112 protein-coding genes and 1 tRNA gene (2 of these 113 cut by a window edge) are annotated in these 115343 nt (G+C 59.4%); 35 read left to right on the top strand and 78 right to left on the bottom strand.

The window, feature by feature from the left end:
• Nucleotides 1–1079, bottom strand: partial view of a sensor histidine kinase gene (locus GOV79_RS01955; RefSeq protein WP_170788400.1) — the 5' portion only. It extends 349 nt beyond the left edge of the window; 1079 of the gene's 1428 nt are visible here — the first part of the coding sequence; the start codon lies at nt 1077–1079; its stop codon lies off the left edge, out of view.
• Between the two features lie 271 nt (nt 1080–1350).
• Between GOV79_RS01955 and GOV79_RS01950 the strand changes: the two genes are divergently transcribed.
• Nucleotides 1351–2709: a cytochrome P450 gene (locus GOV79_RS01950; RefSeq protein ID WP_170788399.1), complete on the top strand. Its 1359-nt coding sequence runs from the start codon at nt 1351–1353 to the stop codon at nt 2707–2709.
• A 10-nt stretch (nt 2710–2719) separates the two neighbouring features.
• Here the strand turns inward: GOV79_RS01950 and GOV79_RS01945 are convergent, their stop codons facing one another.
• Complete coding sequence (locus tag GOV79_RS01945) at nt 2720–3853, bottom strand: response regulator (RefSeq protein ID WP_170788398.1); 1134 nt, start codon at nt 3851–3853, stop codon at nt 2720–2722.
• A 209-nt stretch (nt 3854–4062) separates the two neighbouring features.
• A complete protein-coding gene (locus tag GOV79_RS01940) occupies nt 4063–4812 on the bottom strand; it encodes an acyl-homoserine-lactone synthase (RefSeq protein ID WP_170769308.1) in 750 nt (249 codons plus the stop codon).
• Between the two features lie 559 nt (nt 4813–5371).
• Here GOV79_RS01940 and GOV79_RS01935 point away from each other — a divergent pair.
• Nucleotides 5372–6313, top strand: a complete 942-nt coding sequence (locus GOV79_RS01935; protein ID WP_170769307.1) for a response regulator — start codon at nt 5372–5374, stop codon at nt 6311–6313.
• Between the two features lie 96 nt (nt 6314–6409).
• Here GOV79_RS01935 and GOV79_RS01930 read toward each other — a convergent pair.
• Nucleotides 6410–6499 (bottom strand) — tRNA-Ser (locus GOV79_RS01930).
• A 204-nt stretch (nt 6500–6703) separates the two neighbouring features.
• On the opposite strand from GOV79_RS01930, the gene GOV79_RS01925 reads away from it, so the two are divergent.
• From GOV79_RS01925 to GOV79_RS01890, 8 genes are all read left to right on the top strand, one after another.
• Nucleotides 6704–7876, top strand: a complete 1173-nt coding sequence (locus tag GOV79_RS01925) for an SPOR domain-containing protein (protein WP_170788397.1) — start codon at nt 6704–6706, stop codon at nt 7874–7876.
• Between the two features lie 20 nt (nt 7877–7896).
• Nucleotides 7897–9063: a D-alanyl-D-alanine carboxypeptidase family protein gene (locus GOV79_RS01920; RefSeq protein WP_170788396.1), complete on the top strand. Its 1167-nt coding sequence runs from the start codon at nt 7897–7899 to the stop codon at nt 9061–9063.
• A 12-nt stretch (nt 9064–9075) separates the two neighbouring features.
• Nucleotides 9076–9684 (top strand): dTMP kinase, encoded by a 609-nt coding sequence (gene tmk / locus GOV79_RS01915; protein WP_170788395.1) that lies wholly within the window; start codon nt 9076–9078, stop codon nt 9682–9684.
• A gap of 10 nt (nt 9685–9694) precedes the next feature.
• Complete coding sequence (locus GOV79_RS01910) at nt 9695–10816, top strand: DNA polymerase III subunit delta' (RefSeq protein WP_170788394.1); 1122 nt, start codon at nt 9695–9697, stop codon at nt 10814–10816.
• A complete protein-coding gene (locus GOV79_RS01905; protein ID WP_170784261.1) occupies nt 10813–11619 on the top strand; it encodes a TatD family hydrolase in 807 nt (268 codons plus the stop codon). Before GOV79_RS01910 ends, GOV79_RS01905 begins: the two co-directional genes overlap by 4 nt.
• A complete protein-coding gene (locus GOV79_RS01900) occupies nt 11616–12413 on the top strand; it encodes an MBL fold metallo-hydrolase (protein WP_170769301.1) in 798 nt (265 codons plus the stop codon). The genes GOV79_RS01905 and GOV79_RS01900 overlap by 4 nt, the downstream gene beginning before the upstream one ends.
• A 42-nt stretch (nt 12414–12455) precedes the next feature.
• Entirely contained in the window at nt 12456–13388 is a 933-nt protein-coding gene (locus tag GOV79_RS01895) for an AEC family transporter (protein ID WP_170788393.1), read from the top strand.
• Between the two features lie 71 nt (nt 13389–13459).
• Nucleotides 13460–14158 carry a CbiX/SirB N-terminal domain-containing protein gene (locus GOV79_RS01890; protein WP_170769299.1) on the top strand — a complete coding sequence of 233 codons (699 nt, stop codon included), beginning with the start codon at nt 13460–13462 and terminating at the stop codon, nt 14156–14158.
• A 6-nt stretch (nt 14159–14164) separates the two neighbouring features.
• On the opposite strand, the gene GOV79_RS01885 is transcribed toward GOV79_RS01890, so the two are convergent.
• The 5 genes from GOV79_RS01885 to GOV79_RS01865 form a co-directional block, all read right to left on the bottom strand.
• Nucleotides 14165–15166: a GGDEF domain-containing protein gene (locus tag GOV79_RS01885; protein ID WP_170788392.1), complete on the bottom strand. Its 1002-nt coding sequence runs from the start codon at nt 15164–15166 to the stop codon at nt 14165–14167.
• Entirely contained in the window at nt 15163–15750 is a 588-nt protein-coding gene (locus GOV79_RS01880) for a heme NO-binding domain-containing protein (protein WP_170788391.1), read from the bottom strand. Before GOV79_RS01880 ends, GOV79_RS01885 begins: the two co-directional genes overlap by 4 nt.
• A gap of 122 nt (nt 15751–15872) precedes the next feature.
• On the bottom strand, nt 15873–17432 hold the full coding sequence (locus GOV79_RS01875; RefSeq protein ID WP_170769296.1) for a trimethylamine methyltransferase family protein: 1560 nt from the start codon (nt 17430–17432) through the stop codon (nt 15873–15875).
• Nucleotides 17433–17555: 123 nt separating this feature from the next.
• Entirely contained in the window at nt 17556–18248 is a 693-nt protein-coding gene (locus GOV79_RS01870) for an HAD family hydrolase (RefSeq protein ID WP_170788390.1), read from the bottom strand.
• Between the two features lie 18 nt (nt 18249–18266).
• Nucleotides 18267–18551: a DUF3572 domain-containing protein gene (locus tag GOV79_RS01865; protein ID WP_170784247.1), complete on the bottom strand. Its 285-nt coding sequence runs from the start codon at nt 18549–18551 to the stop codon at nt 18267–18269.
• Nucleotides 18552–18638: 87 nt separating this feature from the next.
• Here GOV79_RS01865 and GOV79_RS01860 point away from each other — a divergent pair, with 87 nt between their 5' ends.
• Nucleotides 18639–20024, top strand: coding sequence for a diguanylate cyclase (locus GOV79_RS01860; RefSeq protein ID WP_170788389.1), 1386 nt, complete (start codon nt 18639–18641; stop codon nt 20022–20024).
• A 4-nt stretch (nt 20025–20028) separates the two neighbouring features.
• Here GOV79_RS01860 and GOV79_RS01855 read toward each other — a convergent pair whose 3' ends face one another.
• The 4 genes from GOV79_RS01855 to GOV79_RS01840 are packed head-to-tail and all read right to left on the bottom strand — an operon-like array spanning nt 20029 to nt 21927.
• Nucleotides 20029–20502: a periplasmic heavy metal sensor gene (locus GOV79_RS01855; RefSeq protein ID WP_170788388.1), complete on the bottom strand. Its 474-nt coding sequence runs from the start codon at nt 20500–20502 to the stop codon at nt 20029–20031.
• Complete coding sequence (locus GOV79_RS01850; RefSeq protein ID WP_170788387.1) at nt 20499–20846, bottom strand: hypothetical protein; 348 nt, start codon at nt 20844–20846, stop codon at nt 20499–20501. Before GOV79_RS01850 ends, GOV79_RS01855 begins: the two co-directional genes overlap by 4 nt.
• Nucleotides 20839–21453: an RNA polymerase sigma factor gene (locus GOV79_RS01845; protein ID WP_170788386.1), complete on the bottom strand. Its 615-nt coding sequence runs from the start codon at nt 21451–21453 to the stop codon at nt 20839–20841. The genes GOV79_RS01850 and GOV79_RS01845 overlap by 8 nt, the downstream gene beginning before the upstream one ends.
• A 6-nt stretch (nt 21454–21459) precedes the next feature.
• Nucleotides 21460–21927, bottom strand: coding sequence for an EF-hand domain-containing protein (locus tag GOV79_RS01840; protein WP_170788385.1), 468 nt, complete (start codon nt 21925–21927; stop codon nt 21460–21462).
• Between the two features lie 190 nt (nt 21928–22117).
• On the opposite strand from GOV79_RS01840, the gene GOV79_RS01835 reads away from it, so the two are divergent.
• A complete protein-coding gene (locus GOV79_RS01835) occupies nt 22118–22513 on the top strand; it encodes a DUF983 domain-containing protein (RefSeq protein WP_170769288.1) in 396 nt (131 codons plus the stop codon).
• A 28-nt stretch (nt 22514–22541) separates the two neighbouring features.
• Entirely contained in the window at nt 22542–23243 is a 702-nt protein-coding gene (locus GOV79_RS01830; RefSeq protein ID WP_170788384.1) for an NUDIX hydrolase, read from the top strand.
• Nucleotides 23244–23251: 8 nt separating this feature from the next.
• On the opposite strand, the gene GOV79_RS01825 is transcribed toward GOV79_RS01830, so the two are convergent.
• The 31 genes from GOV79_RS01825 to GOV79_RS01680 all read right to left on the bottom strand — a co-directional run bounded on the left by GOV79_RS01825 (nt 23252) and on the right by GOV79_RS01680 (nt 51993).
• A complete protein-coding gene (locus GOV79_RS01825; protein ID WP_170788383.1) occupies nt 23252–24919 on the bottom strand; it encodes a ribonuclease J in 1668 nt (555 codons plus the stop codon).
• Nucleotides 24916–25695, bottom strand: coding sequence for a type III pantothenate kinase (locus tag GOV79_RS01820; protein WP_170769285.1), 780 nt, complete (start codon nt 25693–25695; stop codon nt 24916–24918). The genes GOV79_RS01825 and GOV79_RS01820 overlap by 4 nt, the downstream gene beginning before the upstream one ends.
• Nucleotides 25696–25706: 11 nt before the next feature.
• A complete protein-coding gene (locus tag GOV79_RS01815) occupies nt 25707–26456 on the bottom strand; it encodes a biotin--[acetyl-CoA-carboxylase] ligase (protein ID WP_170788382.1) in 750 nt (249 codons plus the stop codon).
• 54 nt (nt 26457–26510) lie between these two features.
• Complete coding sequence (gene nuoN, locus GOV79_RS01810; RefSeq protein ID WP_170769283.1) at nt 26511–27953, bottom strand: NADH-quinone oxidoreductase subunit NuoN; 1443 nt, start codon at nt 27951–27953, stop codon at nt 26511–26513.
• 13 nt (nt 27954–27966) lie between these two features.
• Nucleotides 27967–29511, bottom strand: coding sequence for an NADH-quinone oxidoreductase subunit M (locus tag GOV79_RS01805; RefSeq protein WP_170788381.1), 1545 nt, complete (start codon nt 29509–29511; stop codon nt 27967–27969).
• Complete coding sequence (gene nuoL, locus GOV79_RS01800) at nt 29511–31652, bottom strand: NADH-quinone oxidoreductase subunit L (protein WP_170788380.1); 2142 nt, start codon at nt 31650–31652, stop codon at nt 29511–29513. Before nuoL ends, GOV79_RS01805 begins: the two co-directional genes overlap by 1 nt.
• Before the next feature lie 7 nt (nt 31653–31659).
• Nucleotides 31660–31965: an NADH-quinone oxidoreductase subunit NuoK gene (gene nuoK, locus GOV79_RS01795; RefSeq protein WP_005984024.1), complete on the bottom strand. Its 306-nt coding sequence runs from the start codon at nt 31963–31965 to the stop codon at nt 31660–31662.
• Between the two features lie 79 nt (nt 31966–32044).
• On the bottom strand, nt 32045–32647 hold the full coding sequence (locus tag GOV79_RS01790; protein WP_170788379.1) for an NADH-quinone oxidoreductase subunit J: 603 nt from the start codon (nt 32645–32647) through the stop codon (nt 32045–32047).
• A complete protein-coding gene (locus GOV79_RS01785; RefSeq protein ID WP_170788378.1) occupies nt 32644–33054 on the bottom strand; it encodes a carboxymuconolactone decarboxylase family protein in 411 nt (136 codons plus the stop codon). The genes GOV79_RS01790 and GOV79_RS01785 overlap by 4 nt, the downstream gene beginning before the upstream one ends.
• Complete coding sequence (gene nuoI / locus GOV79_RS01780) at nt 33051–33545, bottom strand: NADH-quinone oxidoreductase subunit NuoI (protein ID WP_170769278.1); 495 nt, start codon at nt 33543–33545, stop codon at nt 33051–33053. Before nuoI ends, GOV79_RS01785 begins: the two co-directional genes overlap by 4 nt.
• Before the next feature lies 1 nt (nt 33546).
• Nucleotides 33547–34584 carry an NADH-quinone oxidoreductase subunit NuoH gene (gene nuoH / locus GOV79_RS01775; protein ID WP_170788377.1) on the bottom strand — a complete coding sequence of 346 codons (1038 nt, stop codon included), beginning with the start codon at nt 34582–34584 and terminating at the stop codon, nt 33547–33549.
• A gap of 204 nt (nt 34585–34788) precedes the next feature.
• Entirely contained in the window at nt 34789–36810 is a 2022-nt protein-coding gene (gene nuoG, locus GOV79_RS01770; RefSeq protein ID WP_170788376.1) for an NADH-quinone oxidoreductase subunit NuoG, read from the bottom strand.
• A 3-nt stretch (nt 36811–36813) separates the two neighbouring features.
• A complete protein-coding gene (locus GOV79_RS01765) occupies nt 36814–37218 on the bottom strand; it encodes a DUF5333 domain-containing protein (protein ID WP_170769274.1) in 405 nt (134 codons plus the stop codon).
• A 98-nt stretch (nt 37219–37316) separates the two neighbouring features.
• Nucleotides 37317–37700, bottom strand: a complete 384-nt coding sequence (locus GOV79_RS01760; RefSeq protein ID WP_170788375.1) for a hypothetical protein — start codon at nt 37698–37700, stop codon at nt 37317–37319.
• Nucleotides 37700–38116 (bottom strand): MAPEG family protein, encoded by a 417-nt coding sequence (locus GOV79_RS01755; protein WP_170788374.1) that lies wholly within the window; start codon nt 38114–38116, stop codon nt 37700–37702. Before GOV79_RS01755 ends, GOV79_RS01760 begins: the two co-directional genes overlap by 1 nt.
• Nucleotides 38117–38118: 2 nt before the next feature.
• Nucleotides 38119–39417: an NADH-quinone oxidoreductase subunit NuoF gene (gene nuoF, locus GOV79_RS01750; protein WP_170788373.1), complete on the bottom strand. Its 1299-nt coding sequence runs from the start codon at nt 39415–39417 to the stop codon at nt 38119–38121.
• 12 nt (nt 39418–39429) lie between these two features.
• Complete coding sequence (locus GOV79_RS01745) at nt 39430–39648, bottom strand: DUF5337 domain-containing protein (RefSeq protein WP_170788372.1); 219 nt, start codon at nt 39646–39648, stop codon at nt 39430–39432.
• Nucleotides 39649–39678: 30 nt separating this feature from the next.
• Complete coding sequence (nuoE, locus tag GOV79_RS01740; RefSeq protein ID WP_170788371.1) at nt 39679–40785, bottom strand: NADH-quinone oxidoreductase subunit NuoE; 1107 nt, start codon at nt 40783–40785, stop codon at nt 39679–39681.
• Nucleotides 40785–42008, bottom strand: coding sequence for an NADH-quinone oxidoreductase subunit D (locus GOV79_RS01735; protein WP_170352614.1), 1224 nt, complete (start codon nt 42006–42008; stop codon nt 40785–40787). The genes nuoE and GOV79_RS01735 overlap by 1 nt, the downstream gene beginning before the upstream one ends.
• Nucleotides 42008–42130: a hypothetical protein gene (locus GOV79_RS22480; protein ID WP_257599041.1), complete on the bottom strand. Its 123-nt coding sequence runs from the start codon at nt 42128–42130 to the stop codon at nt 42008–42010. Before GOV79_RS22480 ends, GOV79_RS01735 begins: the two co-directional genes overlap by 1 nt.
• A 1-nt stretch (nt 42131) precedes the next feature.
• Nucleotides 42132–42308, bottom strand: a complete 177-nt coding sequence (locus GOV79_RS01730; protein WP_170784206.1) for a hypothetical protein — start codon at nt 42306–42308, stop codon at nt 42132–42134.
• A gap of 5 nt (nt 42309–42313) precedes the next feature.
• Nucleotides 42314–42913: an NADH-quinone oxidoreductase subunit C gene (locus GOV79_RS01725; protein WP_170788370.1), complete on the bottom strand. Its 600-nt coding sequence runs from the start codon at nt 42911–42913 to the stop codon at nt 42314–42316.
• Nucleotides 42906–43232 (bottom strand): antibiotic biosynthesis monooxygenase, encoded by a 327-nt coding sequence (locus tag GOV79_RS01720; protein ID WP_170769266.1) that lies wholly within the window; start codon nt 43230–43232, stop codon nt 42906–42908. Before GOV79_RS01720 ends, GOV79_RS01725 begins: the two co-directional genes overlap by 8 nt.
• Nucleotides 43229–43762: a NuoB/complex I 20 kDa subunit family protein gene (locus tag GOV79_RS01715; RefSeq protein WP_037307875.1), complete on the bottom strand. Its 534-nt coding sequence runs from the start codon at nt 43760–43762 to the stop codon at nt 43229–43231. The genes GOV79_RS01720 and GOV79_RS01715 overlap by 4 nt, the downstream gene beginning before the upstream one ends.
• Entirely contained in the window at nt 43753–44118 is a 366-nt protein-coding gene (locus GOV79_RS01710) for an NADH-quinone oxidoreductase subunit A (RefSeq protein WP_050602775.1), read from the bottom strand. Before GOV79_RS01710 ends, GOV79_RS01715 begins: the two co-directional genes overlap by 10 nt.
• 188 nt (nt 44119–44306) lie before the next feature.
• A complete protein-coding gene (locus GOV79_RS01705; protein WP_170788369.1) occupies nt 44307–45095 on the bottom strand; it encodes a crotonase/enoyl-CoA hydratase family protein in 789 nt (262 codons plus the stop codon).
• Nucleotides 45096–45098: 3 nt separating this feature from the next.
• Entirely contained in the window at nt 45099–45953 is an 855-nt protein-coding gene (locus GOV79_RS01700) for a hydroxymethylglutaryl-CoA lyase (protein WP_170788368.1), read from the bottom strand.
• Between the two features lie 59 nt (nt 45954–46012).
• Complete coding sequence (locus GOV79_RS01695; protein WP_170788367.1) at nt 46013–47941, bottom strand: acetyl/propionyl/methylcrotonyl-CoA carboxylase subunit alpha; 1929 nt, start codon at nt 47939–47941, stop codon at nt 46013–46015.
• 3 nt (nt 47942–47944) lie between these two features.
• Nucleotides 47945–48367, bottom strand: a complete 423-nt coding sequence (locus tag GOV79_RS01690) for an ASCH domain-containing protein (RefSeq protein ID WP_170788366.1) — start codon at nt 48365–48367, stop codon at nt 47945–47947.
• A 1-nt stretch (nt 48368) separates the two neighbouring features.
• On the bottom strand, nt 48369–49973 hold the full coding sequence (locus GOV79_RS01685) for a carboxyl transferase domain-containing protein (RefSeq protein WP_170788365.1): 1605 nt from the start codon (nt 49971–49973) through the stop codon (nt 48369–48371).
• Between the two features lie 493 nt (nt 49974–50466).
• A complete protein-coding gene (locus tag GOV79_RS01680; RefSeq protein ID WP_170788364.1) occupies nt 50467–51993 on the bottom strand; it encodes an AMP-binding protein in 1527 nt (508 codons plus the stop codon).
• 136 nt (nt 51994–52129) lie between these two features.
• Here GOV79_RS01680 and GOV79_RS01675 point away from each other — a divergent pair, with 136 nt between their 5' ends.
• Nucleotides 52130–52735, top strand: coding sequence for an OmpW/AlkL family protein (locus tag GOV79_RS01675; RefSeq protein WP_170769258.1), 606 nt, complete (start codon nt 52130–52132; stop codon nt 52733–52735).
• Nucleotides 52736–52779: 44 nt separating this feature from the next.
• Here the strand turns inward: GOV79_RS01675 and GOV79_RS01670 are convergent, their stop codons facing one another.
• On the bottom strand, nt 52780–53943 hold the full coding sequence (locus GOV79_RS01670; RefSeq protein ID WP_170788363.1) for an isovaleryl-CoA dehydrogenase: 1164 nt from the start codon (nt 53941–53943) through the stop codon (nt 52780–52782).
• Nucleotides 53944–54148: 205 nt separating this feature from the next.
• Here GOV79_RS01670 and GOV79_RS01665 point away from each other — a divergent pair, with 205 nt between their 5' ends.
• On the top strand, nt 54149–55216 hold the full coding sequence (locus GOV79_RS01665; protein ID WP_170788362.1) for a Hint domain-containing protein: 1068 nt from the start codon (nt 54149–54151) through the stop codon (nt 55214–55216).
• 6 nt (nt 55217–55222) lie between these two features.
• Here the strand turns inward: GOV79_RS01665 and GOV79_RS01660 are convergent, their stop codons facing one another.
• Nucleotides 55223–56413 (bottom strand): DegT/DnrJ/EryC1/StrS family aminotransferase, encoded by a 1191-nt coding sequence (locus GOV79_RS01660; protein WP_170788361.1) that lies wholly within the window; start codon nt 56411–56413, stop codon nt 55223–55225.
• Nucleotides 56414–56452: 39 nt separating this feature from the next.
• Entirely contained in the window at nt 56453–57124 is a 672-nt protein-coding gene (locus GOV79_RS01655) for an HAD-IA family hydrolase (protein ID WP_170352600.1), read from the bottom strand.
• Nucleotides 57125–57258: 134 nt separating this feature from the next.
• Between GOV79_RS01655 and glmU the strand changes: the two genes are divergently transcribed.
• Genes glmU through GOV79_RS01640 form a run of 3 tightly spaced genes read left to right on the top strand, consistent with a single transcriptional unit; the run spans nt 57259 to nt 61124 of the window.
• A complete protein-coding gene (glmU, locus tag GOV79_RS01650; protein WP_170788360.1) occupies nt 57259–58611 on the top strand; it encodes a bifunctional UDP-N-acetylglucosamine diphosphorylase/glucosamine-1-phosphate N-acetyltransferase GlmU in 1353 nt (450 codons plus the stop codon).
• A 3-nt stretch (nt 58612–58614) separates the two neighbouring features.
• On the top strand, nt 58615–60435 hold the full coding sequence (glmS, locus tag GOV79_RS01645; RefSeq protein ID WP_170788359.1) for a glutamine--fructose-6-phosphate transaminase (isomerizing): 1821 nt from the start codon (nt 58615–58617) through the stop codon (nt 60433–60435).
• Entirely contained in the window at nt 60432–61124 is a 693-nt protein-coding gene (locus GOV79_RS01640; protein WP_170788358.1) for a DNA alkylation repair protein, read from the top strand. The genes glmS and GOV79_RS01640 overlap by 4 nt, the downstream gene beginning before the upstream one ends.
• Here the strand turns inward: GOV79_RS01640 and GOV79_RS01635 are convergent.
• A complete protein-coding gene (locus GOV79_RS01635; RefSeq protein ID WP_170788357.1) occupies nt 61112–61534 on the bottom strand; it encodes a hypothetical protein in 423 nt (140 codons plus the stop codon). The two genes, GOV79_RS01640 and GOV79_RS01635, sit on opposite strands and share 13 nt — an antisense overlap.
• A gap of 90 nt (nt 61535–61624) precedes the next feature.
• On the opposite strand from GOV79_RS01635, the gene moaA reads away from it, so the two are divergent.
• Complete coding sequence (moaA, locus tag GOV79_RS01630) at nt 61625–62632, top strand: GTP 3',8-cyclase MoaA (RefSeq protein WP_170788356.1); 1008 nt, start codon at nt 61625–61627, stop codon at nt 62630–62632.
• A gap of 1 nt (nt 62633) precedes the next feature.
• Nucleotides 62634–63956 carry a 3-deoxy-D-manno-octulosonic acid transferase gene (locus GOV79_RS01625; protein WP_170788355.1) on the top strand — a complete coding sequence of 441 codons (1323 nt, stop codon included), beginning with the start codon at nt 62634–62636 and terminating at the stop codon, nt 63954–63956.
• 46 nt (nt 63957–64002) lie between these two features.
• Here the strand turns inward: GOV79_RS01625 and GOV79_RS01620 are convergent, their stop codons facing one another.
• The 6 genes from GOV79_RS01620 to GOV79_RS01595 form a co-directional block, all read right to left on the bottom strand.
• Nucleotides 64003–65166, bottom strand: coding sequence for a M20 aminoacylase family protein (locus GOV79_RS01620; RefSeq protein ID WP_170788354.1), 1164 nt, complete (start codon nt 65164–65166; stop codon nt 64003–64005).
• Nucleotides 65167–65181: 15 nt separating this feature from the next.
• Nucleotides 65182–66318: an MFS transporter gene (locus GOV79_RS01615; protein WP_331252254.1), complete on the bottom strand. Its 1137-nt coding sequence runs from the start codon at nt 66316–66318 to the stop codon at nt 65182–65184.
• Between the two features lie 68 nt (nt 66319–66386).
• Nucleotides 66387–67664, bottom strand: a complete 1278-nt coding sequence (locus tag GOV79_RS01610; protein WP_170788353.1) for a DUF3422 family protein — start codon at nt 67662–67664, stop codon at nt 66387–66389.
• A 283-nt stretch (nt 67665–67947) separates the two neighbouring features.
• Nucleotides 67948–69399 carry an NAD(P)(+) transhydrogenase (Re/Si-specific) subunit beta gene (locus GOV79_RS01605; protein ID WP_170788352.1) on the bottom strand — a complete coding sequence of 484 codons (1452 nt, stop codon included), beginning with the start codon at nt 69397–69399 and terminating at the stop codon, nt 67948–67950.
• A 13-nt stretch (nt 69400–69412) separates the two neighbouring features.
• A complete protein-coding gene (locus GOV79_RS01600) occupies nt 69413–70984 on the bottom strand; it encodes a Re/Si-specific NAD(P)(+) transhydrogenase subunit alpha (protein ID WP_170788351.1) in 1572 nt (523 codons plus the stop codon).
• Nucleotides 70985–71116: 132 nt separating this feature from the next.
• Nucleotides 71117–71566: a methyltransferase family protein gene (locus GOV79_RS01595; RefSeq protein ID WP_170784172.1), complete on the bottom strand. Its 450-nt coding sequence runs from the start codon at nt 71564–71566 to the stop codon at nt 71117–71119.
• A gap of 204 nt (nt 71567–71770) precedes the next feature.
• Between GOV79_RS01595 and kynU the strand changes: the two genes are divergently transcribed.
• On the top strand, nt 71771–72964 hold the full coding sequence (kynU, locus tag GOV79_RS01590; protein ID WP_170788350.1) for a kynureninase: 1194 nt from the start codon (nt 71771–71773) through the stop codon (nt 72962–72964).
• Here kynU and GOV79_RS01585 read toward each other — a convergent pair.
• Nucleotides 72957–73550 carry a TetR/AcrR family transcriptional regulator gene (locus GOV79_RS01585; protein ID WP_170788349.1) on the bottom strand — a complete coding sequence of 198 codons (594 nt, stop codon included), beginning with the start codon at nt 73548–73550 and terminating at the stop codon, nt 72957–72959. The genes kynU and GOV79_RS01585 overlap by 8 nt on opposite strands.
• An 88-nt stretch (nt 73551–73638) precedes the next feature.
• On the opposite strand from GOV79_RS01585, the gene GOV79_RS01580 reads away from it, so the two are divergent.
• Nucleotides 73639–74103, top strand: coding sequence for a (2Fe-2S)-binding protein (locus GOV79_RS01580; protein ID WP_170788348.1), 465 nt, complete (start codon nt 73639–73641; stop codon nt 74101–74103).
• Nucleotides 74104–74106: 3 nt separating this feature from the next.
• Complete coding sequence (locus GOV79_RS01575; protein ID WP_170788347.1) at nt 74107–76347, top strand: xanthine dehydrogenase family protein molybdopterin-binding subunit; 2241 nt, start codon at nt 74107–74109, stop codon at nt 76345–76347.
• A 46-nt stretch (nt 76348–76393) separates the two neighbouring features.
• Here GOV79_RS01575 and GOV79_RS01570 read toward each other — a convergent pair whose 3' ends face one another.
• From GOV79_RS01570 to GOV79_RS01560, 3 genes are all read right to left on the bottom strand, one after another.
• Nucleotides 76394–77173: a gamma-glutamyl-gamma-aminobutyrate hydrolase family protein gene (locus GOV79_RS01570; protein WP_170788346.1), complete on the bottom strand. Its 780-nt coding sequence runs from the start codon at nt 77171–77173 to the stop codon at nt 76394–76396.
• Nucleotides 77174–77372: 199 nt separating this feature from the next.
• Nucleotides 77373–77798, bottom strand: a complete 426-nt coding sequence (locus GOV79_RS01565) for a GlcG/HbpS family heme-binding protein (protein ID WP_170410912.1) — start codon at nt 77796–77798, stop codon at nt 77373–77375.
• Nucleotides 77799–77880: 82 nt separating this feature from the next.
• Complete coding sequence (locus GOV79_RS01560) at nt 77881–80016, bottom strand: malate synthase G (protein WP_170788345.1); 2136 nt, start codon at nt 80014–80016, stop codon at nt 77881–77883.
• 205 nt (nt 80017–80221) lie between these two features.
• Between GOV79_RS01560 and pepN the strand changes: the two genes are divergently transcribed.
• The 5 genes from pepN (at nt 80222) to GOV79_RS01535 (ending at nt 86742) form a co-directional block, all read left to right on the top strand.
• Nucleotides 80222–82774 (top strand): aminopeptidase N, encoded by a 2553-nt coding sequence (gene pepN / locus GOV79_RS01555; RefSeq protein ID WP_170788344.1) that lies wholly within the window; start codon nt 80222–80224, stop codon nt 82772–82774.
• Nucleotides 82771–83199: a hypothetical protein gene (locus tag GOV79_RS01550; protein ID WP_170788343.1), complete on the top strand. Its 429-nt coding sequence runs from the start codon at nt 82771–82773 to the stop codon at nt 83197–83199. The genes pepN and GOV79_RS01550 overlap by 4 nt, the downstream gene beginning before the upstream one ends.
• A 128-nt stretch (nt 83200–83327) precedes the next feature.
• Complete coding sequence (locus GOV79_RS01545) at nt 83328–84578, top strand: hypothetical protein (RefSeq protein WP_237217914.1); 1251 nt, start codon at nt 83328–83330, stop codon at nt 84576–84578.
• Between the two features lie 71 nt (nt 84579–84649).
• Nucleotides 84650–86161 carry an Asp-tRNA(Asn)/Glu-tRNA(Gln) amidotransferase subunit GatB gene (gene gatB, locus GOV79_RS01540; RefSeq protein ID WP_170788342.1) on the top strand — a complete coding sequence of 504 codons (1512 nt, stop codon included), beginning with the start codon at nt 84650–84652 and terminating at the stop codon, nt 86159–86161.
• Between the two features lie 158 nt (nt 86162–86319).
• A complete protein-coding gene (locus GOV79_RS01535; RefSeq protein ID WP_170788341.1) occupies nt 86320–86742 on the top strand; it encodes a DUF4177 domain-containing protein in 423 nt (140 codons plus the stop codon).
• Here the strand turns inward: GOV79_RS01535 and GOV79_RS22295 are convergent.
• Both GOV79_RS22295 and GOV79_RS01530 read right to left on the bottom strand, forming a co-directional pair.
• Nucleotides 86739–86963 (bottom strand): GDCCVxC domain-containing (seleno)protein, encoded by a 225-nt coding sequence (locus tag GOV79_RS22295; RefSeq protein ID WP_237217928.1) that lies wholly within the window; start codon nt 86961–86963, stop codon nt 86739–86741. The two genes, GOV79_RS01535 and GOV79_RS22295, sit on opposite strands and share 4 nt — an antisense overlap.
• A gap of 31 nt (nt 86964–86994) precedes the next feature.
• On the bottom strand, nt 86995–87249 hold the full coding sequence (locus GOV79_RS01530; protein WP_170753030.1) for a BolA family protein: 255 nt from the start codon (nt 87247–87249) through the stop codon (nt 86995–86997).
• Nucleotides 87250–87357: 108 nt separating this feature from the next.
• Here GOV79_RS01530 and GOV79_RS01525 point away from each other — a divergent pair, with 108 nt between their 5' ends.
• Nucleotides 87358–87984: a J domain-containing protein gene (locus tag GOV79_RS01525; RefSeq protein WP_170769233.1), complete on the top strand. Its 627-nt coding sequence runs from the start codon at nt 87358–87360 to the stop codon at nt 87982–87984.
• 5 nt (nt 87985–87989) lie between these two features.
• Here GOV79_RS01525 and GOV79_RS01520 read toward each other — a convergent pair whose 3' ends face one another.
• Nucleotides 87990–88760 carry a Hint domain-containing protein gene (locus tag GOV79_RS01520; protein WP_170788340.1) on the bottom strand — a complete coding sequence of 257 codons (771 nt, stop codon included), beginning with the start codon at nt 88758–88760 and terminating at the stop codon, nt 87990–87992.
• 478 nt (nt 88761–89238) lie between these two features.
• On the opposite strand from GOV79_RS01520, the gene cobS reads away from it, so the two are divergent.
• The 4 genes from cobS to GOV79_RS01500 all read left to right on the top strand — a co-directional run bounded on the left by cobS (nt 89239) and on the right by GOV79_RS01500 (nt 94473).
• Nucleotides 89239–90222 (top strand): cobaltochelatase subunit CobS, encoded by a 984-nt coding sequence (gene cobS / locus GOV79_RS01515; RefSeq protein ID WP_170769231.1) that lies wholly within the window; start codon nt 89239–89241, stop codon nt 90220–90222.
• Nucleotides 90223–90342: 120 nt separating this feature from the next.
• A complete protein-coding gene (gene cobT, locus GOV79_RS01510; protein ID WP_170788339.1) occupies nt 90343–92220 on the top strand; it encodes a cobaltochelatase subunit CobT in 1878 nt (625 codons plus the stop codon).
• Between the two features lie 64 nt (nt 92221–92284).
• A complete protein-coding gene (locus GOV79_RS01505; protein WP_170788338.1) occupies nt 92285–94066 on the top strand; it encodes an aminopeptidase P family protein in 1782 nt (593 codons plus the stop codon).
• A gap of 65 nt (nt 94067–94131) precedes the next feature.
• Nucleotides 94132–94473, top strand: coding sequence for a DUF427 domain-containing protein (locus GOV79_RS01500; protein ID WP_170784145.1), 342 nt, complete (start codon nt 94132–94134; stop codon nt 94471–94473).
• Nucleotides 94474–94483: 10 nt separating this feature from the next.
• On the opposite strand, the gene GOV79_RS01495 is transcribed toward GOV79_RS01500, so the two are convergent.
• Nucleotides 94484–95809: a hypothetical protein gene (locus tag GOV79_RS01495; protein WP_170788337.1), complete on the bottom strand. Its 1326-nt coding sequence runs from the start codon at nt 95807–95809 to the stop codon at nt 94484–94486.
• Nucleotides 95810–96310: 501 nt separating this feature from the next.
• Between GOV79_RS01495 and GOV79_RS01490 the strand changes: the two genes are divergently transcribed.
• Nucleotides 96311–97678 (top strand): DUF3179 domain-containing protein, encoded by a 1368-nt coding sequence (locus GOV79_RS01490; protein WP_170788336.1) that lies wholly within the window; start codon nt 96311–96313, stop codon nt 97676–97678.
• On the opposite strand, the gene GOV79_RS01485 is transcribed toward GOV79_RS01490, so the two are convergent.
• From GOV79_RS01485 to GOV79_RS01410, 16 genes are all read right to left on the bottom strand, one after another.
• Complete coding sequence (locus tag GOV79_RS01485) at nt 97675–99360, bottom strand: chloride channel protein (protein ID WP_170788335.1); 1686 nt, start codon at nt 99358–99360, stop codon at nt 97675–97677. The two genes, GOV79_RS01490 and GOV79_RS01485, sit on opposite strands and share 4 nt — an antisense overlap.
• An 81-nt stretch (nt 99361–99441) precedes the next feature.
• Entirely contained in the window at nt 99442–101091 is a 1650-nt protein-coding gene (gene recN, locus GOV79_RS01480) for a DNA repair protein RecN (RefSeq protein ID WP_170788334.1), read from the bottom strand.
• A gap of 35 nt (nt 101092–101126) precedes the next feature.
• On the bottom strand, nt 101127–101969 hold the full coding sequence (locus GOV79_RS01475; protein WP_170769223.1) for an outer membrane protein assembly factor BamD: 843 nt from the start codon (nt 101967–101969) through the stop codon (nt 101127–101129).
• A 127-nt stretch (nt 101970–102096) separates the two neighbouring features.
• Entirely contained in the window at nt 102097–103017 is a 921-nt protein-coding gene (gene lpxC / locus GOV79_RS01470) for a UDP-3-O-acyl-N-acetylglucosamine deacetylase (RefSeq protein ID WP_170784136.1), read from the bottom strand.
• A 213-nt stretch (nt 103018–103230) separates the two neighbouring features.
• Nucleotides 103231–104829: a cell division protein FtsZ gene (ftsZ, locus tag GOV79_RS01465; RefSeq protein WP_170788333.1), complete on the bottom strand. Its 1599-nt coding sequence runs from the start codon at nt 104827–104829 to the stop codon at nt 103231–103233.
• Nucleotides 104830–105179: 350 nt separating this feature from the next.
• On the bottom strand, nt 105180–105593 hold the full coding sequence (locus GOV79_RS01460; protein WP_331252248.1) for a hypothetical protein: 414 nt from the start codon (nt 105591–105593) through the stop codon (nt 105180–105182).
• Entirely contained in the window at nt 105580–106914 is a 1335-nt protein-coding gene (gene ftsA / locus GOV79_RS01455; RefSeq protein ID WP_170788617.1) for a cell division protein FtsA, read from the bottom strand. The genes GOV79_RS01460 and ftsA overlap by 14 nt, the downstream gene beginning before the upstream one ends.
• Nucleotides 106915–106922: 8 nt before the next feature.
• Nucleotides 106923–107924, bottom strand: a complete 1002-nt coding sequence (locus GOV79_RS01450) for a cell division protein FtsQ/DivIB (RefSeq protein WP_170788331.1) — start codon at nt 107922–107924, stop codon at nt 106923–106925.
• Complete coding sequence (locus GOV79_RS01445) at nt 107912–108835, bottom strand: D-alanine--D-alanine ligase (protein ID WP_170769218.1); 924 nt, start codon at nt 108833–108835, stop codon at nt 107912–107914. The genes GOV79_RS01450 and GOV79_RS01445 overlap by 13 nt, the downstream gene beginning before the upstream one ends.
• 102 nt (nt 108836–108937) lie before the next feature.
• Complete coding sequence (gene murB, locus GOV79_RS01440) at nt 108938–109864, bottom strand: UDP-N-acetylmuramate dehydrogenase (protein ID WP_170788330.1); 927 nt, start codon at nt 109862–109864, stop codon at nt 108938–108940.
• A gap of 45 nt (nt 109865–109909) precedes the next feature.
• Entirely contained in the window at nt 109910–110164 is a 255-nt protein-coding gene (locus tag GOV79_RS01435; protein WP_170784125.1) for a DUF2484 family protein, read from the bottom strand.
• Nucleotides 110161–110409 (bottom strand): DUF2484 family protein, encoded by a 249-nt coding sequence (locus tag GOV79_RS01430; protein WP_170788329.1) that lies wholly within the window; start codon nt 110407–110409, stop codon nt 110161–110163. The genes GOV79_RS01435 and GOV79_RS01430 overlap by 4 nt, the downstream gene beginning before the upstream one ends.
• A gap of 72 nt (nt 110410–110481) precedes the next feature.
• The gene (gene murC, locus GOV79_RS01425; RefSeq protein WP_170788328.1) at nt 110482–111891 is read right to left on the bottom strand and encodes a UDP-N-acetylmuramate--L-alanine ligase; all 1410 of its coding nucleotides are present in this window, start codon (nt 111889–111891) and stop codon (nt 110482–110484) included.
• Nucleotides 111888–112979, bottom strand: a complete 1092-nt coding sequence (locus GOV79_RS01420) for a UDP-N-acetylglucosamine--N-acetylmuramyl-(pentapeptide) pyrophosphoryl-undecaprenol N-acetylglucosamine transferase (RefSeq protein ID WP_170352555.1) — start codon at nt 112977–112979, stop codon at nt 111888–111890. Before GOV79_RS01420 ends, murC begins: the two co-directional genes overlap by 4 nt.
• On the bottom strand, nt 112979–114142 hold the full coding sequence (gene ftsW, locus GOV79_RS01415; protein ID WP_170788327.1) for a putative lipid II flippase FtsW: 1164 nt from the start codon (nt 114140–114142) through the stop codon (nt 112979–112981). Before ftsW ends, GOV79_RS01420 begins: the two co-directional genes overlap by 1 nt.
• Nucleotides 114143–114297: 155 nt before the next feature.
• Nucleotides 114298–114654: a cupin domain-containing protein gene (locus GOV79_RS01410; protein ID WP_170784119.1), complete on the bottom strand. Its 357-nt coding sequence runs from the start codon at nt 114652–114654 to the stop codon at nt 114298–114300.
• A 137-nt stretch (nt 114655–114791) separates the two neighbouring features.
• On the opposite strand from GOV79_RS01410, the gene GOV79_RS01405 reads away from it, so the two are divergent.
• On the top strand, nt 114792–115343 hold the beginning of the coding sequence (locus GOV79_RS01405; RefSeq protein ID WP_170788326.1) for a BaiN/RdsA family NAD(P)/FAD-dependent oxidoreductase. Its footprint extends 627 nt past the window's final position; 552 of the gene's 1179 nt are visible here — the first part of the coding sequence; the start codon lies at nt 114792–114794; its stop codon lies off the right edge, out of view.

Here is a 115343-nt window from a genome sequence, read left to right as displayed (position 1 = left end):
TTGGCAGCATTCGAAATCATATTGGTCAGCACCTGAATCAGGCGCGATGTATCCCCGCGTATTTGCAGATCGGCTTGGCCGTCGACATTCTCTTCAATCACTACGTTATGGGCACTGGCATAACCCAGATTGGCCGCAATGGATTCTTGCACAAGAGGACGAACATCAATCGCAGTTTGCCGAAAGACCATCTCACCCGCTTCCATCTTCTGAATATCGAGTACGTCATTGATCAGCGACGCCAGCCGCTCACTGTTGCGCGCAGCCAGATCAACAAGTTTTTGCATCTTTTCAGGCACCTCGCCCATCGCGCCTGTGTTGATCAGGTCCAGCGATCCCTTGATAGAGGTCAGCGGCGTGCGCAATTCGTGACTAACCGTAGAAATGAACTGTGTCTTGGCGATATAGGCCGCCTTGGTACGTTCGTGCTCCTCCCGTAGTTTTTCAAGCTGCTCTAGATTTTTTCGATAAAGCTTAAGAAAGACCAGTGAACAGTCGATCAAAAAGTACATCACGAAGACGACCGTGAAGAAATGCAGCCAAAGTTCCGACGACAGGTCGGGTTGTTCAATCCAGATATCGGTAACGACGATCACCATGAACGACACGCCATACATGGCCAGCCGCACGATCATGGCCCAGACGAACTGATGGTTGTTCATCGCCGCAAAAAGCGCGGCCGCAAACAGGAAGAACAAGGGGGTGAAGTGCCCCCCCGACGGCTGTTTGAACGCAACTGACACCGCATAGAGGCAAATGGCAGCGGCGCTTAGGATCGTGTTCAGCAATATCCACGCGACCATCATCGCAATCGCGCGCCGTTCATCGCGCCGCAGGCGCGCCACACGTTTAGCAAGATACAGGTCTTGCGCTTCGCATATCAGGATCGTGCCATAGAACAGGATCGCGTTGAGCGAGTCGAAGAAGAAGCCCGTCAGAATGGTCGTCGCCAGAAAAATCGCTTGCCGCTGCCAAAGCAGCGCAAAGCTCATGGCGGTGTAGTCCTTGATGTTCTGTAGCAGCTGATCGACAGGCTCTTCCGAGAGCTCGATCGGCGGTGTCGTTTCTGTGATCGTCATCACGTCGTCTTCAATTGTGGCACTGTTCTCCTTGAACTACAGGCACAATGAGGACGCAGTTGGTCCGAAATTGGTTCACAGTTTGGCAATAGTCTCAAAACGCGATGTGTATTGTTAATAGTCACTGTTCTCATATCAGCATCAGTGACGGAGTCTAATATGACACAGTCCGGAAACACATGGCGGTAAGTTAACGATTTCATTGATTCTTTGCGCGTTTTGACACTAAATGTTTCTGCCCAGGGGCCAATGAACCTGAAGGATGAGCAGCATGACCGCAATTGGTATGCAGGAAATGAGGCAGGCCGACGTGACACCGGTTTCGGCCCGACTAGCAGAAAAGCCCGTATCGTTGTTGCAATTCGCCCGATCAGCCGGGCGCAACATGCTTGAGGTTATCCCGATTGAGACGATTCAGCAGACCTATGTGCGTGGTCCGTTGAACATCCATTATATATGCGACCCCGAAATGGTGACCGAATTGCTTGTTGGCAAAGGCCGCCGTTTTCCAAAGGCCAAGTTCACCAAAGACATCATCGGCTCCGCCGTTGGCAATGGTCTGATCCTGTCCGAAGGTGAGAAATGGCGCAAACAACGACAGCGCTACTCGCCGCTTTTCGCGGCCCGGAACTTGCCTGTCTTGTCGCGCCACTTTGCCGAAACTGGCTCCGAGATCGCCGCGTCGTTAGCTGAGAACGAAGGTCCTGTGGACATAGCGCAGGTCGCACCGGCTTCGACGCTGACGAATATCTCTCGTGTGATCTTTTCCGGCAATGAAGAGGTCAGCTCCGAACAAATCCGCGTGGGTTTGATCGCCTATTTTAACTATATTTCCGATATTTCTCTGTTCGACCTGATGGGCCTGCCCAAATGGCTGCCCCGCCGCAAATGGCTGCGCAGCACCGCCCCCGTCACTACGATGCGCGATTTGGCACGCACTGTGATCGAGCAGCGCCGCGCCGAAGGCCGAGAGGAGCCGCAAGATTTCCTAGACCTGATGATCAACGCGCTTAAGGAAGACTTCGAAGATCTGGAAACCACGGTCGACAACCTGCTGACCTTTGTTGTCGCGGGGCATGAGACTTCGGCCAATGCGATGGCTTGGGGATACTACCTGCTGGCGCTCTACCCCGAGATGCAGCACAGAATCCGGGATGAGATTCGAACAGCCTGCCCTGAAGACAAAATCGAATTCTCGCATCTCGAGCACATGCCGCTGTTGCGCGCGCATATCAAAGAGACGTTGCGCCTATACCCTTCGGCCGCGTTTTTTGCGCGCGATGCTGAGGAAGCGGTGGAGATCAAAGGGATCAAGATCGAACCAGGTGACGCGTTGTTTTTCCCGGTCTATTCACTTCACCGCAATGAAAAGCTGTGGGAAGAGCCTGATCAGTACAGACCCCAACGCTTTTTGGGTGCTCCGCCTCCGCGTGGGCAATATATCCCCTTCGGTGATGGCCCTCGCATCTGTATTGGCGCGCAATATGCCGAGACCGAGATTATGGTTCTGATGGCGTCGGTTCTGCGAGACGTTCATTTCTCGATGTCATCGGCTCCGATGCCCGAGCCGGTCCTGACGTTCACCATGCGCACCAGCGGTCCCATGATGTTGAACGCGGCCCGCGCCTGAGGCCCAAGCCTTACTTGCGGGCCAGATAGGTCTGGCTGCCGTACATCTCCTGCAAAACGGTCTCGAACAGGCTGGTACGTGGCTTGTCCATCTTCACCACGTTAGATTTGCTGCGCAGTTCTGCCTCGGGCGCTTCGACCTTGCGAAGGGCCACTTCCCGTTCCTGCACCTTTTCGATCGCGTTATTCATTGCTGAGAATGCCCCTGACTTGGAAATAGACCGCATGGCAATAGCGGCTCCTTTGACAGCCCGAACCGACCCCGAGACACCTCGGTCCGCCAGCATCGCGCCAAAAAGCTGGTTCAATTCTTCTTCGGCAGGCAGGTCGGATGCGGCCTCGCGGCCATGCACGACGACGAGAAACACGCCGCTGCCCCGGTACGAGAACACTGCTTGCGATAGCTTGGTCGTCTTTTCGATGGAGCGTCCCAAATCGGAAATCGCCCGGCGGAACGCACTGAAATCGTTAAGATCGAACCGGAAGTCAGCGTCCTGAAGTTTGACGGCAACGACCCATGAATCGTACAGACATCCTCGCGAAAGTTGTTCGATGTAATTGTCGAACTCAACATATCGCAGGCACCGTTCGAGCCCGTCGATTGACAATGGATCATCAAAGCTGAACTGCTGTGTGCTGTCAAGTTCAGCCCGAAGGCTCTGCACCGACGCCGAGCTGCGGCGCGCCTTGATACGTTCTTGCATCAAAAGATGCGCCGCGTTCATCCGGCTGCGCAGCTCGAAGAAATCAAACGGTTTGGTAACATAGTCGAACGCGCCTTCCAGAAACGCTTCTTCCACATGTTTTCTATCGCTCATCGCGGTCAGCATGATCGCCGGCGCATCGGCATGTTCGGGCATTTGTCGAATACGCCGCAGCAATTCGATTCCGTTAATACCGGGCATTTGAATATCCAGCAGGAAACAGTCAAACGGCGTTCCGGTGGCTTCGATCAGCGCCAGGGCTTCAGTGGCCGAGGATGCAGCTGAAATATCACAATTCTCAAACTCGGCCAGCGCGGCCTGCAACAGCTCCAGAATGCTGGGTTCATCATCAACCACCAAGACGCGCAGCTTGGTCTTTTGCAACGCGCGGATTTCCAGTTTCCGCTGGAACTGTTCACTGTCCGGGTTGGAGTGTTTCATGACTGGTAAACCGTTTTCAACTTGTTTAACGGTCCCAACCTATTGAACGACTAGGACAAAACCGCGGCGAAAACGGTAAAAAACGCCGCGAAACGTGTTCATTTCTGGGCCTTATTTTGTCAAAACCGGCCACGGGCCTCGCATCAAGAGACAAGGAACACGCAGGCCAACCCCGTGTTTAACATGCTTTCCAGCACCTTAACCGCGCTCTATGGCGATTGCCGATTGATATTGAACAAGACCGACTGGCTATAGGTCCCTTCGATCGAGAACTTCGCCCCAACCGGCGCGGCCCCTACCCCAAGCCGCCGCGACCAGCGCGCCCAGACTGACGGTACAATTCCAAGAATGCGCGTCGCTCCACCCTCGGCGGCTGTCACAGTCATTTGATAGAACAACTCTTGTTGCACGGCCATACGACGTGAGGACGGCACGCTGTCGGTGATGAAAAACCGCGATGCCTCCCAGACATTGGGGGCAACTGGAGCCTCGAAAAAAAGGACATCCGTTGGCATACCCGGCAAATTCCCCTGCTGCGCATCCCGCAACATATAGGAGTAAATCCCGCAGCGCGCGGTTGTCGGCAAAAGGCGCACGCCGCCCAGAACCTCGCCGAATTCATGCAGAACGACCCAGCGACAGGCGGGTGTGTCGTATTGATCGAACTCCATGCCATCTACCTGCCCGATCTGCCAGTTCAGGCGGTCGATGAAAATCGACTTGCGGGTTTCCAGATACTTGGACAGCAGCGTGCCATATTCATGCATGTTGCGAAAACTCATCGTCGTCGCACGAATCTCACCCAGCTTTTCCTGACGGGACGGCTGGCTTCGCTTGAGCGAAAACAACCGTCGCCGCGGCGCAGGCTTGGGCGCAGCCGCAGCGTCATTGGCAGGCTCAAGGTCCGGAAAAACTTTGGACGCCGGGTAGGCCTGCTCGTACTGGAGTGGTCGATCCATATTTTGCTCTTATTTTTGACACACTTATGCCAAGATGCCGAACACCAAGTCTACAACTTAGTGCTGTTCGCCTTATGATTGAAGCCCATGTGTGGCCAATTCACCTCCACCCTTCATTTTTGGCTGCTAAATTTTAGTTTATTCGCCATTTTGTTTGATTTTTTTGTGGATTTCCTGCGCCAGATGCAGACAGTTTGCCGCTCACAACTCTTTGAACACAAGAGAATTTTCTGGGTTTTCCAACTAACTGGGTGGAACTTGGAGCGGCAAACATGAATTTTTCGCGATCACGACACGTCAACTCCGTTGCAACAGGGTGAGAAAGTTCCTACCCGAGCGGTCGAAATGATTGGCAAATTCCATGTTGATCCTAATGTTCATTAAATCCGCGCTTAATGAAAAAATGATTAATCGGACACATAGGTGCCTCTGACCCGTCAATCTTTTGCCGTTTTTCTCGGACAGCCTGAACGCACCTGAAAATCCACTCGCCTGCCGTCCTTTGCCGGAAGTCTGCAAAGCAAAAGGATGGTTCGGTGGCAAAACCTGGTGATTTGTTATGCGTATACTTGCCGTAGACGACGACCCAAGCATTCTTGAGCTGTTGATCTGTGTATTGGGCGCCTTCGGTTATGAAGACGTGGTAACCGCGCGCAGCGGTCAAGAGGCGATTAAAGTCCTGTCCGAAACGGATCAGGTATTCGACTGTCTGCTGCTTGATGTGCAAATGCCCGAGATGAACGGTATTACTTTGTGCGAAGAAGCGCGCAAACTGCCGGATTATCGCTTTACCCCAATTATCATGGTCACCGCCATGGTGCAGAAACAGTATATCGACGAAGCGTTCGAGGTTGGCGCCACGGACTATGTCACCAAACCGTTCGAGTTTGCCGACCTAAAACAGCGTCTTTCGGATGCGTATCGACTGGCTGCCGAACGGCGTGCCGCGATCGAAGTGCTCGAGGCGGATGTCTACGCGCAAAACGATTCCGAGGTGAATCCGAATTTCCGCCTGAGCGATCCGCTCTATTTCGGCGATCTGCCTGGCTGCATCGGTCTGGCCGAGTTCGAAAATTACGTGGTTCAACTGGCAACCATGCACGCCAGAACGTCCAAAATGCTGGCCATCAAGGTCAACGAAGTCGAAGAGATCTTCGGCCTCAGCACATCAACCGAATTCCGCGAGATCATGGCGGTTGCAGGCGAGGCGCTACTGACATCCTCCAAGGATGGCCGCAACTTCGCGACCTATTGGGGCAATGGTGTGTTCCTTCTGATTCACGACCGCAAAAAGGGCCTGAACGCGCAAGAACTGAGCTTGCGCCTGTCACGCCTGCCTGGCACCGACGCCGGAGAGCTTCTGGCTAATGCGGGTATATCATACCACGTCGGTGAGGACGTCTCGCTGAATGCTTCGTCGAAGATGGAAGCTCTGTTCCTGATCGACAAGGCTGTTGAACTTTCAGAAATTCAGGATGGCCCTTTGGTCAGGTTCGGCTGAACCCTTTCTTCTGAAACTGAAAAATCTCGCAAGGCCGGGCTGACCACAGGTTTGCCCGGCTTTTCGTCGTTCAATTCGTCCAAGATGTATCATGAGTGGCGGGGAGACAGGGATTCGAACCCTGGGGACGCTCTCACGCCCAACGGTTTTCAAGACCGCCGCATTCGACCACTCTGCCACCTCCCCGCGTGGGGCTGGGTCTAAGGCCAAGCGAAACCGGTGGCAAGTGCAAATAGGGAAAACTTGCTCAAGCCTGTCCAGCAGACTTTCCATGCTCCTTTGCTCGGGTTATGATCAACGGTGAAAAGACCGAAACACGCTGGCCTTTGAGAACCGGCAAACGGCAGTGGGGCATTGTGAACCAAGCCCTTTCAGGCAAGGGATGAGATAATGGATCGAGCGATTGTGACACGCGCAAAACCGCGGGCGTTGGTGGTTTTTGCTGTGGCGCTTACAGTTCTTGTAGGTTGCGACGAAACGCTGTCTTCGGATGAGGCTTCTTCGGACGCGGACAGCAGTCCGCGCGGCAGTGACTCGGTAGAGCTGTTTCCCGATGCGACCGGAAACACACGCGAGGATGTCGAAGCCCCCGAGGTTTTCAACGTCACCGAAGCCGGGTTGTGGGATGGACGCCCGTCATTGGGCGGTATCTGGGTCGCGCACCCGGATGTTACCCAGCCCGAACGTGTACGCATAACAAACACCGCAAATAACAAGTCCACCACAGGCGCCCTGTTCCGCCGCGAACGCAACCTTCCTGGTCCCGCGTTGCAGCTTTCTTCCGCTGCCGCCGAGAAGCTGGGTATTTTGGCCGGCGCGCCCACGCGAGTGGACGTTGTCGCTCTGCGTCGCAAACCGGTAGAGCCTGTCGCAGCCGAACCTGAACCCGAAGCTGCGGAAGAACCCGCCGCCGAGCCCGAGCAGGAAGTGGTTGAAAGCGCGGCGGTTGACGTCGAAGCCGATGGCGAGGCGGCGGTTGAAGACAAACCCAAGCGCAAATGGTGGCAAAAGAAGGAAACCGCAGCCGTCGCAGGGGCTGCCGCTGCTGCTGGCGCGGCAACCGCCGATGCCGCAGATACGGCGGTTGATACAGCGACCGAAACGGCCGCCGACACAGCCGAGGTCGCTGCAGCCGCTGCGGCTGCGCCGTCTCTGACTGACCCCGAAGTGATACCTCCCGCCGATGCCGCACCAAAACGGAAGTGGTGGCAGAAGAAAGAGGTCGATGAAATCACCGAAACGCCCTTGGACCCGATTGAGGGCGCCGCAGCGGCGATTGAAGCCTCGGACCCGACTCCTGTGGCGGCCGAAGCCCCAGCTTCCGGCCCGCTGTCAAAACCATATGTGCAGGTGGGTACGTTCGGGGTCGAAGCCAATGCCAAAAGCGCCGCCGACAAGATCCGCAGGAACGGTCTGAGCGCCGAGGTGCGAGAATTGAAGACCGATGACAAGATCGTCTGGCGCGTGGTGGTTGGCCCCGCGTCCACGCGGGCCGAGCGCAATGCCATTCATCGCGATGTCAAGGATCTGGGCTTTTCAGACGCCTTCACCGTCAAAAACTGAACCCGAAAGGAGGTGCCGCTATGCTGTCCTCACTACGCTCAACTGTTCTGACCCTCGGACTGGCAATGTTTGCTCTGCCCGCCCAGGCTTTCGATACGACGGCCAGGGCGGCCTATGTGATGGATCAGACGACCGGCACGGTCCTTCTATCCAAAGACGCCGATCAGCCCCTGCCCCCGGCGTCGATGTCCAAACTCATGACACTGTATGTGGCCTTCGAGGCCCTGCGCGACGGACGTCTGACGTTGGATGAGACCCTACCCGTTTCCGAACACGCCATGAGCTATGGTGGCTCGACCATGTTCCTGAACACATTGGATCGCGTCACAGTCGAGGATTTGCTGCGCGGTATCATCGTGCTGTCGGGCAACGATGCCTGCGTGGTGATCGCCGAGGCGCTCAGCCCCGACGGGACCGAGGCCGGGTTTGCCCGCTACATGACGCAGCGCGCGAAACAGCTGGGCATGGACAATTCTACCTTTGCCAATTCCAACGGCTGGCCCGCTGCCGGTCACATGATGTCAGTCCACGATCTGGCCGTTCTGGCAGATCGCCTGATCAGTGATTTTCCTGAATACTATCCTCTGTTCGCCGAGGAAGAGTTTGAATTCGATGGCCGCGCGCCCTCAAACAAGCGCAACCGCAATCCGCTACTGAAACTGGGGATAGGCGCGGACGGCCTGAAGACTGGCCACACGCAAGAGGCAGGCTATGGCCTTGTCGGCTCGGCCAAACAGGGGGACCGCAGGGTGATCTTCGTGCTCACCGGTCTGGATAGCACCGCCACGCGTGCAGAGGAGGCTGAGTCCGTGGTTAACTGGTCGTTTCGAAATTTTGTCGAGAGGACAATTGCCAACAAAGACGCGCCGATAGCCGAGGCCGAAGTTTGGATGGGGGCGCAAAGGACGGTTGGCCTTGTACCCGAAGACGATCTGAACATCCTACTGCCGGTTCTGGGCGACGAAAACGTGGCTGCCGAGGTCGTCTATGACGGCCCGATCAACGCTCCGATTGCCAAGGGTCAGAAACTGGCCGAACTGGTCATCAAGCCTGAAGGTCTGCCCGAAATTCGGCGTCCTCTGGTCGCGGTACAGGATGTGGCCGCGGGTGGTTTTCTGGTTCGGATGATGACCGTCGGAGGGATCGTTCTGACCGATGTGATCGGCAACCCTCTGGACGCATTTTGACAAGGGCACCGCGTGTTTCTGACATTTGAAGGCATTGATGGGTCGGGCAAGTCCTCGCAGGCGCGTATGCTGGCCGATCACTTGCGCGGATTGGGCCGCGACGTTGTTCTGACCCGCGAACCCGGCGGTTCAGCCGGGGCCGAGGAAATCCGCAGGCTGGTATTGGAAGGTGATCCCGACCGCTGGTCAGCCGAGACAGAGCTGCTGCTGTTCACTGCCGCCCGCCGCGACCATCTGGAACGAACCATTGAACCCGCGCTGGCGGCTGGAAAAGTCGTGATCTGCGACCGGTTCGCCGACAGCACGCGCATGTATCAGGGCATGTCACGTGGCAATCTGCGCCCTGTGGTGGATCAGTTGCACAAGCTGATGATCGGGCGCGAACCCAACCTGACACTGCTGATCGACATGGACCCCGAAATCGGCCTGTCTCGCGCCAAGGGGCGGCAAGGCACCGAGGAACGGTTCGAGGATTTCGGCCTGGAGTTGCAGCAAAAGATGCGCGCAGGGTTTCTGGCGCTGGCCGATGAGTTCCCGGACCGTTTTCGCGTGATCGATGGCAACCGGGACATGGACAGTGTGGCCCGCGATGTGACAGATATCGTCCTGCAATCCTTGTGACGGACGACCCATGAGCGACGACACCCCGACCCCGGATCAGGCCCCCGGTGCCCCGCATCCGCGCGAAACCGCGACCTTGTTCGGGCAGGCCGAGGCCGAACAGGCCTTTCTGAACGCCTACACCTCGGACCGTCTGCACCACGGCTGGCTGCTGACCGGCCCGCGCGGGGTGGGCAAAGCTACGCTTGCGTGGCAGATCGCGCGGTTCCTGCTGGCGACCCCTCCGGCTGAGGATGACGGGCTGTTCGGCGCGCCCCCGCCCCCTGAGACGCTCGCGATCGACCCCGACCACCCCGTCGCCCACCGCATTCAGGCCGGGGCCGAACCCGGCCTGGCCGCCATTACCCGAACGCTGAACGATCAAGGGCGGCTGCGGAGTGAGATCGTGGTGGATGACATCCGCAAGCTGGGCAAGTTCTTCGGCCTGTCCTCGGCCGATGGCGGGCGGCGCGTGGTCATCGTAGACGCGGCTGATGAGATGAATGTCAGCGCCGCCAACGCCCTGTTGAAAATGCTGGAAGAACCGCCCGCGCGTACGACGCTGCTGTTGATCTCGCACCAGCCCTCGCGACTGTTGCCAACAATCCGGTCGCGCTGTCGAACCCTGCGCCTATCCCCGTTAGGGGCTGACGATATGCAGTCCGCACTGGCCCAAACCGGAGCCGAAATGCCTACGCAACCAGATCATCTGGCCGCCCTTGCCGCTGGCTCTGTCGGGGACGCGGTGCGTCTGATTAACCTGGGCGGGTTAGAGATTTACGCCGAGTTCATCGCCATCCTCGGCACCCTGCCCCGCATGGACCGTCAACGCGCCCTGAAACTGGCCGAGGCCGCCGCCCAGCGCGGCGCGGCTGAGAGGTTCGAGCTGCTTTTAACCCTGATCGACGTGGCCCTGTCGCGCCTTGCCCTGACCGGAGCGACCGGCGCAGCCCCCCTGCCCGAAGCCGCCCCGCATGAGGCCGAAATCCTGTCGCGCCTATCCCAATCCCCCCATCAGGCCCGCAAATGGGCTGAGGTGGCTGCGACAATCACAGCCCGCGCACGCCATGGTCAGGCGGTGAACCTTGACCCTGCGGCTCTGGTCCTAGATACGGTGTTCAAGATACAGGAAACCGCCGGTCAGAGCAGATGAGCGACACCCCCCAGATCACCGACAGCCATTGCCATCTGGACTTCCCCGATTTCGAAGGCCAGTTGGACCAGATCGTCGCCAATGCGATTGACGCGGGCGTAACCCGTATGGTCACAATCTGCACCAAGCTGCGCAATGAACCCAGCGTCCGCGCGATAGCTGAAGCCCACGCCCCCGTCTTCTACGCCGCCGGCACCCACCCCATGAGCGCTGCGGATGAGCAGATGGCAACCGTAGACGAACTGGTCGCACTGTCCCAGCACCCGAAATTCGTCGGTATTGGTGAGACCGGGCTGGATTACCATTACACCGCCGACAGCGCCGAAGTGCAAAAACAATCTCTGCGTGTCCATATCGAGGCGGCCCAGCGCACCGGCCTACCCCTGATTATTCACGCCCGCGCGGCGGACGAGGACATGGCCCGCATTCTGGCCGAGGAACATCGCAACGCGCCCTATTCCTGCGTGATGCACTGCTTTTCCTCATCGGCAGAACTGGCCAAAGCCGCGCTGGATCTGGGTTTTTACCTGTCCATGTCCGGCATCGCCGCCTTCCCCAAAAGCCAGGAGCTGCGCGATATCTTTGCCACCGCCCCAGTCGATCGCGTTCTGGTCGAAACCGACGCGCCCTATCTGGCCCCGCCCCCGTTCCGCGGCAAACGCAACGAGCCCGCCTATACCGCCCATACCGCCCGCAAAGGGGCCGAGGTGTTCGGTATGGACTATGCCGAGTTCGCCGCTCAGACCCAGCTGAATTTCGAGCGGCTGTTCACCAAAGCCGCAACCTACAAGGCGGCTGCATGACCCAGCTGCGCTGCACCATTCTGGGCTGCGGTTCCTCCGGTGGCGTACCTCGACTGGGCGGGCATTGGGGCGATTGCGACCCCGAAAACCCCAAGAACATCCGCCGTCGCTGTTCCATGCTGGTAGAGCGCGATGGGCCCGAAGGCACAACCTCGGTCCTGATCGACACCACGCCGGATATGCGCAGCCAGTTGCTGGATACCGGCACCGGGCGTCTGGATGGGGTGGTCTACACCCACAGCCATGCCGACCACGTCCACGGCATAGATGACCTGCGCATGATCGTGTTCAACATGCGCACCCGCGTACCTGTCTGGGCGGACGGTGACACGCAAAACGACCTGCTGGGACGGTTCGGATATGCGTTCATCCAGCCTGACAGCTCGCCCTACCCGCCGATCCTTGATCTGAAAACCATCAGTGGCCCGTTTGAGATCGACGGCCCCGGCGGCCCGATCCCATTGCAGCCGTTCAAGGTTAATCACGGCTCGATCGACGCGTTGGGCTTTCGGATTGGCGGACTGGTCTATTTGCCAGACGTGGCCGAGATCTATGACGACGCGTGGCCTGCGCTGCAAGGGCTGGACTGTTTGGTCATCGACGCGCTGCGCCGCACGCCGCACCCAACTCACGCGCATCTGGAAAAGACGCTCGGCTGGATCGAACAGCTCGAGCCGAAGCGCGCGGTGCTGACCAATATGCATATCGACATGGACTATGCCACGGTCAAGGCCGAAACCGCCGACCACATCACCCCGGCCTATGATGGCATGGTGATCCATCAGGCGCTGTAAAATGTCGGTGGTGCCTGCCGCAATATCTCACCGGATGGCACCATGCTGCAAAGCCTGATCGACGTTATCCTGCCAGTATTTCTGGTGATCGGCGCGGGATATGCCTCGACCCGGTTGGGGTATTTCAAAGAGGTCCATATCGACGGGCTGATGAAGTTCACCCAGGGCTTCGCCATTCCCTGCTTGCTGTTTCTGGCCATCGCCAATCTGGACCTCAGCGCCAGTTTCGACCCGCGTCTGCTGTTCAGTTTCTACACCGCTGCGGGCCTATGTTTCTGCGCCGGCCTGTTCGGCGCGCGCCTGATCTTCCGGCGCGAGTGGGAGGATTGCGTCGCGATCGGCTTCTGCTGCTTGTTCTCGAACTCGGTCCTGCTGGGCCTGCCGATTACCGAGCGCGCTTATGGCCCTGAAAACCTGGCCGGGAACTATGCTATCATCGCCTTCCATGCGCCGTTTTGCTATGGCATCGGCATCACAGTGATGGAGGTCATTCGCAGTCGCGGCAACGGTGGCACGCATATGTTCCGTTCGGTCTTGTCAGCGATGTTCCGAAATGCGCTGATCCTGGGGATCGCATCGGGATTCATAATCAACCTGTCCGGGGTTGGCGTGCCCGGAGTGGTCGATGACGCCCTTGGCCTGATCACCCGCGCCGCCTTGCCCGGAGCCTTGTTTGCCTTGGGCGGCGTTCTTGTCAAATATCGGCCCGAGGGCGATCTGCGCACCATCGCCTATGTTTGCGGTGTGTCGCTGCTGCTGCATCCAAGTCTGGTCTGGCTATTCGGATCAAGCGTCGGGCTGCCGCAGGATCTGTTCCGCTCGGGCGTGCTGAACGCGGCCATGGCACCGGGGTTCAACGCCTATATCTTTGCCAATATGTATGGGCGCGCGCGACGGGTCGCGGCCTCATCGGTGCTGATCGGTACTGCCTCGTCGATCCTGACGGTATGGCTGTGGCTTGCTCTGCTGGGATAGAGCATTTGGTTTCCGGTTGACTTTGGGTTGTACAAACACACCTATCCGGTCACGCAACAAGGATCGTACTTATGCCGCATGCCGTCATCGTCGCCCATGGCCAACCCTCTGACCCGGAACCGGCCGAGGCCGCATTGGCAGACTATGCCCGTAGCGTCGATGCGCTGTGCCCGGATATCACGGTGGTTTCCGCCACGCTGGCCGCACCGGGACAGTTCGAATCCTGCCTGCAAAAGCTACCGGACGATACCGTTCTCTTTCCGCTCTTCATGGCCAAGGGGTGGTTCGTGACCAGCGCGTTGCCCAAGCGGTTGGACGAACGCCCCCTTCGTATTCTGGACCCGCTGGGAGTAGACCCCGAAATGCCCAACCTTGTGGCACAGGCTCTGACCGAGGCTCTTGCGCAGCGTCAGTGGCAGGCCACAGAGACCGATTTTGTTCTCGCCGCCCACGGGTCCGGCCGCAGCCGCAACCCCTCTGCCGTGGCTTTGCACTTCGCCGAGGCTTTGGGTCAAACTTTACCGTTCAAATCTCTTCGCGTCGGTTTTGTCGAAGAGCCCCCTTCCATATCTGACGCCGCATCAAAAGCGGGTGCGCAAGCAATTTGTTTGCCGTTTTTTGCCTGCACTGGCGGACACGTTCTAGAGGACATCCCGCAAGAATTGGAAAAGGCTGCCTTTCAGGGCGACACCCTACCCGTCGTCGGAGAGCTTCCCGGCATTCAACGCCATATCGCCGCGACCCTCAGCAAGGCGTTTCTTTCTACCTGACGCCTGCTATTGCGGAGGCATCGCCTTGTGCGCCAGTGATGAGAACAAGCAGTGACGAGACCTGCCTTTTCGCTTGGCCTCGTACAAGGCCTGATCGGCGGCGTTCAAAATCTCGGCAGGTTTGGGGGAGTGAAATTGCGTGGAAAGCGCGGTTCCGATACTGGCCGATATGCAGCAGGTTGACCCTTCAAAACTTATGGGATGTTGCAACCGCTCGATCAGTCGGATCGCGATCGCGGACAGTACAGCCTCATCGACCAAGCCTTTGAACATGATTACGAATTCATCCCCCCCGACGCGCGCGACGGTGTCATCTGCACGCGTCTCTTCCATCATGATGCGCGCGGCCTGTTTCAGAACATAATCCCCAGCGGCATGGCCAAACCGGTCATTGACTGATTTGAAATAGTCCAGATCCAGATGCATTAGCGCAAATGGTCCATTGCCCGAGACCAGATGCCCCAACACCACATCCATCGCACGGCGGTTCTTGAGGCCGGTCAACATATCGGTATAGGCCTGCTCCTCGGCCGCAAGCATCGCGCCCTGCAGGCGCAGGTTTAGTGAACGGGACGCCTCCATCGCGGCGGATTTGGCTTCGACCAGATAGAGCAGTTCAATCGCAAGATCTGTGCCGGAAAAATCGGCACTGGTCAGCGCATAGTCCCGTACCGCATCCAGGATCGAAATTCCGAAGGACAGGTTCACGACCGCCCCCATATCGTTCGGCAAGGGCGCGACCAAGCCTTTAAGGGCCGTACGCGGCCTGTCATGCAGCTTGAGGTGCAGTTTTGCCCCGGCCAGAGAAAGCAAGGCCGACAAGGTTGTCACCTTTCGTGGTCGAACCAGTTCGAAAACGTCCAGGAAAGCCTGCCCACGCATCGGTGTATCCGGCCGAAGTTTTTGAACGGTCGGCCCCACACGCTGAATGCGTCCGTCTCGATCGACGAGAACGAACATCGGGCAAAGCGTGTCCAGCAACCCGGCCAATTCGACATTGCTCATCATGCTTTTCGCGCCCCCAACTCAAACTGTCGGCCTTGAGCAAAGGCGCTTTCAACCAGGATGATCGAAATGACTTCGGCGTCCCCCCTTTGCCCCTCATGGGTAAGAATGGCCAATGCGCCATAGTCATCCGCAACCGCGCGGAGCACGCCCACCATCACGCTGGAATATCCGGGCAAACCCGGATGACACAGAAGCTGGAACTCGGTTGGCGACATCTCGCTTAGTTCTAGTTCGGGCAAACGCAGGTCCGAGACCGCAAGGCGAACCCGATCAGAAAGGTCATCAAGTGAATGCAGAAATTCGACATACGTCACTCCGCCAAACCGCAGCAGGCGTCGTAGATCTTCCATGTTGGGGTGAGAGACTAGGTAGGTCCCCAAATCCTCTAGCAGTTCGGCGCGCGGGCGATCGAGTTTAGCGCACAATATCTCCAGCATGCGCGCGCTGACGTCATCGTCATAGACCAACATCGCCTCAAACTCGGAAAAGCCAAGTTCTGCGACTTCGGTCACGTGCAGCCAGCAGGATTGCCCGTATGTCGCGCAAACGAAGGATTGGACCGCTCGATTGATCAGACCATGCATGACAAAGCCCCAGCTTGGTTTCACACGTAGTCTGACCGACGAATCCTTAACAAATCGCCAAAACGCAGCTTCGGATATGGACAATCCAATCGAGTATCAAACTGGAATCTCTTTCTAAACTGCTAGAAATCGGTCGGTGCTCCGCCCTCGGCCTTTCGGCGTTCAACGAATTCCGCCAGTTCCTGTCGGATACCTTCGTCCATCGGTGGGGGTTCAAAGCTGGTGATGATCTCTTTGAACATGTGATGGGCGCGTTCTGCAGTCCAGATACCACCCGCTACGTTCCACCCTTCGAAATTCTTCCAGTCGCTGAGGAAAGGTTGGTAGAATGCCGTAGTGTAACGGTCCTGCGTGTGCTGGATGCCAAAGAAATGCCCGTCATTGCCGACCGCACGGATCGCATCCAACGCAATCTCATCCGGCCCGGTCGCCGTGATCTCGGGCTGCATATACCTTTGGATTTGCTGCAAAACTTCGCAATCCATAATGAACTTTTCCGGGCTGGCGATCAGCCCTCCCTCAAGCCAACCTGCGGCGTGGTAGACTATATTGGTCCCTGACTGCACCGCCGCCCACAGTGAGTTCGACGTTTCCCAAACCGATTGCCCATCTGGCACGTTTGCCGCACACACGCCCGAGGACCGCAAGGGTAGGCCGTAAAACCGTGCCATCTGGCCGGTCATCTGGGTCGAGCGCATATATTCCGGTGTTCCGAACGCCGGCGCGCCAGATTTCATATCCACGTTCGAGGTAAAGGTTCCGATCACGCAGGGAATGCCGGGACGGACATATTGGAACAGCGCAATCGCGCAGAGCGCCTCGGCCAGAGATTGCGCGACCGCGCCCGCCATTGTAACCGGGGCCATCGCGCCAGCCAGCGTAAAGGGCGTCACCACAATCGCCTGCCCCCGCCGTGCCAGACGTAGGCAGCCGTCAATCATCGGGTGGTCATGTTTCAACGGCGAGGTCGAGTTGATGTTGGTATACATCCGGGGCGTCGCCTCGAATTCCTCATGGCTTAGACCGCCTGCGATCCTCACCATCTCCATCACGTCCTCGACCCGTTCCTTGCCCAGTGAATAGGCGTGCATCGCCTTGTCGGTCAGGGTCAGCTTGTCATAGAGCACATCCAGATGGCGCACGCTGGCGTGGATGTCGACTGGTTCCACCGGATAACCGCCCGCAAAGTGAATGCAGTTGAAATATTGCGTCAGTTTCAAAAGGTTCCGACACATTTCGCGATTGCCGGGCACTTTCGTGCCGATCTCCATATCCCAATAGTTGGGCGGGGACGAGACATTGCCGAACAGCAGATTGCGCCCACCGATTTCAATCTGGCGTGCCGGATTACGCGGCGTGATGGTAAAGGATGACGGAGCCTTGCCCACCATCTCCATCACAAAATCGCGCCCCATGCGGACATTGTCGCCGTCAATGGTGCAGCCTGCCTGACGCAGTATGCCGATGGCTTCCTCGTTGTAGAATTCAATACCGATCTCTTCGAGAATGCGCATCGCCCCCTCGTGGATCGCTTCAATCCCCTCAGGACCAAGCGGCTCGGTCGGTGCATCCGTATTGACCGGAGGGTTCCACGGCATCTGGTCGATTACGGCCGAGCCTCGGCGTTCAGCAGCCCCCGCGCGCCCTCCACTGCGGCGTCTGCGCTTTGTCGTATCTGCCATCGGACCGTCCCCTTGTGTTCGCGTTGCCTCAAGCAAGCCCCGAACAGGGAAGACTGGCCGCTCTGTCTGCGACAGGCTATGTCGGATTTAGAACCTGATCCGCCGAAATCGAGCCGGATTCGGTCAGCGATCCGCCAGCCAGCCGGGGATGTGCCCGATATCCGGCAAGACCACATCCGCCATAGGCGTAAGCGCTTCGGCCTCGGCCATACCGGTCAGAACACCGATCGTTGTCATCCCTGCCGCGCGTCCGGCCTGAAGGTCATGCAGGCTGTCCCCCACCATCGCAACGCGATCCGGGGTGACGCCCACATGTTTAGCAAAGGCCAAAAGCTGACCCGGACCCGGTTTGAACCCGTGCCCACTGTCATAGCCAGCCACAAAGTCAAAGTGATCCCGTATCCCGGCCGAGCTCAGATGCTCGAGCGCGGGCATCTCGCTATCATTCGTCGCCACGCCCAGCCTCAGACCAGACCGCCGCAGCCCATCTAGGAACGGCACAAGTGGCACTGCGGGGGCTTGTGGTGCATTTGCGGATTCGGTGTTCAGAACGTCGATCAGCCCTGCCTTAGGCAGATCAGGAAAATGCGGCGCCAGAACCTCGGCCACTTCTTCCACCGTTCCCGCAATTACGATGCTGTCCGGCGAATAAGTCAGCGTCTGAAGATCGAAACCAATCACCTTGCCCAGCGTGGCAGCGCGGGCGTGATCCCCCTCTGTCAGATGCAACAGCATATTGCGTCCGAAGGCACCCCAGGTATCGGCAAAATCGAACAGAGTGCCGTCCTTGTCGAACAGAATAGCGTCGATTGGCATGGTGTTCTCCTGTGAGGGTCAGGTCCAGTGAATGTCAGCGCCGCCGGAAAGCGCGGCCTTGGCTTGCGCTGGCAGATCGTAAGGCACGGAATTGGCGTCGCAAAATGCCACAACCCACGAATCGTCCAACATCAGAAATTCCAGCACCGAGCCCAGAAACTCGGGTTCGGACGCCCGTTCGCGCAGATCACCTTCGGATGCGCCTGTGGAGCCCAGAAACACCGGCAAGAGCTCGTCATTTCCGACCAGCCAGCCAAGCACATTCAACGCCAGCGTTTCAGCGGATTGCGCGGTTATCGACATAAAGAGTCCCTGAATCTGCTCTTGGAAAGGGTTTGTTAACCAGACTCATAAACACTTTGGTCATACATGCAATCAACGGTGGCAGATATGTCCGTTCACGGTACCATCCTTGTCCTTGACGGGACCTCGACCAATCGGATCATGCTGAAAGTTCAGCTTACGGCAGCGTGGTATCACGTTGTGCAGGGCGAAAAGGTTCAAGGGCTGGCCGGGCTGTTGCGGCGGGCTCGGCCCGACCTTGTGCTGACCGCACAAACCTTGCCAGATGGCACCGCAGCCGATGTGAAAAAGCTGGTGATGGCCGACCCCGAACTGGCGGATGTGCCGGTTGTCGCAATCGCACCGCAAAACGACAAGGCCGCGCGTCTTCAGGCTTTGTCGGACGGGCTGGATGATGTTCTGGCGCATCCTTTCAAAGACACGCTGCTTTTGGCGCGGGTCCGCAGCCTGATGCGCGTCCGAGCCGAATCGCAGGACCTGCGTCTGGGTGGCTCGCAGCCCATCGGATTTGCCGAACCCGCACCCGCGCTGATCACTCCGCCGAAATCCGGCCATGTTGCCCTGCTGACCCAAACATCAAGCATTGGTGCGAAGTGGCGAAACGCTTTGGCTAACCGGTTGAAGCACAGGTTGACGGCCCATACGTCCTCCAACTTGCAGTGTCTGTTATCCGGCCCCACCCCCGACGCCATCCTGATCGAGATCGGAACCGACCGGTCTGGTCTGTCCGTCTTGAACGATCTTAAATCGCGCGGCGCCACCCGCCACACGGCGGCTATAGGCATTCTGACGCAAAATGACCCCGGTATTGCAGCAGAAATTCTGGACCGGGGGGGAGATGCAGTCTGCATGAACGGGTTCTGTGCCGACGAAACCGTGCTGCGTTTGGAGAACCTGATCGCGCGCAAGACCCGCTTGGACAAGATGCGTGCATCGCTGCGCCGCGGGATTGCGGAATCCTGGGTTGATCCGCTGACTGGGCTGCACAACAGGCGTTATGCAATGCACGCAATCGACCGCATCGTCGCTCAGTCCAACCAAACCCAGCGCGGCTTTGCGGTAATGTTAGCGGATCTGGATCATTTCAAATCCATCAATGACCGCTTTGGCCATGTGTGTGGTGACCGTGTCTTGACCGAAACCGCAACCCGGATGCAGCGCGCCATCGGCGCAGCTGGGTTCGTGGCCCGGATCGGAGGAGAGGAATTCATGATTGGCGTACCCGATACCACTCAGGACAATGCGCTGAAACTGGCGCGCACGTTGTGCGATTGTATCTGCAAAACACCCTTCAAGCTGCCGGGCACCTTCGCGCCAGTACCGGTAACGATCAGCATCGGCGTGATTTCGGCGCAACCGGCCCGCTCAAGTGGTGCTCCGGTCGAGACGTTGATTCAATCAGCCGACACCGCGCTCTATGCCGCGAAGCGCGCGGGCCGCAATCAGGTCAGTTTTCGGCAATGCGCTGCCTGACAGATCAGTCCTTTTTGCCCCGTTTATGAGGGCCGCGGCGTACGACCTCATCCAAACGCGCGGCATAGTCCATACGTTCCTCTTCGCTCATTGCAGAGACGCGCGTCAGCCATTCATTCTGCAAGGACATCTGCAACGACACCAGCGACGCGCTCTGATTAGCCAGTATCGCCCGAACGGATTCGGGGTCGAACGGATCGGCGCGCAGGGCTGCGCTGAGCATGGCGAAATCCTCGGCCCGCAGCTTTGAGCCTTTGCGGTGCTGTTTCGATAAATCCCCGCGTAGCGCCTTGCGGTCCTCTTTCGGCAACGCGCGATAAAGAGCCGAGCCAAAACCGGGTGGCGCCTTTGCATGGTCACTGCCTTTGACCCGTAGAACCGTTCCGACTGCTACGCCTACAATAAGCAAGTTCACGGCAAGGGAAACCGCCAACAAGATTGGCATCCAACGGCGTTTGGGCTTGGGATTGTCGCTCATTCGGCGTCCTCCAGGAATGATGTGTCCAGATCGGCAAGTGCAAATGTGGCCTCCGATCCGTAGAGGTAAGTGGCCGCGTCAGGCAGGAAATCCGGCGCAGCAAACCCGATCCACAGGCCGGCGACACTGGCGGCGGCCAGACCGCTCAGGCCCTGCCAGCCACCGATCCCTTCGACCATGCGGCGAAAAACGGATCGGGGTGCAGACCGCTTGGGTTTGGCAAGGTCCAGCCGCACCGCTTCGGCATCGGTCAGGATGCGAACGGCCAAATCGTCAGGCAGCGCCGGCCGATCCTGACGAGCCTGTGCAAAAAGCTGATCCAATCTCGTGTCATCTTCAGTCATCGTCATACCCCAATTCGTCCCGTCGCCCCGCCAATATCGCTGTCAGAGCCCGCTTGCCCCGCGCCGTCAGACTTTCCACCGCTTCGACCGAAAGCTCCATGATCCCGGCAATCTCGGGGTTGGGCAATTCCTCGATATGGCGCAGTATCACGGCCTGTCGCTGCCGGTCCGGAAGTTTCGACAAGGCCGCCTGCAACGCGTCCCGGCGGGCATCGTCCTGCATCTTCTGCGCTGCGCTGGCACATTCGTCCTCAGGCTCTGGCACATCCGACAAACGGTCGGGCGTCTGTTTGCGCAGCCGGTCCAGACACAGGTTCATCGTCACACGGTACAGCCAGGTTGAGACCTTGGCATGCCCCGCCACCCAGTCCGGCGCGACCTTCCACAGCCGCATCATCGCCTCCTGGGTCATATCCTCGGCCTCGGCCCGGTTGCCCAGCATCCGCAGCGCCACCGAATAGCTTCGCGGGCCCAGCCTGTCGGTCAGCACACGCGCAGCCGCCGCATCACCTGCGGCGAACATGGCCAGCAGGACGTCATCCGCTGGCGCATCCGCGGCACTGTCAGCGCCGCGGACGATCTGACCTGAGGGCCTCAAGTCCCGCATTCCAAATCAGCTATCGTCGGTATCCGATTTGGCGCGTTTCTTGTGACGCTTGCCCATCCTGTCCTTTGCATCGGCAAATTCCTGTTCCGAGATTGAACCGTTGCTATCAGCGTCGATACGATCAAACATCTTGTCAGCCCGGCGCGGTTTGGGCAACTCATCCTCGCTCAGAAATCCGTCCTGATTGGCATCGTGCTTTTCGAACATTTTGGCGACACGGTCGTTCACCTTCTGCTGCCCCGCCGCCTGCATCTCTTCGACGGTCAATTGCCCGTCGCCATTGGCATCTGCATCCGTAAAGCGCTTGGCGCGGTGGGCCTGCATTTCATCCTTCGTCACCTGCCCGTCGCCATTGGCATCCAGTTCCTGAAACGTCGCAGGTTCGTGATTGCGTAGCCCTGCGGCCAGAGCGGAGGTCGCCGTGATCGCAACGGCCCCAAGGATAATCGCAGGTATGATTTTTGCGCTTTTCATGTCGGTTTCCCTTTGTTTGCACAGCGCTTTTGTCGCTGCCTACATAGGTTCAAACGCAGATTCACTGGGGTTCCGTCGCAAAAATTGAAATTTTTTTCCGTCACCTTTCAGGGCGCAAAGCGACGCACCCCCCTTTTAAGTTGCACAAAAGATGCGCAATATCCGCCCATTGAAACCCGTGAGTCTCGCAATGACAGATCAAACAATAGACACCCAGCCCGATGCGGATCGCGCCACCAAGCCAGCACTGCTGAAAGGCTTTCGCGGCCGCTGCCCGAAATGTGGTGAGGGCAAGCTGCTGAGCGGCTATCTCAAGGTCAATGATAGCTGCTCGAATTGCGGGCAAGAGCTGTTTCATCACCGCGCCGACGATGGCCCTGCCTATCTGACGATCCTGCTGGTCGGCCACCTACTGGCCCCTGCGCTGCACGTGACTTACGTCGAGTTCCGGCCTGAACCACTGACCATGTTCCTGATTTTTGCGATCGGTTGTACGGCGTTGTCGCTGTTCTTGCTGCCGCGCCTAAAAGGGGCTGTTGTGGCCTATCAATGGGCACGTCGCATGCACGGGTTCGAGAACGCGTAATGCGATTTCCGACCGGATTCATCCGCACATGACACAGGACAAGACCGCCATCCGCAACGCGGCAACGGTCATTGTTCTACGTGACCGTTTGTCAGACCCGTCGATCCTGATGGGGCAACGGGGCGCGAAAGCCGCGTTCATGCCCAACAAGTTTGTCTTTCCGGGCGGCGCGGTTGACGCCGAAGACGCCAATGTCGAATTGGCCACGGCCCTGTCTGAGTTGTGCCATGACCGCCTGTCCGAGCGGGCGGAGGCGGGTCTGCAAAATGCGCTTGCCGCCGCCGCAATCCGCGAGTTGTGGGAAGAGACCGGCCTGGTTCTGGGGCAACCCGGCGCATGGCCCGGACAACCGCCGGAGGATTGGGCCGAGTTTGCCCAGCTAGGTTTTCGCCCCACGGCCCAAGCGCTGCAATTCGTATTTCGCGCGGTGACACCTCCGGGAAGACCCCGGCGGTTCGATGCGCGGTTTTTCCTTGTTGATGCTTCGGCGGTTCAGGGCGACCTGGACGACTTCTCGCGCGCCTCGGATGAGCTGTCTCACCTGCAATGGGTGCCTCTGGATCGCGCGCGCGAGTTTGACCTGCCCTTTATCACCGAGGTCGTGCTGGCCGAGATTGCAGCGCGGGTATCAGACCCCACACCACCGACATCGGTCCCCTTCCTGCTGAATCAGGAAGAGGAGAGCTTATTTCTGAAACTCAAAGGCTACCCGATGCCTCTGACGGACTGAGGTCGCGCCTATTTCATTCGGCTGATCACCGTCGTGACCTCGGGCTTTTTACCGATCTCGGCCTTGGCGGTCTGGCGAACGATCCGGCGCATGGCTTCTTCCAATTTGTCGTCGTCGCGCAACGTTTTGGCGTCGGCGCGCATCAGGAATTGGTTCAGATCCTCTTCCAAAACCTCGACCAATGCCGCGCGCGAGGACCCAATCTCGGGCAGGCCCATCGTATCGCACCACGGCTCACCCAGTGGTTCATCCTCTTCGTCCAGAATGACCGTGACGGTCACATGACCGTTCAGAGCCATGCGGATACGATCCCGCACAACGCCGTCCAGCGCGCCGACCTTGACAGTGCCGTCCAGATAAGTCTGGCCCGTCTCGACATAGTCCACCACTTTCGGTGCGTTGCCAGTCAGATCCAGCATCGTGCCATTCACGGCCAGAATTCCTGCGCGTCCCCCAGCCTCGGCCAGCTTGGCGTGCTCGCGCAGATGGCGATGTTCACCATGCATCGGGATCACGATCTGAGGGTCGATCAGAGCATGTACCCTCTCAAGATCAGGGCGGTTGGCATGGCCCGACACGTGATACAGCCCCGAGCTGTCGTCGACAACATCCACCCCTTTTTCACTAAGCTGGTTAATGATGAAGATCACGCCCCGCTCATTGCCCGGAATGGTTTTCGACGAAAACAGGAACAGATCGCCCTCTTTCAACTCCAGACCGCGATACTTGCCTCGGGCTAGTTGCGCACTGGCGGCGCGGCGCTCACCTTGGCTGCCGGTCACGATCAGCATCAGGTTTTGACGCGGTACATCCACCGCCTCTTCCGCGCTGATAACCTTGGGGAAATCCGACAGGATGCCGGTTTCGGTCGCGGCTTCGATCATGCGGCGCATCGCGCGGCCCAGCAACACGACCGAGCGTCCGGCCCGCTGCCCCGCCTCGGCCAGGGTTTTCACCCGTGCCACGTTGGACGCGAAAGTGGTCGCGACAACCATCCCTTCGGCGCTTTCGACCAGTTTGGTGATCTCGGGGCCGACCTCGGATTCCGATCGCCCGTCATGGGGCGAGAATACATTGGTGCTGTCACAAACCAGAGCCTTGACGCCCGGTTTGGCAATCTCGGCCCACAAATCGGCGTCAAAAGGCTCACCTACCACAGGGTTGGTGTCCAGCTTGAAGTCACCCGAATGCACGACCCGGCCCGCAGGCGAGTCGATGACCAAGGCTGCACTTTCCGGGATCGAATGCGAGACCGGCAGGAAACCGACCGAGAACGGCCCCACCTGAACCTGCTCGGGCCATGGCGACACGGTTTGAACGGCGTCCTCGGGATGGCCATGTTCATCCATCTTGCGGCGCGCGATATTGGCGGTGAAGGCACGGGCATAGACCGGCGCGCCCAATGCCTCAAAGCAATGCGCTACGGCCCCCACGTGGTCTTCGTGGGCGTGTGTGACGAAGATGGCGTCAAGACGATCAGCGCGTTCCTGCAGCCACGAGATATCCGCGTGGATCAGATCGACGCCCGGCGTGGTGTCCATATCCGGGAACGTCACCCCAAGATCGACGAGGATCAGACGTTCCTGCCCCGGCTTGCCATAGCCATAGACATAGGCGTTCATGCCGATTTCGCCTGCACCGCCCAGCGGCAGATAGATCAGTCGTTCACTGCTCATGTTGAGCCATTTTCCTTGTTATAGCGATGGATCACGGTCAGACCGTGCATCGTCAGATCATCCTCGATCACGTCAAAGCCCACATCCGCCTGATCGAACAGAGGTGCAAGCCCCCCGGTTCCAACGACTTTCATCGGCATTCCATATTCCGCCTTGATCCGGGCAATCAGCCCCTCGATCAAACCGGAATAGCCCCAATACACGCCCGATTGGATACAGCCAACCGTATTTGTCCCAATCACTTTTTCGGGGCGCGTGATGTCGATATGAGGCAACGCCGCCGCGCCTTGGTGCAGCGCTTCAAGGCTGAGGTTCACACCCGGTGCAATAATGCCGCCCACGTAAGCCCCGTCCGATGCAACAACATCGAAATTCGTGGCGGTTCCGAAATCAACCACAACCACATCGCCACCATGACGATCAAACGCTCCAACCGCATTGGCCAGCCTGTCCGGTCCGGGAATGGTGCCTTCGTCGATGCGTGGGGCGACTGGCAACAGGCATTCCGGCTTGCCCACAACCAGCGGACGGCAGCCAAAGAAACGGTCTGCAAAGATGCGTAGATTGAACACCACGCGTGGCACGGTCGACGCGATCACGACATCAGTGATATCCGCCTCGATCCCGTAATGTTTCACCAGAGTAGAATACCATGTGAAATAGGCATCCGCCGTACGGGAGTGATGGGTCGAGGTGCGCAAGGTGCACAAAAATTGCGCGCCGTCCCAGATCGAGAACACGGTATTTGTGTTGCCGCAGTCGATTGCAAGAAGCATCTCAGCCCCCTTTAGAAATAAACATCCGCGGCAGGTATGGCCGCGCGGCCTTTGGCGGTGTTTAAGACAAGGTTGCCATTCCCGTCCACCGTTTCAAACGTGCCCACCGTTTCCGACGTTGTGGTCCGCGCCGTGATCACTTCCCCCAGTCGCGCGGCCCGGTCCAACCATGCCGTGCGGATCGGTTCGAACCCGTAGGTCACGAACTGGCTTTCGTAGCGCGCATAGTTGGCGGCCAGCTCGGTCAGAAAATCCTCGGGCATGACGTCGGCCCCAGTCTCGGACAAAAGCGAAACCGGGCGTACCGCTCCTTCCTCGAGCGCGTCAGGCTGCGGAGCTTGCGACAGGTTGACCCCTATGCCAATCGCCAAATGGCCCAGCTCGCGCCCCATACCCGTGCTTTCAAGAAGGATGCCAGCCAGCTTGCCACCGTTCAGCAGCACGTCATTGGGCCATTTCAGCGACAATCCGTCAGACCGCCCCGTCACAGCGACACAAGCATCGTACAGTGCAAGCGCTGCGACGAAGCTGCGCAATGCGGCCTGTTCCGGCTCACCCTGCGGACGCATCAACAAAGTAGCTGCGAGGTTTCCGACAGGATTGGCCCATGCCCTGCCCCGCCGCCCGCGCGCCGAGGTTTGATTATAGGCCATGATCCAGACCGGCCCTGCCGCCGTTGGGGCGATACGCGCAGCTTCGTTCAACGTGCTGTCGACCGTTTGCAGCACGTGCAACCCATATCCTTGCGGCCACTGCGTCATCGCAAAAAGGCCCGGTCCAGCGACCGAGCCCTCCTGGATTGAGTGAGCTGGAGATCAGTTAACAAGCGTCGCTGCCGCAGCTGCCGCTGCGCCCTCAACACCGAACTGATAGAATATACCTACCAACATCAGAGCTGCCGACCCCATCAACGCAACCCACAGAACGGGCGTGGAATGCGTCTCGATCGGGTCCTCGTTCTCCTCGCCAAAATACATGTAGAACACGATCCGCAGGTAGTAGAACGCACCAATGACCGAGGCGATGGCCGACACGATCACCAGACCGGTCAGGCCCGCGCTGACACCGGCCTGCCAAACGCCGAACTTGGCGAAGAAGCCCAGCATCGGCGGGACGCCCGCAAGGCTGAACATCAGGATCAGAACCGCCAGCGCCTTACCCGGATCACGTTTAGAATATTGCCGCAGCGCATCAATATCGGTGACGGGTTTGCCGTCGCGCTCCATCATCAGGATGAAGGCAAAGGTGCCGATATTCATGGTCACGTAGATCGCCAGATACATCAGCATCGCCTTGACGCCCATTTCAGTACCCGCCGCCAGACCGATCAGCGCATAGCCCATATGGGCAATCGACGAAAACGCCATCAGTCGCTTGATGTCGCGCTGACCAATCGCAGCCACAGCCCCCAACAGCATCGACAGGACTGAGAGCAGAACGATCACCTGCTGCCAATCCTTGATAACTCCGCCGAACGCGTCATGCAGCAATCGCGCAAACAATGCCATCGCGGCCACTTTGGGCGCAGTGGCAAAGAAAGCGGTGATCGGCGTGGGTGAGCCTTCGTACACGTCCGGCGTCCACATATGGAACGGCACCGCCGAGACCTTGAACGCCAGTCCCGAGATCAGGAAGATCAAACCGAACAGCAGGCCAACCGAGATGTCGCCGTGGTGCACCGTCTGGATGATGCCCGAGAACAGCGTGGTGCCCGTGAAGCCGTAAACCAATGATGCACCATACAGCAGCAAGCCCGAGCTGAGCGCGCCCAGAACGAAATACTTCAGACCAGCCTCGGTGGATTTCGCACTGTCACGGCGCAGGGCGGCCACGACGTAGAGCGCCAGCGATTGCAGTTCCAACCCCATATAGAGAGACATCAGATCGCCCGCGCTGACCATCATCATCATACCCACGGCGGCAAGTGCCACCAGCAAGGGGTATTCGAACCGCAACAGCCCGCGACGCGACATGTAATCCTGGCTCATCAACAGAACGGCTGCCGCAGATAGCAGGATCGCAACCTTGGCAAAGCGCGAGAAACCGTCATCGACGAACATGCCATTGAAGGCCACGTTGGTGCCGTCGCCATTGGTGGCGATCCAAATCGCCAGCAGCGCCATCAGGCCCGAGGTCGCCCAGACCAGAACCGGGGCCAGCCCGTCTTTTGTGGTGTAGACAGCCCCGATCAGCGCCGCCATCGCATATACGGCCAGAACGATCTCTGGCAGGATGATTGTCAGATCAGCTTGGATCATCTCCGAAGCTCCCTTAATGCGAAGCGGCTGTCTGGATCACGGCCTCAGCCGCGGCCAGAGCCGTGTCATAGTTCGAAATCAGCGCGGCGGTCGAGTCGCCGATCACATCGGTCACCAGCGATGGGTAGACGCCCAGCAGGATCGTCATGATGATCAGCGGTGCAAAGATCAGCCGCTCGCGCGAGCTCATGTCAGTCATGGCCTTGAGGCTTTCCTTGATCAGATCGCCAAAGACCACGCGACGGTACAGCCACAGCGCATACCCGGCAGAGAAGATCACGCCGGTTGCAGCCACCGCCGCTACCCATGTGTTAACCTGGAAGGCCCCCATCAGGGTCAGGAATTCGCCGATAAACCCGGACGTGCCCGGCAGGCCGACATTCGCCATGGTGAACAGCATGAAGACCAGCGCGTAAGCCGGCATCCGGATGACCAGACCGCCATAAGCGTCGATATCCCGGGTGTGCATCCGGTCATAAATCACGCCCACACACAGAAACAGTGCCGCCGAGATAAACCCGTGGCTCAGCATCTGGAAAATCGCGCCATCTATCCCTTGCTGGTTCGCCGCAAAGATGCCCATTGTCACAAAGCCCATATGCGCGACCGAAGAGTAAGCGATTAGCTTTTTCATATCCTCCTGCACCAGCGCCACCAGCGAGGTGTAGACAACGGCGATGGCCGACATCCACAGCACCAGATCGGTCATCACCGCCGAGCCCACAGGGAACATTGGCAGGCTGAACCGCAGGAAACCATAGCCCCCCATCTTCAACAGGATCGCCGCCAGCACGACCGAACCCGCCGTCGGCGCCTGAACGTGCGCGTCCGGCAGCCAAGTATGAACCGGCCACATCGGCATTTTCACGGCAAATGAGGCAAAGAACGCCAGGAACATCAGCGTCTGCATCCCGCCGACCACATAAATGCCCATCACGCTGAAGCTCTCGGATGAGAAGTGATGGCTCATCAGCGCCTCAATATCCGTCGTGCCCGCATCCGCATACATCGCCACCATCGCCACCAGCATCAGCACCGAGCCGAGAAATGTGTAGAGGAAGAACTTGAAGCTGGCATAGATGCGGTTCGCGCCGCCCCAAATGCCGATGATCAGGAACATCGGGATCAGACCGGCCTCGAAGAAAAGGTAGAACAGCACCAGATCCAGCGCCATGAACACGCCCAGCATCAGCGTTTCCAGCAGCAGGAAGGCGATCATGTATTCCTTGACCCGCTCGGTCACGTTCCAGCTGGCCAGTATGGTCAGCGGCATGATGAAGGTGGTCAGCAGCACGAACAGCACGCTGATGCCGTCCACGCCCATCTTGTATTTCAGGCCCAGCAGCCACTCACCCTCTTCCACCATCTGAAAGCCGGTGTTGGATGGATCAAAGCCCGTATAGATGCCAATCGAGACAAGGAACGTCACCGTGGTCGCCACCAGCGCGACCCATTTCGCGTTGCGCTGCGCGGCGTCGTCATCTCCGTGCAGGAACAGGGCCAGAATGGCCGCTGCCACTGCGGGGATGAAAGTAACGATCGAGAGGATATTATCCATTAGTGTGCGCCTCCGCCGATCGACATCCAGGTGACAAGGGCTGCTATCCCCAAGACCATCCAGAAGGCATAAGTAAAGATGTAGCCCGTCTGCGCCTTGCCTGCGAGGCGGGTGAAGAAGGGAACAACGCCCATGGCAATCCCGTTCAAGAAGCCGTCAATGGTGTTGCCATCACCGCGTTTCCACAGGAACCGGCCAAGCGCCACGGTGGGTTTGACGAAGATCACGTTGTAGATCTCGTCAAAGTACCATTTGTTCAGCAGGAACAAGTACAGCGGACGCTGGTTCTGTGCCAGATGTCCCGGCAGCGATGGGTTCACGATGTAGAACCAATAGGCCATCGCAAAGCCCAGCAGCATCGCAACAAAGGGTGAAACCTTGACCCACTTAGGCGCCGCATGCGCATCGTCCAGCACATGGTTGTCCGGCGCCATGTACAGCGCGCCCTCGCCCGGCTCACCTGCGAAAACATAGTGATGATCGCCATGAGCATCCTTTTCACCATGACCGTCATCTGCGTGGTCATCACCATGGCTTTCATCTGCGTGGCTATCATCGCCATGCGCGTCCGCTTTGCTGTGATCACCGGCCTCGGCATGTTCCGACGCCTCAGCCACCGGGATGCCATAGAACTTGCCCACCTTGTCCGCGTGACCGAAGAAATTGCTGTACCAAATCATGCCCGCAAAGACCGCGCCCAGCGAGAGAACGCCTAGCGGCACCAGCATGACCATCGGGCTTTCATGCGCGTGGTCATGCGTATGTTTGTCGCCACGCGGCGCGCCATAGAAGGTCAGGAAGATCAGACGCCAACTGTAGAAGGACGTGAACGCCGCCGCCACGACCAGCAGCCAGAAGCCATAAGACGACCCACCGGCATAGGCGCTCTCGATGATGGCGTCTTTCGACAGGAAGCCTGCGAAACCGAAGGTCGTCAGCGGAATGCCAACGCCCGTGATGGCCAGCGTGCCGATCATCATCGCCCAGAACGTATAGGGGATCTTATTGCGCAGCCCGCCATATTCAGTCATCTCTTGTTCGTGGTGCATGGCGTGGATCACGGACCCCGCGCCGAGGAACAACAGCGCTTTGAAGAACGCGTGCGTGAACAGGTGGAACATCGCCGCCGAATACATGCCGACACCTGCCGCCACGAACATGTAACCCAGCTGCGAACAGGTCGAATAGGCGATGACGCGCTTGATGTCGGTCTGAACCAGACCCACGGTCGCGGCAAAGAATGCAGTCGTTGCGCCCAGCACGGTGATGAATCCGGTCGCACCCGGCGCGAACTCCATAAGCGGCGACATACGGCATACAAGGAACACACCCGCCGTCACCATGGTCGCGGCGTGGATCAGGGCCGACACAGGCGTCGGGCCTTCCATCGCGTCGGGCAACCATGTGTGCAGGATCAACTGCGCCGATTTCCCCATCGCGCCGATGAAGAGCAGCACGCAGATGACCTCAACAGCGGTCCATTCGCCCCACAGGAAGTGCAGCTTTTCTTCAGCCAAGGCGGGTGCCGAGGCGAAAATGTCCGAGAAGTTGATGCTGTCGGTCAGCAGGAACAGCGCGAAAATCCCCAGCGCAAAGCCAAAGTCGCCGACACGGTTCACGATGAACGCTTTCATCGCCGCCGCATTGGCACTCGGCTTACGGTAATAGAACCCGATCAGCAGGTACGAGGCGACGCCCACGCCTTCCCAGCCAAAGAACATCTGCACCAGGTTGTCCGCCGTCACCAGCATCAACATCGCGAAGGTAAAGAAGGACAGATAGGCGAAGAAACGCGGCTTATAGCTTTCGCCCTCGCGCCATTGCGGGTCGTGATCCATGTAGCCGAAGGAATAGAGGTGCACGAGCGCTGAGACGGTTGTCACCACGATCAGCATGATCGCCGTCAGACGGTCCAGACGAATGGCCCAGCTTGTCGACAGTGATCCGCTTTCGATCCAGCGCATGATCTCGATCTGTTGGGTCACCCCGTCGAAGGCAAAAAACACTATCCACGACAGCAAACAGGCCAGAAACAGCAGGCCGGTTGCGGTCCACATGGCGGCTTTCTCGCCAATGAACCGCCAGCCGAAACCGCAGATCAACGCGCCCACCAGAGGGGCAAAGAGGATGGTGGTTTCCATAGTTCTCTTAGCCCTTCATCATATTGACGTCTTCAACCGCGATGGTGCCGCGGTTGCGGAAGAAGCAGACCAGAATGGCCAGACCAATCGCCGCCTCTGCCGCCGCGACGGTCAGCACGAACAACGTAAACACCTGCCCGACCAGATCGCCCAGGAAACTGGAAAACGCCACAAGGTTGATATTCACCGCCAGCAGCATCAATTCGATGCTCATCAGCAGGATGATGACGTTCTTGCGGTTCAGGAAGAGACCGAAGATGCCGATGACGAACAGCGTCGCCGCGACCGTAAGATAGTGTTCAAGTCCGATCATAGCTCTCTTGCCCGCTTTGCATGGGAAGAATTTTCTGCGAAAATTCTCAATACGATTTTTCGACGAAAAATCTTGGTCATCACAAGCCCTGCCCCGGTTTCACGTCCTTAAGCTCCATCGCTTTTGATGGGTCGCGCATCATCTGGCCGATGATGTCCTGACGCTTGATGTCCTGACGGTGGCGCAAGGTCAGCACGATGGCACCGATCATGGCCACCAGCAGGATCAGGCCCGCCAGTTGGAACAGAAGGAAGTATTGATCGTAAAGGATGACGCCCAGTGCCTCGGTGTTGTGGCGGTCGGTCGGAACCGGCTGGGCCAGATTGGCCTCAACACCCTGCGCGCTGTCCCAGGCCCCAAAGGCCATGACGAACTGCATCAGGATGACCAGACCGATCAGCAGGGCCAGCGGCATATAGCGCGCCATTTCGGCCTTGAGCTCGGCAAAGTCCACGTCCAGCATCATCACCACGAACAGGAACAGCACCGCGACCGCGCCCACGTAGACGATGATCAGCAGCATCGCCACGAACTCTGCCCCCAGCAGCACGAACAGCCCCGCCGCCGACAGGAAAGACAGGATCAGCCACAGCACCGAGTGCACCGGCTGGCGGCTGATCACCGTGAACAGCCCGCCGGTGATGGCGCTGATGGCAAACAGATAGAAGGCAAAGACGGTCATTGATCCTCATCCTTGTTGTCGCCCATGACCTCTTGCGCCAGATCCAGCGCGCGGGTCATGGCCGGAATGCCGGCAAAGACCGACATCTGACCGATCGTTTCCACGACCTCTTGTTTCTTTGCGCCGGCCTCCAACGCATGACGCACGGTCTGGCGCACCGCTGCATCCGCCTGAGCACCCTGACAGGTCAGCCCGGCCAGCGTCAGCAGCAGGCGGGTCTTGGCATCCAGTCCGCCCTTGTTGACGGTGTTGCCGAACATCATCTCCATGACCTCTTTCGGCATGGTCGGCCACAGCGCCTCGAACCCTTTGGGCGAAAAGTTCTCCATCGCCGGATTCATCGCCTTCGCCATGTCCTGCGCCTGTTTCATCATCAGTTCAAACGGGTTCGAGCTTTTGTCGTTCATCGGTACGGCGCGTCCATTTCCAGATTACGGGCGATTTCAGCCTCCCAGCGCTCGCCATTCGACAGGAGTTTTTCCTTGTCATAGAAAAGCTCTTCGCGGGTTTCCGTGGCGAATTCGAAATTCGGACCTTCGACGATGGCATCGACCGGGCAGGCCTCTTGGCAGAAGCCGCAATAGATGCACTTGGTCATGTCGATATCGTAGCGTGTGGTGCGGCGGCTGCCGTCCTCGCGCGGTTCGGCGTCGATGGTTATGGCTTGGGCCGGGCAGATCGCCTCGCACAGTTTACAGGCAATGCAGCGCTCCTCGCCATTGGGATAGCGGCGCAGGGCGTGTTCACCGCGAAAGCGCGGGGAAAGAGGGCCCTTTTCATGCGGGTAGTTCACGGTGGCCTTGGGGGCGAAGAAGTACTTCAGCCCCAACTTCATGCCGACCCAGAAGTCTTGCAGAAGGAAGTATTTGGCAGCGCGGGTATAGTCGATTTGGGTCATATCAGCCTCCTACGCTCCAACGGGCGAACGCGCCCCAGAACCAGTCGAATTTCGCCGCGAAGGCCACGAAGACCACCCATGCCAGCGAGAATGGCAGGAACACTTTCCAGCCCAACCGCATCAGTTGGTCATAGCGGTAGCGGGGTGTAATTGCCTTGACCATCGCGAAAAGGAAGAAGAAGAACGCCATTTTGGCGACCATCCATAGTACGCCATCGGGCAAGCCCGGAATCGGCGACAGCCAGCCGCCAAAGAACAGCAGCGAGATCAGCGCGCACATCAGGAAGATGGCGATGTATTCGCCCGCCATGAACAGCAGGAACGGCGTGGCCGAGTATTCGACCTGATAGCCTGCGACCAGTTCCGATTCCGCCTCGGGCAAGTCAAACGGCGGGCGGTTGGTTTCGGCCAGTGCCGAGATAAAGAACAGGAAAACCATCGGGAAATGCGGCAGCCAGTACCAGCTGAAGAAGCCGAACCGACCGTCCTGCGCCTCTACGATGTGTCCAAAATTCATCGACCCGGTCGAGATGATCACGCCTATAATGATCAGGCCCAGCGAGACCTCGTACGAGATCATCTGCGCCGCAGACCGCAGTGATCCAAGGAACGGGTACTTTGAGTTCGACGCCCAACCGCCCATAATCACGCCATAAACTTCCAGCGAAGATACGGCAAAGACATAAAGGATCGCCACGTTCAGGTCAGACAACACCCAGCCATCGTTGAAGGGGATCACCGCCCAGGCGATCATCGCCAGCACGAAGGAGGTCAGCGGAGCCAGCATGAATACCGTGCGGTCGGCACCTGCCGGAATGACAACCTCTTTCACCACGTATTTCAGCGCATCCGCCACCGATTGCAGCAGGCCATAGACGCCCACCACATTGGGGCCCCGACGCATCTGGACCGCGGCCCAGATCTTACGGTCGCCATAAACGAGGAACAAGAGCGAGATCATCACAAAGGCAACGACTGCAAGCACTTGCGCCAGAATGATGATGGCAATTCCGCCTGGGGTGTTAAAGAATTCAGCCATTGGTCCTCACACCGTGGGTATTCCGTTTTCCGCGTGCGATACGAAGGCCAGATGCCTGCGCATTTTGCGGCTGGGTCGGCGCGTTGGTGTAAACAGCATCTGCCGGCATTGCGCCACCCTTATTGTTGAATTTCACACGCAATTCGGGCGCGGCGATCTGCCACCCGGCACTCGCCCCTGCCTGCGATATGAAAACTGTCTGGTTCATTCCGCCGCAATCTTTTCGGATTTGCGGGCCTGTGCCTGCGCCGAAAGCTCGGCCATTAGCTGCGAGGCACGTGCGATCGGGTTGGTCAGATAGAAATCCGTGATCGCATATCGGAAGCTGGCATCACCCAGTTTTCCCGTTTTCAGCGCTTGAACTTCGTTCTCGATGACCTCGTCGATCTGCGCCAGATGCGGGACCGCCTCGATCAATGCAGTGCGCAGTTGCGCCAGCGAGTCGTAGGGCAGTGTCGCGCCCAACTCGGCCGACAAGGCCCGCAGGATTGCCCAGTTTTCCTTGGCGTCACCCGGTGCAAACCCGGCGCGCATAGCCAGTTGCGGACGGCCTTCGGTGTTCACGAACAGGCCATTTTCCTCGGTATAGGCCGCGCCCGGCAAGATCACGTCGGCACGGTGCGCGCCCCGGTCGCCATGGCTACCCTGATAGATCACAAAGGCACCCTCGCCAATCTCGACCTCATCCGCGCCGAGGTTGTAGATCACGTCAGCGGCACTGACCGCTTCCATGCCGCCTTCGTTGGTAGCATCCACATCCATCGCACCTACACGAGACGCAGCAGTGTGCAGAACAATCAGGCCGCTTTCGGTATTTGCAGCGATGGTTTGCGCTGCGGCCAGAACAGCGGCCCCGTCAGCCTCTTGCAAAGCACCTTGACCGACGATGACCAGCGACGGCTTGGCCTTGATCTCATCATCCCCGCCCATATCCAGCGCAGCTTGCAGCGCCGCGCGGTCGTCGCCCATATGGTGATATTCATAAGTCAGATCAACGGCGGGCCCGACCAGAGCAACCTCAGCGCCATGCGCCCACGCCTTGCGGATGCGGGCGTTCAGAACCGGAGCTTCGTCGCGCGGGTTGGTGCCGATCAACAGGATACGTTCAGCGCTGTCGATATCCTCGATCGCAGCGGAGCCAGCATAGGCCGCACGGTTGCCCGCCGGCAGCTTAGCCCCGTCCGTGCGGCATTCGACAACACCGCCCTGCCCCTCGATCATCTGTTTCAATACAAAGGCGCCCTCAACCGGAACAAGATCACCCACGATCCCGGCCAGCTTCTCGGCGCCTTTAAGCGCCTCGGCGGCCTTGGTCAGCGCCTCGGGCCACGAGGCCGGGCGCAGTTTGCCGTTTTCGCGCACGTAAGGCTTGTCAAGACGCTGGCGACGCAGCCCATCCCAGACAAACCGCGTCTTGTCGCTGATCCATTCCTCATTCACGCCATCATGGTTGCGCGGAAGGAACCGCATCACTTCGCGTCCCTTGGTGTCTACGCGAATGTTCGAGCCCAGAGCATCCATGACATCGACGCTTTCGGTCTTGGTCAGCTCCCACGGACGCGCGGTAAAGGCATAAGGCTTCGAGGTCAGCGCCCCAACCGGACATAGGTCGATAACGTTGCCCTGCAGGTTCGAATCCAACGTCTGGTTCAAGTACGAGGTGATCTCGGCATCCTCGCCACGCCCCGTCTGGCCCATCTGAGTAATCCCGGCGACCTCGGTCGTGAAGCGCACGCAACGCGTACAGCTGATGCAACGGGTCATCGCCGTTCCAACCAGCGGCCCCAGATCCAGATCATCAACCGCGCGCTTAGCTTCCTTGAAGCGCGTGCCGGACAACCCATAGGCCATCGCTTGATCCTGCAGATCACACTCGCCGCCCTGATCACAGATCGGGCAGTCCAGAGGGTGGTTGATCAGCAGGAACTCCATCACGCCTTCGCGAGCCTTCTTGACCATGGGAGAGTTCGTCTTGACCACCGGCGGCTGGCCTTCCGGCCCCGGCCGCAAGTCGCGCACCTGCATCGCGCAGGACGCGGCGGGTTTCGGCGGGCCGCCCACAACCTCAACCAGACACATCCGGCAGTTCCCGGCAATCGACAGACGTTCGTGGTAGCAGAAACGCGGCACCTCGACCCCGGCCTCTTCACACGCCTGAATCAGGGTCATCGCACCATCGACTTCGATTTCCTGCCCGTCGATATTGATCTTGCGGAGGTCAGACATGGTCTAGTTCGCCCTCAAATAAACGCCAATGGCGCTGTTTCTTTCGATTTCCTTCTGCCCCAACGAGCAGAATGTTTCAGGAGAGTCATACGTCACCCCCTGCTGCGCCAGATACGCCTCGCCCTTGGCGCGCATCCGATCTTTTTCAGCATCGGATTCGATATACGCCCGGATTTCCTTGTCCGAGTACCCCAGTTTGTTCGCTTTCGACCGAAGATCCCACAACACGCCAATCGCCTTGAGCCGTCGCCCACTGACGGTGGGGCAAATCTCGGAAATCTCATTTGCGATCGCGATATAGTAAAGCTGATCGTCGATCTCTTTGACCTCGCGCAAAGGCGGTTTGGCATCCGCTGAGACCGGCAGGGTCAGCACGGCGGCCAAGGTCAGCATCTTCATTCCAGACATCACAGATCCTTTCGTCTTGGGAAACCCAAGACGACCGGTGTGCGCTGCGCTATGCAATAACACGTCGCGCAACCCTGCGTGATATGCGGAAAATCGCGTCATGGACGACGGCACCGCCCGATAAAGGTGATCTTGTCATCGCTGATGCGCAGTTTTTCCGTCTCTGTAAACGGCCCCACGGCCCAGTCGATACGGGACGAGCCAAAATTGGCAATGCAGAACTTGATAGCCTCATGCTGTGCTGCCGCGCGCGCGCCATCCAGCGAGGTCGAGACGTCGTTTACCAGGACGGTAAAATCCGTAGGCGAGGCCTTTTTGTCCACCTGCTTGACCTTGGTTTTGAAGAAGTGACCGTCAAAGGCCACACGCTGTGAGGACGGTGTTATGACGCCGCAGGCCGACACCAGCATCAAAGCGATGATCGCAAAACCCAAGGGGGGGCGCGCGCGTTTTCTTACAGATGAAAAATCTACCTGCTGCATCAGAACGCCGCCACCAGTGCCATCAGGCCTATCACGAACATGCAGACCCACCCCAACACATAAAGAACCGAACGCAACCCACTGTTTGGCTTTCCGATTCCACGAATATGCACTACCAGCATCACAAGTCGCGCAACCAGTGCGATCGACGCCAGTAGGTTCACCCAGAACGGGCTGACCCCCATCAGAACCGCCGCCACAACCACTGCTGCAAAAGCAGGCAGGGTTTCCGTCCCGTTCAAATAGGCTCGGTTCAGTCGATAGGCCTTATCTGCATAGTCTTGCGACGGTGTAGCCCCCGGTGCCAGCCCCTTGGCCGTCTTTGCCAGTGCCGTGAACGGAGCCATGAAAAGCACCACCAGGGTGAAAACCATTACCGAGGCAATTGCGTGGCCGTATTCTGCGAAGACGCCCATAGTTATTCCGCCGCCATCGCGCCGCTGCGACCGGATTTTTGCGCTTTGATGCGATCCTCGATCTCTTCGCGGAAATTGCGGATCAGACCCTGGATCGGCCAAGCAGCCGCGTCGCCCAAGGCGCAGATTGTGTGACCTTCGACCTGTTTGGTCACATCGAACAGCATGTCGATCTCTTCCAGCTCAGCCTCACCGCGCACCAGACGATCCATCACGCGCATCATCCAGCCGGTGCCTTCGCGGCACGGCGTACACTGGCCACAGCTTTCGTGCTTGTAGAACTTCGACAGCCGCCAGATAGCCTTGATGATATCGGTGGATTTGTCCATCACGATCACCGCCGCCGTTCCCAGGCCCGAGCCCAGGTCGTTGCGCAGGTAATCGAAATCCATGATCGCGTCGCGCATGTTTTCACCGCGCACGCAAGGAACAGACGAGCCGCCCGGAATCACAGCCAGCAAATTGTCCCAGCCGCCGCGAATACCGCCGCAATGGGTCTCAATCAGTTCCTCAAACGAGATCGACATCGCTTCTTCGACCACGCAGGGATTGTTCACATGGCCCGAGATCGCAAAAAGCTTGGTGCCCGCGTTGTTCTGACGGCCAAAGCCCGCAAACCAATCCGCGCCTCGGCGCAGGATCGTCGGCACAACGGCAATCGATTCCACATTGTTCACCGTGGTTGGGCAGCCATAGAGGCCAGCGCCCGCCGGGAACGGAGGTTTCATCCGCGGCATGCCCTTCTTGCCCTCAAGGCTTTCGATCAGGGCGGTTTCCTCACCACAGATATAGGCCCCGGCCCCGTGATGCAGGAACAGGTCGAAATCCCAGCCCGAACCGGCGGCGTTCTTGCCCAGCAGACCAGCGTCGTAGGCTTCATCAATCGCCGCCTGCAGCGCCTCACGCTCGCGAATGTATTCGCCGCGCAGATAGATGTAGCAAGTATGTGCATTCATCGCGAAAGAGGCGATCAGACAACCCTCGATCAGCGTGTGCGGATCATGGCGCATGATCTCTCGGTCTTTGCAGGTGCCGGGCTCGGATTCATCCGCATTCACAACCAGATAGGCCGGACGACCGTCGCTTTCCTTGGGCATGAACGACCATTTCAGACCTGTCGGAAAGCCCGCCCCGCCACGCCCCCGCAGGCCCGAGTCCTTCATCGTCTGGATGATCCAGTCGCGGCCTTTATCGATCAGGCCCGCCGTGCCGTCCCAATGCCCGCGCGCCTGTGCGCCCCGCAATGTGCGCTCATGCATCCCATAGATGTTGGTAAAGATCCGGTCCTGATCCTTCAGCATCGCGTGTTACCTTCAGCTGTCCTGGCGCATGCGCCAGAGTTGAAAAATGTTGACGCCCGCATAGATGAATCCTGCCAAAGCGGCAAAATCAAACAGCAGCGCATAACGGCCCGGCAGCCCCAACTGCGGACCGACAAAAGACATGGCAAGCCACAGCACCATCGTCGCAGCGATGACAATGCCGATGTGACGGCCCTTTCGGGCTATGGCCTGTTCCTTGTCTTTGTCCATCTCATCCCGATGCCCCGTATGGGCACCCGCTTAATCCTCGTAAGTGCCGTCTTCCTTGGCACGTTTGGCAAAATCGGTCTCTTCCCCCGCAGCCAGACTGGTTGCCTGCGCAACCCAGCCATCGCGTTCAATCCGCCCCCTGAACTTCAACCGAGCGTCCACCCAAGCGATATTCCCAGCAGTCCAATTCGCGATCTGGTCATAGTGGTAGACGCCCAGATCGTTCAGCTTTTCTTCCAGCTTCGGCCCGACACCTTTCAGCATCTTCAGATCATCGGCCTTGCCACCGCGCGCTGCGGTTAGCGTTTCGGGCTGGTCCTCATCCGCCGCTTTGGCCTTCGCCTCTTCAGCCTGCTTCACAGCAGGTTTCGGCGTCGCGCCCTCCTTCGGAGGTTTCGGGGCCGATTTGCTTGCCGCCGTCTTGCCATCCTTGCCCAACCACGGGGTCAGGATCGGAACCTCAGTCCCGTCGATGCGCTTGACGGTGTCGCCCAAATCGGTCGCCAGCTCAACACTGGCATTGTGTTCAGGCTTGCCCGGCTCGTATTCCGCCAGGCTGCTAAGGCCGCTGAGCGGTTCAGCCGCATAACGCCCGTTCTGCGGGCCCGGTGTCGGCACCTTGCCCGCCACCAGATCATCGATGATCTTGCCAAAGCTCTCGGCGGTCAGGTCTTCGTAGTAATCCTTGCCGATCTGCGCCATCGGCGCGTTGGTGCAAGAGCCGAGGCATTCAACCTCTTCCCAACTCAGCTTGCCATCGGCGGACAGCGCGTGCGGCTTGGCCGCGATCTTTTCCTTGCAAACCGTGATCAAGTCCTCGGCCCCGCAGATCATGCAGGACGTCGTGCCGCACACCTGAATATGCGCCAGCGATCCAACCGGTTGCAGTTGGAACATGAAATAGAACGAGGCGACCTCAAGCACGCGGATATAAGCCATGCCCAGCATGTCGGCGACGGATTCAATCGCCGGACGGGACAGCCACCCCTCCTGCTCTTGCGCGCGCCACAGCAGCGGGATCACCGCGCTGGCCTGGCGACCCTCGGGGTATTTGGTGATCTGTGCTTCGGCCCATTGCTGGTTGGCAGCAGTGAAGGCGAAAGCATCGGGTTGTTCGGGGTGAAGACGGCGGAGCATTAGCGGTCAATCTCTCCAAATACGACATCCATGGTGCCGATGATGGCGGCGACGTCGGCCAGTTGGTGCCCTCCGGCGACGTGGTCCATGGCTTGCAGGTGCAGGAAGCCCGGCGCGCGCAGTTTGGCGCGGTAGGGTTTGTTGGTGCCGTCGGCCACCAGATAGACGCCGAACTCACCTTTAGGGGCTTCGACGGCGGCATAGACCTCGCCTGCAGGGACATGGAAGCCCTCGGTATAAAGCTTGAAGTGATGGATCAGGCTCTCCATCGAGGTCTTCATGTCCGAGCGTTTCGGCGGGGTGATCTTTCCGCGTGCCAGCACGTCACCGGGGCATTCGCGGATTTTGGCGATGGCCTGACGGATGATCAACAGCGACTGACGCATTTCCTCCATGCGCACCAGATAGCGGTCGTAGCAGTCGCCATTCTTACCGACCGGGATCTGGAATTCGAACTCATCATAGCATTCATAGGGCTGCGCGCGGCGCAAATCCCATGCCAGACCCGAGCCACGGACCATCACGCCCGAGAAACCGTATTTCTGAATGTCGTCCTCGGTCACGACGCCAATATCGGCGTTGCGCTGCTTGAAGATGCGGTTTTCGGTCAACAGGCCGTCGATGTCGTCCAAAACGGCGGGGAATTCGTGGCTCCACGCCTCGATATCATCCAGCAATTCCGGCGGCAGGTCCTGGTGGACACCACCAGGGCGAAAATAAGCGGCGTGCAAGCGGGCGCCACAGGCACGCTCATAGAACACCATCAGCTTTTCGCGTTCTTCGAACCCCCAGAGCGGCGGCGTCAGCGCGCCCACGTCCATAGCCTGCGTCGTCACGTTCAGCAGGTGGTTCAGGATGCGCCCGATCTCGGAATACAGAACCCGGATCAGCGAGCCACGGCGCGGCACCTCAACCCCGGTTAGTTTTTCAATGGCCAGACACCAGGCATGTTCCTGATTCATCGGCGCCACGTAGTCCAGACGGTCGAAATACGGCAGGTTTTGCAGATACGTCCGGCTTTCCATCAGCTTTTCGGTGCCACGGTGCAGCAGACCGATATGCGGGTCGCAGCGTTCGACAATCTCGCCGTCCAGCTCAAGCACAAGGCGCAAAACTCCGTGCGCCGCAGGGTGTTGCGGGCCAAAGTTAATGTTGAAGTTGCGGATCTTCTGTTCTCCGCTCAGCGCGTCCGTGCTGCCGTCATCGTATCTTGAGCCGTCCATCAACGCCCTCGTTTCTTCTTTGCCTCGGCCCGAACGCGGACCTTTTCGGCCTCAGCCGCCTTGGCTGCAGCCCCTGCAAGCAAGACGCCCAAAGCGCCCAAAATGATCAGTTCGCCCATCATGTCAGCGTCGCTCCATCTCTTGCAGTTTCATGGCCATCATCCACAACAGGACAATCACAGCCGGAGAGATAACGCAGGCAAACGCCCAGTTCTTGTTGATCCCGAAATGCGGCAGCAGCTTGATCATCGGTACGATCGTTACGACCACCAGAACTATCCAGATCAGGAACTCAAACATGATGGCTACTCCTGTTTTTCATCCCCTGGTAGGATGTAATTCGCACCTTCCCAAGGGGACATGAAATCGAATTGCCGGTATTCCTGCACTAGGCTAACCGGTTCGTATACGACACGCTTTTCAGCCTCGTCATAGCGAACCTCGGTATAGCCCGTCGTCGGGAAATCCTTGCGCAGCGGATAGCCGCGGAAACCATAGTCAGTCAGGATCCGCCGCAGGTCGGGGTGACCCGAGAACAGGATGCCGAACATGTCGAACACCTCACGTTCGAACCAGTTGGCCGAGGGGTGAATATCCACGATTGAAGGCACCATATCCTCTTCGCGCACCGAAACCCGCAGGCGAATGCGCTGGTTCTGATACATCGACAAGAAGTGATAAACCACATCGAACCGCTTGGCCCGCTCGGGGTAATCGACGCCGGTGATATCAACCAGAGACGAGAATTTGCAGTTCTGGTCCGTCCGCAGGAACTCCACGAATTCCACAAGGTTCGACGGGGCCACATCCACGTTCAGTTCGCCATGGGTCACATCCCAGGACAGAACACAATCGGCCCGCTTCAGCTCAAGCTGCGCGCCGAGTTCTTTGAGCGCGTCACTCATCGCGTCCCTCCTGAAGAACTTCGTCATAAAACGTTGCTTCGGCATCGTATGACTTGAAAAACTTCGCCATAAAATCAGGCATGACCGTCTTTTCGGCGTTTTGGCCAGCGTAAGCCACAATAGCCGCCATATCGCGCCATTTTGTCAGCACGACGATGTGGCAAGGGTCCTGCTCGCGTCTGACCAAGAAGGAAACTGACAGGAACCCGTTCAGGGTGCGCATTCCGGGCAAAGCACGGGTACGAAATGTCTCAACCCAGCCCGGAACATCCTCCCGAGCGACAACGGCTTCCCAGCGCCTGACGACAGCAGCACTCATCGGACAATCGTCCCCGTGCGGCGAATTTTGCGTTGCAGCTGCATCAGGCCGTACAGCAGCGCCTCGGCGGTCGGGGGGCAACCGGGCACGTAGATATCCACGGGCACGATCCGGTCACAGCCGCGCACGACAGAATAGGAATAGTGGTAGTACCCGCCCCCATTGGCGCAGGACCCCATCGAGATGACATAACGCGGCTCGGGCATCTGGTCATAGACCTTGCGCAGCGCAGGGGCCATCTTGTTGGTCAGCGTCCCGGCCACGATCATCACGTCGGACTGACGCGGTGAGGCGCGCGGCGCGATACCAAAACGTTCCGCATCGTAGCGCGGCATCGAGGTATGCATCATCTCAACCGCACAGCAAGCCAAACCGAATGTCATCCAGTGCAAAGACCCGGTACGCGCCCAGTTGATGATGTCCTCGGTCGAGGTCAGCAGAAAACCCTTGTCCTGCAATTCCGCATTCAGGGCCTGGGTGGCGACTTCTTTATCGACGCCGGCGGTGTTTGCGCCCGTCATCACTCCCATTCCAAGGCCCCTTTCTTCCATTCATAGGCAAAGCCAATGGTCAGAACGCCCAAAAACACCATCATGGACCAGAAGCCCACATCGCTGATGTCTTTGAAGCCGACGGCCCAAGGGAACAGGAAGGCGATTTCCAGATCGAAGATGATGAACAGAATCGAGACCAGATAGAACCGGACATCGAACTTCATCCGCGCATCGTCAAAGGCGTTGAAGCCACATTCATATGCGCTGACCTTTTCAGGGTCGGGATTGCGGACAGCCAAAACCACAGCGGCCAGAATCAGGACGATCCCAAGGCCTACGGCAACGGCCAGAAACACCAGAATCGGGAGGTACTCCCGCAGCAGGTCTTCCACGAATAGCTCCTTTCCTGCGCATACCCCCAAAGGGTGCGCCGTCAATTGGCGAGTTGACTGGACATTCTCTATCCCTGCGGGGTCAGAGGGTCAACCGAACACAAACGCGCAGGGCGCGAAATATCCGCTTGCCAATACGGGTTGGTTCACCACGGCGATTCCCCGCCCCGCTGGATTGGGACTATCAGCTAAACCTTTTCAATCCATGCAGCTTTTCGTTTCTCGAAAAAGGCGGCGATTCCCTCCTGCGCTTCATCGGTTTCCCACCGGTCCACCAAGGCGCGGATGGTCTGGTCGATCACGGTGTCGTCAATCCGCGGTCCCAGATCACGCACCAGCGCCTTGGCCGAGGCGACCGCGCCAGGCGCACAGGACAGATAGGGGGCAACTTCGGCCTCAACCGCATCGGCCAGATCATCTACCGAGGCGGTCTTGGCCAACAGCCCAAGCTGAACGGCTTCGGCGGCATCGAACAGGCGCGCCGACATGAAGACGCGTCGTGCGCGCGCCGCGCCCATACGGGAGATTACATAAGGGCCAATGGTGGCCGGGATCAGACCCAACCGGGTTTCGGTCAGCCCCATCTTCAGCGTATCAACTCCAATGGCGACATCGCAGACCGAGGCCAGTCCGACCCCGCCTCCGAATGCGTTTCCCTGCACCAAGCCGATCAACGGTTTGGGCATCGTGTTCAAGGCCTGCAACATCTCGGCCAGTTTGCGTGCTTCAACGAAACGGGTTGCGGGGTCAGCCGCCATCTGCGCCTGCATCCAGCCCAGATCACCTCCGGCGCAGAAGCTTTTGCCCGCGCCGGTCAGAACGACCACCCGAACTGCGTCGTCGGCCCCCAACTGCGCAGCCGCCTGCGTCAGTTCGGAAATCATTTGCGCCGACATGGCATTGTGTTTTTCTGGGCGGCTCAGCGTCAGAGTGGCAACACAACGCGCATCCGACGTAACCGAGATCGTTTCGAACATCCCTTACTCCGCCCGCATGGCGCGCGCCATCTGCGCGGCTTCTTCTACTGTGGCCATGTCAATGCCCGTCTCATACCCCAATCGTTCCAGATGAGCGACAACCGCTTCGGTCGCTACATTGCCAGCCGTCCCCGGCGCATAAGGGCACCCTCCCAGACCGCCGACCGCCGAATCGAATGTCCGCACACCAAGCGCCAGAGCTGCGTCGATATTGTCGATGGCACGTCCCGTGGTGTCATGAAAATGCCCCGACAAACGCGTCACAGGCACCCGTTCGCGCACGGCCAGAAGCATATGAGCGATTGTGTCAGGCGTCCCCTGCCCGATCGTGTCGCCCAGCGAGATCTCATAGCAGCCCAGCGCGAACAATGTGTCGGCCACCTCGGCCACCTTTTCGGGCGAGATCGGACCGTCATAGGGGCAGTCGGTCACGCAGGACACATAGCCCCGCACCGGCAGGTCGATATGGCGCGCGGCCTCAAGGATCGGGGTGAAGCGTTCGATGGATTCCGCAATCGTCGCGTTGATATTGGCCTTCGAGAACCCCTCGGACGCCGAGGCAAACACTGCAATCTCATCCGCTTTAGCGGCCAACGCGTCCTCATATCCACGCATATTCGGTGTCAGCGCAGCATAGCGGATACCATCGGCCCGGCTGATCCCGGCCAGCACCTCGGCACTACCTGCCATCTGCGGCACCCATTTGGGCGAGACAAAGCTGGCCACCTCGATCCGGTTGAACCCGGCGCGGCTGAGGCAATCCACCAGAGCGATCTTTTCCGCTACCGGGATTTCCCGCTGTTCATTCTGCAGCCCGTCGCGCGGCCCCACTTCGAATATCTCGACCCGATCGCCCATCTTACTCCTCCGCTAAGCTGTTGATCCAACTGTGCCACGGCTAAGGCGGCAGGAACAGGTCATTCCTCCTCCAGCCGGACCAGTGCGGCCCCGGCCTCGACCTGAGCGCCCGCCTCGACCAGCACTTCGGCCACGACGCCATCGCGGGCTGCCAGCAACGAATGCTCCATCTTCATAGCCTCAAGGATGGCCAACCGGTCGCCCTCGGCCACAGCCTGCCCAGACTGCGCAAAGACCGCCTTGACCAGACCGGGCATCGGAGCCTCGATCACATTTGTATTGCCAATGGCGCTGGTATCGCGGTCCAGCGGGTCGATCATCTCGAACACCTGGCCATAACCCTCGAATACCGTGATCTTGGAACCAGCGACTGAAACGCGCGGCATAGCTGCACCACCGATAGTCCAGTTCCCCGCGGTGCGTTCGGCCAGAATCGTCTCGTCGCCGATGTGCCAGACCTGCCGGTTCGGTCCTTCGACCTGCGCATCCAGATCAATCACATCATCCGCCATAAGCTGAACGGCACGATGCAGAGGCGCCCACAGGGAGAATCCTGTATCCTCGGATGTGCCCACCAAACCCGCAGCGGTCATGGCCGCCGCAACTGCGGCACGCGTTGAGGTTGCCGAGGTCTGAACCAACCCATCCAGATCACGCCCGATCAGGCCGGTGTCCACATCGCCGGATGCGAACCCCTGATGCCGAGTCAGCGCGCCCAGAAAGGCGAGGTTTGTCACGGTGCCCGCAACCTCTGTCTGCTGCAAAGCACGGTGCAACTGTTCCAGCGCGACCGGGCGCGTAGGGCCGTGGACGATGACCTTGGCGATCATTGGGTCATACCACGGACTGATCGTATCCCCTGCCCGCACACCGCTGTCCGCCCGGCAGAGCGTCGGGAAATGCAGATGCGTCAACGTTCCTGTCGCAGGCAGAAAGCCTTTGGGCACGTCCTCGGCATACAGCCGCGCCTCGAATGCGTGACCCGAGATAGAAAGGTCACTCTGCTGTTTCGGCAGCGTCTCGCCCGCGGCCACGCGCAATTGCCATTCGACAAGATCAACCCCTGTAATCGCCTCGGTCACGGGATGCTCCACTTGCAGGCGGGTATTCATCTCCATGAACCAGAACCGATCCGGCCGCAGCCCGTCCGAGGCATCAACGATGAATTCAACCGTACCCGCGCCCTTATAGCCAATCGCCTCGGCGGCGCGTACACCGGCCTGCCCCATCGCTTCGCGCATTTCAGCCGTCATACCGTGTGCCGGAGCCTCTTCGATCACCTTCTGGTGGCGCCGCTGCAACGAGCAATCGCGTTCGAACAGATGAACCGCATGGGTGCCGTCGCCGAAAACCTGCACCTCGATATGGCGCGGTTTGGAGACGAATTTCTCGACCAGAACGGCGTCGTTGCCAAAGGCCGTGCTCGCCTCGCCTCGCGCACTGTGCAGCGCGTCTGCGAAATCTTCGGCACGTTCAACCAGCCGCATACCCTTTCCGCCGCCACCTGCAACAGCTTTGATGAGAACAGGGTAGCCGATTGTGTCCGCGGCACCGGCCAAATGCTCCGGGTCCTGATTGTCGCCATGATAGCCCGGCACCACAGGCACGCCCGCCTGTTCCATCAAGACTTTGGCAGCATCCTTGAGGCCCATCTTGCGGATCGCCTCGGCTGAGGGACCGATAAAGGTCAGCCCAGCCGCCTCGACCGCATCCACAAAATCCGGGTTCTCAGACAGAAACCCGTAGCCCGGATGGATCGCCTGCGCTCCGGTGTCGAGCGCCGCCTGAATGATCGTGTCGCCCTTCAGATAACTCTCCGCCGGGGCCGCACCACCGATATGCACTGCCTCGTCCGCCATCTGCACATGCTTGGCCGAGGCGTCCACATCAGAATAGACCGCAACGCAGGCCACACCCATCTTCTGGGCGGTCTCGATCACCCGACAAGCAATCTCACCCCGGTTGGCAATCAGGATTTTGGTGAACATGACTTACCCCTCAACCGTCAGATCTTCGACCAACCGGAACCGCTCGCAGAGCAGCTCCATCTCGGGCTCGAACCCGCCATTTCGTTCAAAGTACCGGCGGTGATCTTCGCGCCACCCCTCAAGCGTCTCATTCTCGCCTTCGGCCAACGCAAACTCCTCGGTCACATCGCAATAGCGGCAGATCGAAACTTCGACCGTTTCGATCACCAGCGCCGGTCGGTCGTCCCATTCCAAAGCGATGTCCCTGCGCCCTACAACCGGCGTGTCCGCACTGCCCTCGGGGTAATCCCGCAACGCGCCGCAGGTCGCGGTTTTCTTTCCTGCGCGCACCAACGCCAACAACTCGGCGCTTAGCGTTGCATTGTCTCCGAACTTGAAGGTCTGCGCGCCGGGGTAGCGTGATTTCAGTTTTTCCAGATCGACCATTTTACATCCTGAACACGCCAAAGCGTGTCTCCTCGATCGGAGCATTCAACGCCGCACTCAGCGACAAGGCCAACACATCGCGCGATTTGCGCGGGTCGATGATGCCGTCATCCCAGAGCCGCGCCGAGGCATACAGCGGGTGCGATTGCTCTTCGAACATGTCTAAGGTCGGGCGTTTGAATTCAGCCTCTTCCTCGGCCGACCAGGTACCGCCCTGCCGCTCGATCCCGTCGCGTTTCACGGTGGCCAGAACGCCTGCGGCCTGCTCGCCGCCCATCACCGAAATCCGGGAATTCGGCCAGGTCCACAGAAAACGCGGCTGATACGCCCGCCCTGCCATGCCGTAGTTCCCCGCGCCGAACGAGCCTCCCACCAACATTGTGACCTTCGGCACCGAGGTCGTCGCCACCGCCGTCACCATCTTGGCCCCGTGCCGCGCGATGCCCTCGTTCTCGTATTTGCGGCCGACCATAAACCCGGTAATGTTCTGCAGGAACACCAGCGGGATGCGACGCTGAGAACACAGCTCGACAAAATGCGCGCCCTTCTGCGCCGCCTCGGAAAACAGCACGCCGTTATTGGCGATGATCCCAACCGGGCAGCCTTTAACATGAGCAAAGCCGGTTACCAGCGTTTCCCCGAAGCGCGGCTTGAACTCATCGAAGCGCGAGCCATCGACCAGCCGCGCAATCACCTCGCGGATATCATAGGGCGTGCGCAGATCGGCAGGCACAACCCCGAGAATTTCCTCTGGGTCATAGGCCGGGTCCTCAGGGTTGGCCCAATCCACCGTCTGCGGTTTGCGCAGGTTCAGCGACCCTACGGCTCGGCGCGCCAAAGCCAGTGCATGCGCATCATCCTCGGCCAGATAATCCGCCACTCCGGACAGGCGGGTATGTACGTCACCACCGCCCAGATCCTCGGCGCTGACCACCTCGCCCGTCGCGGCCTTGACCAGAGGCGGCCCGGCCAGAAAGATCGTGCCCTGTTCCTTGACGATGATCGTCACATCCGACATCGCGGGCACATAAGCCCCACCCGCCGTACACGACCCCATCACCACGGCGATCTGAGCAATCCCCTTGGCGCTCATCCGAGCCTGATTGTAGAAGATGCGGCCAAAGTGATCGCGGTCGGGGAACACCTCATCCTGATTGGGCAGGTTCGCGCCGCCGCTATCGACCAGATAGATGCAGGGCAGATGGTTTTCCTCGGCAATCTCCTGTGCCCGCAGGTGTTTCTTGACGCTCATTGGATAGTAGGTGCCGCCCTTCACGGTGGCATCGTTGCACACCACCATAACCTCGCGCCCCTGGACCCGGCCAATCCCCGCGATCACCCCGGCACAAGGCGCGGCATCGCCATACATCCCATGCGCCGCCGTTGCGCCGACTTCCAGAAACGGAGACCCCGCGTCCAACAGGTTCGCCACCCGGCGCCTGGGGAGCATCTTGCCGCGGGCTTCATGCCGCGCGCGGGATTTCTCACCGCCGCCCATACGGGCCGCTTCGGCAGCAGCTGAGATGTGCGCCAGAGCGTCGAGATGGGCGGTGCGGTTTGCCTTGTAGCCCTCAGAGGTAGGCATGGCTTTGGATACTAGCTTCATTGGTCTTTACCTTCCGGTTTAGATAGCTCAGCCCACCTAGCCAACCTGCGAGCCTCCACCCATCGAAGCCCCGACGCTTTCACGTGACACCTAGTCAGGATGGCACCGTTTTCCCCGCCTGAGGTGCAATCGCTTGCCCCAACCTTTGCGCGTGATCGGGATAGAACGTTTAGGTAGTTCTGGGCTTCCGCCTCATTCACAGCAGGAATCTCATTCGGGAGCTCTGCAAGTATTTCATGCGATCGAATTTCTAGGTGCCTGACAAACGCATTCTTGCAAGAAATTCCCGTCTTTAAAGAGGGTGGATAGTAGCAATGCCCAACTCCCCACTCAAAGCACTTGGTATCCATATGCATCTGAGTGATTGGGGCGCCCCTCGACAAAGCCGAACATCCGTCAAGCCATGCAAGAGCATCAATGTATTGGGATTCCGTACTCTGCGCACTCGCTTTTGATGCAAAGCACAAGGTAACTAAAAATAGGCTGACTAGTTTCATACAGCTGTCTCCCCAGCAGCCCGCGCCTTCAATTCCTTCCGGATAACCTTTCCCGTCACCGTCATCGGTAATTCCTCCAGAAACGCCACCTCGCGCGGGTAGGAATACTGCGCCAGACGAGCCTTGACCCACTCCTGCAGCTCAGTGCCCGACGCTTCGGCCCCTGGCTTCAACACCACATAGGCCTTGACGATCTCGGTCCGCAGCTTGTCGGGCTTGCCGACCACGCCCACGGTCGCCACTGCCGGGTGGGTCAGCAGGCAATCCTCGATTTCGGCGGGGCCGATCCGGTATCCGGCCGACGTAATCACGTCATCATCGCGCCCCACGAAGCGCAGATAGTCACCCACCCACACGCCACGGTCGCCGGTGATCAGCCAGTCGCCCCGAAACTTCTCAGCTGTTGCCTCAGGCCGGTTCCAATACTCCAACAGCATCGAGGCCGAGCCGCGCCGGATGGCCACGTCGCCCTCGTCGCTGGTCGGATTGCCAGCCTCGTCGATCACCGCCACCTCATGCCCCGGCACCGGTTTGCCAATACAACCGGGGCGCACGGGGAAATCCTCGGCGCAGGAGGACACGACCATATTGCATTCGGTCTGCCCGTAGAATTCGTTGATCGTCAGACCAAACGCCCGCTGCCCCCAGGCCAGCATCTCGGCCCCCAGCGGCTCGCCGCCCGAGGCGACCGAACGCAGACCGGGAATGGCCTGATCCGCCGCTTTCAACATCCGCAGCGCGGTGGGCGGAAAGAAAACGTTGCGCACCCCGCCGCGCGCGACCACATCGGCGCAGGCCTCGGGCGTGAACTTCTCAAGCCGCGCAGCGACCACCGGAATGCCCAGCGCCAGACCTGGCATCAGCACGTCAAACAGCCCACCGATCCACGCCCAGTCGGCGGGGGTCCACAGGCAATCGCCGTCGCGCAGATGGTTATGGCTGATCGACACGCCGGGCAGATGGCCGGTCAGCACCCGATGCCCGTGCAGCGCGCCCTTGGGGCTGCCAGTGGTGCCCGAGGTATAGATCAGCACCGCCGGATCCTCGGGGCCGGTATCGGCAAAGGGTAGCGTCTGATCCGACGGCGCGATTTGGTCGACACGCAGCGGATCCGCCAACCCACTCAGCAGCGTCTGCCCCTCGGCATCCGTCAGCACAACCTGCACCCCGGCGTCGCCCGCGCGTGACGCCAGCGCATCGCGTTGGAACAGCTTGAACAAAGGCACCGAGATCGCGCCCAGTTTCCAGATCGCCAGATGCGCCGCCGCACACCAAGGCGACTGACTAAGCAATACACCGACCCGATCACCGGGCCTGATCCGTTGTTGCAAAACCTGCCCAATGCCATCCGTCATCCGCGCAAGATCCCGGAACGTTATGTCCTTTCGCGCATCGCGTGTCAGATCAACGACTGCAACCTGATCATGCGGCTGCGCCAGACATTGGGCCGCCATATTGAGTCGGTCTGGCACATCCCAGCCACCCACACCCAGCATACCTGGTATGTTTCTAGCGGGACACATGGCTTGAACCTCCTGATTCAAAGAGATTTTTCCTTTTCGCGCGCACCCCAACTGTCACAGAAACTTGACACAGATCAGAGTTGGCAGGGGTCGGTTGATGCAAAACCGAAGCATCAAAACATTCAGAGGCCATGAAATGACCAAAAAACTCGCCGCTTTGACACTTTCCACTGCGCTTGTGGCGCTTGCTTCTCCTGTTCTTGCTCAGAACCAGGGTGACTGGACCGTTGGTATCGGTGCGGGGTATCTGGAGCCCAAATCCGATAACGGTACGCTGGCCGGGCTGGACGCCGAAGTCGATTCCGACGTCAGCGCAATCTTCACCGTTGAATACTTTGTCCGCGACAATCTGGGCATCGAGCTGCTGGCTGCAACCCCGTTCAGCCATGAAGTCACGCTGGGGGGCAGCGTCGACGCAGGCAGCCTCAAGCATCTGCCGCCCACCCTGTCGTTGAACTACCACTTCGACACAGGCACCGCCTGGAAACCCTATGTCGGTGCCGGCATCAACTACACGATCTTCTTTGATGAAAGCTCTGCCTTGGGCGATCTTGAGCTGGACAACTCGGTCGGACTCGCGTTGCAAGCCGGTCTGGACTACGCCATCACCGAACAAGGTGCCGTACGTCTGAACGTGCGCTGGTTCGACATCGACTCGGACGTGTCGCTTGATGGTGCCGATATCGGCGAAGCCGAGATCGACCCCTGGCTGATTGGCGTTTCCTACGTCCATCGTTTCTGATCCAACACTTCTGCGCCCCGCATCCTGTTGCGGGGCGTTTTTCGTCACGACATCTCACTCATCAACTCACGGCCAATCAGCATCCTGCGGATTTCGCTGGTGCCTGCACCGATCTCCATCAGCTTCGCATCGCGGAAAATCCGGCTGACGGCAGAATCCGACAGGAACCCGGCCCCGCCCATCGCCTGCACCGCCTGATGCGCCTGCGTCATCGCCGCCTCGGACGCATAGAGGCAACATGCCGCCGCATCCTGCCGTGTCACATCCCCCCGATCACAGGCTTTGGCGACCTCATAGACATAGGCCCGCGCCGAGTTCATCGCTGTATACATATCGGCGATCTTGCCCTGCATCAGCTGGAACGACCCGATAGGTTTGCCGAATTGCTTGCGCTCGGCCAGATAGGGCATGATCTCATCAAGACAGGCAGCCATGATACCGGTGCCGATCCCGGCCAGCACCACGCGTTCATAATCCAGACCGGACATCAAAACCGCGACGCCCTTGCCCTCCTCGCCCAACACGTTTTCGAACGGAACCTCGACATCTTCAAAGATCAGCTCGGCCGTGTTTGACCCACGCATCCCTAGCTTGTCGAAATGCGGGGATGTCGAAAACCCGGTCATCTTTTTCTCGATCAAAAAAGCGGTGATTCCGCGCGATCCCGCCTCCGGGTCGGTTTTGGCATAGACGACCAGAGTATCCGCGTCCGGCCCATTGGTGATCCAGTATTTGCTGCCATTCAGCCGGTAATGGTCGTTGCGTTTTTCGGCGCGCAGCTTCATTGACACAACATCCGATCCGGCTCCGGCCTCGGACATGGCCAGCGCGCCAACATGTTCACCCGAGACAAGTCGCGGCAGGTATTTTGCTTTCTGTTCGTCCGTCCCATTCAGCTTGATCTGGTTGACGCATAGATTTGAATGCGCCCCATATGACAACGAAACCGAGGCCGAAGCCCGCGCCACCTCTTCAACTGCGACGGTATGGGCCAGATAGGACATCCCCGCTCCGCCATATTCCTCGGGTACGGTAATACCCAACATCCCCAGATCACCCATCTCGCGCCATAAGTCATTGGGAAAGGCGTTGGATTTGTCGACCTCGGCAGCCTTCGGTTTGACCCGCTCCTGCGCCCAGCGATGAACCATCTCCCGCAGGGCATTCACATCTTCACCCAGATCGAACTGCATTGTGGCCGTGAACATCCCCGACTTCCTCCAACTGGATTAATGAACACTTGTTCAAATAATTTGACACGGACAAGCGCGGACGTCAAGAACCTGGGCAATCACTCAAAAAACCTCGGATTCAGAGTATCTTCACGATTTCAACACATTGTCGTCCCGACGCTGAGCCAATAGGGTCTCGCCGACATGCGTTGAGTCGAAAATCATTTAGAAAGCAGATCCCATGGCCCCGACGAATGTGATTATTAACGGAGATTTCAGCAGCGGCCGCTCGAACTGGTCGGGCACCGACGTGGAAATCAACCCCGAGTTTGCCTTCCTTGGAAATGGTTCAAGGAACCTGGTTTCAGAATTGGATGGCCGCTCGGGTTTCACCACCGTTTTGGAACAGACGTTTACGCTGGACGATGCGCATTCGGGTATTTTGGAATTCGATACAGCATTGCGCACAGCCTCGTTGGGTAACGCGGGCACCGATGGGTTCACGGTCGAAATCGTGGACAGCGACGGCATCGTGATTTCAACCATGACCGTTCTGCCAACTGAGGCCAGCTTCACAACAATCACCATAGACGTCGATTTCCCCGAGGCGGGTGAATACACGCTGCGATTCACCGAAATCGGCGTAGATGACAGCCTTGGCGCGATTGTCGACAACATCTCGCTTCTGATCTGTTTCTGTCAGGGAACGCTGATCGACACAGAACATGGTGAAATCCCCGTCGAACAGTTGAAGGCCGGCGATCTGGTGATGACGCAATCGGGGGCCAAAGCTTTGAAATGGGTCGGGCGGCGACATGTTTCCAAGGCCGAGATGACGGCTGAACCCAAGCTGCTTCCGATCCGCATTGCCAAAGGTGCGCTTGGACAAGGGATGCCGCATACGGATTTGTTGGTGTCACGACAGCACCGGATGCAGGCCTCGTCGCCCGTGGCAGAACGTATGTTTGGCGCGCGCGAGGTTCTGATCTCAGCCATTCGGCTGACCGCCCTGCCAGAGGTAGAAGTCGAGGCGCAGGCGTGTGCGACGACTTATTTCCATCTGCTTTTCGATGACCATGAAATTGTATTTGCGAACGGCGCCCCCAGTGAAAGCATGTTGCTGTCGCCGATGTCTCTGTCAGCCCTATCTGCCGAGGCGTTGGAGGAGCTCCACCTGCTGTTCCCGGGCCTGACAGCCGTCACCCCGTCAACCTCGCAGCAGACCATCCCGCAGATCAAACAGCAAAAACGGTTTGTCGAGCGTCTGGGTAAAAACAACAAACACCCGCTGGACCAGCGCGCGCATTAGCGCTGGTCAGGATTGATAGACCGCGCCAACCTCGGCCCGGATGATCCGCGCAATAAGGCGGCAATCTTCCAGCGAGAATGTCAGCGGCACCCGCATATCCATGATCCCCGCCAGCACCCGGTCACTGGCAGGCAAAGGCGCACTATCCGCATAGCGCCAACTGTCGTATCGCGAGGTAAAACCAGTGGGCTCGGCCCCACCGAACCACTTCAACTCGACCCCACGCGCAGCGCAGCGGTGGATCACCTCGGCGATACGCTCGGGCGACCAATCCAGCAACAGGAATTGAATGGATGAGCCCACATAGGTCTCACCTTCGGGCCGTTCGACAATAGTTAGGCCGGGCGTGTCGCGCAGACCATCTTCGATCTCAGCATAGCGTTCGTTCCAGCGCGAAACCTGCTGGTCCAGATCCCGCAGTTGAGGCCGCAGGATCGCCGCCCGCAGGTTATCCATCCTGCCCGAGACATTGGGGGTGTTATATTTGATCCGCTCAAACACCTCTGGCCCCGGTGCGGCCAGATGACGTTCGTACAGCATATACGAGCCCGACAACATCGTCGCCTTCGCTGCAAGTTCCTCATCATCGGTGACCAGCAAGCCGCCCTCACCCGAGTTCACATGCTTGTAGGTCTGGCAGGAATAACACCCAATGGCCCCCTGCCGCCCCGACAATTGCCCGCGCCACGCTGCCCCCATCGTATGGGCGCAGTCCTCGATCACGATCACTCCTGCGGCGTCGCACATCTGCATCAGCCGGTCCATGTCGCACAGATGCCCGCGCATATGGCTGAGCATCAGCACTCGCGCCTGATCCAGCTTGGCTTCAAGATCGTCCAGATCAACCACCAACCCTTCGGTCACGCCCACGAACACAGGCCTCGCCCCGACCGAGGCGATTGACCCCGGCACCGGCGCCAGCGTGAAAGCATTGGTCAGCACCGGATCACCCGGCTGCACCCCAACTGCGCGCAGGGCCGTGGCCAGCGCATATCCGCCCGAGGATACCGCCAGACAGTATTTCGCCCCCATCTGCGCCGCGAATTCCTGCTCCAGCAGCGCGGTTTCGCCCAGTTCTCCGGGCACCACGTTATAACGGTGCAACCGCCCATGGCGCAGTACAGCGAGCGCGGCCTCGACCGCCTCTTCGGGGATGGGTTCCTGCTGGGTGAAGCTGCCAGTGAATATCTCGGTCATGGCTCTGTTCTGGTCCTCACGCCCGCTTGGGTCAAGAGACTAAGCCGCCGCACCAATCAACCCCTCGACCACGCGGGGCAGATCATCGAAATGATGCAGCAACGCCTCGGGCTCCAGCGCGGCCATATCGTCACCAGAAGGGCCGAATGTAACCAGAACCGAAGGCACGCCCGCCGCCTTTGCCGTGTTCCGGTCGGTATCGGAGTCGCCGATCAGAACACACAGGTCGGGATGACCACCTGCCCGCCGCGCAGCCTCGCGCAGCGGTTCGGGGTCGGGTTTGCGCACGGGCAACGTATCCGCCCCGACCAGAGCGGCGAACTGATCCCGCACTCCCATCTGTGACAGCAACTGATGCGCCAGCGCCTCGGGCTTGTTGGTGCAGATGCCCACGCCGTAACCGGCCGCTTTCAGCGCCTCAACCGCGTCCAACGCGCCGGGATAGAAGGTGGTATGGGTGTCGATGGCCTGCGCGTAGGCCTCCAGCAACATCGGGTAATAGTCCGAAATGGTCTGCTCTTCGAATGCTCCAACACGCTTTAACCCGTGGGTCAGCATCATCCGACCACCCCGAAGTGCCACGCCCGCGTCCTGCCCGTGGATCAGCACATCACCATGGCCCATATGACGAAAACAATGGTTCGCGGCCTCTAGCAGATCGCCGGATGTATCCGCCAAAGTTCCATCCAGATCGAAGATTACGGTACGCATAAAGCCTCCTGCCTCGGCGGGTTTTCGCCACGTCGTGTTGCAAACGGCAATCTAGTTTGATGCCCGAACCGCTTGCGCCTTTGCCCCCAGCGGATAAAACGGTCGCCAACAAAACACAAAGAGAAAACGAATTCATGAGCACCGCCCTTGTCATCCTCGCCGCCGGAAAAGGCACCCGGATGAATTCGGATATCCCCAAAGTTCTGCATCCCATCGCGCAAGCTCCGATGCTGGTCCACGCCATGCGCGCCGGGGCCGTGCTGTCGCCCGAACGCACGGTGATTATCACCGGCCACGGCTCCGAGGCCGTTGCCAAGGTCGCCACAGCCGAGGATGAGACCGCGCAGATTGCCGTACAAGAGGAACAGTTGGGCACCGCCCATGCCGTCGCCCAGGCCCGCGCCGCGCTGGAGGGGTTCGAAGGCGACGTGGTGGTCCTTTACGGTGACACGCCGTTTTTGCAGCCTGACACGCTGGAACGGATGATCGAGGCACGCGCACAGAATGATTTGGTCATTCTGGGGTTCGAGGCCGCCGATCCCGCCCGCTATGGCCGTCTGGTCATGCAGGGAGACACGCTGGAACGGATCGTAGAATACAAGGACGCCTCGGATGAGGAACGCGCGATAAGCTTCTGTAACTCTGGGATTTTGGCCTGTGACGTACTAACCTTGCTCTCGTTGATCGACGCGGTAGGCAATGACAACGCGTCCGAGGAATACTACCTGACTGACGTGGTCGAGATCGCCCGCAGCCGGGATCTGAAAGTCACCGCTGTTGCCTGTGACGAGGCGCAGACGCTAGGCGTCAACTCGCGCGCAGATCTGGCCGCTGCTGATGCGGTATTCCAGGCTCGCGCCCGCGCAGACCTGCTGGATCTGGGCGTAACCTTGATGGCTCCGGAAACCGTCTACCTGGCCGCTGATACGATCATCGGACGGGACACGGTGATCGAGCCCAACGTGGTCTTTGGCCCCGGTGTCACCGTCGAAAGTGGCGCGACGATCCGGGCGTTTTCGCATCTGGAAGGCTGCCATGTCAGCCGCGGAGCTATCGTCGGCCCCTATGCCCGCCTGCGCCCCGGCACTGAACTGGCCGAGAACACGCGCATCGGGAATTTCGTCGAAATCAAGAATGCCGAGGTCGCCGAAGGGGCTAAGGTCAACCACCTCAGCTATATCGGGGATGCCTCTGTTGGTGCGGCAACAAATATCGGAGCGGGTACGATCACCTGCAACTATGACGGGGTGATGAAGCACAAGACCACGATTGGTGAGAATGTGTTCATCGGATCAAACACCATGCTGGTTGCCCCCGTGACCGTGGGTGACGGCGCGATGACGGCGACCGGCACGGTGGTCACGCGCGACGTCGAGCCCGACGCTCTGGCCGTAGCACGGGCCAAGCAGGACAACAAACCCGGCTATGCGCGCAAACTTTTTGAAATGCTCAAGGCGAAGAAGGCTCGCCGCGACAAAGGAGCCTGACCCATGTGTGGTATCGTAGGCGTATTGGGTGAACACGAGGTCGCCCCAATTCTGGTCGAGGCGCTGAAGCGCCTTGAATATCGCGGCTATGACAGCGCCGGGATTGCGACCGTGAACAACGGAGCGTTAGGACGCAGACGGGCCGTAGGCAAGCTGGTGAACCTCAGCGATTTGCTGGTACATGACCCCCTGCCCGGTAAATCGGGTATCGGCCATACCCGCTGGGCCACACACGGCGTGCCCTCGGTGACCAATGCGCACCCGCATCAGGCGGGCCCCGTGGCCGTGGTGCATAACGGGATAGTCGAGAACTACCGCGAGCTACGGGCTGAGCTGGCCGAGCATGGAGTGGGTTTCGTAACCGAAACCGACACCGAAACCGTGGCTCTGATGGCTGAGCATTACCTAAAGTCTGGCCTCTCACCGGTTGAGGCCGCGTTCAAAACCATCGACCGGCTTGAGGGTGCTTTTGCGCTGGCGTTCCTTTTCGACGGTCAGGACGATTTGATCGTGGCGGCGCGCAAGGGCTCTCCGCTGGCCGTCGGTCACGGGGATGGCGAGATGTACGTAGGTTCGGACGCCATCGCACTGGCCCCGCTAACCGACCGCATCACCTATCTAGAAGAGGGTGACCGCGCGGTGCTGACCCGCACCTCGCTGGAGATCCGTAACGAAGCCGGTGAGTTGGTCAATCGTGAGCTCCGCCAGATCAAGATCGACCAATCCCGCGCCGACAAGGGCGGACACAAGCACTTCATGGCCAAAGAAATCGCCGAACAACCCGTTGTGGTGGCCGAGGCGATCCGATCCTATCTGCGCACGGGCGGGGATGAGATCACCCTGCCCGGCAATTTGGATTTCACCAAGCTGGACCGCCTAACTATGGTCGCCTGCGGCACCGCTTTTTATGCCTGTCTGACCGCGAAATACTGGTTCGAGCAACTGGCCAAGATCCCTGTCGAGGTCGATATCGCCAGCGAGTTCCGCTACCGCGAACCGCCCATTCCCGGTCGTACGGCGGCCTTGTTCGTCAGCCAGTCGGGCGAGACAGCCGACACGCTGGCCGCGCTGCGCTATTGCGAGGGCAAGGCCGACAGGATCGTATCGGTCGTCAACGTCCCCGAAAGCTCGATCGCGCGGGAAAGCGACATCGCGCTGCCCATCCACGCTGGGGTCGAGATCGGCGTTGCCTCGACCAAAGCCTTCACCTGTCAGCTCAGCGTGCTACTGATGCTGGCGCTGAAGGCCGCTGCCGACCGAGGCACTCTGACACCCGAGCAAATGGCTGATCACGCCGCCGCCTTGCGTGGCCTGCCATCTGTGCTGAACACAGCGCTGGAGCAAAACGATGCCATCCGCGCCGCTGCCCAACGCCTGTCCGAGGCGCGCGACGTTTTGTTTCTGGGTCGCGGCCTCATGTTTCCACTGGCGATGGAAGGCGCGCTGAAACTGAAAGAAATCAGTTATATACACGCCGAAGGTTATGCATCGGGTGAGCTGAAACATGGGCCCATCGCCCTGATCGACAAGCATATGCCCGTCGTGGTGATGGCTCCGCGCGATGCGATTTTCGACAAGACGGTGTCGAACATGCAAGAGGTAATGGCACGTAAAGGCAAGGTGATCCTCGTTTCCGACGATGACGGCATCGCCGAGGCCAGGGACGGGGTTCAAAGCACTATTCGCATGCCCCATATCCATCCCAGCCTTGCACCGATCCTCTATTCGGTTCCGGCGCAGTTGCTGGCCTATCACACGGCGGTCGCAAAGGGCACCGATGTGGATCAGCCGCGCAATCTGGCGAAATCCGTCACTGTCGAATGATACAAGCCGCCGTCTATCTGGACCAGATCAAGGCGCACGCGGATGCCGAGCGCGCGCAGCAGGCCGCCGCCTATCACAAGGTGGACCGCGCTTATCTGGGAGTGCCCAATCCGGTTCTGAATGATCTGACCAAAAGCTGGCGGCGAGAGCTGGATGTGTCGGACCGCGTCGCTCTGTCAGATGCGCTTTGGCAGACGAATATTCACGAGGCGCGCATCGCCTCCGCCAAGCTGCTGACGCAGGCACGGATCCGGCCAGATGAAGCAGCTTGGGATCTGCTGCAAAGCTGGCTGCCCGATTTCGACGCCTGGGCCGTTGCCGACCACGCCTGTATGGCAATGCAGAAACGCCTGTCCGCCGATCCTGCGCGGTTGGATCAGGTCGAACGCTGGACGACATCCGACCACATGTGGACCCGTCGCGCGGCTTTGGTCGCTACCCTGCCTTGGACCAAACAGAACCATCCCAAACCAGACGACCTGAAACACCGGGATCGGATTCTGGGCTGGGCTGCGGGCTATGTGCCTGACCGCGATTGGTTCATCCAGAAATCTATCGCGTGGTGGCTGCGCGAATTGTCCAAGCACGACGCACCGCGCGTCATCGCCTTTTTGCAAACGCATGGCCTGGCGATGAAACCCTTTGCCCGCCGCGAAGCAGGCAAGTACCTGAAAGATCAGTTGGAGTAGACTTCTAGCTCGACCAGTTCATCAAAGGGCAACAACAGCTCTCGCATCGCGTCCAGCGACAGGCGGCTCCCCCCGCCTTCGGGCCCCGGTGCGGGAACCAGCGTGATATAAGCCTGCGCGCCAGTACGGGGTACAAGCACCCGCCCGGTAAATTCCGTCTCGACCAGAGGTGTCTGCATCCAGCGCCCCGGCGTCGTCGGATCGCCCAAGCTGGCAATCGTGGTCTTGGCCCCGATCCAACCGGCAGCGGTTGCTGGGGCCGGTTCGGGTTCGGCAACCTCTTCAACCACAGCCTCTTCGGGCTCGGGTGCGGCAGCCGGTTCACCCCGGTTGAACACTCGATCCGTGGTCGATCGGACTGCATCGCACCCCGCGACCAGAATACAGCATAGCAAAAGCGCATATCTCATGCCCAAACCCTACTGCCGTGCGCGCATCTGTACCAGCGCAAAGCACAGTTCGCCCTTGTCGCAGGGCGGGTGGCGCTTTACCTATGTCGCATGACTGCTCCACTTATCGACCCGTTCGCTCGCGCCATCACCTATCTCCGCGTCTCCGTCACGGACCGCTGCGATTTCCGCTGTGTCTACTGCATGTCCGAGGACATGAAGTTCCTGCCCAAAAAGGACCTGCTGACGCTGGAAGAGCTGGACCGCATGTGTTCGACCTTTGTGAACATGGGCGTAGAAAAGTTACGGATCACCGGGGGTGAGCCGCTGGTACGCCGCAATATCATGACGTTTTTTAACGCGATGACCCGGCATCTGGACAGCGGCGCGTTGAAAGAGCTGACGCTGACCACCAACGGATCACAACTGCATCGCTTTGCCGATGACCTCTACGCCGCTGGCGTACGGCGGGTGAATATCTCGCTGGATACGCTGGACGAGGACAAATTCGCTCAGATCACTCGCTGGGGACGTCTCAAGCAAGTTCTGAACGGAATTGATGCGGCGCAAAAGGCCGGGTTGCGGATCAAAATCAATGCGGTTGCGTTGAAAGGCTTCAACGAAGAAGAGCTCCCCACGATCACAAAATGGTGTGCCGAACGCGACATGGACCTGACCTGGATCGAGGTGATGCCCATGGGGGATATCGGCAACGAAGACCGGTTGGACCAATACTGGTCACTGAAAGATGTGCGCAAGGAATACGAAAACCACTACACAGTGTCCGACCTGGCCGAACGCACCGGTGGACCCGCGCGCTATGTCCGTCTGGAAGAGACAGGCCAAAAGATCGGCTTCATCACGCCACTGTCGCACAATTTCTGCGAAAGCTGCAATCGCGTGCGCCTGACCTGCACCGGAGAGCTGTATATGTGCCTCGGGCAAGAGGATATGGCAGACCTGCGCGGTGCGCTGCGCGACCATCCAGACACCGAGCAACCGCTGGAAGAGGCGATCCGAGCCGCAATCGACCTCAAGCCCAGGGGGCATGATTTCGACTATTCCCGCCAGTCGGTGGATGGCAAAATGAGCCGCCACATGAGCCACACAGGCGGCTGACATGGCCGCCCCTTCTGGCCGTCCGACGCTGCTTTACCATTTGTATTGCGGCCTGACTGCTGTGGCGGCCCCTTTCGTATGGCGCGCGGTGCGCAAGAAACTTCTGGCGGCAGAAGTCCCAACCCTGCGCCAACATGAGCGACTGGGTCACGCCAGCCAACCGCGCCCCAAAGGCCAACTCATCTGGTTTCACGCCGCCAGTGTGGGCGAGACTCTGTCGGTCATCACTCTGATCAAACGTCTGGGCGAAAGGCTGCCAGATGCCAGCTTCCTGATCACCTCAGGAACACCCACATCGGCGGCGCTCATCGAAAAGCGTATGCCGCCCCGGACGCGCCATCAATACCCGCCCTTGGACGCAGCTGGCCCGGTCCGGCGCTTTCTGAACCACTGGCGACCCGATGCTGCCATCTTTGTCGAAAGCGAAATCTGGCCGCGGCTTATCACCGAAACCCACAATCGCGACACACCTCTGGCGCTGCTGAATGCACGACTTTCAGATCGATCGGTTGAGGGGTGGAAAAAACGGCCCCAAACAGCGCGTTTCCTTCTGGACCAATTCACCCTTTTCCTGACCCAAAACGACAAAACCGCCCGCAACCTGATTGCTATGGGTGCCCCAGAAACCCGCGTGAAACCGGGCACGAACCTCAAAGCGATGTCCGACCCGCTACCGGTGGACCGCACCACACTTGAGGAAATTCGAACCCAAATCAGTGAACGCCCCATCTGGATCGCCAGTTCGACCCACGCCGGAGAAGAGGAAACCGTACTGTCGGCCCATGCCGAACTGCTGAACCGCTGGCCCGACCTGCTGCTCCTCTTGATCCCTCGCCACCCCGAGCGTCGAGGCGACGTCGCCGCGCTGATCCAACAGTCTCACCTAACGGCAGCCTTCCGCTCTGCGTCGCAACCCATTGCGCAGGATGCACAAATCTATGTCGCCGACACGCTGGGCGAAACCGGCACCTGGTATGCGCTCTGCCCTATTGTGTTCCTCGGCGGGTCCCTCAGGGAAATCGGTGGCCATAATCCGTTCGAACCTGCCCAAGCTGGCGCAGCCGTGATCACCGGTCCCGGCTATTTTAACTTCGCCGAGACCTTCGCCCCTCTGATCGAAACAGGTGGCGTAACCGAGGTACGAACAGCACCAGAGTTAACGAAGACTGTGACCCAATGGCTGTCTGATCCAACCAAACTGAACGCAGCCCGCGAAGCTGCGAAAACCTGCGTAAACTCTCAAAAAAACGCACTGGACGACATCGTCGAAACACTTTGCGCCCAGCTTAACCTGAAACGTCAGGATCCCACTTCATCTGGCTAAAAATATCTCGGGGGCGTGGGGGCAGAGCCCCCACCGGCCCGCACGTTCAAGCCGCCGGCATCCTCTGTTCAACAATCTCAGCCCACCAGCTACACCCGGCCGGTATCGCTTCATCGTTGAAATTATACTCTGGGTGATGCACCGCTGCCGTGTCGCCGTTGCCCACCAAAATATACGCGCCCGGCCGCTCCTCCAGCATAAACGCAAAATCTTCACCCCCCATGACCAAAGGTGCCTCTTCGCATGCACCGGACACCGACCGCGCCACATCAGCTGCAAACTCGGTTTGCGCCTCGCTGTTCACCATCACAGGATAGCCCCGGTAATAGGTGACATCGACGCGCCCGCCAAAGGTCGCAGCAACACCGTTGCAGATTTCGCCAATCCGCTTCTCGGCCAAGTCGCGCATGGCGGTGCTCATAGTCCGCACAGTGCCGCGCATCTTGACCGTCTGAGGGATCACGTTGAACGCAGTGGAAGAGGTCTCGAACGAAGTGACTGACACCACCACCTGATCCACCGGGTCGGCATTCCGCGCGGCGATGGTCTGCAAGGCCAACACAGCCTGTGCGGCCATCACTGTCGTATCCACCGTTTCATGTGGCTTGGCCGCGTGACCGCCCTTGCCTTCAAACACGATATCAAACTGATCGGTGGCCGCGAAAAACGCACCGGGCCGGATGGCGAAACTGCCAACGGGATGACCCGGCCAGTTGTGCATTCCATAGACCTCTTGAATACCCCATCGGTCCATCATCCCGTCTTCACACATCTCGCGGCCGCCGCCACCGCCTTCTTCGGCCGGTTGAAAGATCACCACAACAGTGCCATCGAAGTTCCGCGTCTCGGACAGGTATTTGGCCGCCCCCAGCAACATTGCCGTATGCCCGTCATGGCCGCACGCATGCATCGCCCCTTCAGTTTTCGAGGCATAGTCCAGCCCTGTCGCCTCAAGGATCGGCAGCGCATCCATATCCGCCCGCAACCCTATGACCTTGCCGCTGGTGTCAGCCTTGCCTTTGATCATCCCAACAACTCCGGTTCGGCCAATGCCCGTCACCACCTCATCACACCCAAATGCCTTCAACTTTTCCGCGACCAGAGCGCTGGTCCGGTGCGTTTCAAACAGAATTTCGGGATGTTCGTGAATGTCACGCCGCCATTCCGTAATTTCCGTCTGCAACTCCGCAAAGCGGTTTTTGATCGGCATATCTCTCTCCCAAATCTATCTGTCTGTCTTCAATGCACCAGATAGCAGCACAATGAACACAGCCAGCGGCAACAGCGCCATGAACGCCAAACGCAATGTAAGCATTTCGGCCAAAAACCCAATAAGCGGAGGTCCGATCAACAACCCGCCATAGCCCAACGTCGCCACGCTGGCGATGGCCTGCCCCGGTGGGATCGTCGCATCATTGGCAGCCCGGCTGAACGCAAGCGGCATAATCACCGCATAGCCGACACCCATCAACGCAAACCCAGCCAGCGCTGGTCCCGGCGCGTTGGCCGCAACAACCCCGATCACGCCCAAAGCCGCACAAACCCCACCGAACCGTGCCGTAGGCACCGCGCCAAACCGAGCGATGACAAACCCGCCTGCCAGCCGGAACGCCACCATCGTAACGGAGAACACCGCATATCCCAACGCAGCGACGCTTTCTGCTGCTCCGGTGACATCACGCAGGAAAATCGCGCTCCAATCTGCGACCGCGCCCTCGCCCAAAGCGCCGCACAGTGCGATGAACCCCACCAGTACCAAGGCCCCCGATGGCAACGCGAAAACCGCCCCACCTGACGTCTCAACCCGCCGCGACGACCATCGCACCCAGGAAAAAGCCAACGCCAGCGCGACCACAACACCGCCCGCCAGCAAGAAGTGCTGTAAGACAGACAAACCCAACTGCACAGCGCCATACCCGCTGAGCGCGCCCAGCCCTGCCCCAAGGCTCCACATCGCGTGAAACGAGGACATGACTGGTTTATCATAGGCCTGCTCGACCTCGGCCGCCCAGGCGTTCATCGCCACATCCATCGAGCCATGAAAGGCCCCGAATACAAACAGAAACGCCGCCAGCGCCCAGAACCCGCCCGCAAAGGCCAGCAGGATCAGGGAAAACGTATAGAGGACGGCAATGACCCGCGTAATCGCAACAGCACCAAACCTGTCGGTCAAACGCCCCGTGACTGGAAAAGAACACACCGCACCTGCCGCCATAAACAGCAGACCATATCCCAAGGCCTCATGCGTCAGATCCAGCCGATCGCGGACCGCCGGAATGCGCGAGGCCCAGATACCGAAAAGCGCACCATTCAAGATGAACATGGCCGCCACGGCCCGCCATGCGGCCAATATTCCGATCACGCTCTAATCCTTCGCACGTCCCTGCCTGTTTCCGTTCTATAGACGCTCCCGGGATTAGCAAATGCGGATTATTCCAACCGCTTGCGTATCTGACGAATCCCGTACCAGACCAAAAACACGACCGGCAGCGTAACAATAGCGGTCAGCATACCTTTGCTGATCCCAGCCTTGGTCAAGGGGTACAGCAAATAACTGGCTAGCGAGACTGCATAATAACTGATCGCAACCACCGACAGCCCTTCGACCGTATGCTGCAACCGCAGCGCCAGATCGGACCGGCGATCCATACTCTCCAGCAACGCCTGGTTTTGTGCGCTGCGCTCCACATCCACCCGCGTTCGCAGCAACTCTCCGGCGCGGATCGCCCGGTCGGACAAGGCTTGCAACCGACGTTCGGTGGATTTCACAGTCCGAATGGCCGGATCATAGCGGCGCATCATGAAGTCCGCGAAACTCTGCCGCCCCGCGAACCGTTCTTCGCGCAACACTTCGATCCGCTGATTGACAATCGCTTCATATGCCCCCGTGGCCCCGAAGCGGAACGAACAGCGGGCAGACAGTGTCTCCAGTTCGATCGAAGTCGACAACAAATCTGGCAATAGCTCATCGGGGTGCGCCGAATTGTCAGTCATCTGCCCCATCAACCGGGTCAGCTGTGCGTCCAACTCACTGATCCGTGGCGTCAGCTGCTTCACCCTTGCAAAGCCTAACATGGACATGGCCTTGTAGGTTTCGATCTCGCACAGGCGTTGAATAATCCGCCCGGTCCTGCGCCGCCCTGTCTGTTCGTCGACAAACAGCGCAAAGCGCATGTGTCCAGCCGGGTCGATGCGAAAGTCACTGGCACAAATGGCCGAGTCGTCCAGCACCCGCGCCACAGCCAAGCTTTCAGGTTCAAACCAATCCCCAAGCGCGGCCTGCACCGCGTCCTCCTCCGCCCGCGGGACCACACGGATCATGGCCGAGGTCACACGCTGACCGGGGCTGGACATCAACCAATCGGGGGGGAACACCTCGAAATCGGCTGGATTGAAGGCACGATCACTGACATTTTGCGTAATCGCTGTGTAAGTGACAAATTCCGTATGTTGCTCCCATTTCAACCAATGGCGCCCGATCTGTCCGGCATAATGCGTGGCGTCAGGCTGCGGATGCTGTGCGCCATGGCGGTCCAGCAGATTGATCAGATGCGCGATATCTTCATCCCGATCCCGCGCCACCGCTGCTTCGGATTTTTTGATCGCCAGAAACACTACCGTGCAAGGAGAGGACGCCACCGGAAAAGGGCGCGCATGCAATTCATTGGCCAGAGCATAGCGCAAAGGATGATCATCTATGGGGGTCATAACGGGCTCCGAAGTCACCGTCGCACTATACGATGTTCAGGCCTCTCATCAATTCTCTTTTTATTTCTTATAGTTACAAGAATACCTTCGCATACATTCCTGCTATCTTGTTGAAATAACTGCCAACCTGAAACCTAGCAGCCCCAAACACCAAAAAAAGCAAACCCCGCCTGCTTCATCTGGCCGAAAAATATCCTGGGGGGCCTTGGGGGCAAAGCCCCCCAACATCAAAAAAGAAAAGGGCGCCAACAGGCGCCCTTTACAATTTCCCTGAACCGGATGCTCAGTCGATCATCGGCAGCAGCTTGTCCAGCGACTGCTTGGCGTCGCCATAGAACATGCGGGTGTTTTCTTTGAAGAACAGCGGGTTTTCGATGCCCGAATAGCCGGTACCCTGACCGCGCTTGGACACAAAGACCTGCTTGGCCTTCCAGCATTCCAGAACCGGCATCCCGGCGATGGGGCTGTTGGGATCTTCCTGCGCCGCAGGGTTCACGATGTCGTTCGACCCGATCACGATGGCAACATCCGTTTCCGGGAAGTCCTCGTTGATCTCGTCCATCTCCAGCACGATGTCATACGGCACTTTGGCTTCAGCCAGCAGCACGTTCATATGACCCGGCAGACGGCCGGCAACGGGGTGGATCGCGAAGCGCACCTCTTTGCCCTTGGCGCGCAGCTTGCGGACCAGTTCGGAAACAGACTGCTGTGCCTGCGCAACCGCCATACCGTAGCCAGGAATGATGATCACGCTGTCAGCGTCGTTCAGAGCTGCGGCAACGCCATCGGCGTCGATGGCCACCTGCTCGCCCTCAACTTCCATCTGCGGGCCCGAGGTGCCGCCAAAGCCGCCCAGGATCACGCTGACAAAGTGACGGTTCATCGCCTTACACATGATGTAGGAGAGGATCGCACCGGACGAGCCAACCAGCGCACCAACCACGATCAGCAGGTCGTTGCCGAGGCTGAAGCCAATGGCCGCTGCGGCCCAACCCGAATACGAGTTCAGCATCGATACAACCACCGGCATGTCCGCGCCACCGATACCCATGATCAGGTGATAGCCGATGAACAGCGCCGCCAGTGTCATCAGGATCAGCGGGAACAGACCACCCGAGGCGGTGTACCAGATCAGGCAGATCAGCGAGAGACCTGCCGCAGCCGCGTTCAGCGCATGACCGCCGGGCAGCTTGGTAGCGGCCGAAGTCACTTTGCCCGCCAACTTGCCATATGCCACGACAGAACCGGTAAAGGTGATCGCACCGATGAAGATGCCCAGGAACAGTTCCACATGCAGGATGGTCAGTTCCGCAGCTGTCTTCTTGGCGATCAGCTTGGCAAAGGCGCCCAGATCCGACAGGTCCGCTTGGTTCGCCGCATCCGCAATCGCCATGACCTGCGCGACGTTGCCGATCTCAAAATGCGCGTTGAAGCCCACAAACACAGCCGCCAGACCCACGAGGCTGTGCATCGCGGCCACAAGCTGCGGCATCTCGGTCATCTGCACGCGCTTAGCGACGTAAGAGCCAATCAGACCGCCGCCTGCAATCAGCAGCAGCGACAGCAGCCACAGGCCCGAACCGGGACCCACAAGCGTGGCGAACACCGCCAGCGCCATACCAACAATGCCATACCAGACGGCGCGCTTGGCGCTTTCCTGGTTCGACAACCCGCCCAGAGACAGGATGAACAGAACAGCCGCAACAACATAAGCGGCAGTAGTGAAGCCAATCATCTACCCGACCTCCTTAAGATTTCTGGAACATGGCGAGCATGCGCCGGGTGACAAGAAAGCCGCCGAAGATGTTGATCCCGGCCATAAAGACCGACAGCGCCGCCAGCAGGATCACCAGGAACGAGCCCGATCCGATCTGCATAAGCGCCCCAACAATGATGATCGACGAGATCGCGTTGGTGATCGCCATCAGCGGGGTGTGCAAGCTGTGCGCCACGCCCCAGATCACCTGGAAGCCCACAAACACGGCCAGCACGAACACGATGAAGTGCTGCATGAAGCTGGCCGGAGCGACCAGACCCACCAACAGCATCAGCGCGCCGCCCACACCCAGCAGGGTAAACTGCTGCTTGGTCTGCGCCTTGAACGCAGCAATCTCCTGCGCCTTTTTCTCTTCCGGGGTCAGTTCCTTGACCTCGGGCTTTTTCTGCGCCGCGATGGCCTGCACCTTGGGCGGTGGCGGCGGGAAGGTGATCTCACCCTCAAAGGTCACGGTCGAGCCGCGGATCACGTCATCTTCCATGTCGTGGTTGATCTGACCGTCCTTTTCAGGCGTCAGGTCAGTCATCATGTGACGGATGTTGGTCGCGTACAGAGACGACGATTGCGCCGCCATCCGGCTGGGGAAGTCGGTATAGCCGATGATGGTCACGCCATTGTCGGTCACGATCTTCTCATCCGCGACGGTCAGCTTACAGTTGCCGCCCTTTTCCGCCGCGAGATCGACGATGACCGAGCCCGGTTTCATGCTTTCGACCATATCCTTGGTCCAAAGCTCAGGAGCCTCGCGGTTCGGGATCAGCGCGGTGGTGATCACGATGTCCATCTCGGGGGCAAGTTCACGGAACTTGGCCAGCTGCGCGTTGCGGAATTCCTCGGACTGGACAGAGGCATACCCGCCGGTGGCCGCGCCATCCTGCTGCTGCTCTTCAAAGTCCAGATAAACGAACTCAGCCCCCATGCTCTCGACCTGCTCGGCCACTTCGGGGCGCACGTCGAACGCATAGGTGATTGCGCCCAGCGACGTGGACGTACCGATCGCGGCCAGACCGGCCACACCAGCGCCCACGATCAGAACTTTCGCAGGAGGTACTTTACCCGCAGCCGTCACCTGACCGGTGAAGAAACGACCGAAGTTGTTACCCGCCTCAATCACGGCACGGTAGCCCGCGATGTTCGCCATCGAGGACAGCGCGTCCATCTTTTGCGCGCGGGAAATACGCGGCACCATCTCCATTGCGATCACGTTCGCGCCTTTGGATTTGGCCAGCTCCATCCCGTCTTCGTTGCCCGCAGGATTGAAGAACGAAATCAGCGTTTTGCCTTTGGTCAGGCGCTTCAGCTCGGTTTCAGTGGGCTGGCGGACCTTAGCGACGATATCGACCCCTTTCCACAACGCAGCTGCGGTCTTGACGATCTCAACGCCTGCGGCCTCATAGACCGCGTCCGAGAACCCGGCAGCGGCACCCGCCCCGGTCTCAATCGCGCAGTCATAGCCCAGTTTCTGCAACTGCACGGCAGAATCCGGAGTCATGGCGACCCGGTTTTCACCGTCCAGTATTTCCTTTGGTGTACCTATCTTCACCGGCTGTATCCCCCTAATTTTCACTCAGACCCGAGCGGGTGGTCGGTATGGTTCATCAAACATTGATCTATCCTGCGCAATATTATTTCGCAAGCGCAGCATAATTTACGCTGTGTCACAACGCGTCGATCCTCAGACCCAGCGGCGGGTCTGCTGTTCGTAACGGGCGAATTCCGCACGAAATTTTCGGCGTAACCGGTCTTCTTCCGGTACGATAAAGCGGCGCTCCAACAGCCACGTGAAAATCGGGATCAGCACCAGGGACAGCACCGCATCGAACCGCAGGACCAATCCTGTCAGGATCAAAACATCCCCCAGATAGATTGGGTTCCGACTGCGCTTGAAAATGCCAGTCTGCACCATTTGGGTCGGCACCTGATGCGGAAGAACCGTTGTTTTATGCCGTCGAAACTCGACAACAGCCAGCACTGCCAGAATAACACCCCCGCCAATCAGAAGGCCACTGAGAAGATCGGTAAACCAACCACTGAAGGACAATCCCATGGGCAAGAACTGCGCTTGCAGCCACGCTAGACCGGCAGCTGCTAGCAACCAGATCGGAGGGATATCAATTTTCTGCATTCGCGGCGTCTTCCCAGCTGTCACTCAGGTCCAGAGTGTCGTTTTCGACCGACGGTCTATCGCTTTCTGACCTGAATATCAAAATACCAGATAGTCGCAGCAGTGTAATACGCCGCCTGACTCACAACCTCTTCCGATGGACAGCACTGTGCGCATCCGCTAGCCATCTTCAGGAAACGGAATTTTCATCAGCCCGGAGCATCCATGACCGATTTCAAAGCGACCAAAGCCATGTTCGATCTGCCTAAGGGCGTTGTCTATCTGGACGGCAACTCTCTGGGACCGCTGCCGCGCGCCGCTGGTGACCGGGTGAACGACATGCTGGTCAAGGAATGGGGTCAGATGCTGATCACAGGCTGGAACAAGGCTGGATGGATGGGGCTGCCCGTGGCGCTTGGGGATCGTATCGGACGGTTGATCGGCGCGGAACCCGGCGCGGTGGTAACAGGCGACACGCTGTCCATCAAAGTGTACCAAGCCGTGGCTTCAGCGTTGGAACTGCGCCCGGACCGCAAGGTGGTTCTGTCCGATAGCGGCAATTTCCCATCGGATCTGTATATGGTGGATGGTCTTCTACGCTCGTTAGGACCGGACTATGAATTGCGCGTCGTGGCACCCGAGGACGTGGCCGACAACATCACCGAAGACGTCGCCGTCTTGATGCTGACCGAGGTCGACTACCGCTCGGGGCGGATGCATGACATGAAGGCGCTGAGCGAACTGGCTCATGCCAACGGCGCGATCACGGTTTGGGATCTGGCCCATTCCGCCGGGGCAATTCCCGTAGACCTGTCGGGCTGCAATGCCGATTTCGCGGTAGGCTGCACCTATAAATATCTCAATGGCGGCCCCGGAGCGCCCGCCTTTATCTATGTCGCCCCGCGGCTGGCCGACCGAGTGCGCCCAGCCCTGTCGGGCTGGCTCGGTCATGAAGCACCCTTTGCCTTTGATCTGGATTACCGCCCCGGCGGTGGGATCGAGCGGATGCGTGTCGGCACCCCTCCGATCATCCAGATGACGGCGTTGTCGGCAGCGATGGACATCTGGGACATGGCGGACATGGCCGATGTACGCGCAAAATCGGTGGAGCTGACGGAATTGTTCATTGCGCGGGTCGAGGCCACCTGCCCCGAACTGGTGCTGGCCAGCCCACGTGACCCGAACCAACGCGGTAGCCAGGTCTCGTTCCGGTTCACCGAAGGCTATGCGGCTATGCAGGCACTGATTGCCCGTGGCGTGATCGGTGATTTCCGCGCGCCTGACATCATGCGATTTGGCTTCACGCCGCTTTACATCGACAAACAGGATGTCGCGCGTGCCGTGGAAATTCTGGCCGACATCATGACCAACCGTCTGTGGGATACCCCGGAATACAAGCAACGCCAGCGCGTTACGTGATCGCAAGCGCGGCGCCAAGAAGGGTTGCCAGATTGGCGTTGGAACGGGTGAATTCCTGCGAATCTGCGGCCGAGACCTTGATCCCACGCAAGGCCGACGTGATCATTTTGGCCGTTTCCGACGGCTCATCGAACAAATGCACACGCCCGTTTGCCGCCTCTAGCCCGAGCCAATTCGCGTAAAGCGCGACAAGCTGCGCCTCGCCCTCGGTCACCAGATCGGCAGCGGTCGAGACGCTGACATCCAGCAACTCCAGTCCGTGCGGTGTCGCCAATATTTCGGCCATCCCATCGGTCTGCGCCTCGATCGCGCCGCTGATGATCTGTTGCACTGCCCCCCCGGCTGTCAAAGCCTCGGCGACGGCGGCAATCTTGCGGTCATAATACCGCTGGGTCAGCTTGCGCAGAATCGTCTCTTTGTTCGGGAAATACTGGTACACGGCAGGGCGTGACATTCCCGCACCCTTGGCAATGTCATCCATCGAGGTTTTTCGGAACCCATAGGCCGAAAACGCCTGAAGGGCCGATTCCAGAATGGACTGGCTCTTTTCTCCGGCAACAATATCTTTCAATTCAGCTTCTGACATTTTTAACTCATTTTGTCAGTTGACGATCTGACAGTTTCACCTATTTATGTCAGAATAACCACGCAGCGACAAGCCGAGAGGAAGCGCAATGGCGACCAATCTGACGATCAACGGAACTTCCCATCAGGTGGACCTGCCCGATGATGTGCCCCTTTTGTGGGTTTTGCGCGACGAATTGGGCATGACCGGCACCAAATACGGATGTGGCGTGGCAGCCTGTGGCGCATGCACCGTCCATATCGACGGCGAGGCGGTTCGCTCCTGCCAGGTTGCCCTGTCCGATGTCTGGGGCGACGTCGCAACAATCGAAGGCCTGGGAACGCCCGAAGCGATGGCCACCATACAGCAATCCTGGGTGGATCATCAGGTCGCTCAATGCGGTTTTTGCCAGTCGGGCCAGATCATGCAAGCCGCGGCGCTGCTGGCCGAGAACCCCTCGCCCACCGATGCGGATATCGACGACGCGATGCAGGGCAATTTGTGCCGCTGCGGCACCTATCCCCGCATTCGGGCCGCGATCCACGACGCTGCATCCAAACTGAAGGAGGCGTAAGCCATGGCATCTGTTGGTAAAATCCTGCGCCGCACCTTCCTGATCGGATCAGCCGCTATTGTTGGCGGCGTGGCCTTTGGTGCCTATTACGTGAGTCGCCCCGCCGCCAACCCGCTGAAACCCGGCGATGGTGAAACGGCGCTCAGCCCATTTGTCCTGATCGACCAGCAAGGTGTGACACTGTTCGCGCCGCGCGCCGAGATGGGACAGGGCGTGATGACCACTTGGGCCGCCTTGATCGCAGAAGAGCTGGATGTGGAGCTGGACGATATCCGCGTTCTGCACGGCCCGGCTGCAGCAGCCTATTACAACAACGCTCTGCTGGGCGAAGGGCTGCCGAACAAGGGCTATGACATCTCCGATTTCCAGCACAATCTGGGCGAGGCCTTGGGCGTGATTGGCCGCAGCCTCAGTCTGCAGGTCACGGGCGGATCGACCTCGATGAAGGACGGATTCGAGCGGATGCGCGAAGCCGGGGCCACCGCGCGCGAAACGCTGAAACAGGCGGCGGCGGATCGGTTGGGCGTTGATCGCACTCAGCTGAAGACCGAAGGTGGTGCGGTGATCGCGCCTGACGGCACGCGCCTGCCGTATACGGAACTGGCCGAAGCTGCCGGGCAGATTGAGCCACCCCATGTCGGTCTGCGCGACCCGTCGGATTGGCGTCTGCTAGGACGAAACCTGCCGCGCGTTGATGTGCTGGGCAAGTCCACCGGCACCGCCGAGTTCGGCATCGACGTGCGCCCTGAGGGTTTGAAATTCGCCTCGGTCCGGATGAACCCGAAACTGGGCGGCGTGATGAACGGCTTTGATGACCGCGCCGCCAAAACCATGCCCGGTGTAGAACAGGTGGTCGATCTGGGCAATGGTGTCGCCGTCATCGCCAACAACACCTGGTTGGCCATTCAAGCGGTCGAGGCCATTGATGTGGATTGGGGCGACGCGCCCTATCCGCCTGAAACTGACGGTTTGTTCGCCAAGATCGCCGAGGCGTTCGACGACGCTCCGAACTCGACAATGCGCGATGATGGCGATGTGGATGTCCTGCCCGAAGGTGCGACGGAAATCAGCGCCGAATACACGGTGCCCTACCTGGCGCATTCCACGATGGAACCGATGAACGCCACTGCGCTGTTCACCGGCACCAAGCTGGATCTGTGGTGTGGCAATCAAGCTCCCACCCTACTGCTGGCGCGTGCAGCAAACACCGCCAACCTGGACAAGGACGCGGTCGAGATCCACACCTCCTATTTGGGCGGCGGCTTTGGCCGGCGCGGAGAGCTGGACTTTGCTGAAATCGCGACCAAGGTTGCGATGGCCATGCCCGGCGTCCCGGTCCAGACCACTTGGAGCCGCGAAGAAGACATGCGCCATGACTACTACCGTCCCGGCGCGATTGCCCGAATGCGCGGCGCGGTCAAGGACGGTCAGGCCGTTCTGATCGACGGCAAGGTCGCCGCGCAGTCCTGCACCCAGCAGGCGGTTGAGCGTTATACCGGCCTGCCCGGTGCCGGACCCGACAAGGTGCTGGTCGAAGGCCTGTTCAACCAGCCCTACGCCGTCCCCAATTACCGCATCAGTGGCCATATTGCGGATCTCAGCGTGCCAGTAGGGTTCTGGCGCTCGGTCGGCAACAGCCATAACGGGTTTTTCCACGAGACATTCATGGACGAAATGGCCCACGCCGCCGGTCGCGACCCACTGGATTTCAGGCTGGAACTGGCGAATGACGAGCACGCCCCCTCGGCCGGTGTACTACAAGCGGTCAAAGAGATGTCGGGTTGGACCGGCAAAACTCCCGACGGTGTCGGGCGTGGTGTCGCGATGACTTACAGCTTTGGCACGCCAGTCGCGCAGGTGATCGAAGTGGTTGACGAAGACGGCACCATCCGCATCGCCAAAGCCTGGATCGCCTGTGACGTCGGCCTTGCGCTGGACCCCGGCACGGTCGAGGCCCAGATGTTCGGCGGCATGATCTATGGTCTGTCGGCCGCCGTGATGGGTGAGATCACCTTTGCCGAGGGCGAGGTCGAGCAATACAACTTCCCCGACTACGACGCCCTGCGGATGCACAACGCGCCCGCGACCGAGGTGCGCATTCTGGAAACCAACCGTCACCTTGGCGGCGTGGGTGAGCCCGGAACGCCCCCTTCAATGCCTGCGCTCGGCAACGCCCTATTCGACCTGACGGGCGAGCGTGCGCGCGCACTACCGCTGATCAATCAGTTCAATCTGCTGGTTTGATCACGATGCGCCGGTCTGGTCCTTCTCTCCCGGACCGGCGTACATTTTATGCGCTTTGTTGAACCAACCGCGCACCTGATCCTTCCGACCATGCATGCACGGCTGCCCCGAACGCCTCGAACAGCGGGCGCGAGACCGGGTCGTTTTCCGCGTCCCACTCCGGATGCCACTGCACCGACAGCGTGAACCCCGGCGCGTCCTGCACATAGATCGCTTCGGGCGTACCATCGGGCGCATACCCATCAACAACGATGCGATGGCCTACGGTTTTGATCCCCTGCCCGTGAAGCGAGTTCGTCATCACTTCATGTGCACCCATCAGGCGGTGAAATACGCCACCGTCAGACAGGGTCACGATGTGGCGCAGGGCAAACTTCTCTTCCAACGTGCCATCGGGCGGCATCCGGTGATTCATACGCCCCGGAAGATCGCGGATTTCTGGATAGAGCGTCCCGCCCATCGCCACATTGACCTCCTGAAAGCCGCGGCAAATGCCAAAGAACGGTTGGCCCCGCTCTACGCAGGCCCGCACCAATGGCAGCGCAATTGCATCCCGTGCCCGGTCAAATTCTCCGTGCGCATCCGTCGCGGCTTCGCCGTATTCCTCGGGGTGAACATTGGGACGCGCGCCGGTCAACAGAAACCCGTCACACACCTCCAGCAATTCCTCGACCGACACATAGCGCGGGTCCGCCGGGATTAGCATCGGCAGACAGTCCGAGACATTGGCCACTGCGTCCGAATTCATCGTCCCACCCGTATGGGTCGGGTATTGGTCGTTCATCAAATATGAGTTGCCGATGATACCGACGATGGGTCGAGACATTCTGCTTTCCTGATTTGTTCCGTGTTCAGGGAAAGCTAGCCGCCACGCCCGCCGCGCGCAATGGCACAACCCCTGTGTATCAGCGCAGGCACTTGTTCAGCTATGCACATGGGTGTTGTGATGGGGGCAAATGCCCATTTGTCAGGCGCTTCACACACGCCAAAGGGTCAGAGACCCCGCAGACTCTCTGACCAATGCATCAGATCTCGCCGGTCAGACCAGCAGCCTCGATCCCGGCCATCGCCGCGATCGCATCATTGTCCGAGGTGTCACCGGTCACGCCAACAGCACCGATCACGGCGCCTTTCTTGTCGCGCAGCAACACGCCGCCCGGAACCGGCACAACCTGACCCCCATAGACACCGTTAACAGCAGCCATGAAATAAGCCTGCGCCTCGGCCCGCGCCATCTGCGCGGTGCCGGCCATGCCCAGCATGACCGAGCCATAGGCCTTGCCCTGTGCAATCGCAAAACGACCCGGCGCGGCACCATCTTCGCGTTCAAACGCGATCACATGACCACCGGCGTCCAGAACAACAACCGACAGAGGTTTCAGTTCCAATTCGCGGCCCTTTTCCAAAGCCTTGCGCACAATCGTACGCGCCTTGCGCAATGTAACAGCCATGCCTGATCCCTTTCATCTGGCTAACAATATCCTCGGGGGAGCGGGAGGGGGCAGACAGCCCCCTCGTTCCGACCCTATCCGTTCAACCCAAGCTCGCTTTCAACTCCAAACGGCGGGCGTGCAGAACCGGCTCGGTGTAACCCGAAGGCTGAACCCGACCTTTGAAAACCAGATCGCAAGCTGCTTGGAACGCCACACCATCGAAGCCGGGTGCCATCGGGCGGTAGCTGGGGTCGCCTTCATTTTGACGATCCACCACGGCCGCCATTTTCTGCATCGCAGCCATCACCTGTTCTTCACTGACGACATCATGATGCAGCCAGTTGGCCAGCGCCTGAGATGAAATCCGGCAAGTTGCCCGATCCTCCATCAACCCGATATCGTTGATATCCGGCACTTTCGAACAGCCTACGCCCTGATCGACCCAACGCACGACATAGCCCAGAATACCCTGCGCGTTGTTCTCGATCTCGACGGAGATCTCGTCCTCGCTCAGGTTGCGGCCGCCCAGCAGCGGCACGGTCAGCAGATCACCCAGTGTACCGCGTGCACCGCCTGCGGCCAGTTCGTCCTGACGGGCCAGAACATCGACCTTGTGGTAATGCGTTGCATGAAGCGTCGCCGCGGTTGGGGACGGCACCCAGGCGCAGGTCGCGCCCGATTTCGGGTGTCCGATCTTCTGATCCAGCATATCCCCCATCCGGTCAGGCATCGCCCACATGCCCTTACCGATCTGCGCCTTGCCTTTCAGACCGCAGGCCAGACCGATATCGACATTGCGGTCCTCATAAGACGCAATCCACGGTGTCACCTTCATGTCACCCTTGGGCAGCATCGGTCCCGCCTCGATCGAGGTATGTATCTCATCGCCCGTACGGTCCAGGAAACCAGTGTTGATAAAGGCCACACGCGATTTCGCAGCACGGATGCATTCCTTGAGGTTGGCCGAGGTACGGCGTTCCTCATCCATGATACCCAGCTTGACGGTGTTGCGCGGCAGGCCGAGGATGTCTTCGACCATGTCGAAAATCTCAACCGCGAACGCGACTTCGGCTGGCCCGTGCATCTTGGGCTTGACCACATAGACCGAGCCCTTGACCGAATTCCCGCCCTCTCGCCGCAGGTCATGCATCGCAATCAGCGTGGTACAGAGCGCATCCAGCAGGCCCTCACCGATCTCATTGCCATCACCATCCAGAACGGCCGGGTTAGTCATCAAATGGCCCACATTGCGGATCAGCATCAGCGAACGGCCTTTCAGCACGTCCTGTTCGCCGCCTGCGGTGGTATAGGTCAGATCATCGGCCAGTTTCCGGGTAAAGGTGGTGCCTCCTTTGGTCACCTCCTCAGCCAGATCGCCTTTCATCAGGCCCAGCCAGTTGCTATAGGCCACGACCTTGTCTTCTCCATCCACACAGGCGACCGAGTCCTCGCAGTCCATAATCGTGGACAGCGCCGATTCCATATGTACATCCGCAATCCCCGCCGGGTCGGTCGCGCCAATATTACTAGAGGCATCGACGACGATTTTCACATGCAGCCCGTTGTTCTTCAGCAGAACGAAATCGGGCTTCCCGGCCTCACCGCCAAATCCAACAAATGCCGAAGCGTCGGCCAGCGCGGGTACCAGCGCACCGTCTTCGACGTGCAGATTGGACACATCGGCCCACGAGCCTGCAGCCAGCGGCACCGCGTCATCCAAAAAGCTTTTGGCCCATGCAATCACACGCGCACCGCGTGCTTCGTCATACCCTCCCGCGGCGGGCAGATCGCCCATTGCGTCCGTGCCGTACAGAGCATCATACAGACTACCCCAACGCGCGTTGGCGGCGTTCAGCGCAAACCGGGCATTAGTTATCGGCACGACCAGTTGCGGGCCGGGGATCGAGGCAATCTCAGGATCGACATTGGCGGTTTCGATTTGAAAGTCATCACCTTCTTCGACCAAATAGCCGATCTCGCGCAGAAACCCCTGATAGGCTTCGGCGTCATGGTCCTGACCTTTACGGTCAACATGCCATGCGTCCAGCTGGCCCTGAATCTCTTCGCGCTTGGCAAGAAACGCGCGGTTCTTGGGCCCAAGTTCGGACACCATCCGCGACAGACCATCCCAGAATGTCTGAGCGGTGACACCGGTTCCCGGCAGAGCCCTACCTTCGATGAAGTCGGCCAGAACTGGGTCGACTTGAAGCCCGCTGCGTGTCTGTCTGCTGGTCATTTTGTTCCTCCTGCCAATGTACGCCACTGCATACCGCCAGCATTTAGAGCGTAAGTTTCCGATAGGCAACGTCTGCCGTTGCGTTCTGGTAAAAAAATCTTACCAAAATCGCGTTACCTGGGATAAGCCTCTGCCGCGACACGGCTTGCAGCCCATTGCCACAGACCATAACGTCGCCTCAAACTACAACCGATGCGAGGCCCCGATGCGCGACGCTGCCCCTACGACGATCTATCTCAAAGACTACACGCCCTTTGGCTATCTTGTGGACAGCGTGCATCTAACCTTCGATCTGGCAGCGCACGCCACCCGCGTAACATCGCGCATTGCTTTCCGCCCCAACCCCGATGCCACGGACCGCACCTTCTTTCTGCACGGCGAAGAACTGACCCTGATCCGCGCCTGCATTGACGGGGTGCAGATCGCGCCCGAGGTGACCGATAAGGGCCTGACCGCGCCCGCCCCTGACGCGCCCTTCATCTGGGAGGCCGAGGTTGAGATTGACCCCGGCAACAACACCGCGCTTGAGGGGCTCTATATGTCAAACGGGATGTATTGCACCCAGTGCGAGGCGGAAGGGTTCCGCAAGATCACCTATTATCCCGACCGCCCCGATGTGATGTCCACCTTCACCGTGCGCATCAACGGCGATTTGCCCGTGCTGCTGTCCAACGGCAACCCAAGCGGCAAAGGCGAAGGCTGGGCCGAATGGACCGACCCTTGGCCCAAGCCTGCCTATCTGTTCGCTCTGGTCGCGGGCGAGTTGATCTCGCATCCGGGCCAGTTCACCACCATGTCCGGGCGCGATGTCGAGCTGAACCTCTGGGTCCGCCCCGGTGACGAGGGCAAATGCGCCTTTGGCATGGAGGCGCTGAAAAAGTCTATGAAATGGGACGAGGACGTTTATGGCCGCGAATACGATTTGGACGTGTTCAACATTGTGGCCGTGGATGATTTCAACATGGGCGCGATGGAGAATAAGGGGCTGAACATCTTCAACTCCTCGGCCGTGCTGGCCAGCCCCGAGACCTCGACCGATATGAATTTTGAGCGGATAGAAGCGATCATCGCGCATGAGTATTTCCACAACTGGACCGGCAATCGCATCACCTGCCGCGACTGGTTCCAGCTTTGTCTGAAAGAAGGTCTTACGGTCTTCCGCGATGCGCAATTCACATCCGACATGCGCTCGGCCCCGGTGAAACGCATCCACGACGCCATCGACCTGCGCGCGCGGCAATTCCCCGAAGATAACGGTCCGCTCTCGCACCCCGTACGGCCCGAGAGTTTTCAGGAGATCAACAATTTCTACACCGCCACCGTTTATGAAAAAGGTGCCGAAATCATCGGTATGCTGAAGCGGCTGTTGGGTGATGAAGCCTATGCCAAGGCGCTGGACTTGTATTTCGATCGGCATGACGGGCAAGCCTGCACGATCGAAGACTGGATCAAGGTATTCGAGGATACGACCAGCCGCGATCTGAGCCAGTTCAAACGCTGGTACAGCCAATCCGGCACTCCGCGCGTGACGGTGGCCGAAGAATGGGCGAACGGCACCTACACCCTGACCCTGTCGCAGCGCACCGAGCCCACGCCGGGTCAGGACGAAAAGCTGCCGCAGGTGATCCCGGTAGCCGTTGGCCTTCTGGGCCCGAATGGCGATGAGGTCCGTGCGACTGAGGTGCTGGAACTGACCGAGACCAGCCAGAGCTTTACCTTCACCGGGCTGGCAGCCAAACCGACAGCCTCAGTGCTGAGGGATTTCTCGGCCCCGGTTATTCTGGAACAGGATCAAAGCAACGCCGAACGCGCCTTTCTGCTGGCCCATGACACCGACGCGTTCAACCGCTGGCAAGCCGGGCGCTCGCTGGCCGAAGACACGCTGTTGAACATGATCCGATCCGACGCGGCCCCTGATGCGGACTATCTGGATGGCCTTCTGGCTGTGCTGCGCGATGGTGACTTGGACCCGGCCTATCGCGCACTGATGCTGGGCCTGCCGACGCAATCGGAATTGGCGGCTGCCTTGCACGAGAATGGCGATACGCCTGATCCGATGGCGATCTGGACCGCCGTCGAGACGCTGCGGCAGGTCACTGCACAGCACGTACAGGACCTGCTGCCGCGTTTGCACAGCGAGACCGTGATTGATGCTCCGTACAGCCCGGATGCCGATCAATCGGGCAAACGCGCCTTGGGCGGGGCCGCTTTGGCGTTGACCTCACGACTGGACGGAGGTGCCAAGGCCGCCGAGGAATACAAAGCCGCCGACAATATGACCCTGCAACTGACGGCCCTGTCCTGCCTTCTGCGCGCAGGCAAGGGACAGGCTGAGCTGGCCGCATTCTATGACCAGTGGCAACATGACCGGCTGGTGATGGACAAGTGGTTTGGACTGCAAGTCTCGATGGCGGCACCAGAGGCGACGGCGGATGTGGCGCGCAACCTGACAGAGCATCCGGATTTCAACTGGAAAAACCCCAACCGCTTCCGCGCCGTCATGGGAGCGTTGGCGATGAACCATGCCGGATTCCACCGAGCAGATGGGGCGGGTTATGCCTTGCTGGCGGACTGGTTGATCAAACTGGACCCGGTGAACCCGCAGACGACGGCACGGATGTGCTCGGCCTTCCAAACGTGGAAACGCTATGACACCGACCGTCAGGCTCTGATCCGCGCGCAGTTAACCCGCATCGCAGAAACACCCGATCTGTCGCGGGACACGACCGAGATGGTCTCGCGCATTCTGGGCGCATGACGCCTTACACGTTCACACGTCAGAACAGGACGCCAAGCGTTTTGGCGATCCTGCTCTGCGTGTATGGGGCACTGATTGCCCTGGTGATCCTGTTTGATGCGGCGTGGTGGCTGATGGCGCTGTTGGCGCTGACCACCATGCCCGCGCTGTGGGATATTGCGCGCGGCACCAGCGCCGGTCTGACCTTGGGTCCGGACCGGATCAGCTGGTTCACCGGCGCGCGTCAGGCCGAGGTCAATCTGGCCGATATCGACCACGTGCGCATGGACACCCGCTGGGACTTCAGCGTGCGCGTTTCACTTGTGCTTAGGTCCGAGAAAAAGATTCGCCTGCCCGATGAATCGACCCCTCCGCACCGGGAATTCGAGCGGCTTTTGCAGCAAGCGGGGCTTCGGGTAAAGCGTCATCACTTTACGGTTTTCTAGGCATAATCCCCATCTCAAGACCTAATTGTTCCCAAATTATGGGCAAAACAGGCCCAAAATCTTGAATTTGAATCAATTCGCGGCGACAGTTCAGCGGTTGCCAGTTTTTACAGTTACCGAGTTTCACCATGTTGCGGTTTTTCCGATCCACTGCGCCAAGCGCCCTTGTCCCCGAAATGCCAGCAGATTTGCATCTGTCAGCAGATGTCGCATCCGTGTTCCCGAATCGGGGGCAAGTGAACATCCCGCTGGCCGATGCCCGCGAGGACGACATCGCTGGTCGCGATGCGATCGAGCGGGGCCGCCATCTGGCGCGTCAGGGCCTGTGGACGGTTTTGTCGCAGGAAATGAAAGCAGCGGATGAGGCGCGCACGTCTGCCCCGGACGGGATGCCGATCGCCGATCTGCTGGCCTTCGGGGCCCGGGCAGATGTGGTTCTGGCCGTCGAACATGCCCTGTCCGACCTGAAAGAAGTGCGGGACTATGACCTGCTGGGCGGTATCTCAGAGTTGGAAGACGAAATGCGCGAAAACGCCGGTGATCCGATGATCGCGCTGGTGGTTGCGCTGGCGCATATCGACATCGCATGGGCGTGGCGTGGCACGGCCACCGAGGCCAAACTGCCGCCGCTGCATCAATCGCGCTGTGCTGCGCATTTCGACCGGGCTGCGGCCATCCTGCCTGCTTGTCGCGAAGCGGCGCCGGACAGCCCCCTTGTCGCAGCTGCCGATTGCGCTCTGCTGGCGGGGCAGCGCAAGACGCGCGTCCGCGTGGCCGAAAAATACGAACGCCTGATCACGCTGGACCCGCATAACCAGCGCCACATGCGCGCTATGGGCACGCATCTGCTGCCGCGCTGGTTCGGCAGCTACGAAGAGCTTGAGGTGCAAGCCCTGCGCAATGCCGCCCGCACCCATGATATCTGGGGCGCAGGCGGGTATACCTGGGCCCAATTCGACGCCATCGTCTTGGATGACGAAGCCTGTGCACGGTTGGATGTCGAATATTTCCTGCAAGGTCTTCGCGACATTCTGCGCCACCGCCCCGATCAGGAAATGGTCAACATGCTGGCCGCCTATTGCGCCATCACGATCAAAAAAGGTCAGGGCCAGAACGCCCAAGCCGACGCCGTACGCGCGCAAATCCACGAGGCTGCGAACTGGCTGATCCTTGACCACCTGACCGAGCTGCACCCGCTGGTCTGGGCCCATGCCGCAAACGGGTTCAACAACGCTGTGCGCATCAACTCGACCGAGCGGTTTGCCGCACGCGGCCACCGTGACGCGCTGCGTGCGATTGGCAACCTTTTCAGCGAAGAACTGCGCAAGGGCATGGATGTGACCTTCACCCCCTCGGGCCCGCGCCTGTCCAGCCACTGATTCCCCCTTGCCCCTTTGGCGTGGCACGCCTAATACGCAGGCTTAGACTTCTGCGGAAATAGAGGCGCGCCATGCTCGACCTGACATATGAAATGCCCAAAATCAAAACTATTGCCGGGGCCAAGCACGATTGGGAGCTGGTCATCGGGATGGAGGTGCACGCTCAGGTCTCATCCAACGCCAAGCTTTTCTCGGGCGCATCGACACAATTCGGAGCCGAACCCAATTCAAACGTGGCCTTCGTGGACGCGGCGATGCCTGGAATGCTGCCGGTCATCAACGAATATTGCGTTGAACAAGCGGTGCGCACCGGGCTGGGTCTGAAGGCGGATATCAATCTGAAATCAGCCTTTGACCGCAAGAACTATTTCTACCCCGACCTGCCGCAGGGCTACCAGATTTCCCAGCTGTACCACCCCATCGTGGGAGAAGGCGAAGTGCTGGTCGAAATGGGCGACGGCACCGCGCGAAAGGTCCGCATCGAACGCATCCATATGGAGCAGGACGCGGGCAAATCCATCCATGACATGGACCCGCATATGTCCTTTGTCGATCTGAACCGGACGGGCGTCTGCCTGATGGAGATCGTGTCGCGCCCCGACATCCGTGGCCCCGAAGAGGCCGCCGCCTATATCGCCAAGCTGCGCCAGATAATGCGTTATCTGGGCACCTGCGACGGCAACATGCAGAACGGCAACCTGCGGGCGGACGTGAACGTCTCGATCTGTTTGCCGGGCGCGTATGAGAAGTATCAGGAAACGCAGGACTTCTCGCATCTGGGCACGCGGTGCGAGATCAAGAACATGAACTCGATGCGTTTTATCCAGCAAGCGATTGAGGTCGAAGCCCGTCGTCAGATCGCCATCGTTGAAGCTGGTGGGGAAGTAGAGCAGGAAACCCGCCTCTATGACCCGGACAAGGGTGAGACACGCTCGATGCGGTCCAAGGAAGAGGCGCATGATTACCGCTATTTCCCCGATCCCGACCTGCTGCCACTGGAAATTGAACAAGGCTGGGTCGACGACATTGCCGCCAAATTGCCCGAACTGCCCGACGCCAAAAAGGCGCGGTTCATTGAGGCATTCGGCCTGACCGACTACGACGCCTCTGTCCTGACCGCCGAAGTGGAAAGCGCCGCCTATTTCGAAGAGGTCGCAAAAGGCCGCAACGGCAAGCTGGCCGCGAACTGGGTTATCAACGAACTGTTTGGCCGCCTGAAAAAAGAAGATCACGACATCACCGACAGCCCGGTGTCTCCGGCGCAGTTGGGTGGGATCATTGATCTGATTTCATCGGATGCCATCTCGGGCAAGATCGCCAAGGATCTTTTCGAGATCGTTTATACCGAAGGCGGCGACCCCGCGCAGATCGTGGAAGAACGCGGTATGAAGCAAGTCACCGATACCGGTGCGATCGAGGCTGCTTTGGACGAGATCATCGCCGCCAACCCCGCGCAGGTTGAAAAGGCCAAGGTGAACCCGAAACTGGCGGGCTGGTTCGTTGGTCAGGTGATGAAAGCCACCGGCGGCAAAGCCAACCCCAAAGCCGTGAACGAGCTGGTTGCCAAGAAGCTGGGCGGTTAAATCTACAGAAATTGATGAAAGGGCGGCAGAGGGCATACCCACTGCCGCCTTTCTTTTGCGCTGTGTCCGGGCAACACAAGCCGGGCACCACGCGAAGGAGACTTTCCCAATGGCCTCAAAATGCTAGATTGCCGGGAACGAACAGGTAGGAAGATCCGATGCCGCGCTACGAATACAAAGTCGTCCCCGCCCCGCAGAAAAGCGGCAAGGCCAAAGGGGCCAAAACCGCCGAGGACCGGTTTGCGGCCTCGGTCGAACAGGTGCTCAACCAGATGGGGCAGGACGGCTGGGAATATCAGCGTGCGGAATTACTGCCCAGCGAGGAACGAACGGGTCTGACTGGCTCAACCGTGAACTGGCGCAATGTTCTGGTGTTCCGGCGCGAAATCGAACCAAGTTTCGTCTCTACCCGCGGCCCGACGGAAACACCCGAAGGCGTCCCCTTGGCCCAGCCTGTTCCGGGCCCCGAAATGGTCGTGGTCCCGGCCCCGATTGCGGAAGAGGTGAAAGAGCCGCCGCTGTCGTTGAAAGGCTCAGAAGCCGTTCCCGAGCCGCAGGAAAACTCTGAACCGAAGGCCTAAGCGCAGCAGGAATTGCCCTCTTGGATCGGTGGGCAAGGCACTGTCGCGTACGAACAAAAGACGCAACAGTCGCCGTTCAGAGGTTTCAGCACTGTCTGACAGGACTTGCATTCATAGAACCACTGGCACGCATCTGTGGGCATGGTTTCCGTCTCGACATGCCCGCAGGACGGGCAGGTCAGAGCGGATTCGAGTGTCACTTTTGTTTGCGATCCGTCCATGTTCACCTCGGTTTCCGCCATCTTGGCGCTTTCACACCCCGATATCCAGCGCCAACGCATGGATACGCGGCACGATGTCCCCCAGCGCCTTGTGAACGGCGCGGTGGCGGGCGACGCGGGATTGGCCTTCGAACGCGGCGGCGCGGATGCGGACGTTGAAATGGCTCTCGCCGCCTTCCTGAAAGCCCGCATGGCCCCGGTGGCTTTCACTGTCATCCACCACCTCCAGCTCATGCGGGTCAAAGGCGGATTGCAAGGCGGTGCGGATTTCGTCGGTCACGGTCATTTTTATGCTCAGCGGCAAAAATTTTACCGCCTCCCCTCTTCTACTTTCGGCTGCTTAGACTAAACTGCTGCCTCCGAGTCGAGAAGATGCGTTCTTAAGGATCACAGCATGACGAAATCAGACCCTTTCGGATTCGATATGTCCGTCTCCAGCGCCAAGAAAAAGAACCCGCGCGGGCGTCGGGGGATGTCGGGCGCGTCTGAGACCTCAGTCCGAATCTGCGATCATGAAGGTTGTGAAGAGGCGGGCAAGTTTCGCGCGCCCAAAGCGCCGGATGTGCTGGACGATTTCTTCTGGTTCTGCCAGCAGCACGTGCGCGAATATAACCAGAAATGGAATTTCTTCGACGGCACGACTGAAGCCGAGATGAACGCGCAACGCTCGAAGGACAAGGTTTGGGAGCGTGAAACCAAACCCATGGGCGACCCCGAGGCGCGTGCCTGGGCCCGTCTGGGCATCGAAGACCCGCATCAGGTTCTGGGCGCAAATGGCACGCAGAACAAGGGCCGCACGGCGGGCACAGGTGGCCGCCGCCTACCCCCGACCGAGCGCCGCGCGATTGAAATCCTTGAAGCCAATGACAGCTGGTCCAAGGCCGAAGTGCGTAAAGCCTACAAGAAACTGATCAAGGTGCTGCACCCCGACATGAACGGTGGTGACCGCAGCCAGGAAGAACAGTTGCAAGAGGTCGTCTGGGCCTGGGATCAGATCAAGGACAGCCGGAATTTCAAGTAACGCCTCTATGCACTTAGAGACGCCTTTAACGCTTGTGCTTCCTGACGTTTCAAGCAGCGTATGCGCGTTTGCTTCCATCCGAAAGCATCACTACGGAGTTCTGGGAACAGCGACACCAGTTCCTGCACGTCTTCACGATCGAATGACATTAAAGCGATTTCGCCCAGAAACAGGCTTTCTGTTGGCAAACCGTTCGATGTCAGGATCGTGTGGCGACTACATGCGACGTGAAAGTACGTAACAGGCTCATCCAAGTGCACCTGACGTATGGTCTTGTCGTTGACCAGATGAATGGCCGCTGCGAATACCTGAGGTTCTCCGTAAAGCAGTTCAGCACGCCATCCCTCCAAAACAATGCGATGCTGTGGTGAGACGTACAAGTCGCGGTTCGGTAAGCCGTCTCCGAATGATCCTTCTTGAATGCAAACCGGGCGCATATGGGGGGTTCGTTTCAATACTTCCGCGCCAAGGGTTTTTTGGCCAATCCATACTATGGGCAATAGTTCACCGCTTGATGTTCGGACTTTGTCCCCAACAACAAGGTCTTCGACGAGACAAGGACCATGTTCGGTCTCAATCAAAGTGCCTTTTACGAAACAGGGAACTGTACCTGCCGGCAGCGCAACTGTGACAATGAGCGAGTCGTTGTTTCCATTTCCGGGTCCTGTCGAAGCGAATATTTCAAGAGTGAGTGACGTGTTCGGTGGGATAACGGCCCCTTCGGTTAGCTCGACAGTCAAAACTCCGCTTGATGAAATCGAAACGGTGTAATCCATCGGGTCTAATCCACCGGTCCCAGAAACGACCACACTCCAGGATGCTCCAGATTTCGTCGCAAAATATTGCTGCATCACAGTGGACGATCCACTGGGAATCGAAAGCGAAGAAGGGCCGATTATCGAAAGCGCCATCTAGATCTTTACCGCTAAACACAACAACGGACACAAGTTTTGCCCAAACATAAGGTTAGTATGCCAATCATATCACAACATAGCAATGTGATCCTGCATCGAATTGAGGCAAACAAAAACTGGAGAGTAAGGCCCCGATCTTCGGCATTCCAACAGCCGTTCAGCCTATTGCATGGGCTTGAATCGAAATCTGTGCATTTGGGTATCACGACGTTTTTTGGGGAAAATCCAGCAGGACACACGAACCGAGCGGCTTTTCCTTGCCCTTCCACGGAATATGTTGCACCACACACAGGTTCGAAAGCCCGCGCGAGGCTGAGGTATCAAGATAAGGACGACAGGCATGGATTGGCCGATTGACGCAAATGCACATCCTTCAGAAGAGATTTCGGTCCGCGAAGTGTTCGGCATCGACACCGATATGCAGGTCAAACGCTTTTACGAAACAACCGAACGGGTTCCCGAGATTGACTCGACTTACAAGTTTGATCCCGACACGACCCTCGCGATTTTGGCAGGTTTTACCCATAACCGCCGGGTGATGATCCAAGGCTATCACGGTACAGGTAAGTCGACCCATATTGAACAGGTCGCTGCACGCCTGAACTGGCCTGCAGTGCGGGTCAACCTCGACAGTCACATCAGCCGGATCGACCTGATCGGCAAGGACGCAATCAAACTTCGCGACGGCGTTCAGATCACCGAATTCAGCGAGGGCATCCTGCCCTGGGCTTTGCGCAACCCGGTTGCGATCGTCTTCGACGAATACGATGCCGGGCGAGCCGACGTCATGTTCGTACTTCAGCGTGTGCTTGAGGCAAACGGAAGCCTCACCTTGTTGGACCAGAACGAGATTCTGACACCGCACCGCTATTTCCGCATGTTCGCCACCGCCAACACCGTTGGCCTGGGCGACACCACCGGTCTTTACCACGGCACCCAACAGATCAACCAAGCGCAGATGGACCGCTGGTCTTTGGTCGCAACGCTGAACTACTTGAGCCACGACGCCGAGACGATGATCGTCTTGTCCAAGGCTCCGCATTACAACACCGCCGAAGGCCGCAAGATCGTCAGCCAGATGGTGACCGTGGCTGACCTGACCCGGACCGCTTTCATGAATGGCGATCTGTCCACGGTCATGAGCCCGCGGACAGTGATTAACTGGGCCCAAAACGCCGAGATTTTCCGCAATGTTGGCTACGCGTTCCGCCTTTCGTTCCTGAACAAGTGTGACGAATTGGAACGTCAGACCGTTGCTGAGTTCTACCAGCGTTGTTTTGACGAGGAATTGCCTGAAAGCGCAGCGTCTGCCAGTGTCGGATAAGCTGAGAATTGCGCCCATATCCGGCGCAATGCCTCCGGCGGGGATATTTTTGGCCATATGAAGGTGGATCCCGTTGCGCTTTTTGCCTCTGGGTTTGCATAGAATAGAGGGCGTCCGAACATGGTGCAGAAGAACGACAATCCTGCTGATCCGTTCAAGAAGGCCTTGGCCGAGGCCACCAAGGTCATGGCCGACGATCCGGAGTTGAGCGTTTCCTACACTGTTGACCCCTCGGGCTTGTCGGGCGAAGCGATGCGCCTGCCGCAGGTCAGCCGCCGCATGACCCGTGAAGAAGTCTTGCTGGCACGCGGCACGGCGGATGCCTTGGCCTTGCAGCGTCGGTATCATGACGACGCGACACACGCACGCTATGCGCCTCCGGGGGATATGGCGCGGGACCTGTACGAAGCAATGGAGACCGCCCGGTGCGAGGCAATGGGCGCGCGCGATATGCCCGGCACCGCCAGCAATATCGACGTCAAGATCGCGCATGAGGCGATCCGGCGCGGCTATGACCAATGCAAGCAACCTGCCGATGCGCCCTTGTCGGTTGCGGCAGGGTATCTGATCCGGCATCTGGCCACGGGGCGCGATCTGCCTCCGGCGGCGGAAAACATCATGAACCTGTGGCGCGGGTTCATCGAGGAACAGGCTGGTGGCGTTCTCGAGAACATTGGTGAGGTTCTTTCGGATCAAGCCGAGTTTGCCAAATTCGCGCGTCAAGTGATCAAAGACCTGGGCTATGGTGACCAGCTGGGCGATGACCCGGATGAGTTGGATGACGAGCAGGAAGATCAGGCCGAAGAGGACGCTGAAGAGCAGCCTGACCCCGACAGCACCGGTCAGGATGAACAAGACGAGCAGGACGCTGACGCCACGCCGGAACAGAGCCAGGAAGAGCAGCAGGATCAGTCGCAGGCCCAGGTCTCGATGGAAGAGATGGCTGATGAAGAGATGGGCGACGAGGCTGAGATGCCCGAAGGGGAGGCTCCGCTGGAGCCCCCGGCGCCACCGCCAGCTTCGGATGCGGACCCGGATTATAAGGTTTATCTGAACACCCATGACGAGGAGATCGCGGCCGAAGATCTGGCCGAACCGGCCGAGTTGGAACGGTTGCGCGCTTATCTGGATCAACAGCTAGAGCCGCTAAAGGGCGCAGTGAGCCGGCTGGCCAACAAGTTGCAGCGCCGCCTTCAGGCGCAACAGAACCGCAGTTGGGAATTCGATCTGGAAGAAGGCATTCTGGACGCCAGTCGTTTGGCTCGGGTGGTGGCGAATCCGACCACGCCGCTGAGCTTCAAGATGGAAAAGGACACCGAGTTCCGCGACACCGTGGTGACGTTGCTGCTGGATAACTCCGGCTCGATGCGCGGGCGTCCGATCTCAATCGCTGCGATCTGTGCCGATGTTCTGGCGCGGACGCTGGAACGCTGCAACGTCAAGGTCGAGATTCTGGGCTTTACCACCCGTGCATGGAAGGGTGGGCAGGCACGTGAGGCGTGGTTGAACGACGGTCGCCCGCAGCAGCCGGGGCGTTTGAACGATCTGCGCCACATCATCTACAAGGGGGCTGATGCGCCCTGGCGGCGAGCGCGCCCAAATCTGGGCCTGATGATGAAAGAAGGCCTGCTGAAGGAAAACATCGACGGCGAAGCGCTGGAATGGGCCCATCGCCGGATGATGATGCGGCGCGAACAGCGCAAGATCCTGATGGTGATCTCGGACGGGGCGCCGGTTGATGATTCAACGCTCAGCGTGAACCCGGCGAACTATCTGGAAAAGCATCTGCGCGACGTAATCGCCATGGTGGAAAAGCGCAATATGGTCGAACTGCTGGCCATCGGGATCGGCCATGACGTGACACGGTATTATGACCGTGCCGTCACGATTACCGATGTCGAACAGCTTGCCGGTGCAATGACCGAACAGCTTGCCGCCCTCTTCGACAATGACCCAAGGGCGCGCGCCCGTGTGATGGGTATGCGCAAGGTCGGTTGAACGCGGCTTTGGCCTGTCGTTGTCATAAATCGAAGGGCACGGCCCTGAAGTGATGAGGTAATAAATGTTCCAATCCTTTGCCGTAACCGCGCGCCCCGAACAAGGGCCACCCCGGTTGGCCGCTTTGCGCACAGAGATGGCTCAGGCTGGATTGGACGGGTTTTTGGTCCCTCGCTCGGATGCGCATCAGGGCGAATATGTGGCCCCTCGGGACGAGCGTTTGGCGTGGTTGACAGGCTTCACAGGATCGGCCGGGTTTTGTGTTGCGTTGACCGATGTCGCCGGGGTGTTCGTCGATGGGCGCTATCGCACGCAGGTCAAGGCACAGGTCGCGCCGGAATATACTCCGGTCAACTGGCCCGAAACCACCCTGAGCGCGTGGTTGAAGGATCAGTTGCCCCAAGGTGGCAAGGTGGGGTTCGATCCCTGGCTGCACGCGGCGGCTCAGATCGCCGGCGCGCAAAAGGATCTGGCAGGTACCGGGATTGAGCTGGTGCGTTCTGCCAATCTGGTTGACAGCATTTGGGACGATCAGCCTGCCCCGCCGATGAACCCAGTCAAGGAGCACCCGCTTGAATTTGCGGGCGAGACCTCGGACAGCAAGATCGCTCGGTTGGCCGCCGCACTGCGTGACGCGGGATGTGGGGCAGCCGTGATCACTTTACCGGATTCGATCATGTGGCTGCTGAACGTGCGTGGCTCGGATATCGGATATAACCCCGTGGCCCATGGGTTTGCCATTTTGCATGCAGATGGAGGTGTCGATCTGTTCATGGCGGCAGAGAAACTGTCTGCGCCCTTGGAGCCTCAGGTTCGGCTACGCGCGCCCGAGGCGTTTCTTGACGCTGTTGCCGCGCTGGAGGGGCCGGTACAGGTCGATTTGGGAACGCTGCCGCAGATCGTGGCAGATACATTGCAGGACAAAGCCATAGATGCTGGCGATCCCTGTGCCTTGCCCAAAGCCTGCAAGAACCCAGCCGAGATCGCGGGCAGCGCCGAGGCGCATTTGCGCGATGCCGTTGCCGTGGTCGAGACATTGTGCTGGCTGGACACGCAGCACCCCGGCAGTGTGACCGAAACGCAGGTGGTGACGCGGCTGGAGGACAACCGCCGCAAGGACAACGCGCTTCAGGATATCTCGTTCGACACCATCGCGGGCACCGGTCCCAATGGAGCGATCATGCATTACCGCGTGACCGAAGAAACCGATACCCTGCTGGAAAACGGCCATATTCTGGTTCTGGACAGCGGCGGTCAGTATCTTGATGGCACCACCGATATCACCCGGACCATCGCCATTGGCGAGGTTGGGAACGAAGAGAAAGCCTGCTTTACCCGCGTTCTAAAAGGCATGATCGACATGTCGATGCTGCGCTGGCCCGTGGGCTTGGCCGGACGAGATATCGAATGCGTGGCGCGAACGCCCTTGTGGGCGGCGGGGCAGGATTTCAACCATGGCGTCGGCCACGGCGTGGGCGCGTATCTAAGCGTGCACGAGGGCCCTCAGCGCCTGTCGCGCGTCAGCCATGTGCCCTTGAAGCCGGGCATGATCCTGTCAAACGAGCCGGGCTATTACCGCGAAGGGGCTTTTGGCATCCGCATCGAAAACCTCTTGGTGGTGCAAGAGGCCCCTGCCCTACCCGGTGGCGACGACGAGCGGGCGATGTTGAACTGGCGAACGCTGACATTTGTGCCCATCGACCGTCGGTTGATTGTGGTCGAAATGCTCAGCGCGGCTGAGCGCGACTGGCTGAACGCCTATCACCGCGACGTTACGGAAAAAATCCGACCCAGGCTGGGCCCAGCCGCGCAACTGTGGTTGGATGCCGCAACCGCGCCGATCTGACACAAGACTGTCACACTCACAGGGCAGAGGAGAGGCCCGAAACAACTTAAGGGGAAGGAATATCTATGACCGAGATCACCATCAGCAAAGCGTCTGGCAAGTGGAGCGTACGTTCGGGCGGTGCCATTTTGGGCGAAACCACCAATGCGCTTGAACTGCTGGAAGGTGATTTGGAACCGGTCATCTACTTCCCCCGCAGCGATATCGCCATGGCCTTTCTGGACCGCACGGACAAAAGCACCCATTGCCCGCATAAGGGCGACGCCACGCATTTCTCGATCGTCAATAAGTCCTCAACTACAGAAAACGCGGCTTGGAGCTATGAGGACCCAATCCAAGCCGTGGCCGAGATCAAGGATCACATCGCGTTCTATCGCCTCGAGTCGGTCAAGGTCGAACAAATTTAGGACGACCGGGCTAAATCGCCCTCCGCATTGCTTGGTTTGCCTGAAGGTCGTGCCGTACCCGTGCAAAAGCTTGTGCCATCGACGTCAATGTATGCGGAGGGCATCCGATCCTTTGCAAACATGAGGCGTCGACAACCCGAACTAAACCGCTAAATGCCGATCGCACCACATCATCGACTGGGTCTTCTTTCGGGCCGAAAGTCAGGTCGTGGTAGTGGAACCCTTGACCCGGTGCAGTTGTCCCAAGCGTGTGGCGCACCCTATGCGCTGACAGCCAATCCAACAGGCGCTGCAGCTGCGTGTCACCGTCAGGGTCAGGTAGTCGAACAGCTTCGACCGTTGTATGGTGCAGATCATAGCGCAATTGAACCTGTGTTCTGGGGGTCCATATCCGAACGGGTTGGACGAAGTCGATCAGGCGACCGATGCGCTTGCCCCTCAGATGCGGCCCCAGTCCGAAAGTGGCCGTCAACAAACTGATCGGCGCCTGTGACACCGCGTAGACTGAGGCGAACATATCACAGCGCCCATCCACCTTGTGTTTCAACGTCAGCGCATTGAAATTCCCCCGATCCGCGTAGCTGCGGGCCGAGCCCAAAGCGCGATCCAGTCGAAAGCAGTTGATCGTATAGGGCGCGTGGTCGCGAAACATTAGTCGGTCGAGTTGCGATACGCTGCGCATCAGCAAGCTGGCTGTGCCCCACACACCTGCCGCCAGAAAGACACAGCGTGCCTGAAGCACATTGCCTCCGTCCAGTTCTATTGAGACCAGCCCCTCGCGGGCCTCAATCCGATGCACCCGCCCATCAATAGGTTCGGCTTGCTCAAGCTCATTCAGACGCGCCTTGAATGCCAGGGCCATGGCATCAAGCCCGGACCCCGGTGCCTGCGCGGTTCCGGTCAACAACCGTGGAGCGCTTTTTTCAAATCCGTTGTCCAAACGCTCTCGCCGGACACCGCCAGTTATTTCGAGGTCGGCCTGCACCGTATCGCAGGCGGCACTGTAATCCTTCCAGCTTTCAAGAAAAGGGCCGTCGCCCCAGGGATCACCGCTGTCATAGAGCTGCAACTGCTTGCCCCAATAATTGGCCAATCCCCCAATCTCGGCTGAAGAAAACAGTGGTGGTGCTCCCTCGGACACAACGGTGCGTTCCGTCAGGTGCGCAGGTTGTTGGCGCTCATAGGCGACCGAAACAATTTTGGGCGGACCTTCGACATTGGTGCGTTTGGTTGCTCCGGTTATGACCGCTATAGATAAAGCCTGCCCGCGCATTGCGGTCAGCGCGGCGTAGGCGGCGGGTCCCGCCCCTATGACGGCAACATCAAACACGCGCATCTGCTTGCCCCCAGCGGTGCAAACCACAATCACAGCCCGGAACAGAAACCGGGCAACCGCCCAAGATCACAAGCAAATTTCTGCCGATGGGGCTGATCACTGTGGACTTACTCATCGCGCACCAGCAAAGGGACCGGACAACAAGCAGGGGTTGCACACACTATCGCGGAACCAACGCACGTGTGCGTTAGGGGCCACGGGGGCCCGCAAAGAGAGGTTCTTCAAATTCATTCGCGTATTGCCTCCAACTATATGAGTTTAGGCACAAAATCAGATCAGTTGTATCAGGTGGCGCAAACTTCTGCGTCGTCAATTCACCAAAAACCCGGAAATAATCAGGTTGTATTTCTCAAATCGAAACCGGGTCGCTTTCCGTAATCTTACCGACAAAACCGGTTTTCGATCAAGGAAGCGGCCGCTCACGCCCGGTTCACGCGCCTGTTGAATGCATTTTAGGTCGCGGCAAGGCAGAATACGCGCGATCATCAGCCGGAGGATGCAATGTCAATAACGCGCCGCAATTTTGTAGGATTACTTGGGGCCGCAACAGCCATGCCCGGTGCCCTGTCTGCGCAAACGGACCCTGTGCTGGACGCGGTTCGGTCCACGCTTTACAGCAGTCGCACGGATTTCGAGAAAAGCATGAAATTTCTGGTCGAGCGCGGCAGCCCTGACGTCGTGCCCGCCCTCCTGACCGCCATGCGCTATGGCCGTCGCCGCAGCGATGACATCACCCAGGTCATGCGCACCCTCACCGGCGAAGATATTGGTACCGACTGGTTCGACTGGATGATCTGGCAGGAAAAGAACCCGCAAGTCGTGCCTCACCCCTCGCTTATCCCGTTCAAGCGCGAAGTGTTGCTGGGCATCGACCAGAATTTCGACGATTTCCTGCGGCCCGAATATCTGCAACGCGACAAGATGAAGATCCGGTTGGAAGAAATCACATGGGGCGGTGTTCAAAAGGACGGCATCCCTTCGTTGGACAATCCCAAGCTGATCTCTGCCTCGGATGCGGATTATCTGAAGGACGGCGATCTGGTCTTTGGTGTTTCGATCAACGGGGATGAGCGCGCCTATCCGCTGCGCATCATGGGCTGGCACGAAATGTTCAACGAAGTGATCGGAGGCGTCCCGGTCGCACTGGCCTATTGTACGCTCTGCGGGTCGGGCATCTTGTTTGAAACCCAGGTTGAAGGACGGCGGAAGCCCTTTGTCTTTGGTTCATCGGGCTTCCTGTACCGTTCGAACAAGCTGATGTTTGACCGCGAGACCCATTCGTTGTGGAACCAATACACCGGCAAACCGGTCGTCGGCCCTCTGGTCGACAGCGGGATCGAGTTGAAACAGCGCCCTGTGGTCATCACCACATGGCAAAGCTGGAAGGCGTCGCATCCCAAGACCCAGGTTCTGTCGCTCAGCACCGGCCACCGGCGCAACTATGGGTCGGGTGTGGTATATCGCGACTATTTCGCCTCGTCCGAGTTGATGTTTCCGGCGCTGGTCGATCAGTCGCTGCACCGGCAGAAGGACTATGTCTTCGCCATCCGCCAGTTCGGTGCGGCGCGCGCATGGCCGCTGGATGCGTTCAGCAACACGCGGGTGATCAATGACGCGATTGCCAACCGGCCCTTGGTGCTGATCGGCAACCCCGACAAACGCGCCGTTCGCGCCTATGAGCGCAAGTCCAACCGCTTTACCGCGTCAGATGGTGGGCTGGTCGACCAGAAGGGCGGAAAGTGGCGCCTGACCGAAGAGGCGCTGGTCGGGCCAGACGGCACAGAATTGCCGCGCGTGGCCGGACATATCTCGTACTGGTTTGCGTGGGACAATTATCTGGGTGACACAGCGACGGTCTATCGCGGCTAGGAATGTTCCTCGGCCGCCGTGGCAGCCAGCGCGCGGTTATAGGCTTTCAGCGCATCAATGTGGAACAGCGCGCCGACCGGGTTTTCGCAGCCGTCTTCGTCAATGATCACGACCGGGATACAGGGAATGTCGTCCCGGTCGAAATAGGGCATCGCCGCCTCAAGCGTAGCGCTGGCCTTGACACAAAGGCCTTGTTGGATCAGCGCCTGCGCCTCTTCCCTGGTGATCGAGCGCGGATCGCCAATCGGGCGCATCACCGCCCCCGCCCGCAGCATCGCCAGCAGATAGGCCTGTGGCCCCGCGGCCAGATGCACGTCACGGCGTTCCAACTGTGTCAGGAAGAATGACCGGTCCACAAGGCGCGAGGCCAGTGCGGTGGACATCGAGACCGAGACCATCACCGCCAGTCCGATCTGCCATTCACCGGTCAATTCAAACACAATCAACGTGGTCGAGATCGGCGCGCCCAACACAGCAGCGGCCACCGCGCCCATCCCGGCAAAAGCATAAAGCGACGGTGTCCCCGACACATCCGGCAACACCCCCGTAGCAATCCAGCCAAAGGCCAACCCGGTTAATGCTCCTACCATCAAAGAGGGCGAAAAGACCCCTCCACCCATACGTCCGCCCATTGTGATCGCCAAGGCGACAGTTTTGATAACGGCAAACAGGATCGCGGCAGACAAAGTCAGATCCCCGGCCAAAGCGCGGATCGTGGTCTCATATCCAACGCCAATGATATGGGGAAACCAGATCGCAATCAGACCCAGCATCGCCCCGGACACCGCAGGGCGCAGCCATCCCGGAAGGGATAGGCGGTTTTGGATATGGTTGCCGATATCCTCAGCGAAAAAGATCGATCGCATCAGCAGCAACGCCACCAGCCCGCACACAAGGCCCAGGATCAAAAAGGCGGGCAGTTCCACATAGAATTGCAGCGTTCCGGGCGTGTCCAAAGTAAACTCGGTCACGTCGCCATATTCCAGCCGGTTGATCACCGTCCCCGCAACCGAAGCAATCACGATGGGCGCAAACGCATGCACAGCAAAGTGCCGCAGCACGACCTCGAGCGCAAACAATGCGCCGGCGATGGGTGAGTTGAAGCTGGCTGAAACCGCCGCCGCCACCGCGCAGCCCAGCAGGTCACGACCGGTGATCCCGTCGGCATGGATACGATTACTGACCCAGGTCGAGATCACCCCGGCCATGTGCACAACTGGCCCTTCTCGCCCTGACGAGCCACCAGTGCTAAGCGTGATCAGCGAGGCAAACAGAGACGCGACTCCGGCCTTCCGCTCGACCCGACCATCGGTCAGCGCCGCTCCTTCGATCACGTCCGCGACCGAGCGCACCCTCCCGTCATCGGTGAACCTGTGCAGGATGATCCCCACGATTAGACCCCCGACAATGGGGGTGATCAGGATCATGAACCAAGGCAACATCTCGGCGTGGCTGTGGAGTAGTAGGATGTTTTCCGTATCATAGACCCAAGCTTGCAACGCGCGGATCGCCTTGCGAAATCCAAGCGCCATGAACCCGGCTGCGATCCCGATCACAAGCGCGATAAGCCAGAACTGAAACTGGCTGGGTCCGCGCCGCCGCATCACCCGCCATGCATCCTTTATGGCGGCCAAAGCCTGATGCAGCTGGTTGCGCAAAACGGTGCGGGTTGATTGGCTCATGTGCCCTCGGGGGATCAGTACCTACCCCTTACTAAGCTACGGGCGGCACGGATAAAAGCGGGATCGCGCAGGTGAGAAGGTCTATGCGTCCAACAGGGCACGCGCGGCGGCGCGCGCCTCGTCCGTGATGGTGTCGCCTGCAACCATGCGGGCGATCTCATCCACCCGGTCCGGGTCGGCCAACGGGATGACGGTCGACAGAGTTTGCCCCTCGGTGACTTGTTTTTGAACCCGCCAGTGATGTGCCGCACGCGCAGCTACTTGAGGCGAGTGCGTCACGACCAGAACCTGCCCGCCCTGCGCAAGCGAGGCCAGACGGCGGCCCACCGCATCGGCAGTTGCCCCGCCGACACCGCGGTCGATTTCATCGAAGATCATCGTGCGGGCGCTATCTTCGCCGGTCAGACAGACCTTGAGCGCCAGCAGGAAGCGGCTGAGCTCTCCACCCGAGGCGATCTTGTTCAGCGGACCCGAAGGTGCGCCGGGGTTGGTGGCAACGGTAAAGGCCACTGCGTCGGCGCCCTCGGGGCCGAGATCAGTGGGAGATATTTCGGTCTGAAACACCGCTCGTTCCATCTTGAGCGGCGCAAGCTCGGCCATCACAGCCGCATCCAACTGCCCCGCTGCCTGCCGGCGCGCATTACTAAGCGCTGTCGCAGCCCTGTCATAGGCAGCCTGCGCAGCCTCAACCGCAGCACGCTGATCAGCCAGATCGGCATCACCAGCGTCCAGTTTGTGCAGACGCTCACGTAGCGTATCGGCAAACGCGCCCAGATCATCGGGGGCCACGTCATGTTTGCGGCCAAGTGCGCGGATGGCGAACAGACGCTCCTCGGCCTGCTCCAATTCTGCGGGGTTGAAGTCCAAAGCTTGTAGGCAGACATTGACGCCATCCTGCGCCTCGCCCAGTTCGATCAGGGCGCGGCCAAGCGCGGCGATGGGTTCCTCTAACTGACCGCCCGCGTTGTCGGATACGCCTTCCAGCCAACGGACTGCGTCGGACATGGCGCCTTCAGCCCCGTCTCCGCCCAGCAGGTCAAAGGCCCGCGCCACGTCGTCTCGTATGCGCTCGGCTCCCTGCATCATGCGGCGGCGGGCGTCCAGTTCGGCGTCTTCGCCCGGTTGTGGGTCCAGCTTGTCTAACTCTGCCACGGCGTGACGCAAGAATTCCTCTTCCGCGCGCATAGCGGCCAAGGCAGCCTCGGTCTCGGCCAACGCTTTCCGCGCGCGCGACATCCCGTTCCAGGCCGCACGAACCGAGGCCAGATCATCCGCGACCCCGGCATAGTCATCCAGCATCGCCCGATGCCCGCGCGGGTTCAACAGGCCTCGGTCATCATGCTGACCGTGCAACTCAACCAATGTCTCAGACAACGCCCGTAACACCTCGCCCGAGCAGCGGCGGTCATTGACCCACGCGGTCTTGCGCCCCTCGGCGGTGTTCACGCGGCGCAGGATCAATTCCTCGCCGCTGGGCAATCCGGCCTCGGCCAGAATGGCGTGGGCGGGATGATCGTCCGATAGCTCGAACTCGGCCACAACCTCGCCCTGCGCAGCACCCTGACGGACCAATTCGGCGCGACCGCGCCAGCCCAGCACAAAGCCCAGCGAATCCAGAAGAATTGACTTGCCCGCACCGGTTTCACCGGTCAACGCGTTCAGGCCCGGTTGGAAGGTCAGTTCCAACCGGTCGATGATTAGCATGTCGCGGATATCAAGGGCGCGCAGCATCGGGTCTTAGCGTCCCACGCCGTTCGTCATGACGATTACAACCACTCACCTTTGACGGTCTGGCGGTAGATCTGGCTCAGCCAGTTGTTGCCCAGGCTTCTGGGTTTCAGCCCACGCGATGTCAGCAGCTTGTAGCCCGCATCATACCATTCCGACGAGCGGTAGTTGAACCCAAGGATCGCACCGGCCGACTGCGCCTCATCCACCAGCCCCAAGGACAGGTAGGACTCGATCAGACGATAAAGCGCCTCGGCGGTATGAGAGGTGGTCTGGAAATCCTCGACCACAACGCGGAACCTGTTGATTGCCGCCGTATAGTGATCCTGACGTAGATAATAACGCCCGATCTCCATCTCCTTGCCCGCCAGGTGATCAAAGGCCAGATCGAATTTCAGAACGGCAGAGGTCGCGTATTCGCTGTCCGGATAGACTTCGATCACCGTGCGCAGAGATTGCAATGCCTGAAAGGTCAGACCCTGATCGCGCCCGACCTCGTCAATCTGATCATAGTAGCTAAGCGCCAGAAGGTACTGCGCATAGGCCGCATCTTCATCCGCCGGATAGAAGTCGATGAAGCGCTGCGCAGCAGCGCGGCTTTCTTCGTAGTTCTTGTCCGAGTGATACGAGAACGCCTGCATGATCAGCGCGCGCTTCGCCCAATCCGAATAGGGATAAAGACGCTCGACTTCCGAGAAATACCACGCCGCATCGTCCGAGCGATTCTGCGACAGCTCAAACTCACCGCGTGTAAAAATTTGCTCGGGGGTAAACCCCTCAAGGTTCTGGCTGCGGTCGGCCCCTTGGCCGCCACATGCTGACAAAACTGCTGTCAGAAGAATCGCGCCCGCGAATCTGACCGCCGCCCTGGTGCCACCCATTCCGCCTATCCTTGTTGTATTACTTGTCGGAGCGAACCCCGGATTTAGGCTTGGTTTAGCACATATAATTCCGGGGCAAAACGCCTTAGTAAAGCCAGCACCGGAATTGTACGCAGAGTTGATCCAATCAGGCGACAGCCGGGATTTCGTCCCAGATCAGGCCCTGACCGGGCAAACGCGCGGCTTGTTCGGCCGTGCACAGGATCGGTCGCACTGCACCAGGTGTCTCGAAGAGGGTGCGCAGCAATGTGTTGGTCAACGAGTGGCCGGACTTGTCGCCGGTGAAACGACCCAGAATCGGACCGCCCGCGAGGTAGAGATCCCCCAACGCGTCCAGCATCTTGTGGCGCACAGCCTCATCTGCGCGACGGAACCCGCCCGGCGTCAGAACCTCGTTCCCCTGAACCACCACGGCGTTTTCTAGCGTGCCACCCAGGGCCAGACCGTTTTCGCGCATCGCTTCAACATCTATGCGACGGCAGAAGGTGCGGCAATCGCTGAGTTCCCGCGCAAACGATCCGTTGCGCATGTCCAGCGTTTTGGTCTGACGGCCAATGGCGCCATCTTCAAAATCGATGTGGAAGTCAATGATCAGACCGTCCGCAGGCGCAATCGACGCACTGGCCCCCTCACGCGAGGCAGAAACGGGCTTGAGCACCTCATAGGCCAACACCGGGCTGGCCTGACGGCGCACACCTTTGGTCATGATCCCGCGTACAAATTCGATCGAAGACCCATCCATGATCGGCACTTCGGGACCGTCAATCTCGATCAGTGCGTTGTGAACACCACAACCCGCCAGCGCTGCCATGATATGTTCGACCGTCGATACCGACACACCCGCCTCGTTCACCAGACGCGTACACAGCGGGGTCCGCTCCACCACGTCGTAAATCGCAGGGATCAGCGCATTGCCCAGATCAATATCCGTCCGTTTGAACCAAATGCCATGACCGGCGGCTGCCGGTTTGAGAACCATGTTTGCAGGCTTGCCGCTGTGCAGCCCGACACCGGTAAACGTGATCGGAGATTTGAGCGTATGTTGCAATGTGGGCCTCGGTGAGTGGTGTCCGGCCTGCTTTAGCCGTGTTGGGCATTCAGTTAAGGAACGCAGGCGAAAGGCTCAACTCACTCTTTGTAACCGAATGAAACATGAATGTAACAGATCGGCAAAACCCTGCTTACATCGGGGCATGCTGTTGTTTTGAAACGAAAAAGGGCCGCCACTAGGCAACCCTTTTTACGCATTTTGTTACCGCGGTCAGTTGGCTTGACGGCGCAAGAAGGCCGGAATTTCGATCCGTTCCTGCTCGGGATCGGCCTGATCATGGGCCGGCGCCGTGGCATCAGACTGGCGCATCACGGGCGGCTGACGCTGCGGTTGGGCCGGTGTATCCGCCGCATGACCGGTCATCCGGTCGATCAGACGGTTGAAGCCAAACCGCGGGCGATCCGCCTCGGATTGCGGCGCCGGAGCGGGCTGCGGACGCGATGCCATATGGCTGCGATCCCCCGTAGGGACGTTCTGTACAGCGGCTTGCAGACGCTGCAATGCTTCGGGCGACGGAGTGCCTGCTGCAGGCTGAGGCTGCGGCGCATAGCTTTCCGGAGCAGGCTCAACCGGCTCGGGCGTCGGCTCGAATTCGGCGACACGTGGCTGATAAGCCGGAGGCGGCAGGCCATCATCGTCCTGTTCAGCCTGAGGTTGGAAACGGGGCTCAGATGGCTCCTCTGTCGCCTCGAACAGCGACGGTTCACGCACGGGCTCGGCCTCGACCGGTTCGGCAACCGCTGCCGGGGCTTCTTCTTCAGCCGCTTCTTCTTCTGCTGAAACCGTGCGGGTCAGTGGAGCCGACATCGAACGGCGTGCAACCGGCACGTCCTCGGATTTCTCAGTGGCGTCGATGCCAGTGGCCACGACCGACACGCGCATGCCACCTTCCATCGCGGTATCCAGGGTCGAGCCGACGATGATGTTGGCCTCGGGGTCCACTTCCTCGCGGATGCGGTTGGCGGCTTCGTCCAGTTCGAAAAGGGTCAGGTCGTGCGAGCCGGTGATGTTGATCAGCACGCCTTTGGCACCCCTGAGGCTGATCTCGTCCAGCAGCGGGTTGGCAATCGCCTTCTCGGCGGCCTGAACCGCGCGATCTTCGCCGGTGGCCTCGCCGGTGCCCATCATCGCCTTGCCCATCTCGTCCATCACGGCGCGTACATCGGCAAAATCGAGGTTGATCAAACCGGGACGCACCATCAGGTCGGTTACGCCTTTAACGCCCTGATACAGAACGTCATCGGCCATCGAGAATGCCTCGGTGAATGTTGTCTTTTCATTCGCTAGACGGAACAGGTTCTGGTTCGGGATAATGATCAGCGTGTCGACAACCTTTTGCAGCGCCTCAACACCGTCTTCGGCCTGACGCATCCGCTTGGCCCCTTCGAACTGGAAGGGTTTGGTCACAACACCCACCGTCAGAACGCCCAGCTCACGCGCGGCCTGCGCGATGATCGGAGCCGCACCTGTACCGGTTCCGCCGCCCATACCGGCAGTGATGAAGCACATATGCGCGCCTGCCAGATGATCGACGATCTGCTCGATGCTCTCTTCGGCGGCAGCTGCGCCAACGGTCGGGCGCGCCCCTGCTCCCAGACCTTCGGTGACTTTCACGCCAAGCTGCACGCGTGCCGAGGATTGGCTTTGCTGCAAAGCTTGCGCATCAGTGTTGGCGACGACGAAATCCACGCCATCCAACTCTTTTTCAATCATATTATTGACGGCGTTACCACCTGCGCCGCCTACGCCAAATACCGTAATCCGAGGCTTCAGTTCATCGTGCCCGGGCATCGAAAGATTCAATGTCATGCTTCTGTCCGCCTGTTTATATGCTCCGCCAACGCGGTGTTTTTCTTACCTATCCTTAAACAATCCTACCGACCGAAACCGCAAAGGTCACGCCAAAAATCGTCAGACTCCACAAAATATGGAGGAATTAAGGCATAATCCGCCGGTATTTCGTATTGTTTGCCAGATGTTGCGGAATGAACTCAATCCAGCACAAAACATACCCCTGCACGAGGGCCGCAGGCGGTTGCGCGGACTGCGATTGAATCGTTTTTTTAGGGTGCGGAAACCTGCTCGGGTCCTCGCATAGGGCCTCTGACGGGCCTTGTGGATATCTTGCTGGATTCGACGCCTCTCCGCAAGGGAATTCTTCAACCAATAGGAGTACTTGGACAATTCAGACTGTCGTCCGAGATGCTACGCACCTCTTGAATTTCACCGTTCGTAATTTCCGCCAAACGCACCATCAGACGATCATTGTAGACAAACGGCCACCAACACACGGGGAGACCATCAGGATCGTCGTCATATAGGAAACAAACCTTACCATCAGGGGTGGTAATATGACCGTAGACACAACCTCTACCCTCCATCCGCCAGACTGAGAGACTCGGACTCAGGAACTCTTCGGTGCCGACCAGGCCACCGCCGGGCAGAAGATGGAATCGGACCGTCTTGCCTTGCACTGCATCCAGAAACGCCTCGGGCGTTATCAGGGTCTGCGCGCGGACAGACGCCGGAATCGCGGCAACCAGCGCCGCGATCAGGAGTTTACCAATTGTCACGGAACCAGCGCACGGCGCGTTTGAACGGGCGTGCGGCATAGGTATCGACGGGAATCTCGAAATCCCACCATTCATCCTGCGGATGCGCCGCAAACAGGCTGAGCCCCACCACGGATGAGAATCCTGGCCCCGTCGCCGATTGCGGCAAACCATGTACGCGCAATGGGCGGCCCAAACGCACGCGCTGGCCCAGGATCCGAGTTGCCAGCCCATCCAGCCCCATGATCTGACTACCGCCACCGGTCAGAACGATCTGTTGGCTAGGCAGATGGTCGAACCCAGCGGCGTCCAGACGAATGCGGACTTCCTCGAGGATTTCTTCGACTCGGGGACGCATGATGCCGATCAACTCGGCCCGGCTGACGGTGCGGCGGTCATGTTCCCAATCGCCGGTATCGCCACCGATGTCGATCAGGTCGCGGTCATCCGCCCCGGTCGCGTGAACGCCGCCGTTGAAGGTCTTGATCCGTTCGGCCACATTCGCAGGTACGCCAAGACCCATCGAGATATCGCTGGTCACGTGATCCCCACCCATGCGCACGCAATCGGCGAAAATCATGTGCTTTTTCATGAAGATAGACATGCTGGTGGTGCCGCCACCCATGTCAATACAGGCCGCGCCCAGCTCTTGCTCATCCTCGACCAGTGCAGAAATCCCCGACACATAGGCCGAGTTCGCGATCCCTGCCAGTTCCAAGTCACACCGCTTTATGCAGCGCACGATGTTCTGGATCGCAACCGCATCCACGGTCAGCATATGCATATCGACGGCCAGCGACTGCCCCATCTGGCCACGCGGATCAATCAAACCCGAGCGGTTGTCCAAGGCAAAATTCACAGGCTGCGCGTGCAACACTTCGCGGCCGGCACCATAGTCAGGGACATCGCAGGCGTTCAGCACCCGACCGACCTCGGCCTCGCTGACCACCTGCCCTTCCAGATCGACCTGCGCATCCAGACCGTAGGACCGAGGGTTCGCGCCAGAGAAACAGGCGATCACATGATCGACACGAATTTCGGCCATTTTCTGCGCCGCTTGCAGGGCGGTTCGAATGGCCCGTTCGGTTTCCTGCATCGCGGTGACTTCACCGAATTGCACCCCGCGTGACCGAGTCGTCGCCGCGCCGATCACCCGGAACCCGGTCTGGCCGGCCAGTGACCCGATCCCGCTATCTTCATGCAGACGACCAGCACCGTCGAACCGCAGCACAAGGCAGGAAATCTTCGAGCTGCCAACATCCAGAATGGCCACGACACCGCGCTGCATTGCCTGCCTGCGCATCTGCCGCATGGCCCGTTGGGACTGATAAAGATCGGTCATCATGGTCGTTACTGCCTGCTACTCACATCGGTTTTAGTACCCCACCAGTCGTCGCTGGCGGCTTTGGTCATTCGTATCGTCGGACGCTGGCCGAGGCGCATGTCCACAACGGCCACGTCACGTTCCAACAGGTCCTGCACTTCGTTCACCGCCAACACATGCTCCAGCGCGCGCACGGGACGTTCGGTGGGCAACATGATGCGCTGGCCGCGATCCAGAACCAAATCCCAGCGGCGCTCGCCTATGCGTACCAACCCGCGCACACGCGCACCAAGGCTGCGGGCGGTTGTCAGAAGTTGCAGTGCCTCGTCGACATGCCCATCCGCGCCTTTACCTGCAATTAGTGGCAGATGCGCATGATCCTTGCGCGAGGCGATTCGTTCCACATGTGCGCCGGTTTCGTCCAGCAACTCGGTACCGCTGCGCGTGCGCCAAACCACGACGGGCTGACGCTCGACCACATCCACCTGCAAGATACCGCCGGGGCGGATCCGAACGGTGGCGGATTTAACCGGATCAAGCCCGGTAATCGTGTCGCGGATCTGTTCGGCATCCAGGTCCCAGGAACTGATCGGAAAATCCAGCGGCACGACCTCACGGATATCTTCGGACAGGTTGGTGCCTGCCCCGTCGATCGCCATAAGATTGACCATGAATTCTGGTCGCTGCTGGATCGAGGTCTTGATGTCGTTGACATAGGCCACAACGGCCTCACGCCGATCTTCAGCACTGAAATAGAGCGTAGTGGCCGCGCAGACTGCAAACACAGGCAGGCCGTACTTCAACCCGCGCCGAATACTCGGTGTCAGCATCCAACGTTGTATACGGTAGCTCAGCCGCGATGGCGCCGGATCGAACCTCTGCGATTTACGGCCAAACAGCTTAACCCCGCCCAGCCGCAGCTTGGGCTGCGTATCGTGCCGTTCGCCCGATGCAAAATCAGCATCAGGGCCGGACGGCTGCGTGGTCCGACGAATGACGGGGGCACGGGTGGCTCTTAGCGGTCGCATGAGGCGTCCTCCACCATCCAGGCGCAAAGCTGTCCAAAACTCATGCCGCAATGCTCGGCCTGTTCGGGCACCAGCGAGGTCGGTGTCATGCCCGGCTGGGTGTTGGTTTCCAACAGGAACAGACCGTCCGCACCCATACTGTCATCCCAGCGGTAGTCGGTGCGGCTGACACCCCGACACCCCAAGGCACTATGGGCCTTCAGTGCATAGTCCATGCAGCGGTCAAAGATATCCTGCGGGATGTCGGCAGGCAGCACATGCCACGAGCCGCCGGGCTTGTACTTGGCGTCATAGTCATACCAGCCGCCATCGGTCATGATCTCGGTCACGGTCAAGGCGCGGTCGCCCATCACGGTAACAGTCAACTCGCGCCCTGCGATGTATTTCTCGACCATCACATGATCTGGCATGTCGTCGGACAGACGAGGCGGGCAATTCGCACCTTCCGAGACAATATAGATCCCAACGCTGGAACCTTCGTTGTTCGGTTTGGCCACATAGGGCGGCTCCATCGCGTGGGATGCCGCGACCTGTTGCTTGGGTAGGATCACGCTGGGAACGATCGGCAAACCTTCGGTCTGGTAGATCTCTTTGCTGCGTTGTTTGTCCATCGCCAAGGCCGAGGCCAGCACCCCGGAATGCGTGTACGGAAGGCGCATCCATTCCAACAAGCCCTGCACACAGCCGTCTTCGCCCCAGCGCCCATGCAGCGCGTTGAAAACCACATCTGGCTTGATTTCCGACAGGCGCGCAGAAAGGTCGGGACCCGCGTCCAGTTCGACCACTTCAAAGCCTTCTCCCCTTAGGGCGGCTGCGCATTCGCGCCCGCTGCTGAGAGACACCTCGCGTTCCGCCGAGGGGCCGCCCATCAATACCGCCACTTTGGGGTGTGTCCTGCTCGACTTACCCACTTAGCGCCTCAATGTCCCCGGACCTTATGTGGTGGTCCGTACTGCGTTTATGCCTTTGATCCGTCGCCTGAATTTGCCTGTTTTGGTCTGACGGTTGGGGCTTTATTCTTTCAACGGATCTCCGACCCGCATGATTTCCCACTCTAGCGTGATGCCGCTTGTTTCGTAAACCTTTTTTCGCACCTCTTCGCCCAGACCTTCAAGGTCAGCGGCAGTGGCACCGCCAGCGTTGATCAGGAAATTGGAGTGCTTCTCGCTCATCTGTGCGCCACCTTTGGTGGCCCCGCGCATTCCGGCATCGTCGATCACTTTCCACGCCTTCAGATCATGCACGTCATCCGCCCGTCCGGTCGAGGAAAACCCAGCTGGGTTGCGAAAGGTCGAACCTGCGCTGCGGTCTTTTGTGGGTTGGGTCTCATCGCGTTTTTGCAATTGCGCCGCCATCCGGTCATGCAGCGCTTGTGGATCACCCGCGGGTCCCTCGAACGTGGCCGAAATCAGCACCGCCCCATCGGGCAAATCCGACTGGCGATAGCGGAAGTTCAGGTCCTGCGGCGTCAGGTCCACGACCTCGCCCTGGCGCGTGACAATGGTGGCTCTGCGCAGCACATCCGCCGTGTAGCTGCCATAGCAGCCCGCGTTCATCCGCACCGCCCCACCGACCGAGCCCGGAATGGTCCGCAAAAACGTGAGGTCCACCCCCGCATCTGCCGCTTTGCGCGCCACATGCGCATCCAGCGCCGCGGCACCTGCTGTAACGGTGTTACCTGCGATCTCGATCCCGTTGAACCCGCGCCCTAGCCGGATCACCACGGCGCGCAAGCCGCCATCCCGGACGATCAAGTTTGACCCAACACCCATGGGGAACACGTCGAAATCTGCGGGCAGGTCGCGCAGAAACCCTTTCAGATCGTCGATATCCGCAGGTTGGAACAAGTAATCTGCTGGACCGCCGACACGAAGCCATGTCAGGTCGTTCAACGCTCGGTTCTGGGTCAGCTTGCCACGGGGTTCTGGAAGAGATGTCATTCGGGTTCCTACGCGGATTTACTTCCTCCGCGCAAGCCGTATCTGTCACTGAGCCGAACCGAGCATCCGACGTATCCAGCGCCCCAGATAAATCACCGGCCAACGCAGCACGGACATACCCATCGCCAGCACCAACAGTCCGATCCACGGGCCGTTCTGCAAGGTGACATAGCCCAATATCGGAATCCCCACCGCAATCAGGACATAGGCGCGGGTCCAGTGGTTGTCTTTGCTGGGGATCATCGCCAGCACATTCGCGGCGATTCCCCACAACGCAGCCAGCGCGATTGACCAATTCATTCCTGAACCTCCCGCCCGGTCCAACGGTGCCAGTAGTGGCGGATCGGTCTACGGAACATGGATGCAAACCCCGCGAAGGCCAGCACTGAAACGAACCAGCCGAAATCATGGCCCAACCAGACGATCAGCGCAGGGGCACTGACGAACAGCACAACGCCGGGCGGAAACTGCAGGCGCAACGGCAACATCGCCACGATGGTCGAGGCAATCACCCAAAGTCCCGCAAACACCACTGAATTTACCATGCGCCCCTCCGAGGACGTTGTTTCGCGGCTGCAAACGCTCAAATCAGTCGAGCGTCAAGTTGGTTCCCTGCGTCACACAGCTTGTTTACGTTGCAAACGGTCCGGCAAACCGTTGGCCCAGGCGCTGATTGTCCCGGCCCCGAGGCAAACGACCATGTCACCAGGGCGGGCTTGTTCGCGGACCAAACGTTCCAGATCGTTTTCATCCAGCAGAGCACGGGCGTGGCGGTGACCGTGGCGGATCAGGCCCTGCACCAGATCATCGCGGGATGCGCCCTCGATCGGGTCTTCACCCGCAGCGAAAATATCAGCGATTGCGACCACGTCGGCGTCGTTGAAACAGGTGCAGAAATCCTCGAACAGGTTCGACAGGCGCGAATAGCGGTGCGGTTGGTGAACGGCGATCACACGCCCATCACTGGCTTGGCGTGCGGCTTTCAGCACGGCGGCAATCTCAACCGGGTGGTGGCCATAGTCGTCGATGATGGTAACACCATCGACCTCGCCGACCTTGGTAAAGCGGCGATTGACGCCACCGAAATTGGCCAGCGCCTCGCGGATTTCAGCGGTTTTCATGCCCAGATGGCGGGCCACAGCCACAGCGGACAAAGCGTTCGAGACATTGTGGTCGCCGGGCATAGGCAGTGTGCAGCCCTCGATCACCGTGTCTTCGTATTGAAGTTGGATATCAAAATGCGCGACGCCGCCCTTATAGGTCAGGTTCACGGCCCGCACATCGGCCTGCGCGTTGAACCCATAGGTGCGCACCCGGCGGTCGCTGATGCGGCCCACCAGCGTCTGCACCTCGGCATGGTCGGTGCAGCACACAGCCAGACCGTAGAAGGGCAGGTTCGAGACGAATTCGTAAAACCCATCCCGCAGCCGGTCGAAATCACCCCAATGCTCCATATGCTCGGGGTCGATATTGGTGACGATGGCAATGGTTGCAGGCAGGCGGTTGAACGAGCCGTCGGATTCGTCGGCCTCGACCACCATCCATTCACCCTGTCCCATCCGCGCGTTGGACCCGTAGGCATGGATGATGCCGCCATTGATCACGGTGGGGTCGAAATCGCCCGCCACCATAAGCTCGGCCATCATGGTGGTCGTAGTGGTCTTGCCATGAGTTCCGGCGATGGCGATGTTGGATTTCAGGCGCATCAACTCGGCCAGCATATCGGCGCGGCGCACCACCGGCAGGCCCTGCGCGCGGGCGCCGTCCAATTCAGGGTTACCCGGCTTGATCGCGGTGGAGACCACAACGACGGCTGCGTTTTCAAGGTTTTCGGCGCGCTGGCCCACGAAAATCTCGGCCCCCAAACCGGCCAGACGGTCGGTGATCTTGGAAGCTTTCAGGTCCGAGCCTTGCACCCGGTAGCCCAGATTCAGCAGCACCTCGGCAATGCCCGACATCCCAATTCCGCCGATGCCAACGAAGTGGATCGGCCCTACGTCTTGCGGCAGTTTGGTGGCTGGATTCATGGGGTCTCCTTCTGCGCCAGCTCTTCGACAAGGTGAACCAGACGCTCGGTCGCGTCCGGGGCTCCGGTCGATAGGGCGGCACGGGCCATCTTTTGTGCGGCCTCGGGGTTTGTCAGAACGGCGGTGATTTGCTCGGTCAGCGCGGCAACGTCAAGCAGGTTTTCGGGGATCATGATCGCGCCACCCGCCTGCACCAGCCCGCGCGCATTGGCGGTTTGATGGTCGCCCGCAGCGGCGGCAAAGGGGACAAGGATCGAGGGTCTCCCGATGACCGAGATATCGGCCACACTGGACGCGCCCGAGCGGCTGATCACCAGCTGCGCATCGGACATGCGCCGAGGGACATCATCGAAAAAGGGCAGAACCTCGGCCCTGATGCCATGGTCGGCGTAAAACGCGGTGACGCGTTCGCCGTCTTCGTCGCGGGCCTGATGCGCCACGCGGATATAGGCACGCAGGTCTTCCGGCAGCGCCGCAAGCGCGCCGGGCACCACATCACTGAGGATACGCGCACCCTGGCTGCCACCCATCACCAGAACTGACATCGGGTAGTCTCCGGGCGGGATATAGCCTGCCGCGGCACGTTCCAGCACCGCGCCGCGCACCGGGTTGCCGGTATGGACGCCCTTTGCGCCGTCGGGCAAATCCGTGGGCCAGACCCCGCAGGCCACCTGCGCCACGCGCTTGGCAAACAGCTGGTTCACCCGACCCAACACGCCGTTCTGCTCATGGATCATGCGCGGAATGTTCAGCAGCGTCGCGGCCCCCAGCGCCGGGATCGAAGGATAGCCACCGAAGCCAACCACCACGTCCGGGCGGTCGCGCATCATTTGCATCGCCATGCTGGTCACGCCGCCCGCGATCTTTGGCCCGACCAGCGCCTTGGCCGCCAGCCCGCCACGCGCGAAAGTGGCCGAAGTCGCCTCAACAATCTCGGTCGAATGCGGAAAGCCGCCGGTATAGCGCGCACCGCGCGCATCAGTGGACAGGCGCACGCGCCAGCCTTTCTGCAGCATCGCCTCGGCCAGCGCCTGCGCGGGGAACATGTGCCCCCCGGTGCCGCCTGCCGCGATCAGAAGATAAGGCATCAGCCGCGACCGCGTAGAATGTCACCCAGCTCACCCTGCGGGCGGGTTCGGGTGAAGGCCAGCAACATGCCCACGGCGATGCCGCCCGCAATCAGGGACGAGCCGCCATAGCTGACGAACGGCAGCGTCATGCCCTTGGCGGGCAACAAGCGCACCGCCACGCCCATGTTGATCATCGCCTGAACGCCGAACATGCAGGCCAGACCGGTGCCTGCCAGACGGATGAACATGTCACGCTCGCGCATCAACCGCAGCAGCGAGCGCACGACGATCAGCGAATAAAGCGCGATGATGATCAGCACCAGGATCAGCCCATACTCCTCGGCCGCGACAGCGATGATGAAATCGGTATGCGCATCGGGCAAGGACCACTTCACCTGCCCCTCCCCCACGCCAACGCCGAACAGACCGCCTTCGCGGATCGCGTTGGTGGCATAGCCAAGCTGCGTGGTCGGATCGACCTCTTGGTTCAGGAAACCGTCAATGCGGCGGGCAAAGTGTTCGGAATTCGAATAGGCGAACATCCCGCCCAACACGACGGCCCCCGCCATGCCGACCAGCAACAGCATCGGCGCACCGGCGACGAAATACATCACGCCCCAGCCAAACAGGATAAGGCAGGCCTGCCCGAAATCCGGTTGCAGCACCAGCATAGCCACAATCGCCATACAGAGCGCAAAGGACCATAATCGCCCCGGAGGGCCGTTGATCTCTTGCGAAGCCGCCAGCAGCCACGCGGCGACAACGATGAAGCCGGGTTTCAGGAACTCAGAAGGTTGCAGCGAGGCAAATCCCAGCGAATACCAGCGCACCGCGCCCTTGCCGAAATCCGTCCCGAAGACCGGCAGGAAAGCCAGCGCCACAAACGCGCCCAGAAAACCCAGTACCGCCAAACGTCGCACCAGTGTGGGCGACATCATCGAGGTCAGCAGCATCGCCACCAGCGCCAACCCGCCAAAGAGCGCCTGCCGTTCGACATAGTGGAACGGATCGAACCCGTTGCGCCCAGCCAGCGGCGGCGATGAAGCCAGCCCCAGCAACAAGCCAATGACAAACAGGATCAAAACGCAGGACATGGTCCAGCGATCAATCGTGCGCCACCACTTTGGTAGAATCGGTTCGCCGCGCGTGTCCTGGACCGCGCCATACACCATCTCAGTCATGAGATACCGCCACTCTCTGCCTCGTTCGCGCCCCGTTTTCGGGGTCTGATTGAGACTCTACAGCGGTTTTGCCGTTTGGGCTAGGGAAATAAGGGAAAGATAGGAAAATCTCCGCTTAGCGCGGAGACGCCAGCAGATCGGCAAAACGACCAGTGTCACAGCCTTGGCTTGGGTGCCGCGGGCTGGTCGGAATCGCCCGAATTCGGCTCTCCCTTCGGTTCGATCAGCAGCACCTTGACCTCGCGCTCTGCACGCGGACGGTGCACGACACCTGTGGGAACCACAAAGATCTCTCCGGCCCGCACGGTTTGCGAGGGCTGGCCTTCGATATCCATGATCATCTCACCCTCGAGCACCAGAAAGAAATCATCGGTGGTGTCATGTTTGTGGAACGGAAACTCGCCCTGGAATTTCACCACCATGACATCATTCTGGTTGTAGTCTGCGACGACGTGCGGGTCCCAATGTGTTGAGAATTGCGCCAGCTTTTCTTGCAGGTTGATCGGGTTCATTTCGGTTCCATCCGGAGTGCGATGACAGGGAAATATCCCATATCATTCGAGAACTCGCAGGCGATTTGCAAGCCTGCACGGATCAACACAGCGTATGGGGCCTTGTCTTTCGCCCTGATCCAAGCCATCCCCCGCGCATGAGCTATGACACGATCATCCTGGGTGCCGGTGCTGCTGGCATGATGTGCGCGGCCAATTGTGGCGGGCGGGTTCTGGTGATCGACCACGCCAAAGCGCCGGGTGAGAAGATCCGCATCTCGGGCGGTGGGCGATGCAATTTCACCAATATGCATGCGGGGCCGGGCAATTTCCTGTCGCAGAACCCTCATTTCTGCAAATCCGCGCTGGCACGGTACACGCAGTGGGATTTCGTTGATCTGGTTGGTCGCCATGGCATCGCATGGCACGAGAAAACGCTAGGGCAGTTGTTTTGCGACGGCTCGTCGAAGCAGATCATCCAGATGTTGCTGGATGAGATGGCGCGCGCCGGGGCCGAGCTGTGGGTGCAAACTAGTCTTCGCGATCTGCGCAAGACCGAAGCTGGGTTCGCGTTGGAGGTCGAGCGGGAAGGCCAGCGTCACGACCTGACCTGCCGCAATCTGGTGCTGGCTACCGGTGGCAAGTCCATCCCCAAGATGGGCGCGACCGGGCTGGCCTATGACATCGCGCGACAATTCGGCCTGCGGGTC

The organism is Ruegeria lacuscaerulensis (assembly GCF_013034745.1).
GTDB classification, from domain to species: domain Bacteria; phylum Pseudomonadota; class Alphaproteobacteria; order Rhodobacterales; family Rhodobacteraceae; genus Ruegeria; species Ruegeria lacuscaerulensis_B.
This window is presented reverse-complemented; position numbering and strand designations above follow the sequence as displayed.

Coding starts and splice junctions, on each gene's coding strand:
- GOV79_RS01950 (WP_170788399.1), top strand. CDS start 1,351: ATGACCGCAATTGGTATGCAGGAAATGAGGCAGGCCGACGTGACACCG.
- GOV79_RS01945 (WP_170788398.1), bottom strand. CDS start 3,853: ATGAAACACTCCAACCCGGACAGTGAACAGTTCCAGCGGAAACTGGAA.
- GOV79_RS01940 (WP_170769308.1), bottom strand. CDS start 4,812: ATGGATCGACCACTCCAGTACGAGCAGGCCTACCCGGCGTCCAAAGTT.
- GOV79_RS01935 (WP_170769307.1), top strand. CDS start 5,372: ATGCGTATACTTGCCGTAGACGACGACCCAAGCATTCTTGAGCTGTTG.
- GOV79_RS01925 (WP_170788397.1), top strand. CDS start 6,704: ATGGATCGAGCGATTGTGACACGCGCAAAACCGCGGGCGTTGGTGGTT.
- GOV79_RS01920 (WP_170788396.1), top strand. CDS start 7,897: ATGCTGTCCTCACTACGCTCAACTGTTCTGACCCTCGGACTGGCAATG.
- GOV79_RS01910 (WP_170788394.1), top strand. CDS start 9,695: ATGAGCGACGACACCCCGACCCCGGATCAGGCCCCCGGTGCCCCGCAT.
- GOV79_RS01905 (WP_170784261.1), top strand. CDS start 10,813: ATGAGCGACACCCCCCAGATCACCGACAGCCATTGCCATCTGGACTTC.
- GOV79_RS01900 (WP_170769301.1), top strand. CDS start 11,616: ATGACCCAGCTGCGCTGCACCATTCTGGGCTGCGGTTCCTCCGGTGGC.
- GOV79_RS01895 (WP_170788393.1), top strand. CDS start 12,456: ATGCTGCAAAGCCTGATCGACGTTATCCTGCCAGTATTTCTGGTGATC.
- GOV79_RS01890 (WP_170769299.1), top strand. CDS start 13,460: ATGCCGCATGCCGTCATCGTCGCCCATGGCCAACCCTCTGACCCGGAA.
- GOV79_RS01885 (WP_170788392.1), bottom strand. CDS start 15,166: ATGATGAGCAATGTCGAATTGGCCGGGTTGCTGGACACGCTTTGCCCG.
- GOV79_RS01880 (WP_170788391.1), bottom strand. CDS start 15,750: ATGCATGGTCTGATCAATCGAGCGGTCCAATCCTTCGTTTGCGCGACA.
- GOV79_RS01875 (WP_170769296.1), bottom strand. CDS start 17,432: ATGGCAGATACGACAAAGCGCAGACGCCGCAGTGGAGGGCGCGCGGGG.
- GOV79_RS01870 (WP_170788390.1), bottom strand. CDS start 18,248: ATGCCAATCGACGCTATTCTGTTCGACAAGGACGGCACTCTGTTCGAT.
- GOV79_RS01865 (WP_170784247.1), bottom strand. CDS start 18,551: ATGTCGATAACCGCGCAATCCGCTGAAACGCTGGCGTTGAATGTGCTT.
- GOV79_RS01860 (WP_170788389.1), top strand. CDS start 18,639: ATGTCCGTTCACGGTACCATCCTTGTCCTTGACGGGACCTCGACCAAT.
- GOV79_RS01855 (WP_170788388.1), bottom strand. CDS start 20,502: ATGAGCGACAATCCCAAGCCCAAACGCCGTTGGATGCCAATCTTGTTG.
- GOV79_RS01850 (WP_170788387.1), bottom strand. CDS start 20,846: ATGACTGAAGATGACACGAGATTGGATCAGCTTTTTGCACAGGCTCGT.
- GOV79_RS01845 (WP_170788386.1), bottom strand. CDS start 21,453: ATGCGGGACTTGAGGCCCTCAGGTCAGATCGTCCGCGGCGCTGACAGT.
- GOV79_RS01840 (WP_170788385.1), bottom strand. CDS start 21,927: ATGAAAAGCGCAAAAATCATACCTGCGATTATCCTTGGGGCCGTTGCG.
- GOV79_RS01835 (WP_170769288.1), top strand. CDS start 22,118: ATGACAGATCAAACAATAGACACCCAGCCCGATGCGGATCGCGCCACC.
- GOV79_RS01830 (WP_170788384.1), top strand. CDS start 22,542: ATGACACAGGACAAGACCGCCATCCGCAACGCGGCAACGGTCATTGTT.
- GOV79_RS01825 (WP_170788383.1), bottom strand. CDS start 24,919: ATGAGCAGTGAACGACTGATCTATCTGCCGCTGGGCGGTGCAGGCGAA.
- GOV79_RS01820 (WP_170769285.1), bottom strand. CDS start 25,695: ATGCTTCTTGCAATCGACTGCGGCAACACAAATACCGTGTTCTCGATC.
- GOV79_RS01815 (WP_170788382.1), bottom strand. CDS start 26,456: ATGACGCAGTGGCCGCAAGGATATGGGTTGCACGTGCTGCAAACGGTC.
- nuoN (WP_170769283.1), bottom strand. CDS start 27,953: ATGATCCAAGCTGATCTGACAATCATCCTGCCAGAGATCGTTCTGGCC.
- GOV79_RS01805 (WP_170788381.1), bottom strand. CDS start 29,511: ATGGATAATATCCTCTCGATCGTTACTTTCATCCCCGCAGTGGCAGCG.
- nuoL (WP_170788380.1), bottom strand. CDS start 31,652: ATGGAAACCACCATCCTCTTTGCCCCTCTGGTGGGCGCGTTGATCTGC.
- nuoK (WP_005984024.1), bottom strand. CDS start 31,965: ATGATCGGACTTGAACACTATCTTACGGTCGCGGCGACGCTGTTCGTC.
- GOV79_RS01790 (WP_170788379.1), bottom strand. CDS start 32,647: ATGACCGTCTTTGCCTTCTATCTGTTTGCCATCAGCGCCATCACCGGC.
- GOV79_RS01785 (WP_170788378.1), bottom strand. CDS start 33,054: ATGAACGACAAAAGCTCGAACCCGTTTGAACTGATGATGAAACAGGCG.
- nuoI (WP_170769278.1), bottom strand. CDS start 33,545: ATGACCCAAATCGACTATACCCGCGCTGCCAAATACTTCCTTCTGCAA.
- nuoH (WP_170788377.1), bottom strand. CDS start 34,584: ATGGCTGAATTCTTTAACACCCCAGGCGGAATTGCCATCATCATTCTG.
- nuoG (WP_170788376.1), bottom strand. CDS start 36,810: ATGTCTGACCTCCGCAAGATCAATATCGACGGGCAGGAAATCGAAGTC.
- GOV79_RS01765 (WP_170769274.1), bottom strand. CDS start 37,218: ATGTCTGGAATGAAGATGCTGACCTTGGCCGCCGTGCTGACCCTGCCG.
- GOV79_RS01760 (WP_170788375.1), bottom strand. CDS start 37,700: ATGCAGCAGGTAGATTTTTCATCTGTAAGAAAACGCGCGCGCCCCCCC.
- GOV79_RS01755 (WP_170788374.1), bottom strand. CDS start 38,116: ATGGGCGTCTTCGCAGAATACGGCCACGCAATTGCCTCGGTAATGGTT.
- nuoF (WP_170788373.1), bottom strand. CDS start 39,417: ATGCTGAAGGATCAGGACCGGATCTTTACCAACATCTATGGGATGCAT.
- GOV79_RS01745 (WP_170788372.1), bottom strand. CDS start 39,648: ATGGACAAAGACAAGGAACAGGCCATAGCCCGAAAGGGCCGTCACATC.
- nuoE (WP_170788371.1), bottom strand. CDS start 40,785: ATGCTCCGCCGTCTTCACCCCGAACAACCCGATGCTTTCGCCTTCACT.
- GOV79_RS01735 (WP_170352614.1), bottom strand. CDS start 42,008: ATGGACGGCTCAAGATACGATGACGGCAGCACGGACGCGCTGAGCGGA.
- GOV79_RS22480 (WP_257599041.1), bottom strand. CDS start 42,130: ATGATGGGCGAACTGATCATTTTGGGCGCTTTGGGCGTCTTGCTTGCA.
- GOV79_RS01730 (WP_170784206.1), bottom strand. CDS start 42,308: ATGTTTGAGTTCCTGATCTGGATAGTTCTGGTGGTCGTAACGATCGTA.
- GOV79_RS01725 (WP_170788370.1), bottom strand. CDS start 42,913: ATGAGTGACGCGCTCAAAGAACTCGGCGCGCAGCTTGAGCTGAAGCGG.
- GOV79_RS01720 (WP_170769266.1), bottom strand. CDS start 43,232: ATGAGTGCTGCTGTCGTCAGGCGCTGGGAAGCCGTTGTCGCTCGGGAG.
- GOV79_RS01715 (WP_037307875.1), bottom strand. CDS start 43,762: ATGGGAGTGATGACGGGCGCAAACACCGCCGGCGTCGATAAAGAAGTC.
- GOV79_RS01705 (WP_170788369.1), bottom strand. CDS start 45,095: ATGTTCGAAACGATCTCGGTTACGTCGGATGCGCGTTGTGTTGCCACT.
- GOV79_RS01700 (WP_170788368.1), bottom strand. CDS start 45,953: ATGGGCGATCGGGTCGAGATATTCGAAGTGGGGCCGCGCGACGGGCTG.
- GOV79_RS01695 (WP_170788367.1), bottom strand. CDS start 47,941: ATGTTCACCAAAATCCTGATTGCCAACCGGGGTGAGATTGCTTGTCGG.
- GOV79_RS01690 (WP_170788366.1), bottom strand. CDS start 48,367: ATGGTCGATCTGGAAAAACTGAAATCACGCTACCCCGGCGCGCAGACC.
- GOV79_RS01685 (WP_170788365.1), bottom strand. CDS start 49,973: ATGAAGCTAGTATCCAAAGCCATGCCTACCTCTGAGGGCTACAAGGCA.
- GOV79_RS01680 (WP_170788364.1), bottom strand. CDS start 51,993: ATGTGTCCCGCTAGAAACATACCAGGTATGCTGGGTGTGGGTGGCTGG.
- GOV79_RS01675 (WP_170769258.1), top strand. CDS start 52,130: ATGACCAAAAAACTCGCCGCTTTGACACTTTCCACTGCGCTTGTGGCG.
- GOV79_RS01670 (WP_170788363.1), bottom strand. CDS start 53,943: ATGTTCACGGCCACAATGCAGTTCGATCTGGGTGAAGATGTGAATGCC.
- GOV79_RS01665 (WP_170788362.1), top strand. CDS start 54,149: ATGGCCCCGACGAATGTGATTATTAACGGAGATTTCAGCAGCGGCCGC.
- GOV79_RS01660 (WP_170788361.1), bottom strand. CDS start 56,413: ATGACCGAGATATTCACTGGCAGCTTCACCCAGCAGGAACCCATCCCC.
- GOV79_RS01655 (WP_170352600.1), bottom strand. CDS start 57,124: ATGCGTACCGTAATCTTCGATCTGGATGGAACTTTGGCGGATACATCC.
- glmU (WP_170788360.1), top strand. CDS start 57,259: ATGAGCACCGCCCTTGTCATCCTCGCCGCCGGAAAAGGCACCCGGATG.
- glmS (WP_170788359.1), top strand. CDS start 58,615: ATGTGTGGTATCGTAGGCGTATTGGGTGAACACGAGGTCGCCCCAATT.
- GOV79_RS01640 (WP_170788358.1), top strand. CDS start 60,432: ATGATACAAGCCGCCGTCTATCTGGACCAGATCAAGGCGCACGCGGAT.
- GOV79_RS01635 (WP_170788357.1), bottom strand. CDS start 61,534: ATGAGATATGCGCTTTTGCTATGCTGTATTCTGGTCGCGGGGTGCGAT.
- moaA (WP_170788356.1), top strand. CDS start 61,625: ATGACTGCTCCACTTATCGACCCGTTCGCTCGCGCCATCACCTATCTC.
- GOV79_RS01625 (WP_170788355.1), top strand. CDS start 62,634: ATGGCCGCCCCTTCTGGCCGTCCGACGCTGCTTTACCATTTGTATTGC.
- GOV79_RS01620 (WP_170788354.1), bottom strand. CDS start 65,166: ATGCCGATCAAAAACCGCTTTGCGGAGTTGCAGACGGAAATTACGGAA.
- GOV79_RS01610 (WP_170788353.1), bottom strand. CDS start 67,664: ATGACCCCCATAGATGATCATCCTTTGCGCTATGCTCTGGCCAATGAA.
- GOV79_RS01605 (WP_170788352.1), bottom strand. CDS start 69,399: ATGATTGGCTTCACTACTGCCGCTTATGTTGTTGCGGCTGTTCTGTTC.
- GOV79_RS01595 (WP_170784172.1), bottom strand. CDS start 71,566: ATGCAGAAAATTGATATCCCTCCGATCTGGTTGCTAGCAGCTGCCGGT.
- kynU (WP_170788350.1), top strand. CDS start 71,771: ATGACCGATTTCAAAGCGACCAAAGCCATGTTCGATCTGCCTAAGGGC.
- GOV79_RS01585 (WP_170788349.1), bottom strand. CDS start 73,550: ATGTCAGAAGCTGAATTGAAAGATATTGTTGCCGGAGAAAAGAGCCAG.
- GOV79_RS01580 (WP_170788348.1), top strand. CDS start 73,639: ATGGCGACCAATCTGACGATCAACGGAACTTCCCATCAGGTGGACCTG.
- GOV79_RS01575 (WP_170788347.1), top strand. CDS start 74,107: ATGGCATCTGTTGGTAAAATCCTGCGCCGCACCTTCCTGATCGGATCA.
- GOV79_RS01570 (WP_170788346.1), bottom strand. CDS start 77,173: ATGTCTCGACCCATCGTCGGTATCATCGGCAACTCATATTTGATGAAC.
- GOV79_RS01565 (WP_170410912.1), bottom strand. CDS start 77,798: ATGGCTGTTACATTGCGCAAGGCGCGTACGATTGTGCGCAAGGCTTTG.
- GOV79_RS01560 (WP_170788345.1), bottom strand. CDS start 80,016: ATGACCAGCAGACAGACACGCAGCGGGCTTCAAGTCGACCCAGTTCTG.
- pepN (WP_170788344.1), top strand. CDS start 80,222: ATGCGCGACGCTGCCCCTACGACGATCTATCTCAAAGACTACACGCCC.
- GOV79_RS01550 (WP_170788343.1), top strand. CDS start 82,771: ATGACGCCTTACACGTTCACACGTCAGAACAGGACGCCAAGCGTTTTG.
- GOV79_RS01545 (WP_237217914.1), top strand. CDS start 83,328: ATGTTGCGGTTTTTCCGATCCACTGCGCCAAGCGCCCTTGTCCCCGAA.
- gatB (WP_170788342.1), top strand. CDS start 84,650: ATGCTCGACCTGACATATGAAATGCCCAAAATCAAAACTATTGCCGGG.
- GOV79_RS01535 (WP_170788341.1), top strand. CDS start 86,320: ATGCCGCGCTACGAATACAAAGTCGTCCCCGCCCCGCAGAAAAGCGGC.
- GOV79_RS22295 (WP_237217928.1), bottom strand. CDS start 86,963: ATGGACGGATCGCAAACAAAAGTGACACTCGAATCCGCTCTGACCTGC.
- GOV79_RS01530 (WP_170753030.1), bottom strand. CDS start 87,249: ATGACCGTGACCGACGAAATCCGCACCGCCTTGCAATCCGCCTTTGAC.
- GOV79_RS01525 (WP_170769233.1), top strand. CDS start 87,358: ATGACGAAATCAGACCCTTTCGGATTCGATATGTCCGTCTCCAGCGCC.
- GOV79_RS01520 (WP_170788340.1), bottom strand. CDS start 88,760: ATGGATTACACCGTTTCGATTTCATCAAGCGGAGTTTTGACTGTCGAG.
- cobS (WP_170769231.1), top strand. CDS start 89,239: ATGGATTGGCCGATTGACGCAAATGCACATCCTTCAGAAGAGATTTCG.
- cobT (WP_170788339.1), top strand. CDS start 90,343: ATGGTGCAGAAGAACGACAATCCTGCTGATCCGTTCAAGAAGGCCTTG.
- GOV79_RS01505 (WP_170788338.1), top strand. CDS start 92,285: ATGTTCCAATCCTTTGCCGTAACCGCGCGCCCCGAACAAGGGCCACCC.
- GOV79_RS01500 (WP_170784145.1), top strand. CDS start 94,132: ATGACCGAGATCACCATCAGCAAAGCGTCTGGCAAGTGGAGCGTACGT.
- GOV79_RS01495 (WP_170788337.1), bottom strand. CDS start 95,809: ATGCGCGTGTTTGATGTTGCCGTCATAGGGGCGGGACCCGCCGCCTAC.
- GOV79_RS01490 (WP_170788336.1), top strand. CDS start 96,311: ATGTCAATAACGCGCCGCAATTTTGTAGGATTACTTGGGGCCGCAACA.
- GOV79_RS01485 (WP_170788335.1), bottom strand. CDS start 99,360: ATGAGCCAATCAACCCGCACCGTTTTGCGCAACCAGCTGCATCAGGCT.
- recN (WP_170788334.1), bottom strand. CDS start 101,091: ATGCTGCGCGCCCTTGATATCCGCGACATGCTAATCATCGACCGGTTG.
- GOV79_RS01475 (WP_170769223.1), bottom strand. CDS start 101,969: ATGGGTGGCACCAGGGCGGCGGTCAGATTCGCGGGCGCGATTCTTCTG.
- ftsZ (WP_170788333.1), bottom strand. CDS start 104,829: ATGACATTGAATCTTTCGATGCCCGGGCACGATGAACTGAAGCCTCGG.
- ftsA (WP_170788617.1), bottom strand. CDS start 106,914: ATGACCGATCTTTATCAGTCCCAACGGGCCATGCGGCAGATGCGCAGG.
- GOV79_RS01450 (WP_170788331.1), bottom strand. CDS start 107,924: ATGCGACCGCTAAGAGCCACCCGTGCCCCCGTCATTCGTCGGACCACG.
- murB (WP_170788330.1), bottom strand. CDS start 109,864: ATGACATCTCTTCCAGAACCCCGTGGCAAGCTGACCCAGAACCGAGCG.
- GOV79_RS01435 (WP_170784125.1), bottom strand. CDS start 110,164: ATGAATTGGTCAATCGCGCTGGCTGCGTTGTGGGGAATCGCCGCGAAT.
- GOV79_RS01430 (WP_170788329.1), bottom strand. CDS start 110,409: ATGGTAAATTCAGTGGTGTTTGCGGGACTTTGGGTGATTGCCTCGACC.
- murC (WP_170788328.1), bottom strand. CDS start 111,891: ATGAATCCAGCCACCAAACTGCCGCAAGACGTAGGGCCGATCCACTTC.
- GOV79_RS01420 (WP_170352555.1), bottom strand. CDS start 112,979: ATGCCTTATCTTCTGATCGCGGCAGGCGGCACCGGGGGGCACATGTTC.
- ftsW (WP_170788327.1), bottom strand. CDS start 114,142: ATGACTGAGATGGTGTATGGCGCGGTCCAGGACACGCGCGGCGAACCG.
- GOV79_RS01410 (WP_170784119.1), bottom strand. CDS start 114,654: ATGAACCCGATCAACCTGCAAGAAAAGCTGGCGCAATTCTCAACACAT.